Raw genomic sequence first — 104,148 nt, forward strand, 5'->3', positions numbered from 1 at the left:
GGTGCTGCGCGCGCCTGAGGTTCTCGCCGCGCACGCCGCCCACCAGGCCGCCCGCGCCGAACACCGCCTCGGGGCCACCGCGCCCCTGGAGGTGCTGCTCGGGGTGTACGGGACCCTCGACGCGGGTCTCGCGGCGCGGCTGCGCACCCAACCACTGTCCGTCGTCGCCCGCCTCGACGTGCTCCTCGGGGGCGATGGCACCCCCGACACCCGTGCCGACGCACTGCTGCAGGTCGGCCCCCTCATCCGCAGCGCCGCCCACCCGCTGGAGCGCACCGCCGCCGTCCACGCCCTGCTGCTCGAGGCCAGCCCCTTCGGCCCCCGCAGTGGCACCATCGCCCGTGCCACCGCCCGCCTCGTCGCCATCCACACCGGCGCCGACGCCGCCGGCATCGCCCACACCGAAACCCACCTCGCCCGCCACCCCCAGCGCTACGCGGCAGCCACCGGGGAGGAACTCATGGCCCTGTACATTGACGCGTTCGCCGCCGGCGCCCGCGACGCCGAACTCCTCGCCCGCAACCTCTAAAGCAGCCGGCGCGACCACCACCAGGTGCCCGCCACCGCGGCCAACGCCGCCACCGCAGCCGTTGACACCCCCACCTGGGAGCGCGTCGGCTTCGCAAACAAGGGCACCGGATTCTTCAACACCAACACCGGCCAGCCATGCTCCACCGCATGCTTCCGCAACGGCCGATCCGGATTCACCGCCACCGGATTCCCCACCGACGACAACATCGGAATATCCGTCGCCGAATCCGAATAGGCAAAGCAGTGCGCCACCTCCAGGCCCAACCGTGCCGCAGCCTGGCGCACCGCCGCCTGCTTCGCCGGGCCCTTCATAAACTCCACCACCGTGCCCGTGTACCGGCCATCGACGATCTCCAACCGTGTCGCGATGACCTCATCCGCCCCCAGCTCGGCAGCAATCGGCGCCACCAATTCCATCGCAGACGCCGACACAATAATCACTCGATGGCCCGCCGCTTGATGGCTCGCAATCAAATCCCGCGCCTCGGCATAGATCGCCGGAGTCACCACCGTATGCAGCGTATCGAAAGCAATCTGGCGCACATGGGTGACATCCCAGCCGGCCACCATCGCCGCCAACTGATCACGCGTGGCATCCATCTTGTCCTCCGAATGCCCATGCAGCATGTACGCCGCCTGTGCGAACGACATCTGCACCGCCATCGCAGGGCTAATCAACCCATCGGCGAGAAACTGGCGCGAAAACGCAAACGCCGACGACTTCGCAATGATGGTCTTATCGAGATCGAAAAACGCGGCCACGCCCGCGCCGGACGCGGGGTAGCAGTGCAGGCTTTTTCTACTCACAGCCGCCCAGTGTAATGCCGCACTGGCAGGCGCGCCGTGGGCGCCGTTTTGCGCGACATTGTGGGTTGTGGCATACTCTGCGGTGCAGGGCCCCGGTACCATGTGTACGCTGTGTGGCCCGCCCCGGTACGCCCCCCGATACCGGGTAGACGGTCCGTGCACCACCCCCCCGAGACACGGGCCGTCCTAAACTTCACAAACACCCCGCGCCGACGGCGCGGGGTGTTTTGGGTTCAGCGCGAAAAAGCGTGGGTTAAGTGTCAAAAAGTGTGTACGCCGGCGTGTCGCGATCGGATGGTCATAGCCACCCGGTCAACGTCCCTGCACCGTGCAGACTCCCAGTTAAAGCCCCATATCCCTAGGGAATTCGGGTTGGTGCGAGTGAATGCACTCAGGCATATGGAAAGTGGTCATCGATCGCCGCCGCGGCACCTCCTCATCCCCGGTATGGACGGCGTATGGCCGCCGTTTTCTGTGCCTGTGCCGCGACGTGTGGTCCCGTGGGGCCATGCTGGATGGGGCTCAGGCGACGGGCATGGTGCCTGGTGCAGGGTGCGTGCCAAGTCGTGGGCTTCGGTGTTCAGGGCCGTGTCTGTGCTTGCAAAGATTGAACGGCACACGTTCCCGCTGGTAGGGGCAGATAAGCTGGGGTTTCGTCCACACTTTTTGGAACTGAACCTGGTGGGAACGCGTTTCCCGCCCTCAACGCGCAAGGTAAGTGATGTAGGCCACTAGCGGGGGTGATTGACGGGGGTAGCTTGCACGTGCGCCTAGGCATGTATCGCTCCCATGCAAACCTCGAGCGCACAGCCATAAACGAGAAAGTCTTTCCGGTAGCTTCAATATCGCTAACCCGCGAAGCATTGATTGCGACTCGCGAGAAACGCTCCTATGGTGGCCACTATCCCCGGAAACGAGTGGCGCACACCACGCCAAACCGCCAACCTTATTCAGGCGCGGTTGGGAACGTTCCCCGAGAAACGAAGGAGTATTTCCATGCCCGCTTCCCACTTCACCAAAGCTCGCAACTTCTCGATCGCACTCGCTACCGCAGTAGCAATCGCGGTCCCCGGAGCAGTCGCCCACGCAGCAGAGGTTGTCGAATCTCCGGCAGTGGAGCAGGGAATTTCCGTCGCAACCATTGCAGGTTCGACCGAAAGCCACATCCAGAAGACCGTGACCCTTGACGGCTACACGGTCAAGAAAACCGACGGTGCACCGGAAGTTATCGACAGCAACACCGGCGAATCCGTTGGTTTCCTCCCGAACAGGATTAATGTCGAAGGCGGCCAGGTCTACTTCGACATGGACTACGAAATTACCAGCGACAACACCGTGACCGCCACCGCCACCCGGCACGGCTTCACCGAGCGCCTCAGCTGGTCCTGTGCAGCTAAAAATACCGGAGTGGCTACCGGTGCCGGGGCGGCAGGTGGAACTGTCCTCGGATTGCTCGGTGGCCCCTTGGCTGAGATTACCGTCCCCGTGGGCGCTCTTAGCGGTGCAATCGAGGGGTTTGCTAGTGGTGTAGGCGCCAGCCTCATCAACTGCTAGGAGAAGAAATGAAGGACTGGATCACGGTCGTGGCCATGAGTTTGGCTTTCCTCGCCATCGGCTTCGCGCTCTACTGGGCGATCGATCAGTGGACTGCGGTGACACTCGACAAGACCACCTCCGCTATTGCAATATCCGTGTTTGCAAGCAGCCCCCTCGCTGCGTTCGCCGGCCTCGTCGTTAACAAAAAGATGAAAGAGCGCCAGTAGTTTGCGAAGGTAAGAGGGTGTGGAGAAGCGGCCCGGAAGTCAGGTAGGCTTCCGGGCGCTTCTCTGTGTGTGCTCCTGCATCCCGGTTGAAGCGAAAAAATGTGGTCTGTGCGGGGGCTAAGAGACGAAATGTGAGTAGCAGGCGTCGATGCCGTTGCTGTATTCGGCGGGGCGTCCATGATCGTCATTACCGGCTTTTCCGCTTGGGTCAGGATTTTCGCGGTGGTCTGCTGATCCTGGCCGAAGTCTTTGTCGTGGGCGTTCTTCTCGGGGGAGGTTGGGGTAGGTGGTCTCGGCGACAACTGCCATGTGCATCAGGTGTGCTGTCGTTTTCGGGAGTAGCGACATGCTGTGTGTGCTGCTGTGGGGTCAGGGGTGCGATCGGGTGGGGGTTGGTGGGTGGCGCTGTGAGCTGGGGGAATGTGGAGTTATCCACAGTTGTATGCGTGCATCTGCATTCAAAATCGGGGGTTATCCACAGGCTTCGCAGCCATGACGACACTGGGGTGTGCAGGCGGGCTGTAATGGCCCCATGACCACGCACACCGCACCCACCTCACTGCCCGACGCAGTCCTCGTCATCGACGACGACACCCTCCGCGGGCACGCCGCCACCACCTGCGCCGCCGCGGGCCTCGACACGACGACCGCCGACAGTGCCGCAGAGCTCAGCAGGGCAGTCCGCACCGCCACGCTGGCGTTCGCCGACGACGCCGGCGCCCGCGGGCTGCGAGGCCGCGGCTACACCGGACGGCTCTACCTCGTCGCCGCCGACCCCCACGCCCCCAACTACCAACTCGCCCTCGAACTCCACGCCGAAGGCGCCGTCCGGCTCCCCAGCGACAGCCATACCATCCTCGACGCCATCGCCCGCGCCCCCGCCACACCACCGGGTGCCGGCACCGGCGCCGGCGGCATCGTCCTCGGCGTCCTCGGTGGCAGCGGGGGAGTAGGCGCCTCCACCACGGCCGCGCTCCTGGCGCGCCGCGCCGCCCGCTTCGGCCCGGTCGTCCTCATCGACGCCCACGAGCACGGCGGCGCACTCGACCTCCTCCTCGGGCTCGAAGCCACCGACGGGGCCCGCTGGGCAGACATCTGCGGGCTCGGCAGCGTCCCCGACGCCGCCACCATGCACGCAGCCCTGCCCAAAACCCACGACGACATCGCCGTCCTCACCCAATCCCGCACTGGGCCCGCCCCCACCATCGCCGAGCAACTCCCCGCCCTGTGCGAACTCGCCGGGGGCCTCGACGACACCCTCACCATCATCGACGCGCCCACCGGCATCGACCTGCCCACCACCCACACCCTCCTCCTCGCGGCGGCGGAACTCCGCTCCCTCGTTCGCACCCGCGCACTCCTCGCACAGGGTGCCCCCGGGCTGCGGGTGGCGCTGCGCCACCGCGCCTGGTCCTCCACCACCCGGGACGAGGCCGAAGCAGTCCTCGACCACCCCATCGCCGCCACCATCACCACCCACAAATCCATCGCCCAACGCATCGAACTCGCAGGCCTGCCCAGCACCCTGCCACGCAGCCTCGCCGCCACCCTCGACGGCCTGCTCTACGACATGGGGGTCTAACACCACATGCACACCACCGACACTCTCTTTCACACCCTCCGGCAACGTCTCGCCACCGCCGACACCATTCCCGCACCCCACGAACTCGCCGCACTCATCCGCGCCGAAGCCGGCCTCATCACCGACCAGGACGTCCTCGACCTCATGACGAAACTCACCGCCGGGGCCGCAGGACTCGGGCCCCTCGAACCCCTCCTCACCATCCCGGGGCTCACCGACATCCTCGTCAGCGGGCCCGCGCGCGTCCGCATCGCCACCACCGGATCCCGGCACCTCGCCGACGCCGACATCACCTTCGCCAGCGACGCCGACGTCCGCGAACTAGCCACCCGACTCGCCCACAGCTGCGGGCGCCGCCTCGACGACGCCCACCCCTACGCCGACGGGCGCATCACCCGCGCCGACGGCACTAGCCTCCGCATCCACGCCATCCTCAACCCACCCGCGCTCACCGGCACCTGCCTCAGCATCCGCGTCCTCAACACCGCCACCACCACCCTCGCAGACCTCGAAGCCCGCGGCACCATGCCCCCACACATCACCCGCTTCCTCCACGCCATCGTCGACACCCGCCAAAACTTCCTCATCTCCGGCGGCACCGGCAGCGGGAAGACCACCCTCCTCGCCGCACTCATCGCCCACATGGACCCCCGCCAACGCATCCTCGCCGTCGAAGACACCGCCGAGCTCGCCCCCAACCACCCCGGGCTCGTCACCCTCACCAGCCGGGCCGCCAACACCGAAGGCCACGGAGAAATCACCATGTCCACCCTCATCACCCAATGCCTCCGCATGCGCCCCGACCGCATCATCGTCGGCGAAATCCGCGGCCGCGAAGTCGTCGACCTCCTCACCGCCCTCAACACCGGACACTCCGGTGGAGGCGGCACCGTCCACGCCAACAGCATCCGCGACATCCCCAGCCGCCTCGAAGCACTCGCCAGCCTCGGCGGACTCACCCGCGAAGCCACCCACAGCCACATGCACTCCGCACTCAACGTCAGCCTCAACGTCGCCCACACCCCCACCGGACGCAAACTCACCCACATCGGCCAACTCACCCAAGACGCCCGGGGACTCTGCCACATGAGCATCATCTGGGACCACCGCCACGGACCCACCGACACCTGGCGCGAACTCAACGACCGACTCCTCCAGGAAGCGAACCAATGACCACTCACACCGCCCTCGCCTGCCTCCTCCTCGCAGCAGCACTGCTCATCCCACACCCCCGACCCATCGCCCGGACCTGCCACACCCGCCGCCCGCGCGCCGGGCCCTGGCTCATCGCCGGCGCCTGCGTGATGCTGCTGGTCGTGGCCAGCCGGCCCGCGCTCGCCGCCACCGGCATCGTGCTCGCCGGCACCGCCACCTGGAGCATCCGCAACGCCCGCATGGCCCGCGCCGCAGCCCGCGACGCGGACGCCCTCGCCGGGCTGCTCACCACCCTGGCCGCCCAACTCCAGGCCGGCAGCCCACCGGGCGCCGCACTGCAGCACACCGCAGCCAGGCTCCCGCCGGGCACTCCAGAGCAGCTCGCGCGCCTCTTCCGCGCGGCCGCCGCCCAACCCGCCGCCGCAGCCGACATCTTCACCAGCCACCCCAGCGCCCACGTCACCCGTCTCGGCGTGCTGTGGGCCACCGCCAGCCGGGCCGGGATCCCCACCGCCCACCTGCTCACCTGCGTCCGCAATCAGCTGGACGCGCACACCCGCCACCAGCGGGCCACCCACGCCCAACTGCAGGGAGCGAAAGCCACCGCCTGGATCCTCACCGCTCTGCCGGGGCTGGGGATGCTGCTCGGGCACGGCATGGGGGCACACCCCTGGGAGTTCCTCACCACCACCACGCTGGGCAGTGGGCTGCTCCTCACCGGCACCGCGCTGAGCTGCGCCGGCTTCATCACCACCCGACTCATCATCCACCACGCGACCCGCGCCTAGGAACCCACCATGACGACCGCCCCCACAGCCCTGCTGCTCCTCGCAGGGGCACTGCTGGCCACACTCCCGCCACCCAGCGGGCGCCTCCAGCCTGCCCCGGCCCGCGCCCGCCGCACCCGCCGCTGGGCCGGGGGTGAGGCCAGTGCCCACGACATCGCCGCCGACATCGAACTCTTCGCCGCCTGCATGGGGTCCGGGCTCACCGCCGCCGCGGCCGCCGACATCGTGGCCAGCACCGCCACCGCACCCCGGGCGTGGCGCACCACCGCCAGCCTCCTCGCGCTCGGAGCCGCACCCGACATCGCCTGGGGCCCCATGCTCACCCAGCCGAAGCTGGGCGACCTCGCCCACCTCGCCATCGCCGCGCACACGCACGGCACCCCCATGACGGAAGGACTCACCCGCCTTGCCACCACCATCCGCGACACCGCCACCACCGACGCGGCCGCCCGCGCCGAAAAAGCCGGCGTCCTCATCGCGCTGCCGCTCGCCGCCTTCTTCCTGCCGGCGTTCATGATCGTCGGCCTCGCCCCCATCGTCATCAGCATTGGCAGCACCATGCTGCCAGGACACTAGCTCTTCGAAGGAGAACCCCATGACCACCACCCCCACCACCAGCCCGACCCTCGGCGCGGGCGCGCCGCGCACCCCCGCCGTGTCCCCGCGCACCGGGTGGCGCGCGCGGCTGCGCACCACCCTCCGCGCCGAGGACGGCATGTCCACCATCGAGTACGCCATGGGCAGCCTGGCGGCCGCGGCGCTCGCCGCGGTGCTGTACACCATCATCAACGGCAGCAGCGTCACCCAGGCCATCCAGAACATCATCACCACCGCGCTGAGCAGCGTGCCCAGCTAACACCACCAACCAATAGGGAAGGGAAAGGGGAGCCCCCATGCGCCGGATGTGGAAAAACGACGACGGTGCGGTCACCATCGAAGCCGCCCTCGGCAGCGCAGCACTCATCCTGCTGACCTGCGCACTCATCGCCGGGCTGGCAACCATGGCCGCCCACATTGCCGCCGTCCACGTCGCACACACCACCGCCCGCGCCCTCGCAGTGGGGGACACCCCGCCCACGACGCCCGGGATCCGGACCCGGACGGACATCCATGGGGACTGGGTCACTGTGTATGCCACAGCGTCCGCCCCCGCCCCCTTCCCCGACCAGGTGGCTACCGCCCACTTTCCTCAGGAGAACCTGCCGTGACACGCACCCTTACCGCCGACCACGGCAACGCCACCCTCCTCGGGGCCACCATCGCCGCAGCACTCATCAGCCTCGCCGCGGCGCTGGTGGCCACCGTCGGGCACGTGGACCACATTCATCGGGCACAACTCGCCGCCGACCTCGGCAGCGTCGCTGGTGCTACCGCCGCCGCCCGCGGCGACGACGCCTGCGCGGCCGCCCGCGCCACCGCGGATGCGAACGCGGCGCAGCTCGACGAATGCCGGCAACACGGCGGTGACGTCACCGTCGTCGCCCGCGTCCGCGGTGCCGCCGCCACCGCCACCGCCGGCCCCATCTAGTCCACGTAGCGGGTGGGCAGCCCCTCCAGGCCCGCCGTGCGGGCCGAGATATCCAGCACCTCCAGCACCGCCAACGCGCCCGCCTTATCCAAAGGCTCGTTGCCGTTGCCGCACTTCGGCGACTGGATACACGAGGGGCAGCCCGCCTCGCAGGGGCACTGGCCCACCTGCACCCGGGTGGCATCCACCCACTCCGCAAACCGCACAAACCCCTGATCGGCGAACCCCGCGCCACCCCAATGCCCGTCATACACAAACACCGTCGGCAACGCAGTCTCCGGGTGCAGTGCCGTCGACACCCCACCAATGTCCAAACGATCGCACGTCGCCAACAACGGCAACATGCCAATCATCGCGTGCTCCGCCGCGTGCAGCGCACCCGGCACCCGCGAGGGCTCCACACCGGCCGCCTGCAACACCAACGGATCAATCGTGAACGCCACCGCCCGCGTCACCAGCGGGCGCGGCGGGTAGCCCAAAGGCACCACGTCGACGGTCTCCCCGCCAGCATTACGCACCAGATAATCCGTCACCTGATGCGTGACCTCCACATCGGCGCGGGCCACAAACACGCCCGCGCCCAAACGCACCACGTCCTCGCCCGCAGGCTCCGACAACAGGGCAATATCCGTCGACTCGCGCGCCCGCGTCGAAAACCACGGATCCTCCCGGTGCACCAACGCGATCCCCTGCTCCACATCCAACGAATCCACCACAAAGGAGACACCCTGATGGACGTACACCGCACCATCGTGCACCTGGGACTCGGCGCGCTCCGCATCGACCGAGCCCACGATGCGCCCATCGGCGGCGTCCACAATGGCCACCTGGCCCGCGCCCTCGCCACGCAGGCTGAGCGCCGCATGGTAGGAGCGCGGATCCACCACCTCATCACCCACCCGCGGGGAGAGGAACACCACCGGGCCGCGGCGGCGCAGCAAGCCCTCCTCCACGAGCGCGTCCACGACGCGGGCGGCCGCCGCACCCCCAAAGATCGTGAGATCGTGGGCGCTCAAGGGGCGCTCCGCGGCCGCGCACAGCAGGTGCGGGCGCAGCACGTACGGGTTTCCGGGGTCGAAGACGAACTCCTCCAACGGTGTATCGAGCAGCGCCTGCGGGTGGTGCACCAAAAACGCATCCATCGGCTCATCCCGGGCCACCAACACCACTACCGAGCCCTGGCCGCGGCGGCCGGCGCGGCCTGCCTGCTGCCACAGCGACGCCACGCTCCCCGGAACCCCGGCGGTCACCACCGCATCGAGGCCGCCCACATCGATACCCAGCTCCAGGGCGTTCGTTGCCGCCACACCCAGCAAGAAACCATCATCCAACTGCCGTTCCAGCAGCCGGCGTTCCTCCGGGGTGTAGCCCGCCCGGTAGGCGGCCACCCGCTGCGCGAAATCCACCCGGCCGCCCAACGCCAACTCCTCCTGCGCCCGCAACGCCACGGTCTCTGCGCCGCGGCGCGACCGCACGAACGTCAAGGTGCGCAACCCTTCACGAATGAGGTGCGCCATGACCCGCGCCGCCTCCGAGGACGCCGCCCGGCGCACAGGTGTGCCCGCCACCAGCTGCGGGGTCGCATCCCCCGCATTCTCCTCCTCGAGGACATCCGGCTCCCACAACACGATCGTGCGCGCCCCCTGCGGGGCGCCATCGGTGTCCACAACCTCCACGTCCCGGCCCGTCAGGCGGGCGGCATGGGCCGCCGGATTCCGGCTCGTCGCCGACGCGCACACCACCACCGGGTGCGCCCCATAGTGGGCGCACAGTCGCAGCAGCCGCCGCAGCACCAACGACACGTGCGCGCCAAACACACCCCGATAAATATGCGCCTCATCGACCACCACGACCCGCAGATTCCGCAACAGTCGACCCCAGCGCTCATGCTGCGCCATGATCCCCGCGTGCAGCATGTCCGGATTCGTCACGAGAAACCGCGACTGCTCCCGGATCGCGCGGCGCGCCTGCTGGGGCGTATCCCCGTCGTAGGCGGCGGGCACCACGCCCGCCAATTCTTCGGCCAGGGCCGTAAGCCGCGTGAGGGTGTCCAACTGGTCGTAGCCGAGCGCCTTCGTCGGCGTGAGATACAGTGCGCACGCCAGCTCATCGGCCGCCAACGCTGCCGCGATGGGCAGCTGGTAACACAACGACTTGCCGGAGGACGTGCCCGTCGCCACCGCTACATCCCGCCCCCGCCACACCAGGTCCGCGGCCGCCGCCTGGTGAGAATACAGGCGCGTCACCCCCAGCTGCTCCTGGGCATGGCGCAGCCACGCGGGCACCCACTCGGGCCAGTCCGCGTACTCGGCCTGCCGGGGCGGCAGCTGGCGGACCGCCGTGAGCGTGGCGCGGGGAAACTGGGCGCGCAAACCCTCCACCACATCCCCACCGAAACTCCGGTCGTCGACCGACATGTGTCACCGCCTTCCCTGCACAGTGTGTCTCCGCCACGCGGCACACCCACTGTACTCACACAAACCCCGCCCAACGTGACACACTGGCTCACATCCCCCGCACCATGCGGCGGGCGCAGGTGCGCACCCGGCGTGACACTCGCGCAACAATGCTTCACCCGAAGCTGGAAGAAGAAGGTATCCCCATGGCCCAAGGCATCGTCAAATGGTTCAACGCCGAAAAAGGCTTCGGCTTTCTCCGCCCCGACAACGCCGGCGCGGACGACCCGGACGTCATCGTCCACTACACCTCTATTGAGGGCAACGGCTTCCGCACCTTGGAAGAAAACCAGCGCGTCGAATTCGACGTCATCTCCGGCGACCGGGGCCTCCAGGCCCGCAACGTGCGCCTCATCTAACCCCCACACCCATTCCCCCCACCGCACCGGCCGCTTCGGCCCTGGCGGCGACGGGAACACCCCCGCGAATTGGTCAACGCGACCGGGCGTGTGTGTACTGTAGGCCTAAATCCCCGGGCCGCGGCACACCGCACACCACCCACGGTCGGTGTGCCCGCGCCGCAGGCGCCCGGCCCGGGACAGACCGCGCACGGCAGTAGATAGAGAAGGTCAGAAAGTACAGTGGCTGCACCCAACACCGACGGCGTGAAGCGACTCGTCATCGTCGAGTCCGCGACGAAAGCGAAGAAGATTGCCCCCTACCTGGGCAAGGATTACATCGTTGAGGCGTCCGTCGGCCACATCCGCGACCTGCCGCGCAACGCGGCCTCCGTGCCGGCGAAGTACAAGAAGGAACCCTGGGCGCGCCTCGGCGTCGACGTCGACCACGGCTTCACGCCCCTCTACGTCGTCACCGCCGACAAGACGAAAAAAGTCGCCGACCTGAAGAAGAAACTCAAAGACGTCGACGAGCTGTACCTCGCCACCGACCCCGACCGCGAAGGCGAAGCGATCGCCTGGCACCTCCTCGAGGTGCTGCGACCCAAGGTGCCGGTGCGCCGCATGGTGTTCAACGAGATCACCAAGCCCGCCATCCTCGCCGCCGCCGAAAACACCCGCGAGCTCGACGAAAACTTGGTCGACGCGCAGGAAACCCGCCGCATCCTCGACCGCCTCTACGGCTACGAGGTCTCCCCCGTGCTGTGGAAGAAGGTCATGCCGCGGTTGTCGGCCGGCCGCGTCCAATCCGTCGCCACCCGCGTCATCGTCGAACGCGAACGTGAGCGCATGGCGTTCATCGCCGCCGAATACTGGGACGTGAAAGCCACCCTCGACACCGGCAACACGGCCGCCGATGCCACCAACCCCCGCACCTTCGACGCCCGGCTCGTCACCCTCGGCGGCACCCGCGTCGCCACCGGCAGCGACTTCAACAAGCGCGGCGAACTCACCCGCGACGCCGTCGTCGTCACCCAAAGCGAAGCCGAACGCCTCGCCGCAGGGCTTAAGGGGGCGACCCTGCGGGTCGCCGACGTGGAAGAAAAGCCCTACACGCGCCGCCCCTACGCGCCGTTCATGACGTCGACGCTGCAGCAGGAAGCCGGCAAGAAGCTGCACTATACCTCCGAACGCACCATGCGTATCGCGCAGCGACTCTACGAAAACGGCCACATCACCTATATGCGTACCGACTCCACCTCCCTGTCGGAGTCGGGGTTGCGGGCCGCCCGCCAGCAGGCCACCGAATTGTACGGCAAGGAGTACGTCGCGCCCCAGCCGCGCCAATACACCAAGAAAGTCAAAAACAGCCAGGAAGCCCACGAGGCGATCCGCCCCGCCGGCGAAACCTTCGCCACCCCCGGGCAGCTCGCCGGGCAGCTCGACGCCGAAGAGTACAAGCTCTACGAGCTGATCTGGCGCCGCACCGTCGCCTCCCAGATGGCCGACGCCAAGGGCACCTCCATGAAGGTCACCACCGCCGGCACCACCGCCGACGGCGACGCCGTCGAATTCGCGACCACCGGCCGCACCATCACCTTCCCCGGCTTCATGAAGGCCTATGTGGAAGCCTCGGAAACCTCCGACGGCCGCACCCTCGACGACAACGCTGAAAAGCGTCTGCCGCGCCTCGCGACCGGCGACACCCTCGATGTCGAGCAGGTCCTCGCCGACGGGCACACCACCAACCCGCCGGCCCGCTACACCGAAGCGTCCCTGGTGAAGAAGATGGAAGACCTGGGCATTGGTCGCCCGTCGACCTACGCCTCCATCATCAAGACGATCCAGGACCGCGGCTACGTGTACTCCCGCGGCAACGCGCTCGTCCCCTCCTGGGTGGCGTTCGCCGTCGTCGGCCTCATGGAGACCGCCTTCTCCTCCCTCGTCGACTACAACTTCACCTCCTCGATGGAAAACGAACTCGACGAGATCGCCAACGGCACCGAGGATCGCACCCAGTGGCTCACCGACTTCTACTTCGGTAACGCCCACGCCGACGACTCCACCGCGGAAACCATTGCCCGCCTCGGCGGCCTGAAGAACATCGTCGGCGACAACCTCGAACACATTGACGCCCGCACCGTCAACTCCCTGCCCCTGTTCAAGGACTCCGAAGGCCGCGACATCTTCGTCCGCGTCGGCAAGTACGGCCCCTACCTGGAGCGCATCATTGGCGTCGACGCCGACGGCAACCCGGAGCACCAGCGCGCCAACCTGCCCGACGCCATGACCCCCGACGAACTCGACCTTGAGGCCGCCGAAAAGCTCTTCGCCACCCCGCAGGGCGGCCGCGAACTCGGCATCAACCCCGCCAACGGGCGCACCATCGTCGCCAAGGAAGGCCGCTTCGGCCCCTACGTGACCGAAGTCGTCACCGACGAAGAAAAAGCCGGTGCCGTTGAAGTCGCCGAAAAAGTCGTCGCCGAGGAACGCGCCGCCGAAGACGCGCAGCGCGCCGCCGAGGGCAAACGGCCCAAGAACTGGGAGACGAAGACCGCGGCGAACGCCAAAGAAAAGCGCATCAACCAGATCATCGAAGACACCCTCAAGCCCGGCACCGCCAGCCTCTTCAACGGCATGGAAACCTCCACCATCACCCTGGAGGAAGCCCTCAAGCTGCTGTCCCTGCCGCGCACCATTGGCGAAGACGCCGACGGGGAAGTCATCACCGCCCAGAACGGCCGCTACGGCCCCTACCTGAAGAAGGGCAACGACTCCCGCAGCCTCGCCACCGAGGACCAGATCTTCACCATCACCCTCGACGAGGCGAAAGCCATCTACGCGGAGCCGAAGCGCCGCGGCCGGGGTGCCACCGCCACCCCGCCGCTGAAAACCCTCGGCAACAACGACGTGTCCGGCAAACCGATGGTCGTCAAGGACGGCCGCTTCGGCCCCTACGTCACCGACGGCGAAACCAACGCCAGCCTCCGCAAGGGCGACACCCCGGAAACGCTCACCGACGCCCGCGCCTGTGAACTGCTCTCCGAACGGCGCGCCAAGGAAGCCTCCGACCCCAAGCCCAAGAAGAAGACGACCCGCAAGACAGTCAAGAAGACCACGAAGCGCGTCGTCAAAGCCGGCAGCCGCCGCAAGTAACACCCCCACACGCCACCGCCGCAGGCGCTGCACCCACCCGGTGCGGCGCCTGCGGCGGTGGTGTTTCGTGCTTTAGGAGCGGTCCGCGAGAGTGGGGCGGATCGGGCGGGCCAGCTGCGTCATCTCCTTCCGGCCGCGCAGCTCCACCGACTTCAGCACCGTCCACCGGGCCTGCTCCGCCTCATTGGCGTCCCGCAACGTCGCCGCACTCGTCAACACCCGCCCCGGGGTGTCCTTCGCCAACTCCGTCAACCGGGCCGCCTGATTCACCGCGTCACCAATGACGGTGTACTCGAAACGATCATGGCCGCCAATGTGGCCGGCGACGACGTGCCCCGACGCGACACCAATGCCGCACGCCAACTCCATGTCCTTCAGCTCCGCCTTCAACTCCCGGGCGGCGGCCAACGCGTGGCCCGTCGCATCCGTCACCGGCAGCGGGGCACCAAACACCGCCAACGCCGCATCACCCTGGAACTTGTTGATGATGCCCTTATGGCGGTGCACCACGTCGACGACGTGCTCGAAGAAATCGTTCAACGCCTGCACCACCTCCTCCGGGGTGTGCGACACCGCGAACGTCGTCGACCCAATGACGTCAATGAACAACACCGCCACCTTGCGGTCCTCCCCACCCAGGGTGGGGCGCTCCTCCAGGGCGCGGCGCGCGACCTCAATGCCGACATAGCGGCCGAAGAGCTCCCGGACCCGCTGGCGCTCCTTCAGGCCCCGCATCATCTCGTTGAAGCCGGCCTGCAGCACCCCGATCTCGGAGCCGTCGTAAATGTCCACCTGGGTGTCCGTATCGCCCCGCCGCACCCGGTTAATGGCCTGCTGCAGCTCCCGAATCGGATCCACCACACCCATGATCGCCAACGCGGTGCCCAAGAAACCGGCCACCACCCCCGTCAACGCCAACGACACCACGGCCGGCAAAATCGCCGCCGGGTCCGTGCCGAAGAAACCGGCACGCTGCCCCCACACCATGAGCACCACGCCCACCGCCGGCGCCCCAGACGTCAATAGCCACGTCAGCACGAGCCGTTGCTGCACCGGCGGCTCCAGGGTGGAATCCTCAAAGCGGCGCGCCAACGCCGCGGCCGCCACCGGCCGCATGAGACGCTGCGCCTCCAAGTAGGTGAACAACACCACCATGGATCCGCCCAGCAGCGTCGTCAAGAACACCACCAACGCCACCCGCGAGGAATCCGTCGCCGCAATGACAGTGACGATCGCGATGCCGACGAGCCACACCACCCCACACAACACTGCCTGGTAGGTGGGGATCCGCATGACGAGGTTGCGGATCATGTTCGGGTCCTGATCCTCCGGGTGGCGCTGCCACACCAGCACCGGGCGAAACAGCATGAGGGTGACGATGATGCCCGCGATGAGAGCGAACGCCAGGTAGGCGATGCCCGCGACCGTCAACCGACTGTCGTCGCGCGCCATGTCATCAAACTCGGGCAGCGGGACCGCGTAACGCAGGAACACCATCACCGCCACCGCGCCCAGCACATTGGACGTCAGCACGGTGGCGGCATACAGGGGCCACGAGGTGCCCATGAGCCACCGGAGGCCCTGCCTGAAACGATTCATGCTGCCCACTTTAATGGCCCGCGGTGCCCCACAGCTAGGCTGGTGGCCGTGATGGACGTATTCGCACGCTTGGCAGACGGCGGCACCGTCAGCCGCAGACTCCGCGCCGCAGCCACCGCCGCCCGCAGTGCAGCCCACGGGCACGACGCTGGGGCCGCTATGACGCACTCGTGGCTTTTCACCGGCCCGCCCGGCTCCGGGCGCAGCGTCGCCGCCGTGGCGTTCGCCAGCGCCCTGGTCTGCACCGGGGACACCGTCGGCTGCGGCGAATGCGACGCATGCCGTGCCGTCGCCCACGACGCCCACCCCGATGTCACCCGCATCGTGCCGCAGGAACTGTCCATCGCGGTGGAATCCATGCGGCAGGTCATTGCCGACGCGGCGAAGCTGCCCAGCGTGGCCCCCTGGCGGGTCATCATCATTGAGGACGCCGACCGGCTCACCGAATCTGCCGCCAATGCGCTGCTGAAAACGGTGGAGGAACCCCCGGAGCGCACCGTCATCATCCTCTGCGCCCCCTCCACCGACCCGACCGACATTGCGGTGACGCTGAAGTCCCGCTGCCGGCACCTGTACATCCCCACCCCCAGCACCCAGGCCGTTGCCCAGCTGCTTACCTCCCACGGGGTGCCGGAGGCGGACGCGGCGCTCGCGGCCGCCGCCACCGGGGGCCACATTGGCAGGGCTCGTAGGCTCGCCACCGACCCGCAGGCCCAAAGCCGCCGGGCCCGTATGCTGCAGCTCGCGGAACTCGTGTACCACGGCGATGAGGCCTTCCAGGAAGTGGCCGACCTCGTCAAGGTGGTGGAGGCAGGCGCGAAGGAAGAACTCGCCCCCGTGGAGGAAGAGGAACTCGCCCGCCTGAAAAATGCCCTCGGGCACGGGGCGAAAGGCAAAGGCACCGCCAAAGCCGTCGGCGGCACCAAGGGCGACATTTCCGACCTGGAGACCCGCCAGAAACGCCGCGCCACCCGGCACGTGCGCGACAGCCTCGACCTGGCGCTCATTGACCTCGCTGGCCTCTACCGGGATGCTCTGCTGACCGCCAGTGGGGCGACGGTGCCGCTGATGCACCCCGACTTCGCCGGCCTGAGCGGCGACCTGGCGGCCAAAAACAGCCCCGCCGACCTGGTGGCCTGCCTCGATGCGATCACCCTGTGCCGGGCCAGCTTCGGCCACAACGTGCCGCCCCGCATCGCGATGGGGGCCCTGGTGGGCCGGCTGCGGAAGGCCTGCCACACCCACTAGGGACGCCACACCCACGAGGTTTGTGCCAACCCGTGGGGCGTGCTGTACACTACTCGGGCATGCCCAGCAGTGGGCAGACGCCGCCTTAGCTCAGTCGGTAGAGCATTTCACTCGTAATGAAAAGGTCGCGAGTTCGATTCTCGCAGGCGGCTCCACACCACATCCCCGCACACCCGAACACCACCGGGCGTGCGGGGATGTTTCTTTGCTTTTTCACCCCCTGCGGGTGTGTGGGCGGCTACACTTGCCCCCATGTCTACCCCCAGAGCCGCCGAAAAACACGCATGGGTGCCCGTCGCCCTGTCCATGTTCGCTGTCGCCTGGGGTGGCAACGAATTCACCCCCCTGCTCGTGCTGTACAAGCAACGCGGCACCTTCTCCGACGTGTTCGTCGACGCGATGCTCATCGCCTACGCCATTGGCGTCGGCCTCGGCCTGCTCGCCACAGGACCCCTGTCGGACCGGTACGGGCGCAAAGCGCTCATGCTGCCCGCCCCGCTCGTCGCTGTCGCCGCCTCCGCCCTCATCGCCGCAGGGGAGCACACGGCCCCCGTCATGGCGGTGGGGCGGCTCATGTCCGGCATGGCGGTCGGCATGGCGATGACCGCCGGCGGCTCCTGGCTCAAAGAACTCTCCTCCCCACGTTTCGACCCCACCGCGTCGCCGACGGCGGGGGCGAAACGCGCCAGCATGGCACTGACTGCCGGCTTCGGCCTCGGCGCCGGGTTCGCCGGGGTGCTCGCCGAATGGGGCCCCATCCCTGGCCAATTGGCGTACAGAATCCATATCCTCCTCACCCTGGTGCTGGTACCGTTCCTGCTGAAAATCCCCGAAACCCGCCAGTCCGCCCACCGCAACATCAAGGGCAGCCTCCTGGCGGATATTGCGGTGCCGAGCGTCCGCAATCGCCGCTTCCTCACCGTCGTGGTCCCCACCGCGCCCTGGGTGTTCGGCGCCGGATTCACGGCCTACGCGATCCTGCCGACGCTTATGCGGCCGCACGTCACCTACCCCATTGCGTTCACCGCCGCCCTGTGCGTCCTCACCCTCGGGGTGGGGTTCGCGATCCAGCAGCCCTGCCCCGCCATCATTGGCGACGGCGGCCGGCGCGGCCCGCTGCTGGCGATGACGGTCACGATCATTGGCATGGCGCTCGCCGCCACAACCGCCGTCCACCCCAGCGTGCCCGTCACCCTCGTTGCCTGCGTGTTCCTCGGACTGTCCTATGGTCTGGTGGTGTTCAGCGGGCTGGCGGAAGTGCAGAAGATCGCGCCGCCGAATGATCTGGCGGGGCTCATGGGCTTGTTCTACTGCTGCACCTACGTGGGCATGATCTTCCCGGCGCTGCTCACGAAGCTCAACGGGATGTTCAGCTACCCGCAGATGCTGGGCTTCGGTGCGGCCGTCGCGGCCGCCACGTTCCTACTCCTGCTCCGCACCGCCCGTCAAGACCCCACACCCCGCACTGTGGATAACTAAACCCCACGTGGCGCCGTTGTGGATAACTTCGGCGCCTTTTCTGCAGGCCCCTCGACAAGGCTGGCACACTCGCTCTCACCACACCCGAGACGCGAAAGGAGGCCGCCCCGTGACCACACCCCTTGCCCCCGCAGCCATTGGCGAGATGCTGCGCACCGCACTGGGCGGAGTCGTCGACTTGGCGCGCAGCGGCGACCACGCCGGCGTCCTCGAGGTGTTCTCCGACTGCGGACCCATGATCGCCCACCTCAACTACGGGCTGGCGTCCTTCGCGCACGCCGCCGTCGCCACCGGCGCCGGGGATACGGTCGGGTCGACGAACGCCCGCGACTTCGTCACCTCCCAGCTGGGGATCTCCAACCGGGAAGGCAACGTGCTCATCAAGCGCGGGCAGGTGTTCCACAATCCGGTCGACCCGGCGGAGCAGCAGTGGCACGAGCAGTCCGTCGACCTCTTCCTCGAGGGCAAGGTCGGCCTGGAGAAGTTCGACGCCGTCAATAACGCCCTGAAGAAGGTCCCGGCCGGCTCCGACATCAAGGTGGAGAAGGTGCGCTGCGAGGCCTTCCAGCAGGCCGCACAACGACCCGTGGAGGACTTGCGCGCCTGGGTGACGTCCACCATCGCCGTAGAAACCACAACGCTCAGCGACGCGGAGAAGGAGCGCCAGGCCCGCAAGCTGCGCGCGTTCCGCTTCGGCCCCCAAGATCACCTTGGTGGCTGCTCCTTCACCGGCTATCTCCCCGGCGCGGAGGCCGCCGTCGTCAAGCAGTGCCTCGCGAAGTCCGCCGACACGCTCGCCGCCTTCGATCGGGAAGCCTCCGAGAAGAAGAACACAAAAATCAGCCGCTCCACCGACCAGTACTACGCGGACGCCCTCGCCCAGATGGCGGCCCGCGCCCTGAAGCAGTGGGATGCGCGCCACGACGACAGTCTCCGCGGCACCGCCAGCCTCGTCATCAGCGTCGTCGCCGACGAAATCGCCGCCGGCAACCCTGGCGGCTACGCCACCAGCAACGGCATGTGGCTCAGCAACGAGCAGGTGTGCCGCCTCCTCGGCGACAACTACGACTGGCTCGCCGTCCACGACTCGTACACCGGATTCCCCCTGGCGCTCGGCCGCACCGCCCGCAGCGCCAGCATCCCCCAACGCATCGCCCTGTTCGCCGCCGAAGGCACCTGCGCCTACCCCGGCTGCAACCGCAGCATTGACCTCGCCCAAGCCCACCACATCAAAGCCTGGCGCTACCAGGGCCGCACCGACCTGAAAAACCTCGCCCTGATGTGCACCTACCACCACGGCTTTAACGATGACCACGGCGGCAGTGACACCCGCGGCCGCGTGGAACGCTGCCCCGACACCCTCGAAACCTACTGGGAGTTCCGCGGCACCCGCACCCCCAACCGCAGTGTCGGCCGCTCCAGAGCCCCCGGCAACAAAATCCGAAAAACCTACCACCCGCCGCCGCCCAACGACACCCCACTCGGCCTCAGCGGCCCGCCAGGCGACCCGCCCGAGGAATAGCTGCACGCCCCCGGCACAGACGAGGGCCTGCCCACCCCACGCGAACAGTGGGGGAGAGCAGGCCCTACTCGTCGTGCCCGGGGCTAGCCCCCATTGGCGACGAGCGCCTCGTCAGCAGCAGCCTCCGCGGACTCCTCATCCACGTCCACAGTCGCAGGAGCCTCGTCAGTCAGCAGCTTCACGAACAGCAGCAACTCCACCACTACAGCAATGATCAAGAGAGTCATCGCATTGGACACGTGGGACGCCATATTGGCGACTTGCTCCTGGATAGAGAACTGGCGCTCCGTCGAGAAGAACGACGGCAACGCGCTCGTCCCCTGAGTCGACAAGAAGAGCACACCGATGCCAATGAAGAGCACACCAGCCAGCATCGAGAACGTATTCAGCTTGAACGGGCCCACCTGGCGGGTCGTGCCACGCAGCCACGACCGCGAACCCAAGTCGAACTGATCCCACAGCAAGGCCAACAGGAACAACGGCACCGTCATGCCGAAGGCGTACACCCCCAACAGCAACGCCCCGTAGGTGGCGCTGCCAGACACAGCAGCGGTGGTGAATACTGCACCAAGAAGCGGGCCAGCGCAGAAGCCCGCGAAACCGTACACCATGCCCAGCAGGAACATGGACACCCAGGAACCAATCCGCACCCGGCTAGACAGCGTTGACAGGCCCGGAATCTGGAAACCGAAGCCGAGGAACGTGTAGATCCCCAGGGCGATGATTACCAGGCCACCGATGAGGATCAGCGTGCTGCGGTGCTCATTGAGCAAAGAGCCCACCGTGCCGAGACCCGCGCCGAGCGGCATCAGGATTGACGCCAACCCGAGGAAAAACACTGCGGTGCGGGCGGCGAGCTGGGTCTTAGATTGAAATGCGTAGGCGAAGAACGCCGGCAGCAGCATCGCCGAGCACGGGCTCAAGATTGACAGCACACCGCCGAGAAACGCCCCAAGGAAACCAATCGAAATCACGAAGACACCTACTTCTGGGTCTTCGCCGTGGTGCCCTGCACCGTCTTCGCCAGCTGCTGGTTAATCACCTGCACGAACACGTCCGTGGGCTGCGCACCGGACACGTACTCGTCGCCAATGAAAAACGCCGGGGTTCCGGAGATACCAATCCCAGACGCGTACGCGCGCGCCTCGTCAATGGTGTCGTCGTACTTGCTGCCGGTGGCGTCGGCGCGGAACTTCTCCAGGTCCGGCACCCCAGCCTTCTTCGCGAAGCCCACGAAGTCATCCATGTCGAAGTTCGGGTGGCCGTTGATGTCCTTGGACGCGAAGTACAGCTCGTCCTTGAACTCGTTGAACTTGCCCTGCTCTGCGGCTGCGCGGCCAGCGTGGGCCGCCACCACAGCGTTCGGGCCGTTGACCGGGAAGTCGTTCCACTCGATACGCACAAGACCCTTGTCGACGTACTCCTTCAGCAGCGTCGGCTCGGTCTCATTGGCGAAGCGGGAACAGAACGGGCACTCGAAGTCGGAGAACTCAGAAATCACCACCGGGGCATCGACCGCGCCAATTGCAAACGGATCCTGCGGGTTCCGGCGGTGAATGTTGAGGATGTCTTCCTGGGTTTCGAGTTTGCCGCCCGGCCCCACAATCATCGAGTCGTAGGTGCCGTCGGACTTCTTCTCCGGGCCGGGGCCGGCGGACCCATTGGCGCCAGGAGTCGCCAGAGCGGCCAACGCCGCCAGGTTCTCGGCGGTCACGTCCTCACCCTGGGCGGCAGCCACAGCCGCATCCGGGGCCGAACGCTCGCCGAGGACGTAGCCGCCGAGGCCGGCGATCACGATCAGCAGGGCAATGAATGCCCACATCGTGGTGGTCACTTGAGCAAAGGCGTTTTTCACGCGGTAACTCCCAAAGGGTTGATCGGGGTGTCAATGGATGATGTAGCGACAGTTGTGCACAAAATACCCCCTGGCGAACAGGGTTCACCAGGGGGCGCCCCCACCCGCCTGGGCGGGTGGCTAAAGAACTATGGGGTTATGCGCTCGTGCCAGGATACTCGTCTTCTGGCCGGATTGCGTTCTGCAGGGCAATGGCGCGCGCCAGGCGGGCGTAACGCAGCTCTTGCTCCCGGAACCGAATGTACGACGACAGGGTGGTAAACATGAACGCCACCACCAGGCCGTACAGCAGCAGGTCGGTGCCCCGGGCCACGCCCACAAGGTTCGCCACCCACGTCAGATCATCCGGGTGCAGCACCGTGTAGATCGACGCGAGGATGAACAGCACAAAACCAAGCTTGACGCCTGCTTTCGCGCGAGCCTTACGACGGTTGCCAATGAAGTACGCCACGAGCAGGCCCGTGGACGCCAACAGCAGCAGCTGGATCAACAATTGTCCGGTCACGGCAGCTTCCTAACCAGTAGGCCATCGGCGAGAATATTGACGCCGTTGATGAGGGACTGTCCTTTGCTCATCGAGTACTCGGTGTACAGGATATCGACGGGGTGTTCCGCCACCCGCCAGCCACGCTCGTCCATCTGGGTCACGAACTCGGAGGCGTGGCTCATCCCATTCATGCGGATGTTGAGCTCGTCGGCGACTTTGCGGTTGAACACCCGCAGCCCATTGTGGGCGTCCGTCAGGCCCAGCCGGCGGGTCCGCGGCGACAACATCACCACGGTCTTCAGCACGATCCGTTTAATGAGCGGCACGTGGTCTTCTTCCCGGACGGCGTCACCGAAACGGGTGCCGACGATGATGTCGTGCTCCCCGCGGTGCAGCTCCTCCAGCATGGACACCACGTCCTTGACCTGGTGCTGGCCGTCGGCATCGAAGGTGACAAAGTACTTCGCGCCCGGCTGGCGGCGCGCGTATTCAACACCGGTCTGGATCGCAGCCCCCTGCCCCAGGTTGACGGGGTGGTTGACGAGGTGCGCGCCGGCAGCATGAATCTGCTCGGCGGAGTTATCGCTCGAGCCATCATTGACGGCCACAATGTTGGGAAACGTGCGGCGCGCGTTCTCGATGACGTCCCTGATCACAGTGCCCTCGTTAAAGCACGGGATGATCAGCCAAGTGTCAGTGTTGTCCATGGTGATTGCTTACTCTAGCGCAGGGTACTGCGCGGGGGAGTGAATGAATCCCCCAATCGTTGCGCGTATCCGCACATTTCCTCCCAGGCCCCGTATGCTCAGCCCTATGCCAATGATGCCTGCTGTGGACGCTAGCCGTGATGTGACGCTCGGGATTGTCATCGTGTCGTACGGGCACGAGAAAGAAATCGCCCGCCTTGTGGAATCGCTGACCCCCCAGCTCCGCGACGGTGACCGCGTCATCGTCGTCGACAACAAGAAGCCGTGGCAGCTGACGGATGCTGGGGTGGCGACCATCATCCAGCACGACAATGGTGGTTTCGCCGCGGGCTGCAACATTGGCGCCCGCGCCGCAGGCGACGTCGATGTGTTGTTCTTCCTCAACCCCGACACTTACGTGAAGGACCCGCACCTGCTGGACGTGGTGCGCTCCGGGTGGGGCACCGACTTGGCGGCGTGGATGCCGTACCTGGTGCTGCCGGACGGCACCATCAACTCGGCGGGCAACGCGCTCCACATCTCCGGACTGAGTTGGGTCAACGGCTACGGGCAGGAACCCCGGATTGCCAATGAGTACGAGCCCATCAGCATCGCCTCCGGCGCCTGCTTGGCGGTGCGGCGCACCTGGTGGGAGCAGCTGGGCGGCATGGCGGAGCTGTACTTCATGTACCACGAGGACACGGATTTCTCCGCCCGCGTGTTGCTCGCCGGCGGCACCATTGGCCTGCTGCGGGGCGCGGTCGTGCACCACGACTACGACTACGGCAAGGGCGACTACAAGTGGATTTATATTGAGCGCAACCGGCTCGTGTTCATCCTCGGCACCTGGCCGCTGTCGGTGATTGCGGTGCTGCTGCCGCAACTCGTGGCCGTCGGGGTGGGGCTGTGGGGCATCGCCGCCCTGCAGGGCCGTCTCGGCTTGAAGGTGCAGTCGACGAAACTGCTGCTGAAGTCCCTGCCGCAGGTGTGGCGTTTCCGGCGGGCAGTTGCCAAGCAGCGCCGCATCAGCGGGGCGGAATTTCTCGCCCACATGGACGCCAGCGTTGACAATCCTTTCCTGGGGGCAGTGGCCGGTAACCGTCTGGTGGCGGCCGGCTACCGCCGCTACTACGAGTTGGCGTCCGCGGCGATCCGGCGCAAGTAGTCCCCGTACCCGGACTTCACGAGCGGCTCCGCCAACGCCAACAGTTGGGCGTCGTCAATGATGCCCGCACGGAAGGCAGCGACCTCGGGGCTGCCAATGATGTTGCCGGTGCGTTTCTGAAGGACCTCCACGTAGGCGCTCGCCTCACTCATGGAGTCAATGGTGCCCGTGTCGAGCCACACGTCGCCGCGCGAGAGGCGCTGCACCTTCAACTTTCCGCGGCGGAGATATTCCTCATTGACGCTTGTGATCTCCAGTTCGCCGCGCGCCGACGGGGTGATCGATTTTGCGATGTCGACGACATCATTGTCGTAGAAGTACAAACCCACCACCGCGTAGTTCGACTTCGGGTGGGTGGGCTTTTCCTCAATCGACACGGCAGTGAGGTTCTCGTCGAATTCGACCACGCCGTAGCGCTCCGGGTCGGACACCTGGTAAGCGAACACCACACCCCCGTCGGGCTCGGGCACCTCGTCAAGGAAGTGCCGCCCGTCGAAGATGTTGTCGCCCAGCACCAACGCCACCGAATCGTCGCCAATGAACGACTCGCCAATGATGAACGCCTGCGCCAACCCGTCCGGGGACGGCTGTTCCGCGTACTGCAGGTTCAGGCCCCACTCGTGGCCGTCGCCGAGGAGGCGGCGGAACTGGGGGGAGTCCTCCGGGGTGGTGATGATGAGGATGTCGCGGATGCCGGCCTGGATGAGAGTCGACAGCGGGTAATACACCATGGGCTTGTCATAGATCGGCATCAGCTGCTTCGAGATGCCCTTCGTGATCGGGTACAGGCGGGTGCCGGAACCACCGGCGAGGATGATGCCCTTCATCAGGACTCCTTGTCCAAGGTGTGCAGGTAGGCGGCCAGTCCGTCACGCCAATCGGCGGGGACGAAGCCGGTGGATTCGAGCCGCGATAGGTCCATCACGCTGCCCAAGGGGCGGGGCGCGGGCGCCGGGTACTCGGAGGTGGGGATCCGCCCCACAGGGGGTTTCCCAAGGTGCGCGAACACGATGTCGGCGACATCCGCCCAGGAGGCGGGCTCACCCCCGCAGGTCACATTGACCACGCCCGTGACGTCGGAATCCACGAGGTGGGCGGTCGCCCGGGCCAGCTCGGTGGCGAAAGTGATACGCCCAATCTGGTCGTCCACCACCTTCGGCTCCACACCGCGGCGCGCAAGGTCGTACATGGTGCGCACGAAGTTCTTCCCCTGGCCCACCACCCACGTGGTGCGCAGCACCAGCGCCCCCGGCGCCGTGAGGGCGGCAATATCTCCGGCGGCTTTCGTCTGCCCGTACACCCCCAGGGGGCTCAACGGCTCATCCTCCCGGTGCGGCTGCACCGTGCCGTCAAACACGTACTCGGAGGAGTAGTGCACGAGACGAATGTGGAACTCTGTGCACAGACGTGCCAGTTTCCCCACCGCGGCAGCATTGATCGCCCACGCGTCCGCCCGGCCCTCACCCTCAGCGGCATCGACCTGGGTGTAGGCGGCCGCGTTGATGATCGTGCCAATGCTGCGCCACGGGCGGAGCGCCCGCAACTCTTCGTAATCCATGGCCGCCACCGCGGCGAGGTCAATGTCCTCCCGGTCGAGGAACTCCACCTGCTTCCTGCCCGCCAACTCGCCGCGAAGCGCGGTGCCCAATTGGCCACCTGCCCCGAACACTAAGGTGGTGCGCGGCGGCACAGGGGTCGCGTTCGCCAATGGGGGGTGCTGGCGGTCCTTGTCGCTGATCTCGGTGGGCTCCAGCGGCCAGTCAATGATGTCCAGGTTGACGAAGTAGTACTGGGCGTCCGGCCGCCAATGGTCATTGACGAGGTAGGAGTAGACGGTGTCGTCTTCGAGGGCCTGGAACCCATTGGCGACGCCCCGGGGCACGAAGACCGCGGTGTGGGGGTCAATGCGGTGCGTGTAGGTGGCGCCGAAGGTGGGGCTATCTTCCCGCAGGTCGCACCAGCCGCCCATGACGGCACCGTGGGCGACGGAGACAAGCTTGTCCCAGGGTTCCGCGTGCAGGCCACGGGTCACACCCTTGTGGGCGTTGTAGGACATGTTGTTCTGCACGGGGCCGAAGTCGGGGATGCCGGGCATGGCGTCCCGGTTCCAGTTCTCCTTGAACCAGCCGCGGGCATCGCCATGGACCGTCAAATCGACGACGAGGAGCCCGTCAATGGCAGTCGAGTGCACAGCAGTAGTCATGGTGTGCTCCTATTGGCCGCGGGCAGCATAGGCGGCCTCGATGGCGTCCTTCTGGGGGCGCCACCAGTCCTCATTGTCCCGGTACCAGGCGATGGTTTGCTTCAGGCCGTCCCGCATCGCGTCGGTGTACTTCGGCTCCCACCCGAGGGTGGTGCGCAGCTTCGTGGAATCCATCGCGTAGCGCATGTCGTGGCCCGGGCGGTCGGCAACGTGCTCAAACTCGCCGCCCATCAGCTCACAGATCATCTCAATGACCTGCTTGTTGTTGACGTGGTCATTGTCGGCGCCAATGATGTACGTGTCCCCCAGCACGCCCTTATCCAGGATGAGGTGCACGGCCGTGTTGTGGTCGTCGACGTGAATCCAGTCGCGCACCTGCTCGCCCGTGCCGTACAGCTTCGCCGGCAAACCACACAGAATGTTCGTGATCTGGCGGGGAATGAACTTCTCAATGTGCTGGTAAGGGCCGTAGTTGTTGGAGCAGTTCGAAATCGTCGCCGCGATACCGAAGCTCCGGATCCACGCCCGCACCAGTAGATCGCTGGACGCCTTCGTCGACGAGTACGGCGACGAAGGATTGTAGGGGGTGGTCTCCGTGAAACGATTCGGGTCATCCAACTCCAGGTCACCAAACACCTCGTCGGTGGAGATGTGGTGCAGGCGCTTACCGTGGCGGCGCACCGCCTCCAGGATGGTGTAGGTGCCAATGATGTTGGAGTCGAGGAATGGGCGCGGATTCTCCAAAGAATTATCGTTGTGCGACTCCGCCGCGAAATGCACCACAATGTCGCAGTCGCGCACCAGCCGGTCCATCAGCTCCGCGTCGCAAATGTCGCCGCGGACGAACTCCACCCCGTCCGGCACATTGGCGCGGTTCGCGGCGTAGGTGAGTTTGTCGACGACAATCACCCGGTACTGGGGGTAGGCACTCAGGGTGAGGCGGACAAAATTAGCGCCAATGAACCCGGCGCCGCCGGTGACCAGCAAAGTCTTCATGGGGCCTGATTCTAGCAAGACCAATGCCCTGGATCGTGGTGCCCACCAGCGGCCCCGCCGTCAACGCCAGCACCGTGGTGACCTGCAGGCTCCACGGCAGCAGCTGGGCGGCGATCGCCAACGCGGTCGCCACAATCCAGCCGCTCAAGTAGTAGGCGTGTCGTTCGGTGGCGATGGTGGCGGTGCCGACGACCATCATGGTGGCGGTGCAGGCGGCGCCAATGGTGTACGCGCCGAGCGCCCAGCCGGGCATGTGGTACGCCTCCGACCGCAGGATCGTCGTCATCAGCCACGGGCCCACCACCCAGGCGGCCGCGGCACCCACTACACCGACCGCCCACACAATCAGCAGGGGGGTGGTGAGCGCCCGGCCGAGCCGGTCGCGGTGTTCCACGAAGCGAACAATGAGCGCCGACTGGAATTGCTGCAACGGCACCAGCAGGGGCGCGCGGGTGAGGGTGACGGCGTAGATGACGGCCGCCGCGCCCGCCGCCGTCGGGTTCGTCAGTTTCACGATCGTCGGGAAGCCCACAATGAGCACCGCCGTCGCACCCGCCGCACCCATCGCGGTCCAGGCGCGCCGGGCGAAGACCCGCGGGGAGCAGTCGGCGACCGCGTTGCCAATGGTGCCCCGGGGGCGGAGGAGGAGCAGCCAGGAGGCGGCACCCATGACCGTGATGATCATGAAGGCGAGGAGGTGGTAGCCGGCCAGCCATGCCGCAATCGCCGCGATCATGCGGACACCGGAGTCGCAGGCGACGAGGAGGGCGTAGCGGGACCACAGTTTGCGGGCCGACAGGATGCCGGCGATCGCCGCCTGGATGGAGTAGCTTGCCAATCCCACCGCCAGGAGCAGCACCCCGGGGATGTGGTGGGTGGACACAATGGACCCGATCCAGGCGGGGGAGGTCACACAGATCGCGGCGGCGATCGCGACCCCCACCCAGGTGGCGACTTTTAAGGGGCGCGCCCCGCCGGGGGTGGGGGTGCCCGCCAAGGAGCGGGTGGTTTCCTGCATGAAGCCGGTGAGCACCCCGGTGCCGGTGAAGAACAACCCCCAGTAGGCGCTGAACTCGGCGGTTTCTGCCGGGGTGAGCGCCCACGCCGCCACAATGATGACGACGAAGCCGGCGATTCCGGCGATGGCGGTGGCGAGCGACAGGAACCTCACAGGGTCGCCTCCGGGAACTCCGGCAGCGCCAACTGGTGCAGCCACGCCCCCCACAGGGCGTCCAGGGCGGCGGCGTCGGCACCCTCCGCGAGGAACGCGTTTTTCACATCAAGGGGCTCCACCACCGAGTGGCGGGCGCCCGCCACGTAGCGGCGCACCGCCGCGAAGAACACCTCATCGCCCACCAGGACGCGCAGCGCGTGGAGGAACAACGCGCCCCGCTTGTACACCCGGTCGTCGAACATGTCCTTCGGCCCTGGGTCGCCCAGCAGCACATCCTGCGGCAGCTGCGCCAAAATGTCGTAGTGGCGGCGCGCCGGCACCGCGGCCGGTACCCCCTGGGAGGCTTCGAACCACAACCATTCGGCGTAGCAGGCGAAACCCTCGTTGAGCCAAATGTCATTCCACTGCGCCAACCCCAGGCTGTTGCCGAACCATTGGTGGGCGAGCTCGTGGGCAATGAGCCGCTCCCACGTTTTCTCCCCGGTGGCGTGATTCCGCCCAAAGATGGACAGGGCTTGGGCCTCGAGGGGGATCTCCAGGGGGTCGTCGGTGACGACGACGGTGTATGCGCGGAACGGGTACGGGCCAAACAGGTCGCTGAACACATCGAGCATGCGGGCCTGGTCGGCGAAGTCGTGTGCGAAATAGGCGCGCAGCCCCGCCGGCAGGTAGGCGCGCACCGGCACCGGGGCGTCTTGGAGGACGAGTTCCTGGTAGTCGCCGACCTGCACGGTCGCCAGGTAGGACGCCATGGGGTGGTGGGTGCGGTAGTGCCAGGTGGTGCGGGAGCCGCCGCGGGTGGTGCCGAGGAGTTCCCCATTGGCAATGACCCGGTAGGGGTTATCCGCGCTGATGAGGAAGTCGTAGGTGGCTTTCTCGTCGGGGGTGTCGTCGCAGGGGAACCAGGAGGGTGCCCCGCAGGGTTGGGAGGCGACGAGGGAACCGTTGCTCAGTTCCTCCCACCCGATCTCCCCCCACAGGGTTGCCAGGGGGCGGGGCGTGCCGCCGTAGGTGATGGCGAGCTGGAATTCCTCATCCTGGGGGATGGGTTCACTGAACGTGATGGTGAGTTTCTCGCCGTGGTGGCGGGTCTTCGCCACCCGAATGCCCGCCGGGCCGTGCAGCAGCCGCACCTTCCTCACCGTGAGGTTGTGCGCCAGGTCGAGGGTGCAGCGGGTGAGCGCCACATAGTTGTCGAGGGTGAGGGTGGCGGTGCCGTCGAGGCGGTTGGGGCCGACGCGGTAGTCGAGCTCCAGCCGGTAGTGGCGGACGTGGAACCCGAGGTTGAAGTCGACGCCGGTGTAGGAGTCGCGGGTGCCGGGGATGGGGGTGGAGCGTAGCCGCCGGGCGGTCATCAGATGCCCAGGCCGCGGACGAACGTCGGCCAGGACTTCACCAGGGCGTCCTGCCAGTAGCCCCAGGAGTGGGTGCCGTTGGGGGAGAAATCATAGGTGGCGGGGATACCAGCCTGGGTGAGCTTCGCTTCAAGGTTGTGGGTGCACACGTTGGACACGGCTTCAATCATGCCACCGTTGACGACGTGGGTCTGCACCGTCAATGTGGGCGTGATGAAGGGGCTGGACCACAGGTCCCAGCGGCCGGCGAGCCCGGAGCCGTTGGAGATGAACAATTCCGTGCCGCGGAGCTTGTGGGCGCCGGCGAGTGCGTCGTTGTGGAGGTAGGTGGGGGTGCCGGGCTTGCCCCACATGCGGGTGGGGTTGGCGCCGGCCCGCACGCCGACGACGGTGGCGATGGTGAGCTGCCCGAGGGGGGTGTTGGTTTCGGCGCAGCCAGAGAAGGAACCGACGGCGTCATAGAAGCCGGGGTTGTGTTCCGCGAGCGCCAGGGAGGAGGTGGCGGACATGGACATGCCGGCGATGGCGCGTTTGCTGTTGGCCCGGTAGCGGGCTTCGATGGGGCCGGGGAGTTCCTTGGTGAGGAACGTTTCCCACTTTTGCACCCCGCCGAGGGCGGGTTCGGGTTCCAGCCAGTCGGTGTAGTAGGACATGCGCCCCGCCATGGGGATGACGACGTTGATGTTTTTGTCCTGGTAGAACTCGAGCGCGTTGGTGGACATCACCCAGTTGAGCCCGCCTTCACCACCGTCGGCCCCGTTGAGGAGGTAGAGGGTGGGGCGGCCGGGCTCGGTGGCGGGGATGACGAGCAGCGGGATGTCGCGGCCCATGCTGGGGGAGTGGGCCCAGATTTCTTCGACGCGGCCGGGGAAGTGGGCGGTCTTTTCCCGCCACTGGGGGGTGGCGTCCAGTGCGGGTGCCTGGGTGGTGATCCGCGCCTGGGGTGCGGTGCCGGCGACGGTGGCGGCGGGGGTGCCGGCCTGGGCGGGGGTGGCGGCGAGCGCGGTGGCGGCGGCGAGGCTGAGGGCGAGTGCTGCGGTGCGGCGGCGGAGCATGGGGACCTTCACTGGTGTGGGTGTGGCTGCGCCGCCGGTGGGGTTCCGGCGGCGCAGGGTGAAATGAGGGGCTAGTCGGCGGGTGCCGGGGCGGGAGCCTCAGACGGGGCAGGTGCCTCGGAGGCGGGGGCCTCGGAGGGCGCTGCGGGCGGCTGGGGTGCTTCGCTGCCGTCGGCGGCCTTGTCGGCGTTGGAGTTCGCGGAGTTCGACTCCGGCGGCTCGGTGTCCTGCGGGTTCGGCGCCACACTCGGGGTGGTGCTCGGGGCGGCGGGCTGGCGGCGGCGGTCGGTGGATCCGGGGGAGGAGCCGGACGGGCCGGACAGGGTATCGACGCCCTTGTCGAGGTACTCGTCGAGGCCGGTCACGGAGGACAGTGCGGAGGAGCCGAGGCTGCTGCCAATGGAACCCCCGTCGGAGCCGAGGACGCGCTTGATGCCGTAGCGGTAGGAGGCACCGTCGTCGTGGCCCCACGGCTTCGGCGGGAACAGATCACCCTCCTTGACTTCCATGCCCCAGGCCTTCGCGAAGGTGGGCCAGGAGTCACGCAGGTCGAGAGCCCAGTACGTCCACGTGTGGGTGCCGTTCTCACGGAAGTTGAAGGTGGCGGGAATGTTTTCCTCCCGCAGCTTCGCCTTGAGGTCGTGGGTGCAGGCGTTGGTGACGCCCTCGATGATCGCGCCGTCGACGATGCGGGCGAAGAAGCTCGCCAGGTTCCAGTCGACCGTTTCGGAGGCGAGGAGGTCCTCGGTGCCGGGGAAACCGGAGCCGTTGGACACGTAGATTTCGGTGTCGCGCAGCTGGTCCGCGTTCGCCAGCGCATCGTTGTAGGTGCGGGTGGCGGAGAACAGCGGGCCCCACGCGGTCCAGGCGGAGGCGTCGCCGCGCAGCATCGTCAGGAACGTCGACAGCAGCCCCCAGATCGTCGAGGAGGTGGCCGCACACCCGGAGAAGGAACCGACAGCCTCGTAGAAGCCGGGGTTGTGCTCCGCGAGGAGGAGGGAGGAGGTGGCGGACATCGACATGCCGGCCACGCCGCGCTGCCCGTTGCCGCCAATGTGGGCTTCCAGCGGGCCGGGGAGTTCCTTCGTCAGGAACGTCTCCCACATCTGCTTGCCGCCGAGAGCGATCGACGGGTTAATCCAGTCCGTGTAGTAGGAGAACGCGCCCTGCATCGGGATGACGACGTTGACGTCCTTGTCCTTGTAGAACTCGACGACGTCGGTCTGCATGATCCAGTTCGCGCGGCCCTCGCCACCGTCACCACCGTTGAGGAGGTACAGGGTGGGGCGCGGCTTGGAGGTGTCGCCACCGCGGATCACCAGCAGGGGGATGCGGCGCTGCATGGAGGGCGAGTACGCCCAAATTTCATCCACGGCGCCCTTCTTCGCCTTGATGCGGGGGTGCCACAGCGGCTCCCGCAGGCGGCCCTCGTTGACGGCCTTCTGCATGTCGTCGGGGTAGCCAATGGTGAGGGTCGCCTGCTCCGCACCGTCGGCGACGATTGCGGGGTCCGTGCCGGCGGGGGCGATGGGGGCGAACGTGACGGCGGCGGCCGTCGCGAGCGCCAGCGCCTTGAGGGCAGTGCGGGTCAAAGCCATGGGAAACCTAGTCTCCTACGAAAGGGGTGAGCGAAATACGTCGAAAAACAACAACCACGCCCTGCGTGCCGCGCCCCCGTGACAGGGAGTGGCAGGCGTGGGGGAAGAAGACACGAAGAAGCGCAAAGGGGAAAAGGGGCGAAGAAGAAAAAGAAGAAAAAGCTGTGGGCCGCCGGGCGACTGCGCACTCACTGTATCGGGTGCGTCGCCGCCCGCGCGAGACCGCGCAGCGGCTTAAGGCTGCTGCTCGGCCTCCGGCAGGCCCATCGCCCGGGCGAACGTCGGCCAGGATGCCCGCAGGTCATCCTGCCAGTAGCCCCAGGAGTGGGTGCCGTTCGGGCGGAAGTTCCAGTCGGCGGGGATGCCGGCCGCATCCAGCTTGGCCTTGAGGTCGTGGGTGCACACGTTCGTCGCGCCCTCGATCGCGCCACCAGTGATGACGTTCGTGGCGACACCCACCGGGTCGCCCTTGATGCGGGGGCTCGACGGCAGGTCGTGCACGCCGGCCAGGCCGGAGGAGTTCGAGATGTACATGGGGGTGCCGCGCAGCTTCTCCGCGTTGAGGAGCGCATCGTTGTACAGGCGCGTCGGCGAGTTCTGCGGGCCCCACATCTGCTCAATGGTGGCCCGGCCCCGGTTGAGGGTGACGGCGACGGCGGCGAGCCCCAGGCCCACGTTCGTCTGGGCGCACCCGGAGAAGCTGCCAATGGCGTCGTAGAACCCCGGGTGGTGCTGCGCGTACAGCAGGGTGGTGGTGGCGGTCATCGACATGCCGGCGATGGCGCGCTTGCCGTTGGCGCCGAGGTAGTCCTCGATGGGCTGCGGCAGTTCCTTCGTCAGGAACGTCTCCCACATCTGCTTGCCACCCAGGTAGGCGTTGGTGTTCTCCCAGTCGGTGTAGTAGGAGAAGCGGCCCGACATGGGGATGACGACGTTGACGTTCTTGTCCCAGTAGTAGGCCAGCGCGTCGGACTGCATCGCCCAGTTCGCGCGGCCCTCGCCGCCGTCACCACCATTGAGGAGGTACAGGGTCGGCCGGTTCGGTTCCGCGGCCCGCAGCACGAGCAGCGGCACGTCGCGGTCCATGGACGGCGAGTGCGCCCACACTTCCTTCACACGGTCGGGGGCGAAGGTGGTGATTTCCCGCCACTTCAACTCGGTGCCGGGCTTGGCGCCCTCGGTGAGGGTGGCGCGCGGCGTGGTGCCGGCGTACTCGGCGGCCGGGGTGCCGGCGAGCGCGGGGGCGGCGCTGACGGTGGCGACGCCGCACAGTGCGGCGGTCGCGAGCCGGAGGGCGCGCACGGTGAGGGCGTGTCGGGTCATGGGGTGAAGAATCCTCTCAGCACCAGGTCACGGGGAAGCAGTGGGGCACAAGGCCCGTCGGTGGGGGTGGAACATCAGCCGCGCCCACAGCAGGACTGTCGGTGGCGGGTGCCGTGACGTTACGGGCAGTCATCAGCAGGACCACACGAGGGCTGTGGCTCATGTTTCGCTAGTGAATGAAGTTACGGGCTGGTGTGGGGTGTTGGCAACCCATTTGGCCCGCTCGCGTGCAACAATCACACATCATGTGTAACGCCGCGGCCGTGTGGCGCGGTTACACTAGCGCCGCCGCACCCCGGCCCGCGCCACATCTGTGGTCGCGCACGCCCCGGGCGTGGGGCACCTCGTTCATCCTGTCACCTCGGTTTTTTAAGGACATTTTTCTCGTGCAGTTCATCGAATCGATCATCGTCCAGATCAACGCTTTCCTCGGCTCCCTCCTTCACGCGGGTTCCTCCGCGTCGTCCTGGGTGGGCGCCACCCTGCACCTGTTCTAAGGAGCCGACGCATCACCGCCACCGCATGTGGCGTGTGCTGCCCGCACCCCACCGCACCCCCGCCACTGGCCCCGCGCCTGGTGCCGGGGGTGCCGCGCTGTGTGGGGTGGCGGCGGATTCGCATCGACGGCGCGCCGCCACCCCTCCCGCGTACCCCTGCGGCGGGCATGCAGGCGGGGCGCGGTGTGGGGGTACGAGGGGGGAGTGTGGCCGGGGTGGGGTATCGCACGATTCGGGGTTGCACGTATCATGTCAGGCGTGTCTGAACATTTTGATGTAGTAGTCCTCGGTGCGGGCCCTGGCGGCTACGTGTCCGCCATCCGCGCAGCTCAGCTCGGCAAGAAGGTTGCCGTCGTGGAGAAGCAGTACTGGGGCGGGGTGTGCCTCAACGTTGGCTGCATCCCCTCCAAGGCGCTGCTGAAGAACGCGGAGCTGGCCCACACCTTCAACCACGAAGCTGATCTTTTCGGCATCTCTGGCGATGTGACCTTTGACTTCGGCAAGGCGCACGCCCGCTCCCGGGCGGTGTCCGCCGGCATCGTCAAGGGTGTGCACTACCTGATGAAGAAGAACAAGATCACCGAGATCGACGGCTGGGGGTACTTCACCGGCCCGAAGGCGATGGAGATCCGCGACGGCAAGGATGCCGGCACCACCATCACCTTCGATAACTGCATCATCGCCACCGGCTCTGTCGTGCGTTCCCTGCCCGGCGTGGAACTCGGCGGCAATGTGGTGTCCTACGAGGAGCAGATCCTCAACAACGAGCTGCCGAAGAAGATGGTCATCGTCGGCGCCGGCGCGATCGGTATGGAGTTCGCGTACGTGCTGTCCAACTACGGTGTGGACGTCACTATCGTGGAGTTCATGGACCGGGTGCTGCCGAACGAGGACGCGGACGTGTCCAAGGAGATCGCGAAGCAGTACAAGAAGCTGGGCGTGACCCTGCTGACCGGCTACAAGACGACCGCTGTGCGCGACAAGGGTTCCAGCGTCGAGGTCGACGTGGAGTCCAAGGACGGTTCGAAGAAGGACACCCTGGTGGTGGATCGCGTGATGATCTCCATCGGTTTCGCACCCCGCGTGGAGGGCTTCGGTCTGGAGAACACGGGCGTGAAGCTCACGGACCGCGGCGCCATCGATGTCGATGATCGGATGCGCACCAACGTGGACGGCATTTACGCCATTGGCGACGTCACCGCGAAGCTGCAGCTGGCCCACGTGGCGGAGGCGCAGGGCGTGGTCGCCGCGGAGACCATCGCTGGCGCGGAGACCATGGAGCTCGGCGACTACATGATGATGCCGCGGGCGACGTTCTGTAACCCGCAGGTGGCGTCCTTCGGCTACACGGAGGAGAAGGCCCGCGAAAAGGCCGAGGCCGAGGGTCGGGAGATTAAGGTGGCGACGTTCCCGTTCTCCGCGAACGGTAAGGCGCAGGGCCTGGGCGAGTCCGCCGGTTTCGTCAAGCTCATCGTCGACGCCGAGTATGGGGAGCTCATTGGTGGTCACATGGTGGGCGCCAATGTCTCCGAGCTGCTGCCGGAGCTGACGCTGGCGCAGCGTTTCGACCTCACCGCTGAGGAAATTGGTCGGAACGTGCACACCCACCCGACGCTGTCCGAGGCGATGAAGGAAGCCGCCGAGGGTACCATGGGTCACATGATCAACCTCTAACGCGCACGACCCCCGCGCGTGGGGATACCCCGCCCGCCACGCCGCATGCTTGCTGTGCCGCGTGGCGGGCGGCCGCGTACTCACCCCACCTGGGAGGCCGCGCTCCCACCCCCGTCACCCACTGTGCATGCGTGCCCTCGACCTTCAAGGGGGTTTGCCCGTGTTTGGTTACCGCGCCAACAAGGTGCTGGAACTAAAACCCATCGATGTGGACCGGCAGCCGGTGCCGCGCACCAAGTCGCGCGCCTACAAGCTGGCGGTGATGATCGGCACGACGGGCCTGCAGTGGGATTATCTGGGTCGGCCGGTCCTCGGCTGGGTGTGGTGGCTGGTGGTGCGGGTGCCGGTGCTGGCGGCCTTTGTGGTGGCGACGCTGAGCGCCACCATGTCTCAGTCGGAGTCTTTCGACCCGCCGGCGTGGACGCTGTGGGGTCCCCTCGTCTGGGTGGTGGGGTTCTGGGCGCTGTCCATCTACCTCATTGCAGGCATGCCGGAGGATTCCCCCTGGTTCCAGGGTGAGACCTCTGACTGGTTCTTCCCCCTCAATCCGCTGCGCATGGGTGCGTCTGCCCGGAATTACGACGAGAAGCTGTACTGGGGGAAGGGGTACGACCCGGAGGAGTTTGCGCTGCCTTCGCAGCGCACCACGCCCCGCGACTAAACCCCGCGCAGCGCAGAGGCGTCGCGGCTGTGCGAAGCCCCCAGGGTGCATGTCCCTGGGGGCTTCCTGCGTGCTGTCACCCGGAGGGGCACCGGGGCTTAGTAGGGGGCGATGGTGGAGGAGTGGGCGTCGACGTTGATGGTGCCGTTGATCGGGGGGAAGGCACGCTGTGCGCAGTGGGCGCGGGTGCACACGCGACAGCCGGCGCCAATGGGGGTCGCGCCGGTGAAGTCAGTGAGGTCGAGGCCGTCGGCGTAGACGGTGCGGTGGGCGTGGCGGGCTTCGCAGCCGAGCCCGATGGAGAAGAGTTTGCCGGGTTGCCCGAAGCGGCTGCGGTGGTGGCGGACGGTGCGGCTGACCCACAGGTAGCTGCGCCCGTCGGGCATTTGGGCGAGTTGCCGCATGATGGTGCCGGGGTTGGTGAAGGTTTCGTAGACGTTCCACAGGGGGCAGGTGCCGCCGGAGTGGGTGAAGTGGAAGCCGGTGGCGGATTGCCGTTTGCTCATGTTGCCGGCCCGATCGACGCGGACGAAGGTGAAGGGGATGCCACGCAGTCCGGTGCGCTGCAGGGTGGATAGCCGGTGGGCGATGGTTTCGTAGCCGACGCCGAAGAGCTGGGTTAAGTATTCGATGTCGTAGCGGGAGCCTTCGGACTCGGTGTGGAATTGGGTGTAGGGCAGCATGAGGGCGGCCGCGTAGTAGGAGGCCACGCCGCGCAGTGCGAGGGTGTGGGAGTCACTGCTGGTGAATCCGGCGTCGTCGACGATGTTGCCAATGGTGTCCCCGGCTTCGAGGTAGGCGAGTTCGGCGGCCATGCGGAACGCCCGCTGCCCGGGGGACAGGCGGGTGGCGAGGGTGAGGTGTTTGTTCTCCGGGTTGTAGCGGTGGAGGGTGTCGTCGATGCCGGTGGTGTATTTCAGGGTCACGCCGTGGCGGTCGCTGAGTCGGCGGGCGATGAGGTCTTCGGTGCGGCGGATGTCGCCGGGGGCGAGGTGCATCTCCCCGGCGGTGGCTTCGGCTTGGCGGTCGAGTGTGTCGAGGTAGTTCTGGCGGGCGTAGAAGAAGTCCCGCACTTCCTCGTGGGGCATGGACAGCGTCTGACTCGGCGTGTGGGGTGCCTGGGGGGTGGGGGAGTGGCGCGAGTCGGTCGCGAGCGACAGGGAGTCGCGGGCGTTGCGGTAGCGGCGGTGCATGTCCACCATGACGCGCGCGAGCTGGGGGTGCTTGTAGACCAGCTCGGAGAGTTCTTGGAGTTCGACGGTGGTGGGGCAGATTTCCTTGTCGTGGACGACGTCTTGGACTTCTGCCAGGAGGCGGGAGTCGTCGTCCCGGGAGAAGAACGTGGCGTCCACCCCGAACGCTTCGGTGATCCGCAGCAGCACTGGGACGGTGAGGGGGCGTACGTCGTGTTCGATTTGGTTGACGTAGCTGGCGGACAGTCCCAGGGTGGTGGCCAGTTGGGCCTGGCTGAGGTCGCGCTCGCGGCGGAGTTGTCGCAGTCGTGATCCCACGTATGTCTTACCCATGCAACAACTATAGCGTGATGTGCATCATATGGGGCGCGGTTCGGTGAAGTGGCCGATAGTGCGCGCGGGGGCGCGTCCCCACGCCGCGTTGCGACGGTCGTGGGCGAGTGGGGTGGCGCGGGCGTGCCGTCGCCGGCGCGCGTGCGGGATGGGTGGCCCTCGGGTGGGGGCTACGTGGCGGCCAATGGGTGGCGCGTTTGCTATGTGTTGGGCACGGTCACAAGAAGTCTTAGGATGACTTATCCAACTTTCCGACCACGCCAAAAAGGGGGGAGTGGGTATGTGTGGGCTTAGTGGCCAGAATCGGCGGGAGGGGGCGATTTTTTAGCAATCTTCATGTGGCGTTTTATCTAAGTGGCGTGGATAAACGGGGGTAGTGCGGCGCGGCAAGAAAAATCGGCCTTGCGGGCAACAGGTCAGGCTTGCCTAAAGGTATATCTGCAGGTCAGCGGCCTGAATGTGATACGTGTCACCTTGCTTGTGTATGGGTGGTTCAGCACCCCCGCTGGCCCGTAAAGTATTAGCGACACTGGAGGTGCCATGACTGAAAAGTATGACGACCGTGTAGCGCTCGCACACGGCAAAATCACTGAAAAGCCGCTGCGTGAGCGGCCCGCCTTCCCGACCTGGGCGTTGAAGCTGACGATGGCCATCACTGGCCTCATCTTCGCCGGCTTCGTGCTGGTCCACATGATCGGCAACTTGAAGGTCTTCTTGCCTGCCACCAACGGCGTGCACCACATCGACGAATACGGCGAGTGGCTGCGCACTGTCGGTGAGCCCCTGATGCCCCGCGAGGGCGTCCTGTGGATCTTCCGTCTCGTGCTGCTGGCCGCGCTGGTCCTGCACGTCTACGGTGCATTCGCACTGGTGGGCCGCGCCCACCAGTCCCGCGGTAAGTTCCGCCGCACCAACCTGATGGGCGGTCACCAGTCCTTCGCGACGAAGACCATGATCATCACCGGCCTGGTGCTGCTGCTGTTCATCGCGTTCCACATCGCTGACCTGACCCTCGGCGTGCAGCCCGCCGCCGCCGCTGGCTTCGAGCACGGCGCGATCTACCACAACCTGATCGAGTCCTTCTCCCGCTGGCCCGTCGCAATCTTCTACATCCTGGCCATGCTGGTGCTGTTCATGCACCTGTCCCACGGCATCTGGGTGGCTGTGAGCGACCTCGGTATCACCGGTAAGCGCTGGCGCGCAGTTCTGCTGTTCGTCTCCTACCTGCTCCCGGCTCTGGTCATGGTGGGCAACATCTCGATCCCGCTCGCCATTGCCACGGGCATCCTGAATTAGGCCGGAAGGTAAACCACTATGAGCACTCACTCTGACACCGCTGTTCAGCACCCGGAGTTCATCGCCCCGACGTTCACCGCCCCGGAATCGTGCGTGGATGGCGTGACCATCGGCCGTGTCCTCGATGATGCTGCCCCGAAGAACGTCCCCATGCGGGATGCGTGGCAGTACCACAAGGACCACATGGAGCTGGTCTCCCCGCTGAACCGTCGCAAGTTCCGCATCCTCGTCGTCGGCACCGGCCTGGCCGGCGCGGGCGCGGCCGCCGCACTCGGCGAGCTGGGCTACGACGTCAAGGCGTTCACCTACCACGATGCTCCGCGTCGTGCGCACTCGATTGCTGCGCAGGGTGGCGTGAACTCCGCCCGCGGCAAGAAGGTCGACAACGACGGCGCGTACCGCCACGTCAAGGACACCGTCAAGGGCGGCGACTACCGCTGCCGTGAGACGGACTGCTGGCGCCTGGCCTACGAGTCCGTGCGCGTCATCGACCACATGAACGCCATCGGCGCTCCCTTTGCCCGCGAGTACGGCGGCACCCTCGCTACCCGTTCCTTCGGTGGCGTGCAGGTGTCCCGCACCTACTACACCCGTGGCCAGACGGGCCAGCAGCTGCAGCTGTCCGCTGCGGCGGCCCTGCAGCGCCAGATCCACCTCGGTTCCGTGGAGATCTTCACCCACAACGAGATGGTCGACCTCATCGTCACCGAAGAGGACGGCAAGAAGCGCTGCCAGGGTGTGGTCATGCGTAACCTCATCACTGGTGAGCTGACCGCCCACACCGGCCACGCTGTCATCCTGGCGACCGGCGGCTACGGCAACGTGTACTACATGTCGACCCTGGCGAAGAACTCCAACGCCTCGGCGATCATGCGCGCCTACGACCGCGGTGCCTACATGGCGTCCCCGTCGTTCATTCAGTTCCACCCGACCGGCCTGCCGGTGAACTCCGAGTGGCAGTCGAAGACCATCCTGATGTCGGAGTCGCTGCGTAACGACGGCCGCATCTGGTCCCCGAAGGAGCCGAAGGACGACCGCGACCCGAACACCATCCCGGAAGAGGATCGCGACTACTTCCTCGAGCGCCGCTACCCGGCGTTCGGCAACCTGGTGCCCCGCGACGTGGCGTCGCGTGCGATCTCCCAGCAGATCAACGCCGGCCTGGGTGTCGGCCCGATGCACAACTCCGCGTACCTGGACTTCCGCGACGCGATCGAGCGTCTCGGTAAGGACACCATCAAGGAGCGCTACTCCAACCTCTTCCAGATGTACGAAGAGGCCATCGGTGAGGACCCCTACACCACCCCGATGCGTATCGCCCCGACCTGCCACTTCACCATGGGTGGCCTGTGGACCGACTTCAACGAGATGACCTCGATTGAGGGTCTGTTCGCCGGTGGCGAGGCCTCCTGGACCTACCACGGCGCGAACCGCCTGGGCGCGAACTCTCTGCTGTCCGCGTCCGTCGACGGCTGGTTCACCCTGCCGTTCACCGTGCCGAACTACCTCGGCCCGATCCTCGGCACCGAGCGCCTCTCGGAGGATTCCCCGGCCGCCAAGGAAGCCATCGCCCGCGCCCAGGCCCGCCTGGACAAGCTGATGAGCATCAACGGCAACCACGGCCCGGAGTACTTCCACCGCCAGCTCGGCGACATCCTGTACTTCTCCTGTGGTGTGGCCCGCAACAAGAAGGACCTCGCCGACGGCATCGAGAAGATCCGCGCCCTGCGCGAGGACTTCTGGACGAACCTGCGCATCACCGGCGACCAGCACGAGATGAACCAGGTCCTCGAGTACGCCAACCGCGTTGCCGACTACATCGAGCTCGGCGAGCTCATGTGCGTCGACGCCCTCGACCGCGACGAGTCCTGTGGCGCCCACTTCCGTGACGACCACCTCTCCGAGGACGGCGAGGCTGAGCGTGACGACGAGAACTGGTGCTTCGTCTCCGCCTGGGAGCCGAACGGTAAGAACCAGTTCATCCGCCACGCGGAGCCCCTCTTCTTCGACTCGATCCCGCTGATGACAAGGAATTACAAGTAATGAAACTCCATCTTGAGATTTGGCGTCAGGCCGGACCGACCACGGAGGGCAGCTACGAGTCCATCGACGTCGATGACGCCGTCCCGCAGATGTCCATCCTGGAGCTGCTCGACCACGTCAACGAGGGCCTGATCGAGAGTGGCAAGGAGCCGTTCGCGTTCGCCTCCGACTGCCGCGAAGGCATCTGTGGTACCTGTGGCCTCAACGTCAACGGCCGCCCCCACGGCCCCGACAAGAACAAGCCCGCCTGCCAGCAGCGCCTCACCTCCTTCAACGACGGCGATACCATCCAGCTGGAGCCGCTGCGCTCCGCCGCGTACCCCGTCATCAAGGACATGATCGTCGACCGCTCCGCGCTCGACCGCGTCATGCAGCAGGGTGGCTACGTCTCCGTCAACGCGGGCACCGCCCCCGACGCGGACACGATGCACATGAACCACCAGACCGCGGAGCTCGCGCTCGACCACGCGGCCTGCATTGGCTGTGGTGCCTGTGTCGCCGCCTGCCCGAACGGTGCCGCCCACCTGTTCACCGGCGCGAAGCTCGTCCACCTCTCCCTTATGCCGCTCGGCAAGGAAGAGCGCGGCAAGCGTGCCCGCCAGATGGTCGACCAGGTGGAAACCACCTTCGGCCCCTGCTCCCTGTACGGCGAATGCGCCGACGTGTGCCCGGCGGGTATCCCGCTGACCGCCGTCGCAGCCATCAACAAGGAACGTGCCCGCGCGGCCTTCCGCGCGAAGGACAACTAACCCTGCACTACCCCCGCGGCGCTTTCGCCCGCGGGGGTTAACGCCGTAGGATGAGGGACACCCCCGTCACGCACCCGCACCCCAGCCCACTGCGGCTGGGTGGCGTGGCACACCGCCCGGCGAGCATGACCCCGTGGCCCCGCCCTACTCTTCGAAAGGCACCCCATGTCTGACACCGCCTCCATCACGGTTCGCGAGGAATCCTTCCGAGTTTTCGAAGGCGAGCCGCACTACATTGACGGCTACATTCCGTCCTCCCTGGACTCCCAGCACTCCAGCCTTCTGCGTTCCGCAACGTGGCTGGGCATGGGCTTCCTGCTTGCCGCCCTCGCCGGCCTCGGCACCCTCGTCTTCGGTCTCGCCACCCACGTGTACGAGACCCAGGAGCACGCGATGACCTACATCATCATCGGTGCGGCGCTGACCGTCGCGTTCGTGGCGATCGGCTCGATTCTCATCCACAAGGGCCGCGCAAACTACCGCGCCTACGTGGCTGCCACCGGCCGTATTCACTAACACCCGGCCCGCGCGCTGATACGCGCGCGAGCGAGTACACCGACGGGAGTGATCCATGTGATCGCTCCCGTCGTTTGTGTTTCTTGAGGCTTTCGTCTGGTGCGCGGCCGGGCTTTCAGGGTGAGATGTCACGGGGGACTGTGGGGAGGAACCGCGGGGTGTCGGCACCCCCGCCGGTGTTGGGTGTCGCTGTCGCTCGTGTTAGCGTGGGCCCACCTGCACTACCCAGCGTGGCGCACCCTGTCGCACCCCGCGTGCCCCGGTTTACGTTCCCACGGTCGCGGTGGTGCACTCTCACGTGAGAAGGAGCGTGACATGCCCCAGCAATCCTCCCCCGGGAGCCTACCCCTGTACCTGCGGCGCAGTCCCCTGGTTCCTCTCGGCGCCCTGGCGTTGGTGCTCGGATCGTTCAAAGCGTTCCCGTCCTCCTGGTTCGTGCTGCCCGGCTGGTGGGGTTTCCTGGCTTCCGGGGATCCCTACGTGGTGGGCTTGATGGCTCTCAGCGGAGCCCTAGGTCTGCTGCTGGTGGGCCTGTCGGCACGGTATGCGGCGGAGTTGTCGTGGTGGGTGCCGGTGCGTGCCCGCCGCACCGTAGCCGCCGTCGCGTGGCTGGTGGGTCTTATCACCGGCATCGCGATCGTGCTCCACGCCCCGGGGAGTTCCGAGAATCTCCCCTCGACTGATTCGTGGTACTGGCTGGGCGTGCCGAACGCCATCGCCGTCGGCGTGCTCATGGGTGTGGGGCTGCGGCAGCGGCTGCTGCCGACGTGCGTGGCCGTGCTAGCGTACGTGCCGATCACGGCCGTGGTGGGTGCGCTTGCCGGGGTGTCCGGTGCGGTGGGGGTGTCGGTGCCGCTGGTCTTCGGAGTCGGCCACGCCGCCGTGCAGGCGTCGGTGCTGGTGGTGTTCGCCGTCTGCTTGTGGCTGGTGGAGTTCATCGACGTCGATGCGGACCGTGGCCCCCTGTGGGCGATGCTCGTGGTGGTCGCAGGCGCGATCGGGGGTGTGTTCGGGGTGATGCGCCGGGCAGAGCAGATGGCCGCGCCGGGTGCCGCGGGTGGTTCCCTCCTCGCGGAGCTGGCCGTCACGCTGGCGGCGGCGTTGGTGTTGGCGGGCTTGTCGCGCCTGCAGCAGATGTATGCCGCCCGCACCCGGGTGCCCCTGGAGCCGGTGCCCCTCGGCACGGCCACCGCACCCGCGCCCGAGGTCTAACGCGACCGCGCGCGGTGCGGGCGGGCGGTGCCTGCCCCGCGGGTGCCGGGGGTGGTGGGGTGCGGCGTTATGCTTAAGACTTCACACAGCCCAGGAAGTTCTGCCCCGCCGGCGCCCCACGATCGGGGCGTCCGGCGGTGGCGATGAGGGGACTTGCCGGCCGTGCCGCCTGTGGGCGCGGGTGGGCTGACGTTAGCGAATCGTGAAGGACGTGGGTTTTCTCCATGAGCACTCCTCTGGCTGTGCCGTCACCCTCTGCTGAGGTGGAGGCGGCGAAACGGGCCCAACTGGCGCGGTACAAGCTGCTGGCCACCGGACTGTTGGTGGTGGCGGCCGTCGTGTTCATCACCTGCCAGGTGGTGGAACACACCACCGATGCCGGTGCCTGGGTGGGGTATGTGCGCGCCGCCGCGGAGGCCGGCATGGTGGGCGGTTTGGCGGACTGGTTTGCGGTGACCGCCCTATTCCGCCGCCCGCTGAATCTGCCGATCCCGCACACGGCGATCGTGAAGAACAAGAAGGATCAGATCGGTGATTCGCTCGGCGGCTTTGTCTCCGAGAACTTCCTCAACGCGGACCTCATTTCGGCGAAGGTGTCGGAGGCGCAGCTGCCGTTGAAGCTGGGCCGGTGGTTGAGTGACCCGCAGCATGCGGACACCGTGTCCCGGGAGGCCGGCACACTGGTGGCGAATGTGCTGCGCGCCCTCGACCCCGCGGAGGCAGAGGCCGTCATCAAGCACGCGCTCATCGATAAGGTCGCCGGCCCGGAGTGGGGCCCGCCGGCGGGGCGCGTGCTGGCGCAGCTCATGCAGGAGGGACGCACGCAGCCCGTCGTGGAGGAACTCATCGGCTGGTTGCACCGTAAGGCATTGGGTTCCGAGGATCTCATTCACCGCCTGGTGGATGAGCGCCGCCCGGCGTGGGCACCCCGTTTCGTCAACGACATTGTGGGCGACAAGGTCTACCGGGAGCTGGTGACCTGGACATCCGAGGTGACCTCGAACCCGGACCATGAGGCCCGGCAGGCGATCGCCCGGGGCCTGGCCACCTTGGCGGAGGACCTGCAGCACGACCCGGAGATGATTGCCCGCGTGGAGGGCATCAAGGCGGACGTTCTCGGCAGCGAGGCTGTGACGGCCGCGCCGGCACGACTGTGGGCGGTGGCGTCGGCGGGGCTCATCGCTGCGGCGGAGGACCCGCAGAGTCTGCTGCGCACGAAGCTTGCCGCGCAGGCGCACCTGTGGGGGCAGCGCCTCGTGGAGGACGAGGAGCTGCGCGCCCGGCTCAATGCCCGAGTCGTCAAGGCAGCCGCGTTCCTCGCGACGAATTATGGCGACCAGGTCACCGCGATCATTTCGGAGACGGTGCGCCGCTGGGATGCCGATGAGGCGGTCGACAAGATTGAGCTCATGGTGGGCAAGGATCTGCAGTACATTCGCTTGAACGGCACCATTGTGGGCGCGTTGGCGGGCCTGGTGATTTACACCGGGGCGCAGGTGCTCGTGCACTTCCTCTAAACTGGTAACCCCGACGCGGCACGAGCGCGTGTGGCACCGCGGTGGGCGACCACCCGGGCCACCATGTCGTCGTGTCGCCTCCCCCTTTTTTTCTTGAACCCCCGCGTCGCACCTGCGCGCCGTTGTGCGTAGGTGCGTGTGCTGTGAAAGTGTCCCCGCCATGCTGATTTTTGCCCAGGTGCTGTTCTGGTCCATCTACCTCATCAAGGTGGCGTTGGCTGTTGCCGCCGTCATTGGTGCGGTGACGGCGTTCGCGACCCGCGCCGACGCCTTTGAGGTCGCCGGCCGGATGCAGAAGATGGCGTGGGTGGCGATTTTGGCGGCGTCGACGGCGGCGTTCGTGCTGCCGTTTCATTCCAACCTGTTGGCGGTCGCCGCGGCGGTGTTCACCGGCATCTACTGGTTCGATGTCCGCCCGCAGCTGCGGGATATTCTCGGCAACGCCGGCGGCTGGTAACCCGACAGACCAGAACCACCCCGGGCCCCCGTGGGGTCGCCGGCTCAGCGCTCGGCCCCACCCACCGCGCCACGACACAAGCCCCGCGTCCCCTTGCAGTCACAGCTGCAGTGTGGGACGCGGGGCTTCGCGCAGCACGCACCCTTTCCAGTCGCGCGGGGCGGGGTGCTTCGTCGTGGGACGGGGTGTTTAGTCGAAGATGACGGTGCGGTTGCCGTAGACCTGCACGCGGTCTTCCAGGTGGAAGCGCAGGCCGCGGGCGAGGACGATTTTTTCCGCGTCGCGGCCGAGCCGCTGCATGTCGGAGGGGGTGTCCTTGTGGCTGATGCGGATGACGTCTTGTTCGATGATGGGGCCGTCGTCGAGATCCTGGGTGGCGTAGTGGCAGGTCGCGCCGATGAGCTTCACGCCGCGCTGGTGGGCCTGGTGGTAGGGGCGGGCGCCCATGAAGCTGGGGAGGAAGGAGTGGTGAATGTTAATCGCCCGGCCGGACCACATTTCGCAGAGGTCCGGCGGCAGGATCTGCATGAACCGGGCCAGGACGATGGCGTCGGGGGCGTAGGAGTTCACCAGGGTGGCGACCTCGTCGAAGGCTTTGCGTTTGCCGACAGCATCCTTGGGGAACGGCACGCAGGTAAACGGCACCCCGTGGGCTTCGGCGATGGGGCGCAGGTCCTCGTGGTTGCCGATGACGTGGACGACGTCCATGGGGTAGTCGTTTTGGGCGACGCGGCCCAACAGGTCGTGGAGGCAGTGGCCTTCCTTGCTGACGAGCAGCACGGCCTTCTTCGGCCGGGCGGTGTCCCAGATGCGCCACTGGGTGCCCTTGCCGAAGGATTCGGCGAGTTCGTCGAACTTCGCGCAGAATTCGTCGAAGGCGATGTCGACGGAGGCGGCGCGGACGGCCTGGCGGGTGAAGAAGCGCCCGGAGGCTTCGTCGGTGAAGTAGCCGGCTTCGACGATCCAGGCGCCATGCTCGGCGAGGAAGCTGGACAGCTTCGCGACGATGCCGGTGTCGTCGGGGCAGCTGAGCGTGAGCACGTAGCAGCGTTCGTTGACGTTGTCAGTCTGGGCCTTGGGAATCATTCGGCAAATTTTACACCTGCCCGCACCCGCCCGCGGGCGGGTGGTCGGGTGGGCGCCGCGGGTGGGGTAGCACACGTGCTTCATTGCTGTGATGGGTGGCGCTGTGGTGACATGGGGGCCAAGACAAACCAAGACAAACCCAAGACAAACCACGATAAACACCGCCCCCGGACTCACCCGCAGTGTGTGGCGCCGGGGGCGGGCCCGAGAAGTCACAACAGTGGGGAGGTGCGATGCCGCGACGGGGTCGTCTCCGGGGCGCCCCGGGTGCGCGGCGCGCTGCCGCGTGGGCGGCGCTGCTGGGCAGCGGCGTGGACGCCTGGGGCACGGGGGCGTTTATTTCGGCCGCGATGGTGTTGTTCACCCGGGATCTTGGGGTGCGGCCCGATGCCGTGGGCCTGGGGTTGACGCTCTCGGCGATTGCGGGCCTGGTGGCCTCCGTGCCGGTGGCGGGCTGGGCCGACCGCGTCGGGGTCGCCACCGCGTTTCGCTGGGTGTATGTGCTGCGCGCCGTGGGCTGCTGTGGTTGGCTGCTCGTCGACGGCACGGGCTGGTTTCTGCTGTATTGCGCCCTGTTTGGCCTGGTGGATCGTTCGGCCGCGTCACTGACCCGGGCGATGATTGTGTCGTCACTGACCCGGGCGATGATTGTGTCGTCGATGCCCACCGAGGAGGGCGTGCGGGTGCTGGGGGCGTGCACGGTGCCGACCACCGTGGGCTACAGCATCGGCGCGGCGGGCGCGTCGGTGGTGCTGTGGCAGGGCTGGCCGCTGGCGACCGTGGTGGGGGCGAACGCGGCGAGTTTCCTCGTGGTGATCGCCGTGTTTTCTGCCGCGCTGCGGCCCCGCCCGGCCCCGGCTGCCGCCCAGGGGGTGGCGTTGCGCGCCCGGGTGCGGCAGGCCTTCGACTCCCCCGCCCGCCGCGCGATCGTCGTCGACAACTTTCTGTTTTCTTTCTTCCGGGCGTTTCTCACGTTCTTCGCGCCGCTCGCGGTGGTGACCTTCGCCCCGGCGCACGTGGCGGTGGTGCCGCTGCTGCTCATGGTGAACACGGCGGCGGTGGCGGTGGGGCAGACGTGGGTGAATGCGCGCGCCCGGCGCCCGGGCCGCAGTGCCGCCTTCTGGGGTGGCAGCGGCGTGGCGGTAGGCGCGGTGACGGCCGCGATGGCGGTGGTGCCGCTGCTGTCGGCGACTGGGGCGCTGGTGGTCATTGGGGTGGCGTTTGTGGTGATGGTGGCGGCACAGATGTGCCACGGGGCGGCGTTGGCGGCGCTCATGGTGCGCACCAGCCGCCCGGAGAACCTCACCACGGACTTGTCTGCCGTGAACCTGGGTGGCCAGCTGCAGAACATGGTGGGCCCCTCCCTGTATGGGCTGCTGGTGCAGCCGGTGGGCGTGGTGGTGGCGCCGCTGGCCGGTGGGGTGATGGTGTGGCGTGGGTGGCGGGCGTGGCGGCGCGGGGATGCGGTGGGCGGTTAGGATCGAGCCCATGGCTTACACTCGGGCGCAGCTTGCGCAGATGATGGATTACACGCTGCTCGACCCGGCGGCGACTGCGGCGGATGTAGCGCAGTTGTGCCGCGACGCCGTCGAGTTGGGTGTGGGCGCGGTGTGCGTGTCGCCGAACATGCTGCACGCGACCGCCGCGGCCCGTGAGGCGGGGCTCGCGGTGGCAAGCGTGGTGGGTTTCCCCTCGGGCAAGCACCACATCTTGGTCAAGGCTGCGGAGGCCCGCCTGGCGGTGCAAAGCGGCGCCAGCGAAATTGATCTCGTGGTGGATCTGGGATCCTTGGCGGCGGGGGACCTCAATGCGCTGATCGCTGAGGTGGTGGCCGTGCGGGAGGCGATTAGCTCCCAGGTGGTGCTCAAAGTGATCCTGGAGACCGCCCTGTGGGACGACGAGCTCATCACCCGGGCGGCGGCGGCCTGCGTGAAGGCGGGCGCGGATTTCGTGAAAACGTCGACCGGGTTCCACCCGGCGGGTGGGGCGACGGCTGCGGCGGTGCGCGCCCTGCGGGCGGGCGCGGGGCCGACGGCGGGGGTGAAGGCCTCCGGCGGGATCCGCACCTATGAGCAGGCCTGCGAGATGCTCGATGCGGGTGCGACCCGCCTGGGCGTGTCGGCGGCCCGCCCCATCCTGGAGGGCGCCCCCAGCTAACAGGCCCCAGACCCCTAGAGAGACCCCTAGAGATGCCGAACGCCCGGCCCGCCCCCGTGTGACAAAAACACAGGGGGTGGGCCGGGCGTCGTACCTGGGTGCCCGTGTGGCGGCAGCGACACGGCGGACGCCGGCAGGCTAGCTCATGTCGTTGAGCGGCACGTCGGTGCCGTGCATCGTGATGCGCAGGCCGCCGTCGGTGACCTGGAAATCGTCGACGAGCAGGTTGCCGGTGACCCCGGCGGCGGAGTTCCGCATGCCCTGGGTCAGTGCCTCGGTGACCTGGTCGGGCATGTCGATGCCGAACAGGGATGCCCCGGCGGCGGCGAACGCCACCTGCCCGTCGGCGACGACGGGCTGCACCGCCAGGCTGGCGGCCCCGCCGGTGAATTCGATCTCCAGGGTGCCGTCCGCAGGGTTGCTGGTCACGTCCGTGATCCGCACAATCTTCTGCAGCAGCATCGCCGCCAGGTCCTGGAAGTCCTGCGGCTGTCCAGGGGTGTCCTGCCCGGTGGAGTCCGCCATGGCGCGCTGCGCCTGCGCGAGCACGAAATCGTCCGACACGTCCGCGGTGAGCGTCAGCGTGTCGGCGATGGGGTTGTTCGGGTCGCTCAAGCGCAGCCCGTCAATGGTGACGTGCGCGGCCGGCATGCCGGCGATCTCCGGGACGGAATCGGGGCCGTCCGGGTAGGTGATGCTCAGGGTGTCCGGGGTGGTGAGATCCACGTGGTGGATGTTTTTCTGCACCGCCCCCAGCAGCACCGGGTACGCCCCGAAGGAAATGTGGGGCTGCTCTTCGGCTGCGGCCGCCTGGGCGTAGGTGTCTTTCAGCTGCTTGGTGATCATCCACCGCACCCCCACCTCGGCGAGGAACGCGAGGACCAGCAGGACCATGAGGATCCCGAGGATAATTTTCAGGGCACGGTGCGAGGACTTCTGTTGCATGGGCACCACCCTAGCGAACCGGGGGCGTCGACGGGGCGTCGAGTGTGAGGCGGTGGTCGGCGCGGGCCGCCAGGGTGCTGTCGTGGGTGGCGACGATGACGCAGGCCCCGTCGTCGGCCAGTCCGGCCAGGAGGTCGCCGATGGTGTGGGCGTTGCCGCTGTCGAGGGCTGCGGTAGGTTCGTCGCACAGCACAATGGGCGGGTTTTTGGCGATGACGCGGGCCATGGCGACGCGTTGTTGTTCGCCGCCGGACAGTTCGCCAATGGTGCGGCGCTCGTAGCCTGCGAGGCCGACAGCGGCGAGGGCGGCGGCGATGGTGCTGCGATCGCGGCTGACGAGCCGCAGGTTGGTCTCGACGGTGGCGGTGTCGATGAGGGCGAAATCTTGGAAGAGGTAGCCGAGGCTGCTGCGGCGGTAGGCGGCCGCGCCGCGGCGGCTCAGGCGGGTGATGTCCCGCCCGCAGGCGGTGATGCGGCCACTGTCGACGCGTTCCAGGGTGCCGAGGCAGTTGAGCAGGGTGGTTTTGCCGCAGCCGCTGGGGCCCGTGATGGCGGTGATGGCGCCTGCGGGGAAGGTGTGCGTCAGTTCGGTGATGAGGGTGCGCGCCCCGCGGGTGATGCGCACAGCGTCGGTGGTGATCATGGCCGGGGGTCCTTCCGGGGAATGAGGCTGGTGGTTGCGGTGATGGTGGCGGCGGCCATGCTGAGCAGGATGACGAGGGCAAGCGCACTGTTACTGATGCTGAGGATGTGGACGAGACTGTCGTTGGCCGTCCACGACCCGGTGGCGAGGTGGCTGTCGATGTCTCTGCGGTGGGCGAGGGCGCGGGCGATGGCCGCCGCCGCGATGGCTACCTGGGTGGCGATGATGGTGGCGACGATGCGGGTGGGGAACACACCCAGCACGTGGTGGACGTGAAGGTGCTGCCGCCACGTTGCCCGGTACAGTGCCCCGGCGATGACCGCGCACCCCAGCAGCAGCACGCTTCCCAGGACGAGGGCGCCCACTGTGAGCACCAGGTGGGTGCGCGCGTGGGCGTGGGTGTCGTGCCAGCGCTCGGCGGCGGGGCGCGCGGAGGCAATCATCCCGGGGTCATTGATCCGTGCCCGGAGAGCGTCGACGGCCGCCGTGTCCGCGAGGAGGATCCACCCGGCGGAGACCCCACTGACGAGGTATCTGTCGCTGACGTCGGCGTAGCCCGGTGGGAGCAGCACGAGCGCGTCCGGGGTCGCGGTGAGCCGCTCCGCGAACGCGCCGATGCCCTGGGAGAAGGTGAACACCGTGGTGGATGGGGCTGTGATGCGGGGGCAGTCGTCGGCGCAGATCTCGGCGGGGGTGACCGTCTCCGCCCCGCGTGGGGTGTCTGCCGGCACGACGACGGTGGGGGTGTGGACGGCGGGCAGGTCCGGGGCGGCCTGCGCGCGGGCCGCATCGCTGAGGACGATGACGGTGCCGTCGCGCTGGTACTGCGTTTCGATGATGAGCAGGTCGTTTCGCGCGGCCGCGTCGTGGAGTGCCGACCCGAGGGCTTGGAAGTCTCCGGAGAGCTTGTCGAAATTCCGGGCCCCCACGAGCCGCAGCGTGATCGCTTCCTCCCGGCCCTCCCAGAGGTGCGCCTCGGTGGACTGCGCCTGGAATTCGCGTGCAGCGTTCGTCGCATCACGCGCCTGCGTCAACAGTGGCCACGCGACGGCGAGTTGCGCGAGCGCCAAGATCATGACCATCGGTGCAATGGGCAGCAGGCGTGCCAGGTGGCGGCGAAGATTCATCCATTCGCAGGCAGCAATGGCCGCAGTGAATGCCACGCCGAGGGCGCACGCCAACCCGAGGCATGCGAGCACCGCGTAGCGCAACCATTGGCTGGCCGCATCCCACCCGAAGACGACCGCCGTGCCACCCAGGGCCGCGACGGGAACCGCTAGATAGAGCCACGCCCACGAGCCGTGGAGGCGCCGGGCGTGGAAGAGGACGTGGCGCGGCAGCGGCATCCCGGCGAGTCTGCCCACCGCCACCGCGTGGGCATCGCAGAACACGCTCAGCGCGGTCGCGACCGACAGTGCGAGCAGGATCGTGGCGATGAGACCACCCAGGACGGTGCCGGAAAGGAGGAAGGATGCTTCGACGGGTGGCTGCTGGACGACAGTGACGCCAGCATCCTCGGCCAGCTGCAGGACGGGGCGAAGCTCCTCGCCGCACGCACTTGCCGTATAAAACTGGCGGGCATCTGCAAGGTCCGTCACGGGGGCGAACGTGCGCGCCGGGCTCCCGGGCAACGGACGCGACCCGTGGGCCAACCAGCGGCCGCCCCGGTCATCCCCCGTGACATAGTCGCGCCCGGCGGTGTGTGCTGCGATGGTGAGCTCGTGCTCGCGGGCTGTGGTGTCGAGCCGGTGGAGGAACTCGGCGTCGCTGCCGACCGTGGGTGACGTGGTGACGAGGAACGCGCACTCCATCCCCGGTAGTTTCTCCCCAGCGACGAGTACCGCCGCCCAGTAGCTCAGCGTCAGTGCCAGCGCCACCCCGAGCAGTGCGATGCCGCGGTGGATGACCGAAAAAGGTGCAGTCATGTGCACTGTCCTTCGCTGGTGCTGCGGGGATTCACCGAGGGAACAACCCAGGGTGGCGGGGGCAATAACCGGATGGTTGTGATGGTGAGTCTACGTTTAATTTTTCATGGGTCAAGGGAATGGCCTGTGACGTTCGACCCTTTCATGGTGTGACGTGTCATTGAGCATGTCGCGCTCTCCGGGAGGCCAGTCACCCCCGCCGCCCCTGCCCTCGCCGCCCCCGCCACCCATCACCCCTGACACCGGCCCACCCATCGTCCCCCGACACGCCCCCGCGTGACCTTAAGCCACCAACTCCCACGGCACGGTGAGCAGGCAGTCCCGCAGCAGCCGGCGCTGCGGAACAAGGGGAACACCTGCCTCCTGCAGTAGGCGGCGCGCCTCGAACCAGCGGGCACGCGGGCCGAAGGGGGCGAAACCGGCCGCCCGATCCCACGCGTCGTCCATCGCGCGCAGCAGATCGTGGATCTGCTCGCCGGGGGTGTTGCGGTGAATGAGCGCCTTCGGGAGTCGCTCCGCGAGCTGGCTGGGGCGCTGCGTGTGCCAGGGCGACCATGCCAAGGTGAGCGACTGCGGCCCCGTGGCGTCCAACAGCACCCAGCTGATGTGCCGGCCGAGCTCATCGCAGGTGCCCTCCACGAACAGGCCCCCGGGCGCGAGGCGTTCGCACACCGTCGCCCACGCGTCGGCGACTTGGGCGGCGTCGTATTGGCGCAGCACGTTAAAAGCCCGCACGAGCTGCGGGTGGTTGCCCGCGAGTTCAAAACCGCCGAGCCCGAACCGCACCCCGTCGCGGGGTGGCAGGACGCGCGCCGGGTCGATTTCCAGGCCGAGCACATCCACCCCTGCCGCGATGCGGCGCAGGTGGCGGGCCCATTCGCAGGTGGTGGTGTGGCTGGCCCCGTAGCCGACATCAATCGCTTGGGGGTGGGTGCCCCCAGCGACAAGTGCCCGGCGGATGGCGTCGGAGTGCAGCATCCACCGGTCGCAGCGCCGGAGCCGGTTGGTGTTGGTGGTGCCGCGGGTGATGACGCCGACGGGCGTGCCGGCGGGCACCCGGAAGCTGGCGCGGAGGTTGTGGGCGTGGTCGGCCACGGGGTGCGTCTCCTTCCAGGGGCTGCGCGGCGTGCGGGTGCGGGTGTGGGATGTGGTGGCAGGACAAAAGGGGGCCGCGGGTGGTGCGGCCCCCTTCGTCTGCGGGGTCACATCCGCTGCTGTCGCACAGGACGGGCTGGCGGGGCGGCGGATGCGTTGGTGCCTGTTAGGCGTTGTCGGCGATCCACTTCTCGGTGAGCGCGCCCTCGTTGGTGACGAGTTCGCCGAGCGCGTCGGCCACCTTCGGCTCGATGGCAGGGCCCATGAAGGGGATGGTGACGTCGACTTCGTTGTCGTAGGTCAGGGTGGTGGTGTCGCCGGCACCCTGGGCGGCAACGTGGCCGCGGAAGTCCACCGGGGCGCCCTTGACGTCAGCGGTGTAGTCGAAGGTGAAGGAGTCGCCGTCGAGGGGGCTGACGGTGACGACACGCTTAATCTTCAGCGACTGGGAGATCATGGCGCGCACGGCCTCGGGGAGGAGTTCCAGCGGCATGATCTCGTAGAGGACGGCTTCGTTGCCGTCGAAGGAGTGGACCTGGCCGGCCTCGGTGGACAGGTTCGCCACGTTGTACGCCCAGTAGTCGGCGTTGCTCAGTGCGGCGTGCACGGCGGAGACGGGCTGATTGATGGTCACGGTGTGCTGTGCGCGGGAAGTCATGGGCTTAAGACTACCGTTAAGGGTATGTCTTCCACACAGCTGCCCCGGTCTGCCCGTGATGTGACTGCCCGCCCCACCGCAGGGCAGGCCCCCGCCGACGCGCCCGCCGCCGCAGGTCACGACCCTGCCGGCGCGGCTGCCGCTGCGGATGAGCGCCTCGCGGCCGCGCGTGCGGTGATCGCTGCCAGCGCGCCGGAGGTTGGTGCCTGTGTGGAGTGGGTGGAGGATTTCACCTTCGCCGCCGCCACCACCATGCACGTCGGCGGGCGCCCCGCCGCGGCGGTGCGGTGCCGCAGTGCCGCCGCCGTGGCGGCCGTGGTGGGGGCCCTCGACGCCCACGGGGTGGACTGCCTCATCGTGGGCGGCGGCTCGAATCTCGTGGTGGCGGAGGGAACGCTGCCGGTGGTGGCGGTCGTCATGGCGGATGAGCAGACCACGATTGACCCGGCGACGGGGATCGTCCAGGCGGCCGCGGGCGTGGTGTGGGATGAGCTCGTCGCGGCGACGGTCGCCGCGGGGCTCGGGGGCTTGGAGTGCCTGTCTGGCATCCCCGGCACCGTCGGCGCGACCCCGGTGCAAAACGTCGGCGCCTACGGCGTGGAGATCGTGGATGTGCTCCGCAGGGTGGAGCTCTACGACCGGCAGCGGGGAGTGCTTGAGTGGGTCGCCCCGGAGGCGCTGGAATTGGCGTACCGCTACTCCAACCTGAAGTTCACCCACCGCGCCGTCGTCACCCGCGTCGAATACACCCTGCGCACCGATGGCCAGTCGGCGCCGCTGCGCTTCGGGGAACTCGCCCGCACCCTCGGCGTCGACCCGCAGGACACCTCCCCCCGGCGGCCGGTGGCCGCCGTGCGGGACGCCGTGCTGGGCCTGCGGCGCGGCAAAGGTATGGTGCACGACCCGGACGACTACGACACTTGGTCCGCGGGTTCCTTCTTCACCAACCCCATCGTCCCCGCCGCGGATATTGATGCCGTCAAGGAGACGATTGCCGCCCACCTGCAGACGGTGGGCCGGGCAGAGGACTTCGCCACCATGCCCTGCTTTGACACTCCCGCGGGATTCAAACTGTCGGCGGCGTGGCTGATCGACCGCGCAGGCTTCGACAAGGGCTACCCCGGCGAAGGGGCCGTGGCGCGCCTGTCGACGAAGCACACCCTGGCGTTGACGAACCGGGGCAACGCCACCGCCGCAGACATCGTGGCCCTGGCCCGCGACATCCGTGCCGGCGTGCACGCCGCCTTCGGCGTCACCCTGGAGCCGGAGCCGGTGTGGGTTGGCGTGAGTATTGACGAGGACGAGTAAAAGGCGGTGCAGTCGCCGTGCCGGGCGGCGGCACCAGCAACGTATGCGGCAGATGGCGTAGATAAACTGCGCACTTCTCGTTAGGCTGCGGCGTATGTTGCTGAGTCTCGCCCTGGAGAACTATCAGTCCTTCCGTGATGAAGTGTTCTTCACCATGCAGCGCAAGGGCTTCAACACGAACATGCCCGCGGGGGACAAGGGCTGGTCGGACTGTGTTCATCCTGTGGCGGGCCTGTTCGGTCCCAACGCCTCGGGCAAGTCCACGCTGCTGACAGCATTGGCTGAGTTGAGTGCCATCGCGCGCCATACGGTGGAGCCAGACTGCTCCGCGCGCTCGCTGCACCGCTACTACCGCGGTGACGTGGAATGTGCGGAGGCGCCGACGGTATGTGATCTTGAGTTCGTTGCGGACGGCCACCGCTATCGCTGGTACCTCGAGATCGACGCTGAGGGTGTGCGTGAGGAGCAGCTGGATGTTGTGACGACGAGCCGCTGGCGGAGGGTCTTTCACCGCACCGCGACGCAGGTGACCTGGGGATCTTTGGCAGAGGTCGGTGCAGCTGCCCAGCAAGCAGTCGCCCGCGTGCTGGACCCCGATGTGCTGCTCCTCGGCGCTGTGAGGATCCTCGGCGACGACGCCGGTGTGGCGGCTCCGGCCGCGCGGTGGATCTGTTCGCAGGTCACGCTGCTGCAAAGCACCAGTGGCTTCGACAAGTATGAGCAGAAGCTCGCTGAGTTGATTGTCGATGAGCGTTGGCGGGAAGTCGTCAACGTCATTCTGCGGCATGCTGATGTCGGCATCAGTGAAGTCCGGCTTGAGGAACGTGAGTTGACCTCGACGCTGCTGGCGCGCATCGACAAGCAGCGTCGAGAGATCGAAGAGCCGCTGGAGAAGCATGGTGTCACACCGTGGGCAGGTGCACGTACCTGGCCTTCATTCGACGAAGAGGATGGGAAGCAGATTCTCCGGAGCATTCGACTTGTGCACCATGCTGGGGGCGGAAACTTTGAGCTCCCGCTCGAGGAGGAGTCGGAGGGCACCCGGGCTGTCCTGATCCTGATGATTCATGTTGCTCTCGCCTTCGAGCGCGGCATGACTTTGCTGATCGATGACATCAGCAGCACCCTGCATCGGGAGCTTGTTGAGCAGATCCTGACCCTCTTTCGCGATGACCGCTTTGCTGAGTATGGCGCTCAGGTGATTGTCGCCTCCCACGATTCGACCCTGATGGATGGATTTCATGACGTTGATGCAGTAGATGCTGTTTGGCTACTGTCGAAGCGCTCGGGCGCGAGTCGGCTCAGGTCGCTCGGCGAATTCTCGGTGCGTAAGCAGCATCGCGTGTCGACGCGCTATGCGGAAGGCGTCTACGGCTCCGTCCCCTTTGCGGAACTGGAATTCGGCGCTGTGGTCGATCTTGCCCTGGGAAATGTGCAATTTCCCCAACCTGACGGCGCCTCCCGCGACCCCTTGGCTCCATCAGGTCACGGGGAGGACGCCCCTGACCAATCTCCGGTGGCAGGGCGGCGGGATGCCGTAAAAACCTAGCTCGGCGGGACGTGAACGACATCCCACGACGTGGCGTGCCTGCTTCCGCGGTGCCTGTCGTTCTTGAGGCGCTGGAGTCTCTGTCGACTGAGAAAGGAATGAAGTGATCCGACTGAGCCCACTCGCACCTGCTGTGCGGGAGCAGTTCATCACCGCACTACAGGCCGCTTTCCGTGCGGGTGCGGCACTCTACGAGGTGGGCGACAGCCCTGCGGGTGGCCCCGGTGGTGCCGCAGGGGAGGAGATCATCAGCCGCGCTGAGGTTGCTGACGCACTCGACGCGCCGGGCGCGGTGGCCTACACAGTCGATGGAGGCGAGGCGGAAGCACCCGCGATGGTGGGCGGGCTGGTGCTGCAGATCCCGGCGGCGCACCCCGATCCCCACAGTGCGAGCGCTGCCGATGGGGACGAGCCCTCGGGGGATCATGTTGGGGAGCTGGTGTTGTTCTTCGTCGACGTCCACTGCCACGGGCAGGGGATCGGCCGGCGCGCCTGGGCGGCGGTGGAGGAACTCCACCCGGAGATCACCACGTGGGTGACGCACACCCCGACCTTTGAGAAGCGCAACATTCACTTCTATCGGGATGTACTCGGGTTCCACATCACCGCCGTCACCCCGCCGCTGGCACCCGGGGTGGAGGCCACCCCGGAGGAGGAGCAGCGGGCGGACATGGTCCGCTTCGAAAAACACCTCACGCACCGCGCGTCCTGAGGAAGCGGCAGGGCATGGTGTAGTCCGCGTCCGCTCCGGTGTGCGCCGCGGGCGCCTGTAGGTGGGGTTAGGCGGCGCTCGTGCTGGGAGCGCGGGTGGGCGCGGGGAGGGAGTGCTCGAGATCCTGGTTGGTTTTCTCGGGCAGTGCCCACACGGCTGCGCTGGCGGCGAGGAAGCTCACGGCAAACACGGCGAACACCACGATCGTGCCGGATAGGGCGACCGGCCCCAGGCTGCCGGTGAGGCTGTCGCCGAACGCCAGCAGCGGCGGCACGAGGAGCGGGGCGATGATGCCGGCAACCCGCCCCGTGGCGGCCGCCAGGCCGGTGCCCGTTGCGCGGACGGCGGTGGGGAACACCTCCGGGCCGATGGCGTACAACGCGCCCCAGGCGCCCAGGTTGAAGAAGCTCACCAGACAGCCGGCGATCATGATGCCCGTCGGCGTGGTCTGGAGGCCGAAGGCTGCGGCCGCGAGGGCGGAGCCCACGAGGAAGCTGGAGAGGGTGGCGCGGCGGCCAATCTTTTCCACGAGGTAGGCGGCTGCCGCATAGCCGGGCAGCTGCGCGAGGGTGATGATGAGGGTGTAGGCGAAGGACTTCACGAGGCTGTGGCCCTGCAGGAACAGCAGGGTGGGCAGCCAGATGAAGGTGCCGTAGTAGGCGAGGTTGACGAAGAACCACACGGCGGACAGGGCCAGTGCGCGCCCCCGCAGGCTGCGGGTGCGCAGCAACCCCACCAAGCCTGAGGGTGCGGGCACCTCCGCATCGGCAGACGTGTGCGGCGCAGCCGCGTTGGTGGCGTCGGGGCTCATGGTGGTCCGCGGCGGCGTCGGTGCCTCGTAGCGGGTGGTGCCCTTCTCAAAGGAGCGGACGGCGGCCTCCGCCTCCGTGAGGCGGCCTCGGGATTCGAGGTAGCGCACCGACTCCGGCAGGTGGCGGCGCACCACAATGGCATACAGGGCGGGGATCACACCGGTGATCAGCGCCCAGCGCCAACCCCCGTCGAGGGGGACGACGAGGAAGCCGACGAGGGCGGCGGCGAGCCAGCCGGCCGCCCAGAAACTCTCCAGGGCGACGACGACCCGACCGCGGATGTGGCGGGGCGCGTACTCGGCCACCAACGTGGACGCCACCGGCAGTTCAGCACCCAGGCCCAGGCCGACAATAAACCGCAGGGCGATGAGCACACCCACCCCACCGGCCAACGCCGAGGCCCCCGTCGCCACCCCGTAGATGAGCAGCGTGAGCGCGAAGACGTTGCGGCGGCCGATCTTGTCGGCCAGGAGTCCGCCGACGCTGGCGCCGATCATCATGCCGACGAAACCGGCGGACGCCAGGGTGGACAGCTGCCCTTGGCTCAGCTGCCACTCTTTCGCGAGTGCCGCCATGATGAAACTAATGAGGCCGACGTCCATGGCGTCGAGTGCCCAGCCGATACCGCTGCCCACGAGGAGTTTTTTGTGGGCGGGCCCGAAGCGCAGCCCGTCGAGGCGCTCCGTGCGGGAGAGGGTGTCCGTTGTCTGCATGGGGAAACGGTAGCGCTGTGCGGGCATCCGCACATGCGACAGGGGTGACGATCATGTTCTTTTCCCACGTCGCGCTACCCCCGCACACCCGACATCAGTGTGCAAGACGGTGCCAAGGTGGTCGCCGAAGCGGCCCCAACCGCGCCGTCACTGACGCACGGGAACCGTGGGCTCGGGGGCGCCACCCGCAGCGGCATGGCTCCACCGCCATGCTGTGGCACCAACCGCATATCGCAGAGAGGCAAAGCCCCCAGGGGCTGTGCTCGCGTGCGGGTTAAGAACACGCGGCAACCCCTGGGGGCGAGCCGCCCTGAGGTGGGCGGCGTCAGGACGAAGAAAGAGAAAACGAGAACATGGTGGGGGGCAGGCTAGCTGCTCAGCCGGACGGCGGTGCCGGTGGCAGTCACCATGAGCATGTCGCTGGCCTGCCCCATCGGCGTGTACTCGACGTGCACGCCCACCACAGCGTCCGCACCCATCTTCTGGGCGCGCTGCTCGAGCTCCTGCAGGGCAGACTCCCGAGCCTTGAGCGCTTCCTTCTCGTAGGTTCCGGAGCGGCCACCCACCAGACCACGGATGCCGGCGGCGAAGTCCTTCACGGCGTTAATGCCGGCCACGGTCTCGCCGGCGACGACGCCGAGATACTCCGCAATCGGGCGGGTCTCAACAGTGTTGGTAGTGGTGATGATCAATGGCGCATCTCCTTCATGGTTGGAGGTGAGGGATGGACAGGGGGAACTCAATAGGGAAAGGAGGTGAAGAGGGAGAAAGGCTGATGCTGGTGATGGGCCGTCACGCGGGTGCGTGACAAGACGAAAGCCCTTCGGCAGCATCACGGCCCAGCATAACGACGACCCCAAACCGGCGCGCGGCGTCGGCGAGCCTTCTGTTCGAATGATTGCGGAATTCACCAGATTATGTCGCTCCTTTGGGCACGCGTGTCCGGGCAAAGTGTTGTGCTGCGAGCGGGTGTGGTGCCCGGGTCCTTGGTGGGCCGTGGACGGGGGTGGTGCTCGAGGGTGGAGTGGGGCTGCCCGGGTCATACGGGTGGGAGCGGTGGCGGCACGGCGGGGGAGTGATCGGTGCGATCGGGGTGATCGGGTAGGCGGCAGTGGGCCCGTGGAGAAAATTTTTTTTTCCAGCCCTGGCCTGCGGCGATGGGGGAGTGGGGGAAGATTATTCCGCCGCCAGTGGAATACCTGTGACGCGTCACCAGTTGTGTGGGGTGTGCGCAACGACGCCGCCCATGCGGTGCCACAGCGTGCAGGTCCCAGTGAAGTGGTCAGTTACAAGCGCTGGTGACCGCCCGCAGGAATCCACATCCGTCGTGGATGCCAGGCACCGCACCCGGGTTGTCGCTGTGTGAGAGCGTTCAGCACACCGCTGCTTCTCTCGTGGTTTTCTCCCCGGCGGACCACGCCCCCATAACCGGGGTGTGGCCCACCACCTCATACTTCTTCTCTTTCCCACCTTCAGTACATTCCCCTCAATTTTTCTCACCCAAGGAGTTCCTCCCATGCGTATTGCAGTTATCGCCGCCTCCGGTAAGACCGGCCGCAAGATTGTCGACGAGGCCGTCCGCCGCGGCTTCGACGTCACCGCCATCACCCGCAAGCCCACCGAGACCGGTGCACAGCACAACCTGGTGAAGGACATCTTCGAGCTCACCGCCGAGGACCTCGCCGGCTTCGACGTCGTCGCCGACGCCTTCGGTGCCTGGACCCCGGAGACCCTCCCGGACCACACCCGCCACCTGCAGCACCTGGCTGGCATCCTGGCTGGGACCCCCACCCGCCTCATCGTCGTCGGTGGCGCCGGCTCCCTCTTCGTTGACGAGGAGCTCACCACCCAGCTGAAGGACACCCCGGACTTCCCGGAGGCTTACAAGCCGATCGCTGACGCCCAGGGCGCTGGCCTCGATTTCCTCCGCACCGCAGAGGGCGTGAACTGGACCTACCTGTCTCCGGCCGCTGACTTCCAGGCCGACGGCCCGGCTGGTGCCGAGCTGTTCATCGGTGGCGAGCAGTTCACCGTCGACGCTGACGGCAACAGCACCGTCTCCTACGCCGACTACGCCCGCGCCCTCGTTGACGAGATCGCCAACCCCGCCCACGCTGGCGGCAAGCGCTTCAGCGTCCGCAACGCCTAACTGAAGTCCCCGCGCAGCCCGGCCCCATTTCCGCCAGCTGTCGAGGCTCAAGCAAGCAGGCCCTCCCCGTATCCCGGGGAGGGCCTGCTTTTCTGTGATTAGTGCGCCGCCGCACGCAGAGAGGGGTGTGGGGCGTTGGCTGGCAGCGACGACATCAAGAATTTCAACCGATAGAAGAACGCCCGGCCAACGCTGCTCTTTGCTTCGTGGCGTTCCACATGGGACCGAGTGCTCGTGGTTCGCAGGGCTGCGGTCTCACTAATCCTCTTCTTGAGTGGGTCAACGAGTGTAAATGTGAGCCATTCATCGAAGACCGAAGCCTCCGTAGATGTGGTGAGCCAATAAAGTCGTGGTTGCCATCGAAGCGTGTGGTGTGCCGGTGGGTAATCATGAATCCCTGCCTTGTGTCCGAGGACGGACTTTGGAAAAGCGTGCCGCGCTCTGTTAGAGATCGGACGAAAGGCCGCCGTGATGGGAGCCTCCCGTGTGGCCTCGGAATTGCCGTAGAGTCGATTCTGTTGTTCATTATTTTCTTCCGAGGCCATTTTTGCAGCCAACTGGTGCGAAGTGCCTGTTAGAAGCATGTGTCGCGCACTTGGTTGGCCAGGCTCAGCATGGCTTCTAAGGTTCGTTTATCATGTTGTCACCTCCTTTGGGTTACTTGTGGATTCGAACATGGCGGTTCTCTTCTTAGAAGAAGGGGAAATCTTCCATGAAAGTTGCTATTGCGTCCATCGCGTTTTCAATCCATCGATTGAACCTTGGAAATAAGGCAAAATCTAAGCTTTCCTCGAATTCTCCCGTTGCTTCGCGGTGGGAGATGCTCACGAGGCGTAGGTTGATTTTGCGCGACATGAGCCTGTGGCTACGCGGCTTCAGCCTCTTGGGAACCTTTGGTGATTTAAAGTTTTTTACTTTTTTCAAAGTACTCTCCTTTTATAAAAATAGTTTCTACAGAATGCTCTGCGGCAAAATAAGTTTAACATATTTCAGGAAGAATTGCAAACAAAATATGTTCACTTGCAACTTGTCCAATATGTTGTCAGGTTGTGCCTCGTTTGAGATTCGTTGGCGTGAAGAAGTGTCGCCATTGTGTGAATTAAAAGAAAAGTGCCGGTAATCGCCTAGTTTTGGATGTAATGGCTTGTCTGGTGGCACATCTGGTTCGTGGCGCACGTGAAGTTAGTCACATGTCATGATTTTCTTGGGGCCCCCAACCTGGACCCCATTCGGTGAAGTGCTTCACACGCAGCTCTGGGTGGCCTGTGGTTTTTGTGGGATTGTGTGGGTTTCTGCCCGCGCTGGGGTGTGGGAGTGGGCTGTCAGTGGGCTGTGTGTGGCACGGGTGCTTCTAGCGAAAGGTGGGCTTTTGCTGGAACAATGGGGGTCATGCGCGCCCCTGGGTGGGCGTGAAATGAAAAACCACACGTTCACAACTGCGTGTCCCCGTCTGTGGGGCGCGGGCTGTGCGTGTGGCTGGGTGTGTTGACGTGGCACCGGATGCGTTCGGTGGGGCGTGGGCGCATCGTTCGTTTGTCGTGACTGGTGTTGGTCTCTTCTTTTTGTCCGTCACGGTGTCCCCGCGTGCTGCGCGGGCGGGCCGGCGGGTGGCGGCGCTGGTCGTTTTTTATCCTTCATAACCGCCCCTGCCTTCAGGGTGCGTGCTGCTGCCGGCTGGTGGTGGGCTGCGCTGAGGCCGGGGAGACTTGGACAGGCACAATGCTTAACTACTTAGCGGCGAACCCGCTGCTGATGATCTTCGTGTTCTTAGGTTTCGGCATGGCGATCGGCAGCATCAAAGTCAAGGGCGTGTCCCTGGGTGCTGCGGCCGTGTTGTTCCTCAGTATTGGCGTCTCCGCGTATGCGCGCGGTCATGGCGTCGATATGGAAATCCCGGCGGCGGTCGGCCAGGTGGGCTTGGCGACGCTGACGTTCTCCATCGGTATGGCCAGTGGCCCGAACTTCTTTGCCGCGATGAAGACGGCCGCCGGCCCCTTGGCGCTGCAAACGCTGGTGCTGATTCTCTGCGGTGTTGTCGCGTTCGGTGGCGGCACCGCGCTGGGCCTGTCGCCCGGCATCATCGGCGGCACGTTCGCCGGTGCGTTGAACTCGACGCCCACGCTGGCGGCGGTGAGCGCCACCTTCCCGGAGGCAACCGTCGGCTACGCCGTGGCCTACCTCTTTGGTGTGTTGGCCCCGCTGGGCTTCATCCTGTTGGCGCTGCGGCATGCGGGCTCCGATAAGGACGAGCCGAGCCCGGTGGAAAACGTCACCATCCGCGTGGAGCGCGCCGACCGCCCCACCTTAGGCGATGTGGTGGCCCGCGCCGGCGCGGAGCTGACGTTCTCCCGCCTGCGCCGCGGGGAGACCGGCCCCATCCTGCACCCCACGCACTCGGACGTCCTGGAGACCGATGATCTGCTCACCGTGGTGGGCACGAAGGAATCCGTGAAGGCCGCCACCGAATACTTGGGCCACTCCTCCCACCACTCCCTCATGGTGGATCGGCACGATCTGGACTTCCGTCGTATTACGGTGTCCAACCCGGAGCTCTATGGCCGCCGTCTGAGCGCCCTCGATGTGGAGCAGCGTTTCGGCGCCACGATTAGTCGTGTGCGCCGCGGTGATGTCGACATGATTGCTACCGGTGATGTGCAGCTGCAGCCCGGCGACCGGGTGCGCGTGGTGTTCCCCGCCGACAAGCTCAAGGAAGTCTCCGCCTACTTCGGTGACTCCTCCCGGGGCTTGACCTCCATTACGCCGGTTGCGTTCGGTATCGGCATGACCCTCGGTATTCTCCTCGGGGCGATCGCGATCCCGCTGCCGAGCGGTGCGTCCTTCTCCCTGGGTGCCGCGGGCGGCACCCTCATGGTGGGCCTCATCTTCGGCCGCATTGGCCGTATCGGTAAGTTCGCCACCACGATGCCGTTTACCTCCACGCAGGTGCTCGCCGACTTCGGTCTGCTGGTGTTCCTCGCGCAGGCCGGTGTGAAGGCCGGCGGCCTCGTCAGCGACGCGTTCGCTGGCGGCGACTGGTGGAAGATCCTCATCGTCGGCGCCGCCGTCACCCTGACGCTGTGCATCGGCATGTACCTGACGATGCGCTACGTCATGAAGATGGGTGGCACCACCCTGGCCGGCGTCATCGGTGGCGCCCAGACCCAGCCGGCGGTGCTCGCCTTCGCCAACGATCGCACCGGCGCCGATCCCCGCGTCGCCGTCGCCTACGCGATGATGTTCCCCCTGGCGATGATCGTGAAGATCCTCGTCGCCCAAACCATCGTGCTGCTGTAGCGCACGACCCCCGCGGCATACTGCGGGGAAGCAACACCAAGCCCCGCCCGGGATTCCTGGGCGGGGCTTGGCGCGTCTCCTGGGGTGGGAAGACGGCGCCGGTGTCCGCGGCGTGGTGCGGCGCCGAGGGGTGTGTGGCGCTCTGGCCTTAGAGGATCTCCTCCACCGCGGCGAGGGGAATGTGCGCCCAGTCGGGGCGGTTCGCCAACTCGTAGGCCACCTCGTACAACGCCTTGTCGAGCACATACGCCTGCAGCAGGGTGTCCTCGGCGGCTGCGAAGTCGTGCGCGTCGCGGCCCGCGTATCCCAGGGAACGGATCATGCCCGCGATGTCCCGCAGGGGACTGTCGGGGGCGTTGCGTTCGCTGATGCTGCGGGCGGGCTCCCCTTCGAAATCGATGACGTGCAGGGCAGGCTCCCCGGCCGCATCCTCACTGAGCAACACCTGGCCCAGGTGGTAGTCGCCGTGGATGCGCTGCACCGGGACGCGCTCGATGTCGCGGACCTGGTCGAAGAACGCGATCGCGGCATCCCGGTAGGGTGCCAGCGCCGGGATCTGCGGCATGCGCGCAATGAACGCATCCGCGATCTCCTCGCCCGTGTGGGTTGCGGTGGGGAACGCAGCCCGCAGGTCCGCGTGCATCTGGTCGGTGAGGCGCCGCAGCCGCCCCAGATCCACCTCGGCCACTGCCTCCCAGGCGTCCCGCGCCCCCGGCACCAAGTCCTGCGCGTAGGCGGTGACCCGCGCGGCGGCGCCGGCGCCACCGGGTGCGGTATCCCGCCACACGGCCCGCAGCCGGGGTGCGACCGTGGACCCCACCCGCGCCAAGCCGGCCAAGGTCTCCACGTCGCGGTTGGGGCCCTCCTCCAGCAGGCGGAACACCTTGAGTGCGACGGCGTCGCCCTGCGCTGCGTCATCAACGATGAGGCTGGTGTTGGACTGTTCCACGCCCATGCCGCGGGCCGCGGCCCCCGGTGGAACCGCCGGGGTGAAGAAAGATTCCTCCTCCCCAAGCAGCCCCACGTCGCGGACGAGGGCGGTGGCGGTGTCGGCATCGGCGAGGGTATCGCGGCTCAACTCCCGGTCGACGATCATCCGATAGTGCGCCCCATCGGCGCGCACCTCCACCCACCAATCGTCGGCGCCGAGCGGCTGGCAGGACACCACCTCCAGGGATCCGATCCCGGTGTCCTTCGCCCGGAAATAGCGGCTGCTGGCGAGGATTGTCCGCAGAGTCTCCTGAGGCAACTCTGCGGTGCGGGGTGTGCGGCTTGCGGGGGTGTGCTGGTCCATGGGGTGAGTCCAAACAAGTCGGGGGTGAAGCAAGAATGCGTGAGGAGGGCGGAAGTGCCGTCGGGTGCGGTGCGTGGGCGCGGCGGTGGGAGATAGGGGGCGCGGGCATGGTGCAGCAGCGCACAAGGGGCCTGTATCTGTTCCTACCATGCAGCGCCCGCGGCACCCACGGCACCCACGGCGCCCGCGGCGGCTTGCGCCGGGGGCCGCGCTGGCTTTTAGGGTGCCAGCAGTTCGACGCGCAGCTCCCAGGGGGCCAGGGTGATGCTGTCGCCCTGCGGGGTGGACGGGGTGCGCAGGTTGCTCAGTACCACCTCGCCCTGCGGCAGGGTGCGCGTCGGCGTGGTTGCGGAGAAGTTCGCCACCACGAGGGCGCGCCGCCCCGTGCTGCTGGTGCGGGTGTAGGCCATCACAGTGTCATCATCGATATCGAGGGGCGTGAAGGTGCCGTCGATGAAGATCTCCGGGTAGTCCTGCCGCAGCGCCAATAGGGCGCGGTAAAACTCCAGCACACTGCCCTCGGTACCCTCCTGGGCGGCGACGTTGATGGTGGTGTGGTTGTCGTTGATCCCAATCCACGGCTCACCCGTGGTGAAACCCGCACCCGGGGTGGCATCCCATTGCATCGGGGTGCGCGCGTTGTCCCGACCCTTGGTGTAGATGAGCTCCAAACGCTCTGTGTGCGTGAGATCGGTGCGTTCCCGGTAGAGGTTGAGCGACTCCACATCCCGGTAGTCGTCGATGCTGTCGAAGCGGACGTTCGTCATGCCGATCTCTTCCCCCTGGTAGATGTACGGGGTGCCGCACTGCAGGTGGATGAGCCCGCCGAGCATCATCGCCGCCTCCGGGGAGTCATCGGCGAAGCGGGACACCGCCCGCGGCTGGTCATGATTGTTCAAGTACAGGCTGTTCCACCCGCGGCCCTGCAAGCCCTCCTGCCAGGCGGCGAACACTGCCTGCAGCTTCGGCAGTTCCAGGGGCGCGTGGTTCCACTTGTCGCCTGCAGCATCGAGCATCATGTGCTCGAAGTGGATGACGGAGTCCAGCGCCTCGCAGTAGCGCACCGCATCGGCAGGAGTCGTCTCAGAGGTCTCGCCCACGGTGAAGACATTCGGGTCGCGGAACACCCGGTCGGCGAGCTCGACGAGCCAGGGGTGCACCTGGGGGCCGTTGATGACGAAGGGGATCGCGGACCGCCCGCCGGTGGGGTCGTCGGGGAAACCTTCCGGCTTGGAGATGATGTTGATGGCGTCCAGCCGGAACCCATCCACCCCCTTGTCCAACCAGAAACGCACGACGTCCGCCGCCTCCTGCCGCACGACAGGGTTGTTCCAGTTGAGGTCCGGCTGCTTCGGCGAGAAGATGTGCAGGTAGTACTGGCCGCGCACCTCGTCGAAACGCCACGCCGGCCCGCCGAATTCGCTGCCCCAATTGTTCGGCTCGTCCCGCCAGATGTAGTAGTCCTCGTAGCCGGGCACCCGGCGGCGGGACAGCTCGAACCATTCGTGCTCGTCACTGGTGTGGTTGACCACGAGGTCCATGATGACCTTGATACCGCGGGCGTGCGCCTGCGCGAGGAACTCCTCGAAGTCGGCCATGGTGCCGTATTCGGGGGCGATGGCCCGGTAGTCGGAAATGTCGTAGCCGTTGTCGTCCTGCGGGGAGGCGTAGATCGGCGACAGCCACACCCCACCGATCCCAAGGTCGCGCAGGTAGTCCAGCCGGGAGGTCGCCCCCGGCAGGTCGCCGATGCCATCACCGTTGGAATCACAAAAACTCCGCGGGTAGATCTGGTAAATCGCAGTATTCTTCGCCCACATTAGTTGCTCACCCACACCTGCGCCTCGTAGGGGAACAGCTCCCCGAACACCGGCCGCCAGCCCGCCGGCTGCAGGGTCGAATAGTTGTCGTTGAGCAGCTCGAATTCCTCGCCCGCGAGCTGCGGCAGGTGCCGGGCCTGGAAGGTGTCGCGGAAGTTCGCCACCACCACGAGGCTGCGCCCACCCCACTGCCTGCGGTAGGCGACGACGTCCTCGTCGACGTGCAGCAGCTCGAAGGTGCCGAACGTGATGATCGGCAGCGTGTGCCGCAGGCGGATGAGCTCCCGGTAGTGGTGGAACACCGAGCCCGGGCGGGCCAGGGCGCTGGCGGCGTTGATCTCGGGGTAGTTCGCCGCCACCGGCAGCCAGGGGGTGCCCGTGGTGAACCCGGCGTGCGGGGAGGAATCCCACTGCATCGGGGTGCGCGCATTGTCGCGGCCGCGGGCAGCGATAAACGCCATCATCTCCTCGTGGGAAATCTTCTGGGAGTCGGTGACGTACGTGCGGTAGGCGTTGTGGATCTCCAGGTCGTTGTAGTCCTCGAGGCGGGCAAACGCCACATTCGTCATGCCGAGCTCCTCCCCCTGGTAGATAAACGGGGTGCCGCACAGCATGTGCAGGGTGGTACCCAGCATCATCGCCGACAACTCCCGCCAGGCGGGCGCATCGTTACCGAAGCGGGACACCACGCGCGGCTGGTCGTGGTTGTTCCAATACAGAGAATTCCACGCCCGCCCCTGCAGTGCCTCCTGCCAGCGCGCCAGCGTCCCCATGAGCGCCCGCGGGGAGGCTTTCCGCGTCGACCACTTGCCGAAGCCCTGCTCGCTGCCGTCGAGGAACATGTGCTCAAAGGTGAAGATCATGTCGAGCTCACCCCGGTCGACACCTGCGAAAAGAATCCCGTCCTCCGGGGTGGTGTCCGGGGTTTCACCGACAGTGATGGTGGGGTAGTGGTCCAGCACCTCCCGGCGCATTTCCTGGAGGTACTCGTGCACCCGCGGCCCACGGGCCGCCATGTGGAGGGAGGATTCCTTGCCGCCGGCGGCAACCCGGGGATCGTCCGGGAATTCAGGGTCCTTCGAGATGACGTTGATGACGTCCATGCGGAACCCATCGACGCCCTTGTCCAACCAGAAGCGCATGAGGTCGTACACCTCCTGCCGCACGGCAGGATTGTCCCAGTTGAGGTCCGGCTGCTTGGGCGAGAACATGTGCAGGTAGTACTGGCCGCGCACCTCGTCGAACTCCCACGCCGAGGGGGAGAAACAACTCACCCAGTTGTTCGGCTCATCCCGCCAGATGTAGTAGTCCTCGTAGCCGGGCACTCGCCGGCGGGACATCTCGAACCACTCGTGTTCGTCACTGGTGTGGTTGACCACCAGGTCGAGCATGATGCCCATGCCCCGGGCATGCGCCTGTTCGAGGAAGGTGTCGAAGTCGGCCATCGTGCCGAACTCGGCCATGATCTCCCGGTAGTTGGAGATGTCGTAGCCGTTGTCGTCGTTCGGGGAGGCGAAGATCGGCGACAGCCACAACACATCCACCCCCAGCTGCTGCAGGTAGTCCAGCCGGGAGGTGATCCCCGGCAGGTCGCCGATGCCGTCACCGTTGGAATCGCAGAAACTACGGGGATAGATCTGGTAAATCACCTTCGCGCGGAAGTCATCCGGCACGGCCGCCGCAGCGGCCGAGGCCGTCTCAGTATCGATCGGGGCGGTGGCGGTGATGTCGGGGATGTCGGGGGTGGGGTTGGTGCTCATGGGATCTCCACAATCAGGGCGCTGTGATCGGATAGGGCGTCGGCAGTGTTGTCCGCGAACACTACCTCGTGGTGGGTGGGCTGCAGGTCGGGGGTGCACAGCACCACGTCGATGCGCAACGCCTCCTCATTGTCCTCCCACCCGTGAATCTTCTTATGGACGGTGGCCTCCCCGAGGACCGTGCCGGCGGTGTGGAAGGAGTCCACCCACCCGCTGGTGATCATCAGGTCGTAGCCTTCGCCGCGCAGGTGGGCGGGGTTGTTGATGTCGCCGGCGAGAATCATCGCTTCACCACCGCCCAGGTTCTCCAGCTGGGGTTGCAGGGCCTCCCACTCGGTGCGGGCCTGCGGCCACCACGACAGGTGCGTGGTCACCACCCAGCGGCCGTTGATACGGGCGGCAAGGGAAACCCGCCGCCGCACGTCGCTGTAGGCGTAGGGCTCCGTGCCGGGCGTGTGGTGCGGCAGCACCTCCACCTGCTCCACGGGGTGCCGGGAAATGATTGCTACGCCTTCGTCGTAGAGGCCGAAGCCCTCGTGGGCCTCCGCCCACGCCCACTGCGGCGCCTCCCAGCCGAGGGCGCGCAAAGCACGCACCAACAGCCAGGCGTAGTTGTCCTCCCGCACCGGGCGGGTAGCGGCACCGGTGTATCCCTCCGGGTCATACACCGCGGGGGAGTGCTGGTACTGGTTGACCTCCTGCAGGCACACCACATCCACCCCGCGGGCAACGATCTGGCGCGCCAGGGAAAAAATCTTCGGGATTTGGTGCTCCTCCAGCCAACTGTGCGTATTCAGCGTCAGCAATTTCATACGCCCCATACTAAGCCCGTGGGCGCACGTGAGGGCGCTAAAAAATGTTCAGCTTTTGGGTGAATGTACAGATCGTGAATATTTGTTCATACTCGGCGTCACAGTGGCATCCTGTGGCGGGTGTGTGCGTAGGGTGGCAGGTAGCTAAAAAATCCTTGTTGTGAAAGGGGACTTGTCCATGATGGAGAAGATCCAACGGTTCGGGAGTGCGATGCTCGCCCCGGTCCTCATTTTCGCCTTCGCGGGCCTCGCGGTGGGCGTGTCAATCATCGCCCTCAACCCGGACCTCGTCGGCGGCATCGCCGAGGAAGGTACCTGGTGGTACGCCTTCTGGAGCATCTGGCAGTCCGGCGCCTGGACTGTCTTCAACCAGATGGAGCTCCTGTTCGTCCTCGGCCTGCCGATCGCCTTGGCGAAGACCGCCAACGCCCGCGCCGTCCTCGAGGCCGGCATGGTGTACCTGACGTTCCAGTACTTTGTGTCCCAGTTCCTGGACCTGTTTGGCGACACCTTCGGCATTGATTTCGCCCAGGAGGCCGGCGGCGCATCCGGCCTCAAAATGATCGCGGGCATTAAGACCCTCGACACCGGCATTTTTGGCGCTATTATTATCTCCGCGATTGTCGTGTGGGTGCACAATAAGTGGTTCGATAAGAAACTCCCCGACTATTTGGGCGTGTTCCAGGGCACCCAGTTCGTCTACGCGGTGTGCTTCTTCCTCATGATCCCCATCGCGGGTGTCACCTGCCTGGTGTGGCCGATGATCCAGACCGGCATTGCGAACATGCAGGGCCTGTTCATTTCCTCCGGGGTGTTCGGCGTCGGCATCTACACCTTCCTCGAGCGCATCCTGCTGCCCACGGGCCTGCACCACTTCATCTACAGCCCCTTCGTCTTCGGCCCGGCGGTCGTGCCGGAAGGCATTCAGAAGTACTGGGTGGAGCACTTGAGCGAATACGCCGCCTCCACGGAGTCGCTGCGCACCCTGTTCCCCGGTGGCGGGTTCTCCCTCCACGGCAACTCCAAGGTGTTCGCCCCCATCGGTATCGCCGCGGCGTTCTACACCACCGCCCGCCCGGAGAAGAAGAAGGAAACCCTCGCGCTGCTCATCCCGGTGTGCCTCACGGCCATCATCATCGGTATTACGGAGCCGCTGGAGTTCACCTTCCTGTTCGCCGCCCCCATCCTCTTCGTCATCCACGCGATCCTCGCGGGCCTCATGGCGGCCCTGATGTACGCCGGTGGTCTCGTCGGTAGCTTCGGTGGCGGCATGATCGACTTCCTCTTCCAGAACTGGATTCCCCTGTGGGAGAACCACCACAACACCTACCTGCTGCAGATCGGCATCGGCCTGTGCTTCACCCTCATCTACTTCGTGCTCTTCCGCTTCCTCATCCTCAAGCTGGACCTGAAAACGCCCGGCCGGGAAGGTGAGGACGAGGACGTCAAGCTGTACTCCAAGGCCGAGTACCGGGAGATGAAGAAGCAGAAGAAGGCCGCCCAGAATGGTGCTGCAGCTACTGCTGCCGGCGAGGGCTCCGCAGACGCGGACGACGATGAGGATGACGAGGACGACGAGGACGATGCGGCGAACTACACGCAGCGCGCCCGCGACTTCCTCGAGCTGCTCGGCGGCGCGGACAACATCACCAGTGTGAACAACTGCGCCACCCGCCTGCGCATCAGTGTCGCCGACGAAGGACTCGTCAACCCCAGCGACGCCGCCTTCAAGAGCTCCGGCGCGCTCGGAATCGTCCGCAAGGGCAAAGCCTTCCAGGTCATCGTCGGCATGGACGTGCCCCAAGTGCGCGACCGCTTCGAGAACATGGTCAACGCCCACAGCTAAGCGATTGCCCACCCGCCCGGTGCGCTGCGCCGGGCACCTGCCCGCCGGCCGCACCCCGTGTGGCCGGCGGTGTGGGAGTCGGCACGCGCCGCACCTTATTCTCCGCCGCACCTTTCTACAATGTGGGCATGGACTTGGCAGACCTCGTGAGCACCACCCCCGCGGCCCGGGACTTGAGCGACACGGAACGCACAATCTTGAGCTTCCTGCTGAACAACGAGCACCTCGTCGCCGAGTCCACGGTCACCGCCCTCGCGCAGGCCACGTTCAGCTCCACCGCGAGCATCATCCGCCTGACCCAAAAACTCGGATTCAGCGGATACGCCGAATTCAAATACTTCGTCAAGTCCTCCCTCCAGGCGCCCAAGGTCACCGACACGGACATCATGGCCGACATGCGGCACGACGTGCTGGCCACCCTAGACCGTCTCGACGACATGGATCTGGCGCAGCCGCTGACGCTCCTGCGGCGCGCCACCGTCATCTACCTCTACGCCACCGGCTACGCGCAGCGGCTGGCGGCGAAAGACTTCGCCAAGGGCCTGATGTCCCGCCGCCGGTTTGCGGTGCTGCTGCCCAGCGCCATCGAATTCGAATCCGGCCTCGGCGCGATGAGCCCCAACGATGTCGTCGTCATCCTCACCCTGTCCGGCACCACGCCCGGGCTGGAATCAATCGTGACGAAACTCCATCAGCGGGGAGTGCCCACCGTGTGCATCACCGCCCGCACCGACGGCTACATCGCCCAGGCCGCCACCTGCTGCATCCCCTACCAGTCGACACCGGTGCCGACGACGAACCCGCAGGGGGCGTACCGCTCCCTGGTGGGGCTCAACCTGGTCACCGACTATGTGCTGCGGCGGCTGGTGGCCCTGCAGCAGGAGGACGCCGAGGGGATCTCACACCCCGCAGTGCAATCGCCCCTCACCTGATTGACGCAGCTTTTTCTACCAAGGAACTTCGATGACGGCCCTGTCCTTCCTTCACAACCCGGCCAAAACCGCCACCACTCTCGTCCTTTACTGGGTGGTGACCTCACTGGCGTTCGTCGGCTACGAATTCATGCTGCAACACGACGCGGGTACCGACCTGCAGGGGATGCTCGCCGTGCCGGGCGTGGCGTTGGCATTCGTCAGCGCCTGCGCGGCGCTCATCATGGCGGCCGGGCTGCGGGCGTTGACAACGCCCCGCTTCCAGCCGGTGCTCTACCCCGTGCTGTGGTGCATGGTCGTCCAGCAGCTCGTTACGATGAACCTCCCCGGTGCGGCACTGTGCGGGGTGTTGCTGTGGCGGCGGAAGCGCTGGCCGATGGCGGAGTCCACTACCGTCAACGTGTGGATCGTGGGTGCCGTAGGCGTGTTCCTAGCGCTGGTGACGGCCCTCATTGCCGTGGCGCAGGTGTCGCTGCTGCGGGCCTAGCAACCGCAGCGCGGCGCGCCGCGCGGCGACACACAGCGGGCGCAGAGGGGGCAGTCCGCTGGTGCGGGGGCGCTCCTTGGGTGCGTGTGCGCGGGATGTCAGCATGCCTACTGCTGCTCGGTTCTGCGCGGTGCTGTACGGTGCGGCTGGGGTGCGTGGCGGGGATACGTTCGGGGTGCGGGGGTGGGGGGGTACTTCGCAGGAGGGCTACACACTCCACCACCTGCTAGTGTGAGCCAGCACCCACCCATGTGAGATGTAGTGCACGACGCCTGCGGTACTGTGAGCTGTTCGCGGGTGCGGCGTGTGATCCTGCGGGTGGGCTGGTACCTGCCCGCCCCGGAGGTCTGCGGTGGGTGTGTCCCCTTCGATCCCCGACACTGTGTTTTAAGGACTCCGTGACGAATTCTTCTCCTTCCTGTTCTGCTTCTTCTTCCTCCTCCTCTTCTTCCTCCCCGCCCGGGTCGGCACGCCGGTGGCGGCCCACCTTCGCCCTCGTCTTCGCTGCGGCGCTGGTCTCCGGGCTGGGGGATGGTCTCATCCCCATCGCCTTCGCCCTGCAAGCCCACCGGGTAGACCCGTCGGGGCGGGGGCTGACGATGGTGCTCATCGCCCTGTGGGCGGGACGCTTCGTCACCTCGCTGCTGGTGCGGAAACTGCCGCCGCCCACCCGCCCTGTGAGCTGGATGCTGGGCAGTGACCTGGTGCGGCTTCTCGCCCAGTGGGGCCTGGTCGCCTGGGTCGTGGTGCAGGGCGATTCGATTGCCGCGTTCGCCGTGTCGAGCTGCGTGTATGGCTGCGCCTCATCCTTCTTCGCGCCCGCCCGTTTCGGGTTGCTCTCCCAGGTGTTTGACGATTCTCAGCGCACCCGCGTCAACGGCACCCTGTCGATGCTCGGCGATGTGCTCTTCATTGCAGGTCCGCTCATTGGTACGGCGGCGGTGCTCACCCTGGGGTTCCGCGCGGTGCTCATGATCGACGGTGCGACCTTCCTCCTGGCGATGCTGCTGGTGCTGCCGTTGTGGTCGGTGCGCACCGCCCCGCCGGCGCCCGCAGCATCCGAGACCACCACAGTGGACACCTCAGGGGACACTGCAGCGGACCCCGCCGCGGGGGAGCACGCGGCACCTGCTGCGGCGGTGGCTGCCAGCGCCGCCCCGACGTCGGCAGTGTTGCCGCGCTGGGTGCAGCTGGGGCTGGGCACCTGGCTGGTGGCTGCCCTCGTCAACGGGTTTTTGGGCAGTGCCGGCCCGACGTGGATCATGAACACCTTCGACGAAAAAACGTGGGGCTTCATGGCCACTGCCTTGGCGGTGGGCTCCCTGGCGGGCAGTGCGGCGACGATCGCGAAAATCCTCGACAAGGTGCCCTTCAGCACCCTGCAATTCCTCATGCTGCTCCTGCTTGCCGCGCAGGTGGTCGCCCTGGCTTTCTCCCCGGTGTTCGCGCTCATCATGATCGTGGGTGCGGGCGCGTCGATGCTCATGACCTCCGCAGGCATTGCCTGGGACTCCTTGGGGCAGTCCCTCGGCAGTGAGGAACTGGTGCACCAGTTCGCCACAAAGGATCAGCTGGTGTTTACCGCCGGCACCCCGCTCGGCATGATTCTCTTCGCCCTCCTCGCCCAGCATGAGGCGATGGCCGCCGTGCTCTTGGCGGGTGTGCTTGGAGCAGCCGCGCTCGTGACTCGCCTCCCCGCCGCCCGCGCGCCCCGCACCGTGGACCTGGTGCCCACCGCGCACTAGCGGCGGGCGCGTCGCCGGGATGTCAGGTGACGCGCCCGGGGTACCCCCGATTCGCGCACGAGGGGAGTTGCCGTTTATTCGCCCTGGTGGCTGTCGCGCTGCTGGTCTTGCCGTCGCCAGTAGATCATCAAGCCGGTGTAGCCGCCCAGTGGCACGAAGGCGTAGAACATATGCTCCCAGGCAAACGGCCGACCGTTGAGGAGAACATAGTCGGCGAACGGCACGCTCAGGCAGATGGCAATCCAGCCGAGGATGAGGGCAGTCCATGTGAATCTGGGCTGGCGGGTACGTGTCTTCTTCACCGTGTTTTCCATCCTCTCGGATCGGGGTCTGTGCCCGCTGCGGTCGGTGGGTTCAGGCCACTGTAAGCGCAGTTCGGAGGTGGCGTCAACGGTTAAAGGAAAAAAGTTTCACCACATTGCGTAACCCGCATGCGTGCGTGGGTGCCTGTGCAGGTCCGCCGTGGGAGTGTCCGCGCGCGGGGTGGTTGAGTGTGCTGCGGGGTGTGATGCACGCGTGGCCTGTGCCCAGCTGTGTGTGAGGGTGGAGCCCCGCTTCACGCACAGCGCTCACAACCCATTCGCGAGGTGCACCTAGAATCCGTGATACGTGGCATCCCGCTTGGCTTGCAGCCATCTCGCCCGCTCCGGCGAGGGAACAAACGCCCAGCGGGGAAACTCGGTCGCGCAAGGAACCGCCGTGATGAGCACCAATCCGAGGAGCGCCGCCGGTGTCGCCCACGCCACCACATGTGCTACGGCGTGCGAAGCCTCCACCTGACCGGCGACGGTCACCGCCGCCAGTACTCCCTGCGCGACAAGGCCCACCCACGCCACGCCCCGCGCCACCGCGCGGGCCCACGGGGCGGCTGTGTTGCCGTGGGAGTAGCGAGAGTTCATCGTGAACAGTGCCGCGCCCGGCGCCAGGAGGAATACGCTCGGCAGCAGCCAGGGAGTCGACACGATGAGGGAGCTGATGTGCTCGCGGCCCTGCCACCACCAGTCGGCTGCGATATACACACAGCACAGCGCGATCGTCGCGTACGCGAAGACTGCCGGGTACGGAGGGTTGGCAGCACGCTCCAGGGCGTAGAGCTCCTCCGGGGAGTAAGCAGGCTCCGGCTGCGCCGCCGTCTGGTGGGGTGCTGCCTGCGAGTCCTGCGGGCGGCAGCCCGGGGGCGTGTGCGGGGTCGGGGATGTGGAAGGCGACGGCATGGTCGTGGCCTCCTCGAGGTCGGGCGGACAAGAAAAGGGGAGGTGCCCCCGATGCTACAACGACCACGACTCCCGGCGTCGGGATTCGCCCTGCAGGCTGGCGCCGGGATTCGCCCTGCAGGCTCAGGCCCGTGACCCGACGTGTATGACCCCGGGCGTTACAGTGCGGAGCTCAGCTCCAGGGACAGCATCCCGCCGGGCAGCTCGCTGATAAGCGCGAGCCCGAAAATCACCGCGTGGATGGCGTAGCCGAACAGTCCGAAAACAATGTCTCCAATCATGAGCGAAGATTGTAGCGCCCCGCCCGCCACCGGCACCTATCCGCGCTGCTGCCCCCGCGCCCGGGTGGCCTCGACGAGCTGGGTGGTGCTCCGTGCGAGGAGCTGCACATCAGCGCCGACGGCGATGAAGTCCGCACCGGCCGCCAGGTAGTGCTCCTGCTGGGCGGGGGCGAAGGCGTTGACGCCGACCGGGATGCCGACCGCGTGGGCGGCGGCAATGGCGCGTTCCACGGCGGCGATGACCTCCGGATGGTCCTGCTGGCCAATGAACCCCATATCGGCGGCCAAGTCCGCGGGGCCAATAAACACGGCATCAACGCCGTCCGTCGCGGCAATCGCGTGGGCGTTCCGGACCGCCTCCGCGGACTCAATCTGCACCGTGAGGCTCACCGTGTCGGACGCGTGCTGCAGGTAGTTCGGCACCCGGTTCCACCGGGAGGAGCGCGCCAGCGCGCTGCCGACACCGCGCACCCCGCGCGGCGGGTAGTGCATGGCGGCCACGGCTTGGGCGGCGGCATCCGGGGTGTGCACCATCGGCACCATGATGTTCTGCGCCCCCAGATCCAAGTACTGCTTGATGAGCGCGGTGTCGAGCACCGGCACCCGCACCACCGGCGCCACATCGCTCGCGGCGATGGTGCGCAGCATCCCAAGGATGGATTCCAGTCCAATGGGCGAGTGCTCCCCGTCGACAAGAACCCAGTCGCAGCCGGAGCCGGCGACGAGTTCCGCGCAGGTCGCCGACCCGCTGCACACCCACAGGCCCACCTGGGGAGTGCGTGCGCTGCGGAGACGCTCGTGGAAAGTTAGTGGAAGCTGCATGAGATCACTCCAAGGTCGTGGAAGTCGGCGTAGACACTATCGCCCGGATACACCCACATGGGACGGGTAAAGGAGCCTGCGAGGATGATGTCGCCGGCGCGCAAGGAATCACCGTGGGGGTGCAGCTTGTTGGCCAGCCACGCGACCCCCATCGCCGGGTGCCCCAGCACCGCCGCCGACACCCCGGATTCCTCAATCGTTTCGTTGCGGTACAGGCAGGCGGACACCCACCGCAGATCCACCGCATCGGGGGCCACCGGCCGCCCCCCAAGCACCATCGCCCCCATCGCCGCATTATCCGCAATCGTATCGACGATTGTGCGGCCCTCCATCTCCACGCGGGAGGAGAGGATCTCCAGCGCGGGCACCACATAGTCGGTTGCCCGCAGCACATCGAACTGGGTGACATGCGGGCCAGAAAGGTCGTCTTTCAGCACGAACGCCAACTCGACCTCGATGCGCACGCCCGTGAACTGGGCGTGCTCAATTGCGGCCCCGGACTCGAACACCATGTCATCGAAGATGGCCCCATAGTCGGGCTCGGTGATGCCAGTCGCCACCTGCATCACCTTGGAGGTCAGCCCAATTTTGCGGCCCACCAGCCGGCGGCCGGCGGCCTCGCCGCGGGCGCGCCAGGTGTTCTGGACGGCGTAGGAGTCCTCCACCGTCATCTCCGGGTAGCGGGCGGTGAGCAGCGGCACCATGGTGCGGGTGTTCTCGGCGTGGTGGAGTTCGTCCGCGATCGCGGTGATGGTGTCCTGGTCCAGCATGTGGCCTCCAAGGCAAAGGGGGAATAGGGGAATAGAAGGAAAAGAGGGGAATGGGAAAGGAGCGGGGATGGTGAGGGGATGAGGGGAGAGGTAGAGAAGCAGGAGGGGAATCGGACGGTGTGGCCAGCGCTGTGACCAGCCAGTCGGCGGCGCCGGACTGGCGGGGTGAGCGGATGGGGTGGGTGCGCTCACCCACCGTCGCGCTGTGGTGCCCTGCTGCAGCACCGCACCTCAGCTCGCCGCACCACACCCCACCCTGTGTTGGTGCCCGTGGGACAGGCTAGAGCTGGTGGCCCAGCTTGAACTCGCCCTGCTTCCACTCCGGCATCGGCTGCTCATCATCCTTGCGGGTGTAGGAGAAGCCATCGGCACCAATGGTCGCCTCCAACTCGGACGCATCCGTGCGGGCGACCAACGGCACCAGGTTGCGATCGAGGTCCAGCACCCGGGACGCGTCGGTGTACCAGCTCGGCACCACCGGGGTGCCCCACCAGTCACGCCGCTGATTGTCGTGCACATCCCAGGTCACCACCGGGTTGTCCGGGTCGCCGGTGTAGTAGTCCTGGGTGTAGATCTCCACGCGGTGCCCGTCCGGGTCCCGCAGGTACAGGTAGAAAGCATTGGACACGCCGTGTCGGCCGGGGCCGCGCTCAATGTGGTCGCTCATCCGCAGCGCGCCCAGCTTGTCGCAGATCGCCAAAATGTTGTGCTTCTCGTGGGTCGCGAACGCCACGTGGTGCATGCGGGGACCATCGCCACCGGTCATGGCGGTGTCGTGCACCGTCGGCTTGCGGCGCATCCACGCCGCGTACACGGTGCCCTCCTCGTCACGAATGTCCTCGGTGATGCGGAACCCGAGGTCCTCCATGTATTCGACCGCGACCGGCACGTCCGGGGTCACCTGGTTGAAGTGGTCGAGCCGCACCAGCGCGCCCGGGGTGTAGCGGTCGTACGCCCAGCACAGGCGATCCACGTGGGTGACGTCGTGGAAGAACTCGTAGGGGAAACCCAGGGGGTCTTGCACCCGCACCGAGTCGCCGATGCCGAGCTCGAAACCGTTCGGGTTGCGCTCCACGCGGCAGCCGCGCGCCCGGTAGAACTCTTCCGCCCGGTCGAGGTCCTCCGGCGTGCGGACCCGGTAGGAGAAGATCCCGACGGCCGGGGTGTCGCCCCGTCGGAGCACCAGGTTGTGGTGGATGAATTCCTCCATGCTGCGCAGGTAGATGGCGTCCTCGGTTTCTGCGGTGACGACGAGGTCGAGGACGTCGACGTAGAAGTCGCGGGAGGCCTGGAGGTCGGTGACGACGAGCTCCATGTACGCGCAGCGCAGCACGTCCGGCGGGGTGGGCTGGGCATCCTGGCGCGGGGCGGTGGTGGCGGTGGTGGTCATGGCGGGGACCTTTCGGTGGGAGAAGAGGGGAAAGAAGATGAGGGAGAAAAGAAAAGCGAAGAAGAGAGACGAGGAACGAAAAGGAACGAAGACGCAGCCGGGTCACAACGTCAGCGCGAAAAAGGGGAGAGACGACACCGCGGGCGAGGCGTCAGCGGCGGGAACGCAACGACCATGCGGGGTCGTGGAGGGGTGGTGGTGTCGCAGGTGTTGTCGCTGTGGCAGTGCGGTGGTGCACCGCTGGGGCGCACGGGCACCGCAGCCTGGAGGGCGCATCCCTGCAGGTGCCCAGCCCCTGGGACCCCCAGCCCCGGCACGGCCCCGTGCCTGCAGGGGCCGCCCACCGCGGGCAGGGTGCTGGGCTGCCTACCTGGGTGTCGGCTGTGTGGGTACCGCTGTGACAGCAGCTGCGCTGCCGGGTGGCGGTGGGGTGGTGCGGCGGCGCTGGCGCAGGGAGCCTGCTGGGTGGGGGCCTGCCGCGGGGAGTGCTTAGGCCTTGCCGAAGACGGGGTTGTGGACCTCGCCGAGGGTGATGTGGACGGCCTGCTGGTCGGTGTAGAAGTCGATGGAGCGGTAGCCGCCCTCGTGGCCCAGGCCGGAGGCTTTCACCCCACCGAAGGGGGTGCGCAGGTCACGCACGTTGTTGGAGTTCAGCCACACCATGCCGGCCTCAATGTTCTGGGCGAAGTTGTGGGCGCGCTTGAGATCCGAGGTCCACACGTAGGCGGCGAGCCCGTAGCGGGTGTTGTTCGCCAACTCCAGGGCTTCCTCGTCGCTATCGAAGGGGGTGATGGCGACGACGGGGCCGAAGATTTCCTCCTGGAAGATCCGGGCGTCCGGGGCGACGTCGGCGAAGACGGTGGGGGCGACGAAGTTGCCGGTGTCGAAGCCTTCGGGCCGGCCACCGCCGGCAACGAGCCGACCTTCGGTCTTGCCGATGTCGATGTAGCTCATGACCTTGGCGTAGTGCTCCGGGTGGACGAGCGCGCCGACTTCGGTGCTGGGGTCGCTCGGGAGGCCGACCTTCACCCGAGCAGCCTGGGCGGCGTAGCGCTCGACGAACTCGTCGTAGATGGCGCGCTCGACGAGGATGCGGGAGCCGGCGGTGCAGCGCTCCCCGTTGAGGGAGAACACGCCGAAGATGGTGGCGTTGATGGCCTCGTCGAGGTCGGCGTCGGCGAAGACGATGGCGGGAGACTTGCCACCCAACTCCATCGACAGCCCCTTGAGATAGGGGGCGGCGTTGCCGAAGATGATCTGCCCGGTGCGGGACTCACCGGTGAAGGAAATGAGCGGCACCTCAGGGTGCTTGACCAGCGCGTCGCCGGCGGTCTCCCCGAAGCCGTTGACGAGGTTAAACACGCCCTCCGGCAGGCCTGCTTCCTCAAAGATGCCGGCCCACAGGGACGCCGACAGGGGGGTGAACTCCGCGGGCTTGAGGACCACCGTGTTACCGGTGGCGATCGCCGGCGCGAGCTTCCAGCTCTCCAGCATGAACGGCGTATTCCAGGGGGTGATGAGCCCCGCCACGCCGATCGGCTTGCGGTTGACGTAGTTGACCTGCCGGCCCGGCACCTTAAACGCATCGTCGGTTTGGGCGACGATGAGGTCGGCGAAGAAGCGGAAGTTTTCCGCCGCGCGGCGCGCCTGCCCCAGCGCCTGCGTGATCGGCAGGCCCGAGTCGAAGGACTCCATCTCCGCGAGGTCCTGGTCGCGGGATTCCACAATGTCGGCGATGCGGTGCAGCACCCGGGCGCGCTCCCGGGGGAGCATCCGCGGCCACGGCCCTGAAGTAAACGCGCGGCGGGCGGCCTCCACCGCGGCATCGATGTCGGCCTTCGTGCCGGAGGCGGCGAGAATGTACGGCTCGTTCGTCACCGGGTCCAGCACCTCGAAGGTGCCGCCGTCGACCGAGTCGACGAACTGGCCGCCAATGTAGTGCTGGATCCGCTCCGGCATCCACGGGCTCGTCGGGCGGGTGGTGGCAGGGGATGTGGTCATGGGGTCTCCTGGGAAGGTCAGGGGCCGGCGCGGGTCACGTGCCGGCGGTGAAAGGTTCTGTTTCCCCCTGGCTGGGGTGCGCCAGGGAGTTGAGGTAGCTGGACAGTGTGCGGTGCCGATGCTCCCGCGCCACTTTTTCGATGTAGTCCCCATCCGCCTGGATGCGGATGAGGGTGAGGATGCGTTCGTGCTCCCGCACCGACTCGGCGGCCCGGTTCGGCACAAACGCGAAGGTGGATTCCCGCAGGTAGCTCAGCCGCTGCCAGTCGGATTCCACGAGCTCCACCAGGCGGGCGTTCGGGCAGGCCGCGAACAGGGTGTGGTGGAAGCGGTAGTTGAGGTCGGTGAACGCGCTGGGATCAAAATCGGCCAGCAGGGCCGCCATCTCCCCGTTGAGCGCCTCGGCCTCCGCGAGCTGCTCGGCGTCGAGGTGCGGTGCCGCGAGCGCGGTGGCCGCGCCCTCGAGGACCCCGATGGTGTACATGCAGTCGAGGTAGTCGGAGCGGTCCACCATCGCCACGCGGGCGCCGACGTTGCGCTCGTATTCGATGAGGCCCTCGGCCTCCAACTGGCGCAGCGCCTCCCGGATCGGCACCACCGAGGTGTTCAGCGCCTCCGCGAGCGGGGCGAGGACGATGCGGTGGCCGGGGGCGAAGTGCCCGCTGGTGATCTTCTCTTTGATCAGCTGGTAGGCCAGTTCAGTTTTGCTCACGCCGGTCATGGTGCTTCTTCCTGTCTCTCCCACCCCACAGTGGTCGCGGTCCCACGCACCGGGTGGTGGGCTGGGGCGCGGTGGGTGACATGTGGGGTGTGTGGTGTGGGTGCGGTGAGGATGAGCGGTGGTGGCCGGCGCGTGGCGCGCCTTACACGGCGGGCGCGCCGGGCTGGGCGCGGTCCGGCAGGTGCGCGAGCACCTCGGGGTGGGTGGCGAGGTAGTCGTCGAAGGCGGACTTCCACGCCCCTGTCGGCGGGAAGAGCCCGTCGACGGGGTGCCCCTCGCGGACGCGGGCGGCCACCCACTCATCCTCGATTTCTTTGCGGGCGGCGGCGATCGCAACCTCCCAGGCGAGCGCCCGGGGGATCACGATGACGCCGTCGTCGTCACCTACGATGATGTCACCCGGGAACACGGTTGCGTTCCCGCAGGCCACCGCGGTGCCGGAGGTGTAGGGGAGGTGCTTGCGGCCGAGCACAGCCGGGTGGGCGCAGGCGCCGAACACCGGCAGGCCGACCTCGGCGACGGGGGTGAAGTCGCGGATGCCGCCGTCGGTGACGATGCCCGCTGCACCCAGGGTCTGCGCCCGCAGGGCCAGCACGTCGCCTAAGGTGCCGGAGCCGTGCTCCCCGCGGGCTTCGATGACGAGCACCTGGCCGGGCTGCAAGGCGTCGAAGGCGCGCTTTTGGGCGTTGTAGCCCCCGCCGAGGGCGGGGAAGAGGTCTTCGCGGCCGGGGAGGAAACGCAAGGTGGCGGCCACGCCCACCATGGTGGTGCCCGGCACCTGGGCGCGCACGCCCTCGATGTGGCACTGGTTGATGCCGCGGGCCCGCAGCTGGGCGGACAGCCCCGCCGTCGGCACGGTGGCCAGCAGGGCGCGCAGCTCCTCGTCCATGGTGGTGAGATCCTCCGGCACGTCGACGCCGGCAGCGCGCGCGGAGTCGGTATCGCCGTAGGCGTCGATGCTTTGCTGCACGTCGGCCTGCGGCAGCAGCCCCACCGCAGGGTCGAAGTCGCCGGGGCCGGTGACGACGGTGGTGCGCAGCGCCCCAGTGCTCAGGCGGGTGCCGTCTGCTGCCGCGCCTGCGGTGTCGACTTCGACGGTGACGGTGTCACCGGGGGTGACCACGGTGGAGCCCGCCGGGGTGCCGGTGAGGATGACATCCCCGGGGCGCAGGGTGAGGTGCTGCGAGAGATCGGCAACGAACTGCGCGAGCGGGAAGATCATTTCCTCGTCGTCGGTGACGGCCTCCTGGACGAGGGTGTCGCCGACCCAGGTGCGGATCCGCAGTGCGTTCGGGTCCACCTGGGAGGCGTCGAGGAACTCCGGCCCTAGGGGGGTGTAGCCGTCGCGGCTCTTGGAGCGCACATTCGAGCCCTTGTCCTGGGCGCGGTAGTCGTAGATGCCAAAGTCGTTGGCGGCCGTGACCCAGCCGACGTAGGACCACGCCTCCTCCAGGGACACGCGGTGAGCTTCGCGGCCGATGATGAGAGCGATCTCCCCTTCGAAGGCGAGGAGCTCTGTGCCCTCGGGACGGACGATGTCCTCCCCGGAGGCCGCCAGCGAGCTGGTGGCCTTGAGGAAATAGGAGGGCTTCTTCGGCCACCGGCCGCGCTGCGCGGCGCGGGAATTGTAGGCCACGTGGACGGCGAAGACGGTGCCGAACGAGTCGAGTTTTTCTGGTGTGAGCGGGGGCTTTGGGGAATGAGGCAAGTTGTTCTCCTAGCAAGTCCTTGCGCGTTGGGCAAAATCGTATATGATTTGCCCCAAGCCTGCAAGCAATCCACATCACACTCTTCCGGACACTGCGACTGGCACCACAGAAACATCAGACCTCTTTTATGGTGTCCGGGGTGGCGTCCTCGATGTCCTCGGACCTCTGTGACCGTCGTCGATGCACTCACCCGTGAATCGTTGTCGCCTCCGTTGCGTAGCAGCATTGCTGCACCGTAACGGCATGTTGGCCGGGTGTCATGGTGGCAGCGTTCGCCCATCGCGCGGTGTGCAGACGCTCTCCCGGGCGGGAGGGAAGCCCTCCGCCGCGCGGGGGAGTGCCCCTCCTCGTGGTGGTCGCGGTCACGATTGTGCTGTCGCCCCGACCCGGTGGATGTGATGTGCAGTAGCCCCGCCTGGCGGCAGATGGTATACGAAACGCTGTGACCTGTGCCGCTCCGGTGGTGGCTGTGCGTGCTTGCCCCGAACCCCCTGGAGAATGACGTGTCGCCGAATCCCCACTTGCCACGCCCCCACCTCAATCACCCGCCGATGGAAGAATCCGCCGTCGCCGCCGTCGCCCACGTCGACCGTGAGCAGCGCCAGGTGGCCGCCGCGACGATCGTCGGCACCGCCATCGAGTGGTACGACTACTTCGTCTACGCCATCGCCGCCGGCCTGGTGTTCAAGACCATCATGTTCGCCAGCGACAGCCCCGGCCTGGCGACGATCCTGAGCTTTGTGTCCGTGGGCTTGAGCTTCCTCTTCCGCCCGCTGGGCGCGTTCCTCGCCGGGCACTTCGGCGACAAGGTGGGCCGCCGCAAGGTCCTCATGATCACCCTCATCGCGATGGGTGCTGCCACCGCGCTCATTGGCCTGCTGCCCACCTATGAGCAGATCGGCCTGTGGGCCCCGGCGCTGCTCATCGTGCTCCGCATCATCCAGGGCATTTCCGCCGGCGGCGAGTGGGGCGGCGCCGTCCTCATGGCCGTGGAGCACGCCCCCAGTGGCCGCCGCGGACTGTTCGGCGCCAGCCCCCAGATCGGGGTGCCGCTGGGGCTGCTGCTGGCCTCCGGGGTGCTGCAGCTCATGAGCACCATCGCCCCCGGGGACGCGTTCCTCACCTGGGGCTGGCGGGTGCCCTTCCTGCTGAGCGTCGTGCTCATCATCATCGGGTTCATCATCCGCCACGGCGTGGAGGAGTCCCCCGTGTTTGCCGAAATGGAGCAGCGCGCCGAAACCGCCACCGCGCCCGTCGTGGTGCTCTTCCGCCGCCACCTGCCGCTGGTCATCATTGCCGCCCTCATCTTCGCCGGCAACAACGCCGTCGGCTACATGACTACCGGCGGCTATATCCAGAACTACGCCACCGACCCCGACGGGCCTGTGGGCCTGGCGCGCGGGCAGGTGCTCGGCGCGGTCACCTGGTCGGCGGTGAGCTGGCTCATCTTCACCCTTTTTGCGGGCTGGCTGTCGGACTATATCGGCCGCCGCACCACCTACATCATCGGCTTCATCTTCCAGATCCTCGGCGCGATCGCCCTGTTCCCCCTGGTCAACACCGCGGATCCGCGCAAGCTGCTGTTGGCGCTGGTGTTCCTCACCTTTGGCCTCGGGATGACCTATGGGCCGCAGTCGGCGCTGTATGCCGAACTGTTCCCCGCCAGTATCCGGTTCTCCGGGGTGTCGATCTCCTACGCCATCGGCGCCATCGTCGGCGGCGCCTTCAGCCCCACCATTGCCGCCTTCATCGTGGAGAAAACCGGCTCCACCCAGAACGTCACCTACTACCTCGTCGCGATGAGTGTCATTGGTTTGCTCGCGACCCTGGCAGTGCGAGATCGCAGCGGCATTCCTCTCGGGCTCGACCACGAAGCAGAGCAGGCCGCCAACCCGCTGCGCTTCGGCTCCGCACGCACGAGCGCGAGCCCCGCGGCCGCCGCAGCCGCGGAGTAGCGGGCAGAGGCACCCCCGGCGTCCCGCTCGTGACGTTCTTCTTCCCCCTGTTCGCCCTTTGCTGAGCTCAGCTCTCCGTTTCTCTTCTTCCTCTTTTTCCTCCCTCCTTCTTCACCCTCCGCACCCCTGAAAGGTTGCCTGTCATGGAATTTCACCACCACGGCTACGTCTCCACGAACCCGCGCGTCCTCCCCGCCGAGGGGGTGGGCGTCGACCGCCCGGAAAAGCTGCCGGAGTGCATGGACGTCCTCATCGTCGGCTCCGGTCCCGCCGGCATGGTGGCGGCCGCCCAGCTGTCGATGTACCCGGACGTTCACACCCGCATCATTGAGCGCCGCGGCCACCGCCTGATCCTCGGGCAGGCGGACGGCATCCAGGCCCGCAGTGTGGAAACCTTCCAGGCGTTCGGCTTCGCCGACGAGATCACTGCGGAGGCGTACCAGATCACGGAGATGGCGTTCTGGAAGCCGGCCGCCGACGGCTCCCGCGCGATTGAGCGCACCACCCGCACCACCGACGACCCGGAGGGGATTTCGGAGTTCCCGCACTTGATCGTCAACCAGGCGCGCGTGCTGGACTACTTCGCCGAGTTCATGGCGAACAGCCCCACCCGCATGGCCCCGGACTATGGGTGGGAGTTCGTCGACCTGGAGGTCTTAGGCGCGGAGGTCGACCCGGAGTACCCGGTGCGGGTGACGGTGCGGTGTACCTGCGAGTCGGACTCCGGCTGCGGGGCCACCCCCGGGGAGGAGCGGGTGCTCAAGGTCAAGTACGTCGTCGGCTGCGATGGGGCGCGCTCCCAGGTGCGCAAGTCCATCGGCCGCCGCCTGGAAGGCGATGCCGCGAACCACGCGTGGGGTGTCATGGACGTCGTCGCCACCACCGACTTCCCCGACATTCGGCTCAAGTGCGCCATCCAGTCCCGCAGCGGCGGCAACATCCTCCTCATCCCCCGTGAGGGCGGGCACCTGTTCCGCATGTACGTCGACCTCGGGGAGGTGGACGAAAAGGATGCGGGCGCGGTGCGACAGACCACCATTGAAGAAATCATCGCCACCGCCCAGGGCATCATGCACCCCTACACCCTGGACGTGAAGGAGGTGGCGTGGTCCTCGGTGTACGAGGTCGGCCACCGGCTCACCGACAGCTTCGACAACTGCCAGGGGGACGAGGACGACCCGCGGGTGTTCATCACTGGCGATGCCTGCCACACCCACTCGGCGAAGGCGGGGCAGGGCATGAACGTGAGCATGCAGGACGGCTTCAACATCGGCTGGAAGCTCGGGCAGGTGCTCAGCGGCCGCGGCAACGCAGAACTGCTGCGCACCTACGGGCGGGAACGCCAGGAGGTTGCCGCCGACCTCATCGCCTTCGACAAGGAGTGGTCCACCCTCATGGCCACCCCGCCGGAAGACTTCGAGGATCCCTCCTTCCTGGAGGACTTCTATGTGAAGACCGCCGAATTCCCCGCCGGTTTCATGACCTGCTACGCCCCCAGCCTCATTACCGCGGACGCTGCCCACCAGGACCTCGCCGCGGGCTACCCCATCGGCAAGCGCTTCCGTAGTTTCCCCGTGGACCGGGTGTGCGACGCCAACACCAAGGAGCTCGGCCACCTGCACCGGGCGGACGGCCGCTGGCGGATCTACGTCTTCGCCGACGGTACCCACCCCGCCGCCGCACCCCGCACGGAGGCGTGGGCGCAGTGGTGGTCCACCGACCCCGCCAGCCCGCAGCACCTCACCCCTGCCGACGGCGACGAGGATGCACTGTTCGACGTCAAGGTCATCTACCAGGGCGATCACACGGACGTCAGCCACCCCGAGATCCCTGCCGCGTTCCGGCCGCTCGTGGGCCCCCACCGCTTGGTGAACTACAACAAGGCCTTCGGTGCCCGCACCACCTGCCGGCAGCTGGGGGAGCGGGACATCTTCGACGCCCGCGGCATCAGCCGCACCGGCGCGGTCGTCGTCGTGCGCCCCGACCAGTACGTGGCGGGCGTGTTCCCCCTGGAGCAGCCGGCGGCGCTGGGCGAGTTCCTCACCCCCATCTTCCAGCCCTAGCGCGGCGGCCGCAGCTCCCGCAGCAGTCGCAGCACCCGCAGCGCCCGCAGCACCCGTAGCCTGCGGCTGCGCCCCCAGGTGGCGCAGGTGGCGGGTGGGGTGAGGGCTGCACTGCACATCCCCGGCAGCACACGTGCAGCCGGGTGTGCCGCGTATCCTGCACACCACGGCAGTGTGCACCGTGTCACGTGTGATGGTGGTGCGGGTGCGGCGCCCGCCGTGTCTGCACTGGCTGCCTGTGTCCCTCTACCTACCTCTCTTTCGCTTCTCTCTTCTTTTTCTTTTTCTCGTTCGTTTCCTTCTTCCCTTTCTTCTCTTCACCCCAGCGCGTCTCGACACACCGCGCCCCGTTCGCGGGGGCGTGGCAGGGGTGTGGTGGCCTGCGTGGCTGCCGCGCCCTGGTGGCGTGCGCGCGATGTCCCTTTGGAGGTTTCCTTCCATGTCGGCACCCACCGCCCCCAGCGGCATCATGAACGCTCCTGGTCGCGCCACCGCGGCCCAGGCTCACTCGCCCCGGGCCTCGTCGGACCGTGCGGCGCGGGCAACGCCGCGTGCGGAGTCGCGCGCCGCATCCCCGTTGCTGCTGCCGCGCGGGTGCGATGCGGGGGAGGGGGCGCCCCTGGCTCCGGCGGCGGGGCTGCACCTGCCGGTGCATACGCTGGACAGCTACCGGCAGGCCGTCGCGCGGGGTTTTAACCGCCTCGAATTTGAGGCGCACGACCCCGATGCGTTCTGGGGTGTCGTCGATACCGCCAGCCACGGGCGGGTGAGTTTCCACCGCATCCAGGGGGCGCGGCACACCGTCCGCAAACTGGACCGGCACATCGGCCCGCACGACACGCACTTCGTGAAGTTCACGGTGCAGCTGGGTGGGGAAACATCCGTGACCCAGGGCGGGCGGACGGCCGTGTGCGGGCCGGGGGATGTGGTGGCCTATGGCACCTCCACCCCCTTCGAGGTGGAGTTCGGCCAGGAGGCCGACATCCTCATCATCCAGGTGGAGCGCACCATGGTGCCCCTGGCGGACGCGGCCCTTCAGGCCGCGCTGGTGCGCAGTATCCCCGGCCAGGGGGTGGCTGCCCCGGCGGTGAGTTTCTTCCAGAGTTTGGCGAACACCCTCCACGTCGTGGAGCACCCCGCCGGGCAGCACTACGCCACGGGCAGTGTGGCGATGATTGGCCCCCTGCTGGGACAGGTGGCCGCCGAGTGGGGTGTGGGCATGGATGAGCGCTCCCAGTTGTTGGCGGCGATCGACACCTACATTGATGAGCACCTGGGGGAGGAGGGGTTGAGTCCGGCGTCGGTGGCGGCCGCCCACTTCATCAGCGTGCGCTACTTGCACAGCCTCTTCCAGGAGCGGGGCACGACGGTGTGTCAGCTGGTGCGGGAGAAGCGCCTGCGGGCGGCGTTGGGGATGCTGCAGGACCCGACCTTATCCGGGGTGGGGGTGGCCAGTATTGGTGCCCGGGTCGGCATGACGAATCCGGCGCAGTTCTCCCGGAGTTTCAAGGCCCGCTATGGGCGCAGCCCCCGGCAGGTCCGGCAGGGCGCCCAGATGGCGTGATGTGCACCTGATGTGCACCTGATGTGCGCCGGGCGTGCCGCCTGGCTGCCCGCGCCCAGAACTCATGCCCACTCATGCCCACTCATGCCCGCGGCGTGCACGGGTGTGCAAGGGGCGTGCGTTCCACGGCAAACGCGGGCGGGTTTTCACCCCTAGGCTGTGTGTAACCGCAGTCACTCTCGCCGCAGGTGTGGGTCACAGTGGTGTGGGGCTGGTTTCTCCCGCCGGCCCCGAACACCCCAACAGCCCACGCCTGTGGCGGGGACTGCGGGGAGATCTCAGGAGCCGGGAGCGCGCAGTGCTCATGTGTTCCGCACTGCGCCCCCGCGCCACACCCGCCCGTACGGTCCGGGTGGCTTGCTCCACTCCGCACACACACAATTTTTCCCTTCCTTTCCCTTTTTCACCCGGCCCCACCCGGGCGCGCACCCGCCGCCGGCAGGACAGTGCGCGCCGGGTTGTACGCGGCCCCGACCCGCACCCCCATGATTGTGGGGGGTGCGTGCAAAGGACACTCTCATGCTCAACCACATGTTCATCGACGGCCAGGCAGTCACCGGCACCGGGGCAGAGATCCCCACGTTCAACCCGGCGACAGGGGAGGTCATCACCTCCGTGGCGTCTGCCACCCAGGCGGATGTTGATACCGCCGTCGCCGCCGCCCGCCGGGCGCTGACTGCCCCGGAGTGGGCCGGGTTGCTGCCCGTGCAGCGCGCCGCCGTCCTGTTTAAGATCGCCGACCTCATCGAGGCGCACGCCGAGGAACTCGCCCAGCTGGAAACCCTCGACCAGGGGCAGCCGCTCGGAGTGTCGCAGGGTATTTCTGTGGCGGGCGCGGCGAACCACTTCCGCTACTACGCGGGCTGGGTCACCAAGATGGAAGGGGTCATCAACCCGATCTCGTTCCCCGACACCCTCAACTACACCCGCCGGGAGCCCGTCGGCGTCAACGCGCTCATTACCCCGTGGAACTTCCCGCTGATGATCCTCGCGTGGAAGCTCGCGCCGGCGCTGGCGACCGGCAACACCGTCGTCATCAAGCCCAGTGAAGTCACCCCGCTGACGAGCCTCAAGCTCGTGGAACTCGTGCAGGAAGCGGGCGTGCCGCAGGGCGTGGTCAACATCGTCACCGGCGGCGGGGAGGTCGGGGCCATGCTGAGCAGCCACATGGATGTTGACCACCTGTCCTACACGGGCTCCACGCAGGTGGGCCGCATCATCACGAAGGCGGCCGCCGACTCCAATCTCAAGCGCCTCACCCTGGAGCTCGGGGGGAAGGCCCCGTCGATCATCACGAAGAACGCCGACATTGATGCCGCCGTCGCCGGTAACCTCGGCGGGGCGCTGCTCAACTCCGGGCAGGTGTGCGCCGCCTACACCCGCTTCTTCGTCGACCGTGCCGTCCACGACGAGTTCGTCGAGAAGATGGCCGCCGCCATGCAGGGCATGCAGATCGGTGCCGGTTCCGATCCCAACACCCAGGTCACCCCGCTGGTCAGTGAGAAGCACGTCGGCCACGTCATGAACCTCATTGAGTCCGGCAAGAACAGCGGCGCGGAGCTCGTCACCGGCGGCCAGCGCGTCGACCGGGAGGGCTTCTTCGTCGAGCCGACCCTGTTCACCGGGGTGCGCGACGACATGGAGATCGCCACCGAGGAAATCTTCGGCCCGGTGCTCTCCGTCATGGCCTACGACGGCGAAGACGACCTCATGGGCACGCTGGCCCGCGCCAACGACAGCCAGTACGGTTTGGCGGCCACCGTGTGGACGAAGGACCTGGGCGAGTCGCAGCGGATCTCCAACGGGCTGCGCAGCGGTGCAGTGTTCGTCAACATGCTGCCCATCCCCGACATGGCCGCCCCCTGGGGTGGGTACAAGACCTCCGGCTGGGGCCGCGAGATGGGCAAGTGGGCGCTCGACTGCTACACGGAGCAGAAGACCGTGTGGCTGCACTACGGCCAGTAACACACCCCGCCGCGAGGCGCGCCGCACTGTGCACACTGTGCAGCGCAGCCCCGGCGCCCCACGGGCCCAGGCTCGCCGCGTGAAGCCCGTGCCTGAGGACCACCGGCCGGGGGAGGGGCTGCGCGCAGCGGTTTAGAATCGTCAAGGCATTCACGACGTCCCCCCGCACTGGGCGCACCCCGGTGTGGGCGGGACGTCGGCAGGCAGGCCGCGCTCGCTGCGTCGCGTGCTTGTCGGTCATTTTTCTTTTCTTCGCCCGTGTTGTTGTTCCCTGACCCCGTGAGGACCCACCCCGCCGTGACGAAACGCCCCGCCCCCGAGATCGCCACCCTCGCCGACACCCGGCCCGCCGAGGTGCCGTATACGGTCGCCGACTACCTCTTCGACCGCATCGCGCAGACCGGCATCGAGGAGATCTTCGGCGTGCCCGGCGACTTCAACCTGCCGTTCCTCGACAACATCCTGGAGCACCCGCAGCTGCGCTGGGTGGGCAACAACAATGAGCTCAACGCCGGCTACGCCGCCGACGGCTACGCCCGCATCACCGGCTTTGCCGCCATGGTCACCACCTTCGGCGTCGGCGAACTGTCCGCCATCAACGCCACCGGCGGTTCCTTCGCGGAGAACGTCCCCGTGCTGCACATCGTGGGCGCGCCGGCGCGCTGGAGCCAAAACAATCACCTCAAGGTGCACCACACGCTTGCCGATGGCGACTACCGGCACTTCTACGACATGGCCACCCACGTGACCTGCGCGCAGGCGTGGCTCACCCCGGAGAACGCCGCGAAGGAAATCGACCGGGTCATCCGCACGATGCTCACCCAGTCCCGCCCCGGCTACGTGGTGCTCTCCCCGGACGTGGCGGCCGCGCCCTGCGCCCGCCCCTGGGGGTCCATCGCCGAGGACATCGGGCAGATCACCGCGCCGACGGCACTCGCCGCCTTTGAGGCCGCAGCCACGGAATTCCTCCGGGGGCACACCGCCATGATCGTCGCCGACCGGCTCATCGAACGCTACTCCGCCCAGGACGCCACCGACGCACTCATCGCCTCCTGCGCGCTGCCGTACGCCACCCTGCCGTGGTCCGTCGGCGTCGTCGATACCGACAGCCCCCGCTACGTCGGCGCCTACTGGGCGGCGGTGTCCACCCCACGCACCCTCCACGCCGTGGAAGGGGCGGAACGCCTCATCATGATCGGCACCCTGCTCACCGACACCGCCACCGCGGGCTTCAGCGCCGACATTGATGACGCGGACATTGTGGCCATCGACCCGCTGTCCGCCCGCGTCGGCACCACCGAATTCGGCCCCATCGCCATGGCCGACGGTATCGCCGCCGTCCAGCGCGCCATCGCCGCCGCGCGCCCGACCCCGCAGCCCCTGCAGCCCGCAGCGACCACCACGCCCGCCCCCATCGACGGCGCGCAGCCGCTGCGCCAGGATGACCTGTGGGACATCATCACCGGCTGGTTGCCCAGCGACTCCATCCTCGTCGCCGACCTTGGCACCACCATGTTCGGGCTGGCCGGCAAACCCCTGCCGAAGGGCGCGTGGTCCATGGGGCAGCCGGTGTGGGCCTCCATCGGTTTTGCGCTGCCGGCCGCCCTCGGCGCGGGCATCGCCGCCCCGGAACGCCGCACCGTGCTCGTCACCGGTGACGGTGCCGCCCAGCTGACCGTGCAGGAAATCTCCACCATGCTGCGGGAGAAAACCCACCCCATCATCCTGCTCATCAACAACGCCGGCTACACCGTGGAACGCGCCATCCACGGCCCGCACGCCCTCTACAACGACATCAGCACCTACAACTGGCAGCAGGTGCCGTTGGCGCTCGGGGGTTCGGACGCCGACACCCTGGTGCTGCGGGCCGGCACCCCGGACGAGCTGGGCGGCGCCCTTGCCCGCGCCTGGGACACCCCCGACAAGCTCGTGTGGGTGGAAGTGATGATGGACCCGCAGGACGTGCCCACCAGCCTGGCGAACTTCACCGCCACCGTCGCCGCCAGCATGCGCGCCCACGCCGCACGCTCTTAGGAGTCTCTGGGGTTGGCATTGCGGCTCCGTGCGGTTGCTGCAGTGCGGGGAGAGTGTGTGTGTTGCATAGGATGCAGGTTTCCTGCGGCGTCGGCGTTCGGCTTGCGCCGCCATAGCGTGTCCGTGGGCTTCGCCGCAGGGTTTTGTCCTGTGATTCATCTCTTAGCGATGTGGGCGCTGTGGGGTGCTTCCGCGCCGTCGTGTGTGGGGTGGGCGGCGCGCTGTGCGTGGGGGTAGGTAGGGGGTGGGTGCTGGCGTGGGTTCGGGTGGCTCTGTTGTGGATTCGGGCATCGCATCGGTGGACTCCGCGCGGCAATGGAGAAGCGTCCGGGATGGGTGCTGCAGCCGCGCGTGGTTGCGTGGTGGGATGTGTGGGTGCTGGGTGTGGGGTGCGTCCGTTCGGGTGTGACGTGGCGTTTTTCGGTTGGATTCTTCAGCGATGGTTGTGTCCAGTCGCACCTATCTCTTCATGTGGGAATGTGTGGATTCGGTGGGGATTGGGGACACTTTGCCCCCGGTGTATCACTGTGTCGCAGGCCGCAGAATGTGGGATCGGGCATGTCTGTTGGCGGGGTTTCAGTGAAATATGGGGGTAGGTTGCGGGGGTAGCTGCTTATGGTGATGTGTGCATGTGGTGCTTGTGTGCGCTGCCTGGGATTTGTGGTGAATGGCCTGGAAAAACGCTTGTCGTAGCATATCTGCTACCCCTCCTGTGCGTGGCCTGCTTCGCATTTTTGTTTACGTTGTGTTGTGGCCCACAGACTCTGTGGGTACATTGGCGGGCAGTAAGAAAACGTCAGATGTTTGCGGTGTGCGGCTGTGCTCGCGCGCGCCCGCCCCGCCAGGATCCGTAAAGGACGAGCCATGGCACAACTCCCCGCCACGGTGGTGGCCATCACTGGAGAAGTTCCCGAGTCCACTCCCATCGACCCCGCCCAGCGCACCGCCCGCGGCAGTCTCGTGCTTGGGTTCCGCACGACCGTTGACGGGCCCCTGCTGGAGATCCTTGGCGAGAAAGGTTCACTCGCCCTGGAGATTGCGGGCGGCCGCCTCGATGGCAGGGTCATTGCGGAGGCGGGCATCCGCCACATCGACGCCGAGGACACGCTCGGCTTGGATGACGGTCACGAGCACACCATCGGACTCACCGTCGATGAGACGGGCATGCACGTCTTCGTCGATGGCTACGAGGCCTTCACCACGAGCCTCGGGGTGTGGACTGAAGCTCTGCACGCCACCGAGATCCTCGTTGACGCGGACGGCATCATGTCCGCCACCCGACTGGTCCTCTTTGCCGATGCGCTGAGCTCCAAAGCTCACGTCGCGCAGGCCACTCCCCAGGCCCCACTCATCGAATTCGCGGCCGCCGAACTCAGCTCCCGCGATGCGGCGCGCTGCAGCGCCCTAACGCACGGCAGCTTGCGCGCCCGGATGCGGGCCCGCGGGATGGGTCAGGGCGGCACCATCATCGCCGCTGAGGGCAGCGCAGGCCGTCTCGCACTGGAACTCCGGGCCGATGGCCTGCACTACACCGTGTGGGACAGTGCCGGCTGCGAACTGGCCACCGTTGCCGCGCCCGGACACTACGACGACGGTTCCTGGCACGATGTCGTGCTGACCTCCGGGCGGGGCGCGCTCATCCTCTACGCCGATGGCACCCAGGTGGGGCAAGCCCCTGGAGCAGCCTTCTTTGGCGACATTGGCACTGTCCGGCGAGTCACCGTTGGCATGAACCTCGAAGGCTCCCGCTTGTTTGGGGAGGCACAGACCGCCGCGATCTTCGACAGCGTTCTTAGCGACCACCAGGTCAAAAGGCTTGCTGGGACGAGCCCCCTGCCGGTCCAGGCCCTGTTCGACACAGGCATGGCGGGCTCTGCCTCCTACCGTATCCCCAGCATTCTCACCCTCGACTCCGGGGTCGTGCTCGCAGGCGCTGACCAGCGGGTGAGCATCGCCAACGACTCTCCCAACGACATCAACTTCGTGCTGCGCCGCAGCCTCGACGGCGGGCACACTTGGGAGGAGCTTCAGACGCTCATCACCTACCCCGGCAGTGGTCGGCTGGGGGCCTCCGTCATCGACTCCGTTCTTGTGCAGGATCACTCCACCGGGCGGGTGCTCGTCCTCATCGATCACTTCCCCGGCGGTATCGGGCAACCCAACTGCGCCGCAGGCACCGGCTACTCCGAGGCCGGGGAGATGTTGCTCCACGACCGTGCTGGCGGCGAGTACATTCTCCGGGCCGACGGGCGGGTGGAACACGTCGATGGCACAGACACCGACTACCGCGTGGCCGCTGACGGCAGCGTCACCCGCGGCGGCGCGGCCGCCGGCAACATCTACCTCGCCTACGGTGTCGACCCCGACGAGAGCCTGTTCACCGCGCGGACCAGTTACCTGCAGATGATCTACTCCGATGACGACGGGGCCACCTGGTCCGATCCCATCGACATCACCGCCCAGGTTAAAGCCCCTTGGATGCGATTCTTCGGCACCTCCCCCGGCAACGGCATCCAACTGGCCAGCGGTCGGATCCTCGTGCCCGTGTACTACAACCACGAAGAAGGCATCACCTTCTCCTGCGCCGCCATCTACTCCGACGACGGTGGCAACACATGGCATTTGGGGGCCTCCCCAAACGATGGGCGCACGCTTGATGGTGTGGAGCTGCACTCCCGCACTCTGACCGACGATCGCGGCAGCCTTCACGAATCCGCTCTTGTCGAAGGTTCCGACGGCAGCGTGCACGTGTTCATGCGGAACCAGCACCCCTCGGGACGTGTCGCCCACGCCATCAGCCGTGACGGCGGGGAGACCTGGGGCGACGTCACTTACGAAGAACAACTCACCGAGATCTTCTCCCAACCGAATGCCATTCGCGTACAGCTCGACGCACAGCAGGCCGCCCAGTACGGGGCCGAGTACGCCATCGTTTTCGCCAACGCCTCCCGCATGCTGCCTTTTCGTGGCTGCGGAGTGCTCCGCGCCAGCTTTGACGACGGACACACTTGGCCGCACAACAAAGTCTTCAACCCCCGGCACTACGTCTACCAGTGCATGACCCAGCTACCTGACGGACGCATCGGGTTGCTGTGGGAACGAGAAACCCAGGGCCTGTTCTTCACGCCCCTGGACTTCGAGTGGATCACCGAGTCCCGTAGCACCATCAGCTGATCCGATACGGCTGCCGGGATGCCTATTGCCCCTCTTTCCTTCTTTCTCTTTCTTCTTCACCTCTGTCTTCGCCACATTTCATCTAGGAGTTCTTATGAACGACATGCAACTATCCCGCCGCACCACGCTCAAGGGCATGGCCGCAGTGATGGCCGCGGGGCTCGTTAACTGGGGCCCCATGCCGCACGCGTGGGCGCAGGAATTCACCGTCGCTGATGACGCGGCGGCGGAGCGTATTCCGCTGCGCCCCGGGCAGGAAACCCCCGTCGGCGACGCGGCAGCGCTGGGCGGTGAGTCCGCCACCCTGCTGTTCCGCTACCAGGCAGAGCCTGGAAGCACTGGCCCCATCGTTCAGGCCCGGGCCGGTGGTTCAGCGGTGTTTGGCGTTGCGATCGACCGCGGCCACCTCGAGTTTGGCGAGCAGCTCCGTTTCCCCGTGGCCAGCGATCGTCCGGCACACCTCGATGATGGGCACCCCCACTGGGTGGCGCTCGTTGTCGACCCGCAGGGCACTCGTGTGTTCCTCGATGGGCAGTACGCCCATTCCACGACGCGCACCTATTCGGAGCGCGCCCAGGCCGCGACTGTGATGGCTGGCGGTGGAAACGTGACTGGCTGGGTCTCTGACGTGGTGTGCACCGACCGTGCACTTTCTCCGGAGGAGATCTCCCGGATGTGCACCCTGCCTGTGCCGGTCGGTTCCTGGCAGGGGCCCTTCGACGTTGCCCCCAGGGTTCCCCTGGTCAACCGTCTGCCCGACCTTGGGGAGCAGCTGCCGACGGAAGGTACCCTCTTCGTCGAGTTCACGACGGTCGACCGGGGCGTGGTCTCCCTCATGAGCGTGGGTGATTCCCGCGCGGACGCAACGGACCTCACACTAGCCCTCAATGACGGGGCACTCGTCGTCGAGCACCGTACCCGCGGACGCTTCGCCATGAAGTTCACCGTTGCTGGCGACTGGGCCGACGGCGAACGCCACAGCGTTGCGATGAGCACCTCACCGCACGGCAGCATCGTCTACGTCGATGGCTCTGAGGTTGAACGGCACTCCCACTCGTCGTTCATCGCGGGGCTGGGTGGTGCAACCGGACTGTGGTTGGGCGGCAATACCGACAACCACGGGGAGGAATGGAAGCTCACCGGCACCATTCACCGGGCCGCTGTGTTCCAGCAGCCGCTGCTGTGGCAACAGGTTGCGCAGCTCGCTGAGCAGCCCATCGCGGTTTCGCGTGCCCTGTTCGACCGCGGTTATGGCGGTTCCGCCAGCTACCGCATCCCCACCCTGCTGCGGACTCAGGCCGGCACCCTGTTGGCCTGCGCCGACCAGCGCACCGCCAGCCCCTATGACAGCCCGAACCACATTCAGACGGCGGTACGCCGCAGTGAAGACGGCGGGCACACTTGGGAGGACGTGCAGGTTGCGATCACTCAACCCGGATCGGGCCGCTCCGGGGCCTCTGTCATCGATACCTGCCTCGTGCAGGATCGCGACTCCGGCCGCATCATCATGATCGTTGACCGCTTCCCGGGTGGTGGCGGCCAGGCCAACTCGCGAGCCACCACTGGCTATGACGCCCAGGGGCGCAAGCTGCTCACCGATACCAAGGGCACCGTGTATACGCTGCAGGCCGATGGCACCGTCGACGGCACCGACTTTATCGTGGACACGGATGGCACGATCCGCCGCGACGGGGTGGAGGTGGGCAACATTCACCTCCCCGGCGGGCCGCTGAGTGAAGAACGGACCGCCTACATGGTGATGGTCAGCAGCATGGACGACGGCCGCACCTGGTCCGAACCCGTCGACATCACCCACCAGGTCAAGCAGCCGTGGATGCGTTTCCTCGGTACCGGTCCGGGGTCAGCGCTCCAGACGACCTCCGGGCGGATGTTGGTGCCGGTGTACTTCAACAATGCTCGCTCCAGCGCCAACGTCTACAGCGCCGGGGTTATCTTCTCCGACGACGGTGGCATCAACTGGAACCTCGGAGGCAGCCCCAACGGGGACCTCGACCTGGAGACCTTTAATGATCGGCGTCGCGCCGCCCATGAGGCCACCATTGCGCAGACCGCCGACGGCACCATCCACATGTTCATGCGGAACCTGGGCCCCCACGTCCTGCATTCCACCAGTGACGACGACGGGGACACCTGGACTGTGCCAGTCGCACTCACCCAGGTGCCGGAGATTTTCTCGCAGCCCAATGTCCTCGCCATCGGTGGAAACCAGCTGGTGTTCTCCAACGCGTCGAAGCGGTTCCCCGGTGATTCCGGCCGTTCCCGCGAACGGGGCCGCGGAGTGCTCCGCTACAGCGACGACGGGGGCCGCACGTTCAGCCGCAACCGGGTGTTCCGGCCGGACACCTACGTGTACTCCTCCATGGTGCTTCTCGACGATTCCACTATCGGTCTGCTGTGGGAAATGGAATGGGATGGCATCTACTTCGCCCACGTTCCCATCGACTGGATCCTCGCCGGCAGGATGGCGTAACCCGCTTTCACACGTGTCCATGACCCCGGGGCGCGGCACCGATGTCTGACCCGCTCGCCCCGGGGCGGGGCACCCCACACTCTTTTCTTCCGTCTTCTTCCTTTCCTCGCCCGCCCACAGGCGGCGGGCGGTCACGCCAGAAAGGCAGCCACACATGACTCCACACACCCCCACCCCCGATGCCACCCGCGCTCTTCCCTGGTACAAGCAGCTGTCCCGGGAGAAGTGGAAGGCGTTCTTCGCCGCCTGGCTTGGTGTGCTCCTCGACGGCTACGACTTCGTCCTCATCTCCTTTGCATTGCCCGCCATCCGTGAGGCCTTCGGGCTGAGCCTTGTGCAGGCCGCTTCCCTCGTGTCGGCGGCGTTCGTATCCCGCTGGATTGGTGGCCTCATCCTCGGAGCCCTGGCCGATAAGGTGGGCCGTAAGCCGGCGATGATCATCTCCATCTTCCTGTTTGCTGGCGGTTCCGTCCTCATGGCGTTCGCCCCGGGCTTCTGGCTGCTGTTCGTCTGCCGCCTCGTCATCGGTTTCGCGATGGCAGGGGAGTACTCTTCCTCCGCCACCTACGTCATCGAGTCCTGGCCGAAGCACATGCGTAATAAGGCATCCGGGTTCTTGCTCTCGGGCTTTGCGTTTGGCGTCATCCTCGCCGCCCAGGTCAACCAGCACCTCACCGCCGCGGTCGATGCGTGGCACCCGGGCTGGGGATGGCGCGCACTGTTCCTTACTGGCATCGTGCCGATCATCGTCGCGATCTACATGCGCCGTTCTCTCCCGGAGGCTACCGACTGGGAGGAACAAAAGAAGCAGGAGACGGGTAACAACGACATGCTCGCGATCCTCTTCGGTGGCCCCCGCAAAGTCCTCAACGTTGTCGGAGTGGTGGTGGCCGCAGTGTTCCTGCTGCTTATCTTCTCCGAGGTGCATCTGCCGGCGCTGCTTATCGCGGTCCTCGGGGTCGCCTGTGGCGGCATCTTCATCGGCTTCATTTACCAGTTCGATCCGCAGCGCTGGGTCATCGGTGTGGCGATCATGGTGACGATCTTCGCGTCCTTCATGTACACCTGGCCCATCCAGGGCCTGCTGCCCACCTACCTCAAGGATGTCGGCATGGACCCGGCGACCGTGTCTTCCGTCGTGACCTTCGCCGGCCTTGGCAACGCCCTCGGCTACATCACCGCAGGATTCATGGGTGACAAATTCGGCATGCGCCGCTGGTACGCCCTGTCGCTTATCATCTCCCAGCTGCTCGTCTTCCCCCTGTTTATGCAGAACGGTAAGTGGGTGGCACTCGTGGCTGCGCTCCTGTTCTTTAACCAGATGTTTGGCCAGGGTGTCTCCGGCCTGCTGCCGAAGTGGGTGTCCTCCTACTTCCCTGTGGAGCGCCGCGCCGCCGGCCTTGGATTCTGCTACAACGTCGGTGCCCTTGGCGGTGCCGTCGGCCCTGTGCTCGGTGCCGCGATCGCCGGTCACTGGTCCCTCGGCGGTGCGCTCGCCGTGTTGTCCGTCGGCTTTGCCGGCATCGTGATCGCCTCCATCGGTCTCAATCTGCCGCGTGCCCTGCAGAAGCTCGTCAACCCTGCAGCAGTGCGCCCCGAGGATGGCAACGACGAGATCATCAACGCCGCCGATTAGTGCCCCACACCAGGGGCGCTCACCCGCGCCCCTGCGCGCTGGGCGGCGAAACTCACACCCCCGAATCCGCCCCTGCGTCGCGGCGGGCGGCGCATCCTTAAACTACCGATCCCCGCGACGCCGCGGGGCGCAAAGCCCAGGCGCCGCCCCGACACCCAAGGAGTGTTGACCCCATGCCCAGCGCAAAAGACCATGTGTCGCCCGCAGCCCGCGCCGCTCTGCCGTTTATCGTCGGCGCCTATGCCTCGCAGCCGCAGGACGCCGCCGGGCAGGCCGAGTACTACGACCTGCTGGCCGCCACCGGCTGGGTCGACGGCCTCGAAGTGCCCTTCCCCGGCCAGCTGCGGGACCCCGCTACCCGGTACCACCTGGGGGAGCTCATGGCGGGCAGGTTCACGCACAGTGTCCTCACCCCCATCCCGGGCACCATGATGAGCGTGTGGGACGACCCCACCTTCGGCCTGGCCAGTCCCCACCCCAGTGGCCGGGCCCGGGCCGTGGAATTCCTGCGGGAAGCCCACGACGCTGTTGCGTCACTCCACGCCGACCATGGCCCGGTGTTCCGCTGGGTGGCGCTGCACTCCGCCCCGACGAACACCTGCGATCCGGAGGCTTTCGCCACCTCCGTCGCCGAGATCGCCGCCTGGGACTGGGGTGGCGTGGAGCTCGTCATCGAGCACTGCGACGAAACCACCGCCACCACTGACGCCGCAGGCATCAGCCCGGACCGGGTGCGGCGCACCCACACCCCGGAGAAAGGCTTCCTCCTCCTCGGCGACGAGATAGCCATCGCCCAGGAGTATGGGGTGGGGGTGTCGCTGAACTGGGGGCGCAGCGCCGTCGGCTCCCGCGGGGCCACCGTCCCCGCCGAGCACGTCGCCCAGGCCGCAGCCGCCGGCGTGCTGCGCGGGGTGCTGTTCAGCGGGGCCTCCCCCGAAGCCACCACCTACGGGAGCGCATGGCTCGACGGCCACCTGCCGGCCACCACCGACGAACCCGCCTCCATCATGTCGGAGCAGCTCATCGACGCGGCCGCCAGTCGGGCGGTCGGCGCCGACTATCTCGGGGCGAAGTGCTGCGTGCCCGCCGACGCACCCCTGGCCCGGCGGGTGGAGATGCTCAGCCACATCCACCGCGCCGCCATCGGCGCGCCGGGCGCGGGAGCGTGTGCGGCAGGTGTGGGTGCCGCGGACGGGGCTGCGGAATCCTAGGAGGCCGCGCGGCGGAGCTGCGCCAGGTCCGCGCAGAGCGCGATCACTTCGTCGACGCGCTCCGGGGCGCGCTCTACGGTGGCGGCGAGCACGTCGTGGAAGTCGTTGGCGGGGTCGCCCGCCACGATCTCCAGGGCGCCGTCGCGGGGCAGCAGCACAGGCTCCTCAAGGGCGAGCCCCTGGGCGAGGAACTCCTCGCGGCTCGTGCCGCCGCCCAAGTAGTCGATGATCAGCTCGGTCAGGGTCATGGGCGTGGGGTGAGACCTTCCAAAAGCAAGCGGGTGCACACTGTGGTGTGCATCGGGCGTGGGCCCGAGTGTAGCGGAACCCGCCTGCTGCATGTCCGCCACCGCCGGGCGCCGGCTGTTGGTGCGGGGTGTGGGGGGCCGGCCGCCGTGGGGGTGCGGGCGTCACGCGCGGCGGGGGTGCGGGTGCTGGGCGTGGCGGCGTGGGCGCAACCGGCGTATGCCGGCCCCGCATGCGGTGTGAGGGGGTAGTCGCGAGCGGGGTTTCTGCGGCCTCCGCCACACCATGGTTAGGATGGCGTCATGACTACCAACACTGCTTCTTCCAACCAGGCCCTCGCCGGCCGGGTGGCGCTCGTCACCGGCGGCGCCCAGGGCATCGGCCAGGGCATCGCCCGAGTCCTGCGTGGCCAGGGCGCGACCGTCTACGTCACGGGCCTCACCGACGCCGACATGGAGGCCGGCGCCGCCGCCGGCTTCCCGACCCTGCAGGCGGACGCCTCCGACGCGGACGCCATGGGCCGCGCCGTCGCCCAGGTCGTCGACGAGCAGGGTGCCCTCGACATCCTCGTCGCGAACGCCGGCATCTACCCCCAGCAGCGCATCGACGAGCTCACCCTCGATGAGGTCATGCGGGTGCTGAAGATCAACGTCGGCGGCACCGTCGTCAGCGTCAAGGCCGCCAAGGAAGCGCTGACCAAGAGCGAAGCCGGGCGCATCGTGGTGGTGTCCTCCATCACGGGTAACTTCACGGGCTACCCCGGCTGGTCGCACTACGGCGCCAGCAAGGCCGCCCAGATGGGCTTCGTGCGTTCCGCAGCCCTGGAGCTCGCGCCGCAGGGTGTGACCATCAACGCGGTGCTGCCGGGCAACATCCGCACCGCCGGCCTCGACGCGCTGGGTGAGGACTACGTCAACCAGATGGCGCGCTCCGTGCCGCTGGGCTACCTCGGCGACCCGGAGGACATCGGTGAGGCGGTGGCGTTCCTCGCCTCCCCGGGTGCCCGCTACATCACCGGCCAGGAGATCATCGTCGACGGCGGCCAGCTGCTGCCCGAGTCGATGGACGCACTCAACGACATGTAACCCGACTTGGCTCACCGCCAGGTGACTAATCTCATGTTGACGCTCTGACCAGCTCGAATGGGATTCGAAAAGTTTAA

The 104,148-nt window shown here is 67.0% G+C and carries 85 protein-coding genes, 1 tRNA gene and 1 pseudogene (1 of these 87 cut by a window edge); 47 read left to right on the top strand and 40 right to left on the bottom strand.

The annotated features are described in order from the left end of the window. Positions 1 to 529, top strand: partial view of a hypothetical protein gene (locus tag C1Y63_RS02295; protein WP_106014850.1) — the 3' portion only. The gene continues 53 nt to the left of window position 1, outside the view; only the last 529 of its 582 coding nucleotides appear in the window; its start codon lies off the left edge, out of view; the stop codon is at positions 527 to 529. On the opposite strand, the gene C1Y63_RS02300 is transcribed toward C1Y63_RS02295, so the two are convergent. Next, a complete protein-coding gene (locus C1Y63_RS02300; protein ID WP_233195541.1) occupies positions 526 to 1,338 on the bottom strand; it encodes an HAD family phosphatase in 813 nt (270 codons plus the stop codon). The two genes, C1Y63_RS02295 and C1Y63_RS02300, sit on opposite strands and share 4 nt — an antisense overlap. A gap of 996 nt (positions 1,339 to 2,334) precedes the next feature. Between C1Y63_RS02300 and C1Y63_RS02305 the strand changes: the two genes are divergently transcribed. From C1Y63_RS02305 to C1Y63_RS02345, 9 genes are all read left to right on the top strand, one after another. Continuing rightward, positions 2,335 to 2,892 carry a hypothetical protein gene (locus C1Y63_RS02305; protein WP_106014852.1) on the top strand — a complete coding sequence of 186 codons (558 nt, stop codon included), beginning with the start codon at positions 2,335 to 2,337 and terminating at the stop codon, positions 2,890 to 2,892. Between the two features lie 8 nt (positions 2,893 to 2,900). Further along, positions 2,901 to 3,101 carry a hypothetical protein gene (locus C1Y63_RS02310; protein ID WP_106014853.1) on the top strand — a complete coding sequence of 67 codons (201 nt, stop codon included), beginning with the start codon at positions 2,901 to 2,903 and terminating at the stop codon, positions 3,099 to 3,101. 532 nt (positions 3,102 to 3,633) lie between these two features. Further along, positions 3,634 to 4,683 (top strand): hypothetical protein, encoded by a 1,050-nt coding sequence (locus C1Y63_RS02315; protein ID WP_106014854.1) that lies wholly within the window; start codon positions 3,634 to 3,636, stop codon positions 4,681 to 4,683. Positions 4,684 to 4,689: 6 nt separating this feature from the next. Beyond that, positions 4,690 to 5,856 (top strand): TadA family conjugal transfer-associated ATPase, encoded by a 1,167-nt coding sequence (locus tag C1Y63_RS02320; protein WP_106014855.1) that lies wholly within the window; start codon positions 4,690 to 4,692, stop codon positions 5,854 to 5,856. Next, positions 5,853 to 6,626 (top strand): type II secretion system F family protein, encoded by a 774-nt coding sequence (locus C1Y63_RS02325; RefSeq protein ID WP_106014856.1) that lies wholly within the window; start codon positions 5,853 to 5,855, stop codon positions 6,624 to 6,626. The genes C1Y63_RS02320 and C1Y63_RS02325 overlap by 4 nt, the downstream gene beginning before the upstream one ends. A gap of 9 nt (positions 6,627 to 6,635) precedes the next feature. Next, positions 6,636 to 7,202, top strand: coding sequence for a type II secretion system F family protein (locus tag C1Y63_RS02330; protein WP_106014857.1), 567 nt, complete (start codon positions 6,636 to 6,638; stop codon positions 7,200 to 7,202). 19 nt (positions 7,203 to 7,221) lie between these two features. Continuing rightward, positions 7,222 to 7,482, top strand: coding sequence for a DUF4244 domain-containing protein (locus C1Y63_RS12955; RefSeq protein ID WP_106014858.1), 261 nt, complete (start codon positions 7,222 to 7,224; stop codon positions 7,480 to 7,482). Between the two features lie 37 nt (positions 7,483 to 7,519). Beyond that, positions 7,520 to 7,834: a hypothetical protein gene (locus tag C1Y63_RS02340; protein WP_106014859.1), complete on the top strand. Its 315-nt coding sequence runs from the start codon at positions 7,520 to 7,522 to the stop codon at positions 7,832 to 7,834. Continuing rightward, entirely contained in the window at positions 7,831 to 8,154 is a 324-nt protein-coding gene (locus C1Y63_RS02345) for an Rv3654c family TadE-like protein (protein ID WP_106014860.1), read from the top strand. Before C1Y63_RS02340 ends, C1Y63_RS02345 begins: the two co-directional genes overlap by 4 nt. Here the strand turns inward: C1Y63_RS02345 and C1Y63_RS02350 are convergent. After that, complete coding sequence (locus C1Y63_RS02350) at positions 8,151 to 10,571, bottom strand: DEAD/DEAH box helicase (RefSeq protein ID WP_106014861.1); 2,421 nt, start codon at positions 10,569 to 10,571, stop codon at positions 8,151 to 8,153. The two genes, C1Y63_RS02345 and C1Y63_RS02350, sit on opposite strands and share 4 nt — an antisense overlap. Before the next feature lie 185 nt (positions 10,572 to 10,756). On the opposite strand from C1Y63_RS02350, the gene C1Y63_RS02355 reads away from it, so the two are divergent. Together C1Y63_RS02355 and topA are read left to right on the top strand one after the other, a co-directional pair. Beyond that, a complete protein-coding gene (locus tag C1Y63_RS02355; protein ID WP_106014862.1) occupies positions 10,757 to 10,969 on the top strand; it encodes a cold-shock protein in 213 nt (70 codons plus the stop codon). A 222-nt stretch (positions 10,970 to 11,191) separates the two neighbouring features. Beyond that, a complete protein-coding gene (gene topA, locus C1Y63_RS02360) occupies positions 11,192 to 14,104 on the top strand; it encodes a type I DNA topoisomerase (RefSeq protein ID WP_106014863.1) in 2,913 nt (970 codons plus the stop codon). 72 nt (positions 14,105 to 14,176) lie between these two features. On the opposite strand, the gene C1Y63_RS02365 is transcribed toward topA, so the two are convergent. Then, positions 14,177 to 15,703: an adenylate/guanylate cyclase domain-containing protein gene (locus tag C1Y63_RS02365; protein WP_106014864.1), complete on the bottom strand. Its 1,527-nt coding sequence runs from the start codon at positions 15,701 to 15,703 to the stop codon at positions 14,177 to 14,179. A gap of 51 nt (positions 15,704 to 15,754) precedes the next feature. Here C1Y63_RS02365 and C1Y63_RS02370 point away from each other — a divergent pair, with 51 nt between their 5' ends. From C1Y63_RS02370 to C1Y63_RS02385, 4 genes are all read left to right on the top strand, one after another. Further along, positions 15,755 to 16,951 carry a DNA polymerase III subunit delta' gene (locus C1Y63_RS02370; protein WP_106014865.1) on the top strand — a complete coding sequence of 399 codons (1,197 nt, stop codon included), beginning with the start codon at positions 15,755 to 15,757 and terminating at the stop codon, positions 16,949 to 16,951. Positions 16,952 to 17,030: 79 nt separating this feature from the next. Next, positions 17,031 to 17,106, top strand: a tRNA-Thr gene (locus C1Y63_RS02375). 97 nt (positions 17,107 to 17,203) lie between these two features. After that, positions 17,204 to 18,430, top strand: coding sequence for an MFS transporter (locus C1Y63_RS02380; protein ID WP_106014866.1), 1,227 nt, complete (start codon positions 17,204 to 17,206; stop codon positions 18,428 to 18,430). A 109-nt stretch (positions 18,431 to 18,539) separates the two neighbouring features. Next, positions 18,540 to 19,952, top strand: a complete 1,413-nt coding sequence (locus C1Y63_RS02385; protein WP_106014867.1) for an HNH endonuclease signature motif containing protein — start codon at positions 18,540 to 18,542, stop codon at positions 19,950 to 19,952. An 83-nt stretch (positions 19,953 to 20,035) separates the two neighbouring features. On the opposite strand, the gene C1Y63_RS02390 is transcribed toward C1Y63_RS02385, so the two are convergent. The 4 genes from C1Y63_RS02390 to C1Y63_RS02405 form a co-directional block, all read right to left on the bottom strand. Further along, the gene (locus C1Y63_RS02390) at positions 20,036 to 20,926 is read right to left on the bottom strand and encodes a cytochrome c biogenesis CcdA family protein (RefSeq protein ID WP_106014868.1); all 891 of its coding nucleotides are present in this window, start codon (positions 20,924 to 20,926) and stop codon (positions 20,036 to 20,038) included. 8 nt (positions 20,927 to 20,934) lie between these two features. Then, positions 20,935 to 21,774: a thioredoxin domain-containing protein gene (locus tag C1Y63_RS02395; RefSeq protein WP_106014929.1), complete on the bottom strand. Its 840-nt coding sequence runs from the start codon at positions 21,772 to 21,774 to the stop codon at positions 20,935 to 20,937. A 169-nt stretch (positions 21,775 to 21,943) separates the two neighbouring features. Next, entirely contained in the window at positions 21,944 to 22,312 is a 369-nt protein-coding gene (locus C1Y63_RS02400; RefSeq protein WP_106014869.1) for a DUF2304 domain-containing protein, read from the bottom strand. After that, on the bottom strand, positions 22,309 to 23,001 hold the full coding sequence (locus C1Y63_RS02405) for a glycosyltransferase family 2 protein (protein WP_106014870.1): 693 nt from the start codon (positions 22,999 to 23,001) through the stop codon (positions 22,309 to 22,311). Before C1Y63_RS02405 ends, C1Y63_RS02400 begins: the two co-directional genes overlap by 4 nt. A gap of 124 nt (positions 23,002 to 23,125) precedes the next feature. Between C1Y63_RS02405 and C1Y63_RS02410 the strand changes: the two genes are divergently transcribed. Then, positions 23,126 to 24,145, top strand: coding sequence for a glycosyltransferase family 2 protein (locus C1Y63_RS02410; protein WP_233195542.1), 1,020 nt, complete (start codon positions 23,126 to 23,128; stop codon positions 24,143 to 24,145). Here the strand turns inward: C1Y63_RS02410 and rfbA are convergent. The 8 genes and pseudogenes from rfbA to C1Y63_RS02450 all read right to left on the bottom strand — a co-directional run bounded on the left by rfbA (position 24,109) and on the right by C1Y63_RS02450 (position 33,849). Continuing rightward, a complete protein-coding gene (gene rfbA / locus C1Y63_RS02415) occupies positions 24,109 to 24,972 on the bottom strand; it encodes a glucose-1-phosphate thymidylyltransferase RfbA (RefSeq protein ID WP_106014871.1) in 864 nt (287 codons plus the stop codon). The two genes, C1Y63_RS02410 and rfbA, sit on opposite strands and share 37 nt — an antisense overlap. Then, a complete protein-coding gene (locus tag C1Y63_RS02420; protein ID WP_106014872.1) occupies positions 24,972 to 26,348 on the bottom strand; it encodes a bifunctional dTDP-4-dehydrorhamnose 3,5-epimerase family protein/NAD(P)-dependent oxidoreductase in 1,377 nt (458 codons plus the stop codon). The genes rfbA and C1Y63_RS02420 overlap by 1 nt, the downstream gene beginning before the upstream one ends. A 9-nt stretch (positions 26,349 to 26,357) precedes the next feature. Continuing rightward, positions 26,358 to 27,344, bottom strand: a complete 987-nt coding sequence (rfbB, locus tag C1Y63_RS02425; protein WP_106014873.1) for a dTDP-glucose 4,6-dehydratase — start codon at positions 27,342 to 27,344, stop codon at positions 26,358 to 26,360. Further along, positions 27,298 to 28,515: a hypothetical protein gene (locus tag C1Y63_RS02430; protein ID WP_106014874.1), complete on the bottom strand. Its 1,218-nt coding sequence runs from the start codon at positions 28,513 to 28,515 to the stop codon at positions 27,298 to 27,300. Before C1Y63_RS02430 ends, rfbB begins: the two co-directional genes overlap by 47 nt. Continuing rightward, positions 28,512 to 29,873, bottom strand: coding sequence for a M1 family metallopeptidase (locus C1Y63_RS02435; RefSeq protein ID WP_106014875.1), 1,362 nt, complete (start codon positions 29,871 to 29,873; stop codon positions 28,512 to 28,514). The genes C1Y63_RS02430 and C1Y63_RS02435 overlap by 4 nt, the downstream gene beginning before the upstream one ends. Next, positions 29,873 to 30,928, bottom strand: coding sequence for an alpha/beta hydrolase family protein (locus C1Y63_RS02440; protein ID WP_106014876.1), 1,056 nt, complete (start codon positions 30,926 to 30,928; stop codon positions 29,873 to 29,875). The genes C1Y63_RS02435 and C1Y63_RS02440 overlap by 1 nt, the downstream gene beginning before the upstream one ends. A 512-nt stretch (positions 30,929 to 31,440) precedes the next feature. After that, positions 31,441 to 32,526 (bottom strand): annotated as a pseudogene (locus C1Y63_RS02445) (alpha/beta hydrolase); the annotation flags it as partial. 234 nt (positions 32,527 to 32,760) lie between these two features. Beyond that, the gene (locus tag C1Y63_RS02450) at positions 32,761 to 33,849 is read right to left on the bottom strand and encodes an alpha/beta hydrolase family protein (RefSeq protein WP_106014878.1); all 1,089 of its coding nucleotides are present in this window, start codon (positions 33,847 to 33,849) and stop codon (positions 32,761 to 32,763) included. A 755-nt stretch (positions 33,850 to 34,604) separates the two neighbouring features. Here C1Y63_RS02450 and lpdA point away from each other — a divergent pair. Then, positions 34,605 to 36,020: a dihydrolipoyl dehydrogenase gene (gene lpdA, locus C1Y63_RS02455; RefSeq protein WP_199189047.1), complete on the top strand. Its 1,416-nt coding sequence runs from the start codon at positions 34,605 to 34,607 to the stop codon at positions 36,018 to 36,020. A gap of 160 nt (positions 36,021 to 36,180) precedes the next feature. Next, positions 36,181 to 36,681: a hypothetical protein gene (locus tag C1Y63_RS02460; protein WP_106014880.1), complete on the top strand. Its 501-nt coding sequence runs from the start codon at positions 36,181 to 36,183 to the stop codon at positions 36,679 to 36,681. Positions 36,682 to 36,779: 98 nt separating this feature from the next. On the opposite strand, the gene ramB is transcribed toward C1Y63_RS02460, so the two are convergent. Further along, positions 36,780 to 38,207, bottom strand: a complete 1,428-nt coding sequence (ramB, locus tag C1Y63_RS02465) for an acetate metabolism transcriptional regulator RamB (protein WP_106014881.1) — start codon at positions 38,205 to 38,207, stop codon at positions 36,780 to 36,782. Positions 38,208 to 38,747: 540 nt separating this feature from the next. On the opposite strand from ramB, the gene C1Y63_RS02470 reads away from it, so the two are divergent. The 7 genes from C1Y63_RS02470 (at position 38,748) to C1Y63_RS02500 (ending at position 45,997) form a co-directional block, all read left to right on the top strand. After that, entirely contained in the window at positions 38,748 to 39,503 is a 756-nt protein-coding gene (locus tag C1Y63_RS02470; protein WP_106014882.1) for a succinate dehydrogenase cytochrome b subunit, read from the top strand. Between the two features lie 18 nt (positions 39,504 to 39,521). Next, positions 39,522 to 41,546 carry a fumarate reductase/succinate dehydrogenase flavoprotein subunit gene (locus C1Y63_RS02475; protein WP_106014883.1) on the top strand — a complete coding sequence of 675 codons (2,025 nt, stop codon included), beginning with the start codon at positions 39,522 to 39,524 and terminating at the stop codon, positions 41,544 to 41,546. Further along, a complete protein-coding gene (locus C1Y63_RS02480; RefSeq protein ID WP_106014884.1) occupies positions 41,546 to 42,295 on the top strand; it encodes a succinate dehydrogenase/fumarate reductase iron-sulfur subunit in 750 nt (249 codons plus the stop codon). The genes C1Y63_RS02475 and C1Y63_RS02480 overlap by 1 nt, the downstream gene beginning before the upstream one ends. A 165-nt stretch (positions 42,296 to 42,460) precedes the next feature. After that, positions 42,461 to 42,811, top strand: a complete 351-nt coding sequence (locus tag C1Y63_RS02485) for a hypothetical protein (RefSeq protein ID WP_106014885.1) — start codon at positions 42,461 to 42,463, stop codon at positions 42,809 to 42,811. Positions 42,812 to 43,126: 315 nt separating this feature from the next. After that, positions 43,127 to 44,023, top strand: coding sequence for a hypothetical protein (locus C1Y63_RS02490; protein WP_106014886.1), 897 nt, complete (start codon positions 43,127 to 43,129; stop codon positions 44,021 to 44,023). A 224-nt stretch (positions 44,024 to 44,247) separates the two neighbouring features. After that, positions 44,248 to 45,540 carry a DUF445 domain-containing protein gene (locus tag C1Y63_RS02495; RefSeq protein WP_106014887.1) on the top strand — a complete coding sequence of 431 codons (1,293 nt, stop codon included), beginning with the start codon at positions 44,248 to 44,250 and terminating at the stop codon, positions 45,538 to 45,540. 160 nt (positions 45,541 to 45,700) lie between these two features. After that, entirely contained in the window at positions 45,701 to 45,997 is a 297-nt protein-coding gene (locus C1Y63_RS02500) for a DUF2516 family protein (protein WP_106014888.1), read from the top strand. Positions 45,998 to 46,186: 189 nt separating this feature from the next. On the opposite strand, the gene purU is transcribed toward C1Y63_RS02500, so the two are convergent. After that, a complete protein-coding gene (gene purU, locus C1Y63_RS02505) occupies positions 46,187 to 47,083 on the bottom strand; it encodes a formyltetrahydrofolate deformylase (protein ID WP_106014889.1) in 897 nt (298 codons plus the stop codon). A 233-nt stretch (positions 47,084 to 47,316) separates the two neighbouring features. Between purU and C1Y63_RS02510 the strand changes: the two genes are divergently transcribed. Then, positions 47,317 to 48,561 carry an MFS transporter gene (locus C1Y63_RS02510; RefSeq protein ID WP_106014890.1) on the top strand — a complete coding sequence of 415 codons (1,245 nt, stop codon included), beginning with the start codon at positions 47,317 to 47,319 and terminating at the stop codon, positions 48,559 to 48,561. Positions 48,562 to 48,571: 10 nt separating this feature from the next. Next, the gene (gene deoC / locus C1Y63_RS02515) at positions 48,572 to 49,240 is read left to right on the top strand and encodes a deoxyribose-phosphate aldolase (RefSeq protein ID WP_106014891.1); all 669 of its coding nucleotides are present in this window, start codon (positions 48,572 to 48,574) and stop codon (positions 49,238 to 49,240) included. 138 nt (positions 49,241 to 49,378) lie between these two features. Here the strand turns inward: deoC and C1Y63_RS02520 are convergent, their stop codons facing one another. The 5 genes from C1Y63_RS02520 to C1Y63_RS02540 form a co-directional block, all read right to left on the bottom strand. Beyond that, positions 49,379 to 50,185 carry an LmeA family phospholipid-binding protein gene (locus tag C1Y63_RS02520; protein ID WP_106014892.1) on the bottom strand — a complete coding sequence of 269 codons (807 nt, stop codon included), beginning with the start codon at positions 50,183 to 50,185 and terminating at the stop codon, positions 49,379 to 49,381. 10 nt (positions 50,186 to 50,195) lie between these two features. After that, a complete protein-coding gene (locus C1Y63_RS02525) occupies positions 50,196 to 50,828 on the bottom strand; it encodes an ABC transporter ATP-binding protein (protein WP_106014893.1) in 633 nt (210 codons plus the stop codon). Next, the gene (locus C1Y63_RS02530) at positions 50,825 to 52,753 is read right to left on the bottom strand and encodes a hypothetical protein (protein WP_106014894.1); all 1,929 of its coding nucleotides are present in this window, start codon (positions 52,751 to 52,753) and stop codon (positions 50,825 to 50,827) included. Before C1Y63_RS02530 ends, C1Y63_RS02525 begins: the two co-directional genes overlap by 4 nt. 282 nt (positions 52,754 to 53,035) lie before the next feature. Beyond that, a complete protein-coding gene (locus C1Y63_RS02535) occupies positions 53,036 to 53,848 on the bottom strand; it encodes an SAM-dependent methyltransferase (protein WP_106014895.1) in 813 nt (270 codons plus the stop codon). Between the two features lie 166 nt (positions 53,849 to 54,014). Then, positions 54,015 to 54,506: a DUF2505 domain-containing protein gene (locus tag C1Y63_RS02540; RefSeq protein ID WP_106014896.1), complete on the bottom strand. Its 492-nt coding sequence runs from the start codon at positions 54,504 to 54,506 to the stop codon at positions 54,015 to 54,017. A 24-nt stretch (positions 54,507 to 54,530) separates the two neighbouring features. Between C1Y63_RS02540 and C1Y63_RS02545 the strand changes: the two genes are divergently transcribed. From C1Y63_RS02545 to C1Y63_RS02555, 3 genes are all read left to right on the top strand, one after another. Beyond that, on the top strand, positions 54,531 to 55,814 hold the full coding sequence (locus tag C1Y63_RS02545) for a UDP-N-acetylmuramate dehydrogenase (protein ID WP_106014897.1): 1,284 nt from the start codon (positions 54,531 to 54,533) through the stop codon (positions 55,812 to 55,814). A 94-nt stretch (positions 55,815 to 55,908) separates the two neighbouring features. Then, positions 55,909 to 57,363 (top strand): ATP/GTP-binding protein, encoded by a 1,455-nt coding sequence (locus C1Y63_RS02550; protein ID WP_106014898.1) that lies wholly within the window; start codon positions 55,909 to 55,911, stop codon positions 57,361 to 57,363. Between the two features lie 103 nt (positions 57,364 to 57,466). Then, positions 57,467 to 58,075 (top strand): GNAT family N-acetyltransferase, encoded by a 609-nt coding sequence (locus C1Y63_RS02555; protein ID WP_146128836.1) that lies wholly within the window; start codon positions 57,467 to 57,469, stop codon positions 58,073 to 58,075. Positions 58,076 to 58,142: 67 nt separating this feature from the next. Here the strand turns inward: C1Y63_RS02555 and C1Y63_RS02560 are convergent, their stop codons facing one another. Both C1Y63_RS02560 and C1Y63_RS02565 read right to left on the bottom strand, forming a co-directional pair. After that, positions 58,143 to 59,600 carry an MFS transporter gene (locus tag C1Y63_RS02560; RefSeq protein ID WP_106014931.1) on the bottom strand — a complete coding sequence of 486 codons (1,458 nt, stop codon included), beginning with the start codon at positions 59,598 to 59,600 and terminating at the stop codon, positions 58,143 to 58,145. Between the two features lie 368 nt (positions 59,601 to 59,968). Beyond that, complete coding sequence (locus tag C1Y63_RS02565) at positions 59,969 to 60,292, bottom strand: heavy metal-binding domain-containing protein (RefSeq protein ID WP_106014900.1); 324 nt, start codon at positions 60,290 to 60,292, stop codon at positions 59,969 to 59,971. 824 nt (positions 60,293 to 61,116) lie between these two features. Here C1Y63_RS02565 and C1Y63_RS02570 point away from each other — a divergent pair. Further along, complete coding sequence (locus tag C1Y63_RS02570; RefSeq protein WP_106014901.1) at positions 61,117 to 61,749, top strand: NAD(P)-dependent oxidoreductase; 633 nt, start codon at positions 61,117 to 61,119, stop codon at positions 61,747 to 61,749. A gap of 690 nt (positions 61,750 to 62,439) precedes the next feature. On the opposite strand, the gene C1Y63_RS12475 is transcribed toward C1Y63_RS02570, so the two are convergent. After that, positions 62,440 to 62,673, bottom strand: coding sequence for a hypothetical protein (locus C1Y63_RS12475; RefSeq protein ID WP_146128837.1), 234 nt, complete (start codon positions 62,671 to 62,673; stop codon positions 62,440 to 62,442). 795 nt (positions 62,674 to 63,468) lie between these two features. Here C1Y63_RS12475 and C1Y63_RS02575 point away from each other — a divergent pair. Next, positions 63,469 to 65,043: an aspartate:alanine exchanger family transporter gene (locus C1Y63_RS02575; RefSeq protein ID WP_106014902.1), complete on the top strand. Its 1,575-nt coding sequence runs from the start codon at positions 63,469 to 63,471 to the stop codon at positions 65,041 to 65,043. Positions 65,044 to 65,191: 148 nt separating this feature from the next. On the opposite strand, the gene C1Y63_RS02580 is transcribed toward C1Y63_RS02575, so the two are convergent. The 4 genes from C1Y63_RS02580 to C1Y63_RS02595 all read right to left on the bottom strand — a co-directional run bounded on the left by C1Y63_RS02580 (position 65,192) and on the right by C1Y63_RS02595 (position 70,729). Beyond that, a complete protein-coding gene (locus C1Y63_RS02580) occupies positions 65,192 to 66,337 on the bottom strand; it encodes a hypothetical protein (protein ID WP_106014903.1) in 1,146 nt (381 codons plus the stop codon). 218 nt (positions 66,338 to 66,555) lie between these two features. After that, entirely contained in the window at positions 66,556 to 68,172 is a 1,617-nt protein-coding gene (locus C1Y63_RS02585) for an alpha-glucosidase (RefSeq protein ID WP_199189048.1), read from the bottom strand. Further along, complete coding sequence (locus tag C1Y63_RS02590; RefSeq protein ID WP_106014905.1) at positions 68,157 to 69,917, bottom strand: alpha-glucosidase; 1,761 nt, start codon at positions 69,915 to 69,917, stop codon at positions 68,157 to 68,159. Before C1Y63_RS02590 ends, C1Y63_RS02585 begins: the two co-directional genes overlap by 16 nt. Continuing rightward, a complete protein-coding gene (locus C1Y63_RS02595) occupies positions 69,914 to 70,729 on the bottom strand; it encodes an endonuclease/exonuclease/phosphatase family protein (protein WP_158256062.1) in 816 nt (271 codons plus the stop codon). The genes C1Y63_RS02590 and C1Y63_RS02595 overlap by 4 nt, the downstream gene beginning before the upstream one ends. Before the next feature lie 178 nt (positions 70,730 to 70,907). Here C1Y63_RS02595 and C1Y63_RS02600 point away from each other — a divergent pair, with 178 nt between their 5' ends. The 4 genes from C1Y63_RS02600 (at position 70,908) to C1Y63_RS02615 (ending at position 75,739) form a co-directional block, all read left to right on the top strand. Continuing rightward, positions 70,908 to 72,575 carry an alpha-glucoside-specific PTS transporter subunit IIBC gene (locus C1Y63_RS02600; RefSeq protein WP_106014932.1) on the top strand — a complete coding sequence of 556 codons (1,668 nt, stop codon included), beginning with the start codon at positions 70,908 to 70,910 and terminating at the stop codon, positions 72,573 to 72,575. A gap of 128 nt (positions 72,576 to 72,703) precedes the next feature. Next, entirely contained in the window at positions 72,704 to 73,507 is an 804-nt protein-coding gene (locus tag C1Y63_RS02605; protein ID WP_106014907.1) for a MurR/RpiR family transcriptional regulator, read from the top strand. A 31-nt stretch (positions 73,508 to 73,538) separates the two neighbouring features. Next, positions 73,539 to 73,994: a hypothetical protein gene (locus tag C1Y63_RS02610; protein ID WP_106014908.1), complete on the top strand. Its 456-nt coding sequence runs from the start codon at positions 73,539 to 73,541 to the stop codon at positions 73,992 to 73,994. Positions 73,995 to 74,392: 398 nt separating this feature from the next. Further along, the gene (locus C1Y63_RS02615; RefSeq protein ID WP_158256063.1) at positions 74,393 to 75,739 is read left to right on the top strand and encodes an MFS transporter; all 1,347 of its coding nucleotides are present in this window, start codon (positions 74,393 to 74,395) and stop codon (positions 75,737 to 75,739) included. 74 nt (positions 75,740 to 75,813) lie between these two features. On the opposite strand, the gene C1Y63_RS02620 is transcribed toward C1Y63_RS02615, so the two are convergent. The 9 genes from C1Y63_RS02620 to C1Y63_RS02655 form a co-directional block, all read right to left on the bottom strand. Continuing rightward, on the bottom strand, positions 75,814 to 76,041 hold the full coding sequence (locus C1Y63_RS02620) for a hypothetical protein (protein ID WP_106014910.1): 228 nt from the start codon (positions 76,039 to 76,041) through the stop codon (positions 75,814 to 75,816). A 291-nt stretch (positions 76,042 to 76,332) separates the two neighbouring features. Next, entirely contained in the window at positions 76,333 to 76,953 is a 621-nt protein-coding gene (locus C1Y63_RS02625) for a hypothetical protein (RefSeq protein WP_106014911.1), read from the bottom strand. Between the two features lie 158 nt (positions 76,954 to 77,111). Then, positions 77,112 to 77,234 (bottom strand): hypothetical protein, encoded by a 123-nt coding sequence (locus C1Y63_RS13160; RefSeq protein ID WP_255414026.1) that lies wholly within the window; start codon positions 77,232 to 77,234, stop codon positions 77,112 to 77,114. 36 nt (positions 77,235 to 77,270) lie between these two features. After that, on the bottom strand, positions 77,271 to 78,056 hold the full coding sequence (locus tag C1Y63_RS02630; protein WP_106014912.1) for an HpcH/HpaI aldolase/citrate lyase family protein: 786 nt from the start codon (positions 78,054 to 78,056) through the stop codon (positions 77,271 to 77,273). Continuing rightward, complete coding sequence (gene hpaH, locus C1Y63_RS02635; protein WP_106014913.1) at positions 78,041 to 78,826, bottom strand: 2-oxo-hept-4-ene-1,7-dioate hydratase; 786 nt, start codon at positions 78,824 to 78,826, stop codon at positions 78,041 to 78,043. The genes C1Y63_RS02630 and hpaH overlap by 16 nt, the downstream gene beginning before the upstream one ends. A gap of 280 nt (positions 78,827 to 79,106) precedes the next feature. Further along, the gene (gene hpaD / locus C1Y63_RS02640) at positions 79,107 to 80,216 is read right to left on the bottom strand and encodes a 3,4-dihydroxyphenylacetate 2,3-dioxygenase (protein WP_106014914.1); all 1,110 of its coding nucleotides are present in this window, start codon (positions 80,214 to 80,216) and stop codon (positions 79,107 to 79,109) included. Positions 80,217 to 80,705: 489 nt separating this feature from the next. After that, complete coding sequence (gene hpaE / locus C1Y63_RS02645) at positions 80,706 to 82,217, bottom strand: 5-carboxymethyl-2-hydroxymuconate semialdehyde dehydrogenase (protein ID WP_106014915.1); 1,512 nt, start codon at positions 82,215 to 82,217, stop codon at positions 80,706 to 80,708. Positions 82,218 to 82,251: 34 nt separating this feature from the next. Continuing rightward, the gene (locus C1Y63_RS02650) at positions 82,252 to 82,938 is read right to left on the bottom strand and encodes a GntR family transcriptional regulator (protein ID WP_106014916.1); all 687 of its coding nucleotides are present in this window, start codon (positions 82,936 to 82,938) and stop codon (positions 82,252 to 82,254) included. A 142-nt stretch (positions 82,939 to 83,080) separates the two neighbouring features. Beyond that, a complete protein-coding gene (locus C1Y63_RS02655; protein WP_106014917.1) occupies positions 83,081 to 84,646 on the bottom strand; it encodes a fumarylacetoacetate hydrolase family protein in 1,566 nt (521 codons plus the stop codon). Positions 84,647 to 85,198: 552 nt separating this feature from the next. Here C1Y63_RS02655 and C1Y63_RS02660 point away from each other — a divergent pair. Continuing rightward, the gene (locus C1Y63_RS02660; RefSeq protein ID WP_106014933.1) at positions 85,199 to 86,602 is read left to right on the top strand and encodes an MFS transporter; all 1,404 of its coding nucleotides are present in this window, start codon (positions 85,199 to 85,201) and stop codon (positions 86,600 to 86,602) included. A gap of 143 nt (positions 86,603 to 86,745) precedes the next feature. Further along, the gene (locus tag C1Y63_RS02665; protein WP_106014918.1) at positions 86,746 to 88,665 is read left to right on the top strand and encodes an FAD-dependent monooxygenase; all 1,920 of its coding nucleotides are present in this window, start codon (positions 86,746 to 86,748) and stop codon (positions 88,663 to 88,665) included. Here C1Y63_RS02665 and C1Y63_RS13165 read toward each other — a convergent pair. Then, positions 88,662 to 88,784 (bottom strand): hypothetical protein, encoded by a 123-nt coding sequence (locus tag C1Y63_RS13165; RefSeq protein WP_255414028.1) that lies wholly within the window; start codon positions 88,782 to 88,784, stop codon positions 88,662 to 88,664. The two genes, C1Y63_RS02665 and C1Y63_RS13165, sit on opposite strands and share 4 nt — an antisense overlap. Positions 88,785 to 89,104: 320 nt before the next feature. On the opposite strand from C1Y63_RS13165, the gene C1Y63_RS02670 reads away from it, so the two are divergent. The 7 genes from C1Y63_RS02670 (at position 89,105) to C1Y63_RS02700 (ending at position 102,740) form a co-directional block, all read left to right on the top strand. Further along, complete coding sequence (locus tag C1Y63_RS02670; RefSeq protein WP_158256064.1) at positions 89,105 to 90,229, top strand: helix-turn-helix domain-containing protein; 1,125 nt, start codon at positions 89,105 to 89,107, stop codon at positions 90,227 to 90,229. A gap of 519 nt (positions 90,230 to 90,748) precedes the next feature. Then, positions 90,749 to 92,194: an aldehyde dehydrogenase gene (locus C1Y63_RS02675; RefSeq protein ID WP_106014920.1), complete on the top strand. Its 1,446-nt coding sequence runs from the start codon at positions 90,749 to 90,751 to the stop codon at positions 92,192 to 92,194. A gap of 297 nt (positions 92,195 to 92,491) precedes the next feature. Beyond that, positions 92,492 to 94,228 (top strand): alpha-keto acid decarboxylase family protein, encoded by a 1,737-nt coding sequence (locus C1Y63_RS02680; protein ID WP_233195543.1) that lies wholly within the window; start codon positions 92,492 to 92,494, stop codon positions 94,226 to 94,228. 864 nt (positions 94,229 to 95,092) lie between these two features. Then, entirely contained in the window at positions 95,093 to 97,402 is a 2,310-nt protein-coding gene (locus C1Y63_RS02685) for a sialidase family protein (protein WP_106014921.1), read from the top strand. 94 nt (positions 97,403 to 97,496) lie between these two features. Next, positions 97,497 to 99,893 carry a sialidase family protein gene (locus tag C1Y63_RS02690; protein ID WP_106014922.1) on the top strand — a complete coding sequence of 799 codons (2,397 nt, stop codon included), beginning with the start codon at positions 97,497 to 97,499 and terminating at the stop codon, positions 99,891 to 99,893. A gap of 154 nt (positions 99,894 to 100,047) precedes the next feature. Beyond that, positions 100,048 to 101,529, top strand: coding sequence for an MFS transporter (locus C1Y63_RS02695; RefSeq protein ID WP_106014923.1), 1,482 nt, complete (start codon positions 100,048 to 100,050; stop codon positions 101,527 to 101,529). Positions 101,530 to 101,702: 173 nt separating this feature from the next. Continuing rightward, positions 101,703 to 102,740 carry a DUF4862 family protein gene (locus tag C1Y63_RS02700; protein WP_106014924.1) on the top strand — a complete coding sequence of 346 codons (1,038 nt, stop codon included), beginning with the start codon at positions 101,703 to 101,705 and terminating at the stop codon, positions 102,738 to 102,740. On the opposite strand, the gene C1Y63_RS12480 is transcribed toward C1Y63_RS02700, so the two are convergent. Next, complete coding sequence (locus C1Y63_RS12480; protein WP_146128839.1) at positions 102,737 to 102,988, bottom strand: hypothetical protein; 252 nt, start codon at positions 102,986 to 102,988, stop codon at positions 102,737 to 102,739. The two genes, C1Y63_RS02700 and C1Y63_RS12480, sit on opposite strands and share 4 nt — an antisense overlap. A gap of 300 nt (positions 102,989 to 103,288) precedes the next feature. Here C1Y63_RS12480 and C1Y63_RS02710 point away from each other — a divergent pair, with 300 nt between their 5' ends. After that, positions 103,289 to 104,071 carry an SDR family oxidoreductase gene (locus tag C1Y63_RS02710; protein ID WP_106014925.1) on the top strand — a complete coding sequence of 261 codons (783 nt, stop codon included), beginning with the start codon at positions 103,289 to 103,291 and terminating at the stop codon, positions 104,069 to 104,071. The last annotated feature ends 77 nt before the right edge of the window (positions 104,072 to 104,148 follow it).

It is taken from the genome of Corynebacterium sp. 13CS0277 (assembly GCF_002994655.1).
GTDB lineage: Bacteria > Actinomycetota > Actinomycetes > Mycobacteriales > Mycobacteriaceae > Corynebacterium.

Coding starts and splice junctions, on each gene's coding strand:
- C1Y63_RS02305 (WP_106014852.1), top strand. CDS start 2,335: ATGCCCGCTTCCCACTTCACCAAAGCTCGCAACTTCTCGATCGCACTC.
- C1Y63_RS02310 (WP_106014853.1), top strand. CDS start 2,901: ATGAAGGACTGGATCACGGTCGTGGCCATGAGTTTGGCTTTCCTCGCC.
- C1Y63_RS02315 (WP_106014854.1), top strand. CDS start 3,634: ATGACCACGCACACCGCACCCACCTCACTGCCCGACGCAGTCCTCGTC.
- C1Y63_RS02320 (WP_106014855.1), top strand. CDS start 4,690: ATGCACACCACCGACACTCTCTTTCACACCCTCCGGCAACGTCTCGCC.
- C1Y63_RS02325 (WP_106014856.1), top strand. CDS start 5,853: ATGACCACTCACACCGCCCTCGCCTGCCTCCTCCTCGCAGCAGCACTG.
- C1Y63_RS02330 (WP_106014857.1), top strand. CDS start 6,636: ATGACGACCGCCCCCACAGCCCTGCTGCTCCTCGCAGGGGCACTGCTG.
- C1Y63_RS12955 (WP_106014858.1), top strand. CDS start 7,222: ATGACCACCACCCCCACCACCAGCCCGACCCTCGGCGCGGGCGCGCCG.
- C1Y63_RS02340 (WP_106014859.1), top strand. CDS start 7,520: ATGCGCCGGATGTGGAAAAACGACGACGGTGCGGTCACCATCGAAGCC.
- C1Y63_RS02350 (WP_106014861.1), bottom strand. CDS start 10,571: ATGTCGGTCGACGACCGGAGTTTCGGTGGGGATGTGGTGGAGGGTTTG.
- C1Y63_RS02355 (WP_106014862.1), top strand. CDS start 10,757: ATGGCCCAAGGCATCGTCAAATGGTTCAACGCCGAAAAAGGCTTCGGC.
- C1Y63_RS02365 (WP_106014864.1), bottom strand. CDS start 15,703: ATGAATCGTTTCAGGCAGGGCCTCCGGTGGCTCATGGGCACCTCGTGG.
- C1Y63_RS02370 (WP_106014865.1), top strand. CDS start 15,755: ATGGACGTATTCGCACGCTTGGCAGACGGCGGCACCGTCAGCCGCAGA.
- C1Y63_RS02380 (WP_106014866.1), top strand. CDS start 17,204: ATGTCTACCCCCAGAGCCGCCGAAAAACACGCATGGGTGCCCGTCGCC.
- C1Y63_RS02395 (WP_106014929.1), bottom strand. CDS start 21,774: ATGTGGGCATTCATTGCCCTGCTGATCGTGATCGCCGGCCTCGGCGGC.
- C1Y63_RS02405 (WP_106014870.1), bottom strand. CDS start 23,001: ATGGACAACACTGACACTTGGCTGATCATCCCGTGCTTTAACGAGGGC.
- rfbA (WP_106014871.1), bottom strand. CDS start 24,972: ATGAAGGGCATCATCCTCGCCGGTGGTTCCGGCACCCGCCTGTACCCG.
- C1Y63_RS02420 (WP_106014872.1), bottom strand. CDS start 26,348: ATGACTACTGCTGTGCACTCGACTGCCATTGACGGGCTCCTCGTCGTC.
- rfbB (WP_106014873.1), bottom strand. CDS start 27,344: ATGAAGACTTTGCTGGTCACCGGCGGCGCCGGGTTCATTGGCGCTAAT.
- C1Y63_RS02435 (WP_106014875.1), bottom strand. CDS start 29,873: ATGACCGCCCGGCGGCTACGCTCCACCCCCATCCCCGGCACCCGCGAC.
- C1Y63_RS02440 (WP_106014876.1), bottom strand. CDS start 30,928: ATGCTCCGCCGCCGCACCGCAGCACTCGCCCTCAGCCTCGCCGCCGCC.
- C1Y63_RS02450 (WP_106014878.1), bottom strand. CDS start 33,849: ATGACCCGACACGCCCTCACCGTGCGCGCCCTCCGGCTCGCGACCGCC.
- ramB (WP_106014881.1), bottom strand. CDS start 38,207: ATGGGTAAGACATACGTGGGATCACGACTGCGACAACTCCGCCGCGAG.
- C1Y63_RS02470 (WP_106014882.1), top strand. CDS start 38,748: ATGACTGAAAAGTATGACGACCGTGTAGCGCTCGCACACGGCAAAATC.
- C1Y63_RS02475 (WP_106014883.1), top strand. CDS start 39,522: ATGAGCACTCACTCTGACACCGCTGTTCAGCACCCGGAGTTCATCGCC.
- C1Y63_RS02480 (WP_106014884.1), top strand. CDS start 41,546: ATGAAACTCCATCTTGAGATTTGGCGTCAGGCCGGACCGACCACGGAG.
- C1Y63_RS02485 (WP_106014885.1), top strand. CDS start 42,461: ATGTCTGACACCGCCTCCATCACGGTTCGCGAGGAATCCTTCCGAGTT.
- C1Y63_RS02490 (WP_106014886.1), top strand. CDS start 43,127: ATGCCCCAGCAATCCTCCCCCGGGAGCCTACCCCTGTACCTGCGGCGC.
- C1Y63_RS02495 (WP_106014887.1), top strand. CDS start 44,248: ATGAGCACTCCTCTGGCTGTGCCGTCACCCTCTGCTGAGGTGGAGGCG.
- C1Y63_RS02500 (WP_106014888.1), top strand. CDS start 45,701: ATGCTGATTTTTGCCCAGGTGCTGTTCTGGTCCATCTACCTCATCAAG.
- purU (WP_106014889.1), bottom strand. CDS start 47,083: ATGATTCCCAAGGCCCAGACTGACAACGTCAACGAACGCTGCTACGTG.
- C1Y63_RS02510 (WP_106014890.1), top strand. CDS start 47,317: ATGCCGCGACGGGGTCGTCTCCGGGGCGCCCCGGGTGCGCGGCGCGCT.
- deoC (WP_106014891.1), top strand. CDS start 48,572: ATGGCTTACACTCGGGCGCAGCTTGCGCAGATGATGGATTACACGCTG.
- C1Y63_RS02520 (WP_106014892.1), bottom strand. CDS start 50,185: ATGCAACAGAAGTCCTCGCACCGTGCCCTGAAAATTATCCTCGGGATC.
- C1Y63_RS02525 (WP_106014893.1), bottom strand. CDS start 50,828: ATGATCACCACCGACGCTGTGCGCATCACCCGCGGGGCGCGCACCCTC.
- C1Y63_RS02530 (WP_106014894.1), bottom strand. CDS start 52,753: ATGACTGCACCTTTTTCGGTCATCCACCGCGGCATCGCACTGCTCGGG.
- C1Y63_RS02540 (WP_106014896.1), bottom strand. CDS start 54,506: ATGACTTCCCGCGCACAGCACACCGTGACCATCAATCAGCCCGTCTCC.
- C1Y63_RS02545 (WP_106014897.1), top strand. CDS start 54,531: ATGTCTTCCACACAGCTGCCCCGGTCTGCCCGTGATGTGACTGCCCGC.
- C1Y63_RS02550 (WP_106014898.1), top strand. CDS start 55,909: ATGTTGCTGAGTCTCGCCCTGGAGAACTATCAGTCCTTCCGTGATGAA.
- C1Y63_RS02560 (WP_106014931.1), bottom strand. CDS start 59,600: ATGCAGACAACGGACACCCTCTCCCGCACGGAGCGCCTCGACGGGCTG.
- C1Y63_RS02570 (WP_106014901.1), top strand. CDS start 61,117: ATGCGTATTGCAGTTATCGCCGCCTCCGGTAAGACCGGCCGCAAGATT.
- C1Y63_RS02575 (WP_106014902.1), top strand. CDS start 63,469: ATGCTTAACTACTTAGCGGCGAACCCGCTGCTGATGATCTTCGTGTTC.
- C1Y63_RS02580 (WP_106014903.1), bottom strand. CDS start 66,337: ATGGACCAGCACACCCCCGCAAGCCGCACACCCCGCACCGCAGAGTTG.
- C1Y63_RS02590 (WP_106014905.1), bottom strand. CDS start 69,917: ATGAGCACCAACCCCACCCCCGACATCCCCGACATCACCGCCACCGCC.
- C1Y63_RS02595 (WP_158256062.1), bottom strand. CDS start 70,729: ATGAAATTGCTGACGCTGAATACGCACAGTTGGCTGGAGGAGCACCAA.
- C1Y63_RS02600 (WP_106014932.1), top strand. CDS start 70,908: ATGATGGAGAAGATCCAACGGTTCGGGAGTGCGATGCTCGCCCCGGTC.
- C1Y63_RS02605 (WP_106014907.1), top strand. CDS start 72,704: ATGGACTTGGCAGACCTCGTGAGCACCACCCCCGCGGCCCGGGACTTG.
- C1Y63_RS02610 (WP_106014908.1), top strand. CDS start 73,539: ATGACGGCCCTGTCCTTCCTTCACAACCCGGCCAAAACCGCCACCACT.
- C1Y63_RS02625 (WP_106014911.1), bottom strand. CDS start 76,953: ATGCCGTCGCCTTCCACATCCCCGACCCCGCACACGCCCCCGGGCTGC.
- C1Y63_RS13160 (WP_255414026.1), bottom strand. CDS start 77,234: ATGATTGGAGACATTGTTTTCGGACTGTTCGGCTACGCCATCCACGCG.
- C1Y63_RS02630 (WP_106014912.1), bottom strand. CDS start 78,056: ATGCAGCTTCCACTAACTTTCCACGAGCGTCTCCGCAGCGCACGCACT.
- hpaH (WP_106014913.1), bottom strand. CDS start 78,826: ATGCTGGACCAGGACACCATCACCGCGATCGCGGACGAACTCCACCAC.
- hpaD (WP_106014914.1), bottom strand. CDS start 80,216: ATGACCACCACCGCCACCACCGCCCCGCGCCAGGATGCCCAGCCCACC.
- hpaE (WP_106014915.1), bottom strand. CDS start 82,217: ATGACCACATCCCCTGCCACCACCCGCCCGACGAGCCCGTGGATGCCG.
- C1Y63_RS02650 (WP_106014916.1), bottom strand. CDS start 82,938: ATGACCGGCGTGAGCAAAACTGAACTGGCCTACCAGCTGATCAAAGAG.
- C1Y63_RS02660 (WP_106014933.1), top strand. CDS start 85,199: ATGGAAGAATCCGCCGTCGCCGCCGTCGCCCACGTCGACCGTGAGCAG.
- C1Y63_RS02665 (WP_106014918.1), top strand. CDS start 86,746: ATGGAATTTCACCACCACGGCTACGTCTCCACGAACCCGCGCGTCCTC.
- C1Y63_RS13165 (WP_255414028.1), bottom strand. CDS start 88,784: ATGTGCAGTGCAGCCCTCACCCCACCCGCCACCTGCGCCACCTGGGGG.
- C1Y63_RS02670 (WP_158256064.1), top strand. CDS start 89,105: ATGTCGGCACCCACCGCCCCCAGCGGCATCATGAACGCTCCTGGTCGC.
- C1Y63_RS02675 (WP_106014920.1), top strand. CDS start 90,749: ATGCTCAACCACATGTTCATCGACGGCCAGGCAGTCACCGGCACCGGG.
- C1Y63_RS02685 (WP_106014921.1), top strand. CDS start 95,093: ATGGCACAACTCCCCGCCACGGTGGTGGCCATCACTGGAGAAGTTCCC.
- C1Y63_RS02690 (WP_106014922.1), top strand. CDS start 97,497: ATGAACGACATGCAACTATCCCGCCGCACCACGCTCAAGGGCATGGCC.
- C1Y63_RS02695 (WP_106014923.1), top strand. CDS start 100,048: ATGACTCCACACACCCCCACCCCCGATGCCACCCGCGCTCTTCCCTGG.
- C1Y63_RS02700 (WP_106014924.1), top strand. CDS start 101,703: ATGCCCAGCGCAAAAGACCATGTGTCGCCCGCAGCCCGCGCCGCTCTG.
- C1Y63_RS12480 (WP_146128839.1), bottom strand. CDS start 102,988: ATGACCCTGACCGAGCTGATCATCGACTACTTGGGCGGCGGCACGAGC.
- C1Y63_RS02710 (WP_106014925.1), top strand. CDS start 103,289: ATGACTACCAACACTGCTTCTTCCAACCAGGCCCTCGCCGGCCGGGTG.